Origin of the sequence: Vibrio variabilis, from assembly GCF_003263785.1 — a bacterium.
Taxonomy (GTDB): Bacteria; Pseudomonadota; Gammaproteobacteria; order Enterobacterales; family Vibrionaceae; genus Vibrio; species Vibrio variabilis.
In genome coordinates this window covers 57,672-173,014 of sequence record NZ_JYJK01000073.1, presented here as the reverse complement: position 1 = coordinate 173,014, position 115,343 = coordinate 57,672, and the positions used below count along the sequence as shown (strand labels likewise).

The window sequence follows — 115,343 nt, the reverse complement described above, 5'->3', positions numbered from 1 at the left end:
CGATATGTTGATGGTGTGTCACCATTTATCACCCTCGATTGCGGAAGATGTGGCGTTTGCTGAGTCCCGTATTCGCCGCGAAACCATCGCCGCAGAAGACATCCTCCATGACCTAGGCGCGTTTTCCATGATTGCCTCTGACTCGCAAGCGATGGGACGCGTTGGTGAGGTCATTACCCGTACTTGGCAAACTGCTCACAAGATGAAAGTGCAGCGCGGGAGCCTCAAACAAGATTCAAGTTACAGCGATAACTTCCGTCTCAAGCGCTATGTCGCCAAGTACACCATTAACCCGGCCATTACTCACGGCATGGCACATGAGATTGGCTCGATTGAAGTTGGGAAACTCGCCGATTTAGTGCTCTGGAAACCGGCCTTCTTCGGTGTAAAACCGAGTGTAGTGTTAAAAGGCGGCATGATTGCGATGGCACCGATGGGCGATCCCAATGCATCGATCCCAACACCGCAGCCAGTACATTACCGTTCTATGTTTGGCAGCTATGGTAAAGCATCACAAAACACATCCATGTTGTTCGTATCCCAAGCAGCCGCGGACGCTGATATTGCTTCACAGCTAGGTCTTGGCAGTCTGATTGGTGTCGCCAAGCAGTGCCGAACCATTAGTAAAGCGGATATGAAGCTCAATGATTGGCAACCCAACATCGAGGTGGACTCTCAAACTTATCAAGTCCGCGCGGACGGTGAGTTGCTGGTGTGTGAACCAGCAGAAGTACTGCCAATGGCTCAGCGCTACTTCTTGTTTTAGTGAAGTTTTAGACAGTTTTAGAGGACAACAATAGTGATTGAATTAATAGAAATAACCCAAGAGTTAACGCCACAGCCTCACGCATTTTTAAGTCTGCCAATCGACAGTCGTATCAAGAGCCGCCTCAAGGTCATGCTTGATGATGGTCGTGATGCTGGGCTGTTTCTTCCAAGAGGTCACATTCTACGAGGCGGAGAGCAGCTCAAAAGTAAATGTGGATTGGTCATTGAGGTGAAAGCCGCGCCAGAGCAAGTGTCATCCGTTTATTGCAGTGATCTGCACCTTTTAACGCGCGTTGCCTATCACTTAGGTAACCGTCATGTACCCCTTCAAGTCGAGTTCGGCTGGGTTCGCTATCAGCACGATCATGTGTTGGATGAGATGGTTGAAGGGCTAGGCGCGACAGTCACTTCAGAAATGGCACCATTTGAGCCAGAAGGCGGTGCGTATGGTGGCAAGAGTGGCGGTCACCACCATCACCATTAATTCGCTGCAGCAAATTTAAGACGACATCAAACCGTCTGATTATAAAAAAACAAAATGAAAAGGAAATTTCAATGAAAACAACATTCCTCAAACTCGTAACACTTAGCTCTCTTGTATTCGCACCTATGACGGCTCTGGCTCATCCAGGTCATGAATCTACAGCATTTTCTAGTGGGCTATTGCACCCAGTAACTGGCGTGGATCATCTTATTATGTTAATTGCTTTCGGCCTTTTAGTCGGCTGCTTGAGCGCAACAACAGCTCAGAAAATCGGCTTGGTTGCTGGCGCCCTTATCACTCTAATGTTGGGACTGCTTGTAGGCAGTACATTTGGACTTGTCAGTGGTGTTGAAACCGCGATTGTCGCGTCTCTATTTGTGGTTAGCGCTGCTATTTGGCATGCATTTAGCGCGTCACAGAAGATGGTAATACTTGCGGTCGGACTTTGTATCGGAATGATGTTCTTCCATGGTTACGCACACGGTGTCGAAGCCGAGGGCACTCTGGTCAATTCTCTATGGGTATGGCTGTTGGCGCTTCGGCATTAATGGTTCTGGGCACACAAATTGGCAGCCGAGTCGCATCTCGTTGGATGTCAGTTGGTGTTGCCGCTGCAAGCTCATTGTTTCTATTGGCTGCTTAGCCTATGACATCACGAGCCAGCACCGCTGTTGATAGCGCTTTAGAGCCCAGTAACGACAACGATGTGTCTAGCTATCGGCTATTTCAACTGATTAGTCCTTCTCTCCCTATAGGTGGTTTTACTTATTCTCAAGGACTTGAATGGGCGGTTGAGGCGGGGTGGGTGAAAAACCGCGCTTCGATGGAAGAGTGGCTAGCGAACATGTTGTTTAGCAGTGTCGCCACGTTGGAGCTGCCGATCATTGACCGATTGTATCGAGCGATTCAAACGGGTGACACAGCGACAATACACGATCTTTGCGAGCGGCTTTTTAGTAGCCGAGAAACAAAAGAGCTGCGCGCAGAAGAGAAACAGCGTGGTCTTGCGCTGAACACTCTATTAGGCCGTTTGGATATTCGAGTTGATGGTATCGAACTTGATGACTTTGTACCCAACCAGCTACTTGGTTTATGTGTGGCTGCTGTGCATTGGCACATTGATGTCAAAGAGCTAAAGAAGGGGTACTTGTGGAGCTGGGCTGAGAACTTGGTGATGGCTGGTGTAAAGCTGGTACCGCTTGGGCAAACCGATGGGCAGCTGGCATTGATCCACCTCTCGGATCAGTTTTCAAAAGCACTAGAGATAGAAAAGCAGACGGAAGACTGGATGATTGGCAGCTTCACCCCTTCGGTGTCGATTGCCAGTAGCCTTCACGAAACACAGTACACAAGACTATTCCGCTCTTAGTCTAATGACGAGGCAGCAAATGATGATCTGTCTCTTCAAAGCTAAGGAGCTAAGAGTGACAAAACAAAGGAAGAAATAGAAACATGACAAATACAACGGACAGTTATAAACAGCCACTGCGCATTGGTATTGGTGGCCCAGTAGGCTCGGGTAAAACGGCTTTGCTTGAGGTGTTGTGTAAAGCGATTCGAGATAAGCTCCACATCGCGGTGGTGACGAACGATATTTACACCCAAGAGGATGCAAAAATCCTCACCAGAGCAGAAGCGCTCGAACCGGATCGCATCATAGGTGTTGAGACCGGTGGTTGCCCACATACGGCCATTCGTGAAGATGCCTCGATGAACTTGGCTGCCGTTGAAGAGTTGCTAAACGCCACAAAAACCTCGATGTGGTGTTTGTTGAAAGTGGTGGTGACAACCTGAGTGCGACTTTTAGCCCAGAGCTTGCGGATCTCACTATCTATGTGATTGATGTTGCAGAAGGGGAGAAAATTCCACGTAAAGGTGGCCCTGGTATTACTCGCTCTGACTTGCTGGTTATTAACAAGATAGACCTTGCACCTTATGTGGGGGCGTCATTAGAGGTTATGGAACAAGATACGCAGCGTATGCGACCAACCAAACCATTTGTGTTTACCAACCTCAAAGAGAGCAAAGGTCTCGATACGATCATCGATTTCATCTTAACCGAAGGTATGTTGGAGTTTCATAGTTAAGAATTTTAGGTTTCGCTTCTCAATACGCGGTCAAAGTTACACATAAGTGACGGTTCTGGCTTACACTTTTGCTATAACACGCGACTCGCAGGACCTCTATGTTTCAAGCAAAATTGATGGTTTGGATAACGGCACTGGTGTTTTTGGGTTATGGCGTGCTGTTTTCCCTTTCTCCGAGCACCTTGTTTGAAAGGGTGACAGACAGTGCGCTGTTTTCCTATTCAGCGGCCATTGACGTGAGAGCAACCTACGGCGGCATGATGGCTGCTGTGGGGATCATTCTTGCGCTTTTGGTGCTAAAACAAGAGACACTCAAGCTCTCGGTTATCTCAGCTACTTTGCTGGCTGGGCTGATGGCGGTGACTCGTACAATGGGCATCATCGCAGAATCGCAGCCCAATGATACCATGCAGATCTACTTGATCACTGAGGTGTTTTTCACCCTTTGGGGGCTGTTTATCTTATGGAAATTCCCCAAGCGGCGAATGTACTTTAAGTAGCGAGTTTCGATGCCGGCCTCTAATTTTAGAGGCCGGCATTTTTTGTTCTATCTAACTTGCTCAATACCAGGGTTACAGATAGCTTTATGCGAGTTTAAAGTCGTTACGCGAGTCTAAAATAAGTCAGTTGCTGTTTCAGCTCTTCGGCAGCGACAGCCATTTCTTGGGTTTGTGAGGCAAGCTGAGTACTGGCTTGATTGATCTCACGTGCGGATAAGTGAATGGTGGTGACATTTTCACTCATTTCGTTAGAGACCATACTTTGTTGCTCCGCAGCTGCGGCTATCTGTGCGACCATGTCATTCGCTCCATTGAGGTCATCAACCATGGATTCTAAGGTAGTCTTGGTATCGCTTGCTGCTGACACGCTAGCACTGATGCTGGCGTTGTTTTGCTCCATTACTCCTACCACCTCACTGGTTTTTTCCAGAAGCTCATTGATGGTGGTTTGAACTTGATTAGTAGATTGCTGCGTTCGACTCGCCAAGCTGCGCACTTCGTCCGCGACGACAGCAAATCCACGGCCTTGTTCGCCTGCTCTTGCGGCTTCAATAGCGGCGTTGAGTGCCAGTAGATTGGTTTGTTCGGAGACTTCTTGAATGACTCCCACTACATCACCAATGTTGTCGACACCTAGCTTCAATTCCGCCATCAAATGTGTGCTTTCTTCAATGGCGATGGATATAGCGGAGACTTCTTCAAGAGTAGAATCCATGCTCGCGCTGCTGGTGGTTGCGTGCTGCGCTGCACCACTGGTTTTCTCAGCACTTTGCTCCGCATTGTTGGCCACATCATTGATGGTAGCGGACATCTCATTCATCGCAGTAGAAAGCTGTTCGAGCTGAGCATTTTGTGAGTCTAAGCTTTGCGCCGTCTCTTCACTTGTCGATGCGATACTTTCTGAGAGTCGGCTCGCTGTGTTGGCTGTAAGCGTCGCGGCTGACAACGTGGCACGTATTGTGCTCTGCATGTCACTTAGACCCTGGCTTAACAGCCCAATTTCGTCTTTGCGACTTTGAGATAGATTTGTCATTAAATCGCCATTTGCCATGCGTTTAAGGTCGCTTAACAGTCGCTGGATTGGGTTAACGATGTTGTTGCCAATAACAAAGCTCGCAATCATCAGTATTGAGACACAGCCTAGTGTAAAGACGATCTGCTTGATCACCTGTGCGATAAAGTCTTCTTTGATGTCAGAAACGAACAGCCCTGAGCCTACTATCCAGTCCCACTCTGGAATATGCGCAACATAAGAAATTTTGTCTTTAAGTTCGCCCTGTGGAGACAACCAAGTGTAATCGAGGAACCCCGCACTTTGGGTATTGGCAATCGAGGACATTTCTCGCCAATGATGCTTGCCAGCACCGTCGACGATATTGCTCATATCATTACCGATAGACTCGGATCTGAGGGGATGTAATAGCAGTTTGTTCTGGCTGTTGGTAATCCAAAAGTAGTTTCTCGCATCGTAACGCATTGCATTGAGTGCTTGATTGGCGGCGCGTTGTGCTTGTTCTTGAGTGAGTGTGGGTTGATTGCGGTAATAATTGATAAGGGAAACAGCGGCTTCTACTTGAGCACTTAGTTTACTTTCGCGCTCAGCAAGTTGCTGACTTTGCTGAAGGTAAACATTAAAAATGCCCAATGAGAGCATTAACAGTGCGGAAAGGATGACAAGGAATTGGAGTTTGGTTTTTATACTTATATTGTTGAGCTTCATAACTAGCCTCTATGACATGATGTTCATAAAGGATAATGCTATCGCATCACAGTGTATGGTTTTAGTGCTGTTAGCCTAAAAAGATGCTCCGTACGTATTTGGTAGTAAAAAATGTAGGTGCGATCGAGTTATGAAGGAAAAAATGCGAGAAAGTTATGACTAAAGTGCGCAAAAGGTGAGATACATCAACTAACTAGTTTGATATATCTCGCGAAAATTTATTTGAAAATGCAATGCTTCGCGTAGTCGCTCGCTTCGTTTGCTGTCCAGTCGCCTTTTGGTTTTTCCTGCATATCTTGGCACCATGCTTCGCTGCCAACTTCTGTACATGCGGCCAATGCCATCACGCCGAGCGCAACGAGCACCCAACGACTGAGTAATGTAATCATAATCCGATCCTTTGAGATGTCGTCCGTTTTGTCTGGCGACTATGCCAAGCATGGTGGCTAAAAGCAACTCCTCCTTCAAATAAATGGATTCAATCTCATACCTGAGAGTGATGGTTTTGTTGTTAAAAGCTGATACTTGATAACAAAAAAAGCCTCAAATATTAAATAATGATTAAATGTTGCTCTGGTAATCGTACGGAAATTAATTTTGGTTAAGTTTCTGCCGCAAGTTAAGGGCTGTTAAGTTTGTTTTAATGGCAAATATATAGAATGATATGTTTATTAATAGTAAAGAAATTCATCCATACGGTAAAATGACTTCTTTTTATAAATTTCTTGTTTTATATATCTGTCGCCTTAATATCAAAAATATTAATATGATTTTGCGGCCTGTTTGCTGCGCTGTATTTAGGGAATGGAATGTTGTTCAAGTTTAGGAAAAAAAGCAGAGACACTGATCAGTCGATGAGTGAAGACGTGGTAAAGGTTATTAATCTTGATGTGGCTTCGCTGTCGTCGTTTGAATCATTGGAACTGCTTTTTAATGGAAGCAAGCCAGCGTTGGGAATTGGATTTGTCCCCCATGGTCACGATCTCAGTCATATTCACCGCTTGCTAAGCAAGGTCGTCGATGGGCCACTAATTTTGACCTCAACCGCAGGTGAGCTTTCTTCCAGTCATGACAATCTCTATCTTGCGACGGGTCAAACGCAAACTATGGTGTTGCAGGTTTTCTCTCGAGAATTGATCAGTGATGTTGATACTCATACGGTACCGCTACCTTGTGAGGATATTCAACGTGGTTCGAGCCAAGCTCAGCCTTCTTCTCGAGTACAAGAGATTGAAAAGCAACTTGAAAATATTCGATTGGCTTTTCCGCTTGATCCCACCGATTGCTTTTCAATGACACTCGTCAATGGCTTAACAAACAGTGAAAACTGGTTGATGGAAGCGGTCTATCAATCGGGTAGGTTTCCGATCCCGTTTGTTGGTGGTACCTCAGCGGGCAGTCTCAATTTCGATAGTGCACCGTTTCATGATGGCACATCAGTACGTCACCAACATGCGTTGCTCTGTTTTATCAAGCTCAATCCTTCTTATCAGTTTCAACTGTTCAAAACACAAAACTTTGAACCGGCAGGGCGATCTTGGCTTATTGGAGATGCCAACCCGTCCCTTCGTTATGTCAAAGGGGTTTTGTCGCCATCAACAATGAAAATAAACAGTTTTCTCGATGAACTAGCGAGCCATTTCCGTTGTAGCGTACAACAAGTAGAGCAACGATTAACGGACTTTACCTTTGCGGTAAAAGTGAAGGGAGAATATTTTGTTCGCTCGGTAGCCAGTATCAATATTTCTGAAGGTAAAGTGCATTTCTACTGTGACACGCCTTTAGGGACTGAGCTGCACTTAATGCGTAAAACGCCATTTGTAGAGCAGACAGATAGAGATTTTGTTCGTCAGCTGGTTAATGAAGACAAATTGGTTGGCGGTATATTGTTTGATTGTATCTTAAGGCGATTAAATAACAGCCAAGATCTGAATAAACTCAGTAATTTTTCCGAACTACCGGTAGCGGGTTTCTCTACCTTTGGAGAGCTCTTTGGCGTGAATATTAATGAAACATTGAGCGCTATCTTCTTTAGCCGACGCAGTGAAGGTTTAGAGCAAGCACATGGCCAATTCGTGGCTGATTATGCCTCTTATGCTAATTACTTCTCACAACTCAAGTTGCGTTCAAATGAGCTGATGATGCGTATTCAAGACCGCTCGCTGACTGACTCTATTGAAGCCATGAGCGTCGCGCATAAGTCCAGTGAACTGACTCAAAACTCAATCAGCTACATTGACCATATTGGTAATAACTCATCTGCCTTGTCTGCCGACACCAATCAGTTTAGTGGCACGGTTCGCTCATTGGAAAGCGAGGTCTTTGCTTTGCAGCAAAATATTAGCTCCGTGGAAAAAGAAGCCGAGAGTCTGCGAAGTGTGCTATCGATCATTGATAAGATTGCAGAGCAAACTAACTTGCTGGCTCTGAATGCCAGCATCGAAGCCGCGAGGGCAGGTGAGTACGGTCGTGGTTTCGCAGTGGTGGCCGATGAAGTACGCAATCTGGCGAAAAGCACCCAGCAGTCGCTCGATAACTCTCGCACCAGCGTTAATGCCTTGTTTGAACAGATGGACACCATCGCTGACGTGGTTAAAACTGTCGGCGAGCACATGCACGATGCAACAGCGAGAACCGAGTCGATAGCGACGGCAATCCAAGACATCGACAACTTGGCGCGCGATACCAATCGGCTACTGGAAAATAGCCACAATATCGCCACCGAGCTGCAAAGCATGGAGGCGAAGGCGCAGCAGCATCAGCAAGATGTAGAAACCATTCGCAGTCAGGTGAGCTAAGCGCTACTTCAATTAAGCTAGCAGAAGATGATTTTTGCTAGCTTTTCAATTGACGATAAAAACGCAACTCAAAAAGAAACTAGACGACTGGTCTAGTTGTGTGTCATGATGCCTGCCATGAATGCAAAGACCAATGAAACCCGCCAACACATTTTGGATGTCGGGTACGAACTGATTTTATCAAAAGGCTTTACGGCGGTTGGGTTGTCTGAACTTCTTAAGACAGCGGATGTGCCAAAAGGCTCGTTTTACCACTACTTCAAATCCAAAGAGCATTTTGGTGAAGTGTTGATAATCAATTATTTTGAAGGCTACTTAGAGCGATTAAACAACTTTTTGTCTGATAACCAGTTAAGTGGCTATGAGCGTTTAATGGGCTATTTTGCCCGTTGGCTGGATGTCGAAAATGGTCGCTGCAATGCTCATAAGTGCTTAGTAGTGAAGCTTGGTGCTGAGGTGTCAGACTTGTCAGAGCCAATGCGATCAGCTCTGCACAGAGGAGCGCAGCAGATTGTGAGCAGCATAGCTGACTGCATTGAGCAAGGTATTGCTGATGGCTCAATAGTCAAACAAGATAGCCTTAGCACAGCGAGCATTGTTTATCAGCAATGGCTCGGAGCGAGTTTAGTCAGCAAACTCAGTCAAAATACGCAACAACTGGAACTAGCTCTAGCAGCAACACAGGCACTGCTTAAGCGATAAACAAAAACACCTGCATAAATTCTGTCTATGCTAAGGCAACAGAAAGCAGGTTTTTTTAGAAATGATCACTAGACGACTGGTCTAATATAGAAAAGGGAACCCCTATGTCACAGAACAACAGAAGAATTGTTTTAGCCTCTCGCCCTGTCGGCGCACCGACACAAGAAAATTTTCGCCTAGAGCAAGTTGATATTCCACAGCCTCAGGAAGGCGAAATGCTGCTCAAGGCCATCTACCTTTCATTGGATCCATACATGCGTGGCCGAATGAGCGATAGCGAGTCATACGCAGAACCGGTAGCGATTGATGAAGTGATGGTGGGTGCAACCGTATGTCGTGTAGAGCAATCTAACCATGCTCAGTTCGAACAAGGTGAATGGGTGCTTGCTTACACTGGGTGGCAAGATTACGGGATTTCAAACGGTGAAGGCCTAGTTAAACTAGGTAAAACGCCGACGAACGCGTCATATGCGCTGGGCATCATGGGTATGCCTGGCTTTACGGCTTACATGGGTCTGTTAGATATTGGCGCACCAAAAGCGGGTGATACCGTGGTAGTCGCCGCAGCAACAGGCCCGGTAGGCGCAACCGTAGGTCAAATTGCGAAGCTAAAAGGCTGTAAAGTCGTAGGCGTTGCAGGTGGTGAAGAGAAATGTCGCCACGCAGTTGATGTACTGGGTTTTGATGTTTGTCTTGACCATAAAGCCGATGACTTTGCCGCTCAACTTGCCAATGCATGTGATCAAGGGATCGATGTTTACTTTGAAAACGTCGGTGGCAAGGTATTTGATGCAGTAATGCCACTTCTCAACACTGGCGCACGTATCCCAGTATGTGGACTTATCTCTCAGTACAACGCAACAAACTTACCTGAAGGCCCAGATCGCATGTCTGCACTGGTTGCAACACTGCTTATCAAGCGCATCAAGATGCAAGGCTTTATTATCTTTGACGACTACGCCCACCGCTATGATGAGTTTGCCGCGCAAATGAGTCAGTGGCTAATGGAAGGCAAGATGCAGTACAAAGAGCACTTAGTGAAAGGAATGGATCAGACGGTGGATTCGTTTATTGGTCTGCTAGAAGGCAAAAACTTCGGTAAGCTGGTGATTCAGCTTAATGAAGTGGACTAGGCTTTTGTAGGTTTGATTGGGAAGCGCTCAACTTGGTTGGGCGCTTTTTTGTTGAGATGGGAATATCATGCGTAATGTTCCCTGTGGCTACTACCAATAGAGCTAAGGTATATTGACGCTGATGAGATTACTTCGCTTGGTCGTTAAAGGTACGACAGAGTCGCTTGGTGATCACAAAAATATGGAGCGATTCCTAACAAGCTTTTGGACAGATCAGTGTTAGCCATCAAGCCTTACCATCAGACTGCATCACAATAGTGCAACAGCTTACCCTTATGGGCGTGCTGCACCGCTCGCTGACTAATGATGTAAAGCAGGCCAAAGTAGAAAAATGAGACTTCGTAAACGCCGTATAGTAAAGGGATGGGTTAACCTTACAATTTATTATTCCATGCGTGTTTAGTGATCAACGGAGTTCTTGCATGAAGAATGGTCCAATCATTGTATCTCCCGAAAGCAACGTTCAGAGACTTCAACGAGTCGAGTTGCAGGCAACAGGCATCTACGATGAGAAATGGTTACAGCAACTTGTTTTTGCTAACGCTGACCTATTACCCTTTTATGAGATTGATGCTGACTATGCTGGTGCGGTACCAGTGTGTATGGAGCTTGTCACTAAGTCGGGTCGAGTGGACTGCATCTATGTGACGCCAACGGGCCGATTGGTCATCACGGAAACCAAACTCTATCGAAACCCTCAATCTCGTCGAGAAGTTATTGGCAGATACTCGATTACGCTAAAGACTTGATGAATTGGAGCTACGATGAACTTGATACTAAGGTTTGTGCAGTTAATGGTGGTCTATCGCTTTTTGAATTGGTTGAGGCGGATGGCCATGAAGTATTAGAAGCCTCATTCATTGATATGGTTCAGCGAAACCTCTCAAAAGGCCGTTTCTTATTATTGGTAGTAGGCGATGGTATTCGAGAGGGAGCTTTTGAGATAAAGGACTTTCTTAATAACTATGCATCAATGGAGTTTTCCTTTGCCATGGTTGAGTTGCAGATCTTCCACATGTCAGGCGAACAACTACTCGTGAATCCTCAAGTGATGCATAAAACTGAAATTATTGAGCGCCGAGTGATTTCGATTAATCAGGTAAGTAGTGACATTACTGAGAAACTGGAATCCACCAATGAGCAAAATGAATCAGCCACAAATAAAAGTTCTAGCCAATCCTATGAGTATTGGAGTGCATTGCTTGATTATCTTGAGCTTGAAGATACTAGCGTTAGGTTACCAACCCCTTCGACTCAGGGGCACTTATGGTTCGAGTTACCACCAAGGGCGTACAATAGTTGGATAACAACCTACCGCGCTAAACCCAATGAGGTGGGTGTCTTTGTGAAATTCAGAAATGATGCACTTGGGCAATACTTGTTTGAGTATCTGTCTGATAGGCGGGAATCATTGATGCCACTATTGCCGGAGGGTGCTCAATTTGTACCAGATAAGCTAAAAGTCTCGCTACCCGCAATCACTCTTGACTGGCAGAATGAAGAGTCATGGAAGGAAGCGTTTGATTTCTACCAGTTGCGTTTAAATCAAATCTATCCCGTCATTAAACCTTTGCTGCTGCAAGCGCTAGAAGCGTATGAAAATTAACGGCGTTTAAAACCATAAAGCGTCCAAAACATAAAAGCATAAGGTGATAGTTCTCCGACTTACTAAGCACTACATATATAAGGAAAAGTAAGTCAAACTACCTTACTGTGGTTTTTGAGGTTGAGCGTCGCTGGCACACAATGGGGCATTTCTGCGCTACGTTCCCCGTCAGCACCTCTGGCAAAATAGTCTACGTCTGTTCGTTTATAACATGCCTCAAGTGGCCGTCATCCTAACAAAAAGTGAGGATCTCCGATCACGTGTAGATAACTGAAAACCTTAGACTAAGTCACGTAAATCAGCTTCGCGACGCGCTGAATGAGATCCCCTTTTTCAAGGGGATGACTGTAATTTTTGGGGATGGTGTAAACACAAAACGGAGCAAGTTCGTTTTGACTCCCCAATAATCAACTCATTACCAAAATTCAGGCTTATCAAACGCAGCCACACAGCTTGAGCTTCCACTAATCGGCTCCAACGCCTCTGTCGTCAGCGATTGTGCGAGCCAGCCATGGGGATAGCTAAGCTTGTGAGGAGCCGCAAACTGCTCAATGGTAATGGGTTCAAACCCGACTCGGCCATAGAAGTTTGGGTCGCCGTAAGTGAACGCAAGGGATACGCCTTTTGCTGTCATTGTATTTAGACCAAACTTGATCAACTTTTGACCGACACCTTGACCTTGGTAATCGGTATGTACTGCAACCGGCGCCAACAAAAATGCGGTTTTATCTGACTCAAAGTTGAGCCGAGTAAAGTAAATCGCGCCCGCCAAAGTGTCGTTATCCATTGCTGCAAACACGACGATATCGTCACTGTTGGTTGTTTCGATGAGGTCTCTTGCAAGCTGACCAATGGCTTTACCTTCTTCTATGCCTTCTGAGTCACCAAATGTTTTTGCGAATAGGGCTTCTAGCATCTCTGCTTTGGGTTGGTGTAACTGTAAGTAGTTCATTTCTATTGCTCTGTTATTCATGATGGTAAGGAACTTAAACTGTAAAGCAGTAGACAGGTCAAGTGTGAAGTCCATAAAGAATCAAAATTGTATTTCTGTGTAAGATTCTACTCATTACGTCTGACGGACGGTCTTTCTGGTCTTGAGCTATCCACCGCTGTACCAGTAACTTCAACTTAAGTTTTGCTAGGAAAAAGATAATGCACATTGTCGCCTCTAACAGCGTTCGATATCGTTCACTGTTGCTTAAAGCACTATTGAAACGACCGCAACGAGGATCGCTGTCGCAATCATCAGTCAATGCGATGCTGTCCAACTCATCCTTTACGATTGATGAAAATGCGCTAAGTCGTTACTGTAAACTCTTTGGTTTTGATGAATCGCGCGTACCTGCCACCTATTTGTTTGTGGCAACGCAGAGTGAGTTACTACAACTTTTCGTTCACCCAGACACGCCAATCCGTCCATTGGGTTTAGTGCATACGTTTGTTGAGTTTGAACTGATTGAGAAGCTAGAAGTAGGGAAGAGTTATCAATTTACAGTAACGCTTGAAATGAAAGAGAAAACGGAGAGAGGTCAACGGTTTGAGACACTTGGAGAGTTCTCTTTGGATGGAAAAACGCTAGCGCGTTATCGCAGCGGATATTTGATGCCAATAAAAAATTCAAAACCAAAACGGGGTGGCGCAGTTTTGGTCGATGATATATCCGTCTATCAACATCAATCCAATCTGCAGACATCAAAAGCGAGTACTAGCGCCTATGCGAGCGTGTCGGGTGATTATAATCCGATTCATCTAAGTGGTTTTATGGCGAAACTTTTTGGATTCAAGGCGCCTATTGTTCATGGGATGGATATGGCTGGGAGGCTATTGAGTATTGCTAGCAGACAAGTTAGCAATAACCAGGAAATAAACCAGTGCTATTTTAGCTTCAAACGCCCAATATTTGTCTCGCAAATGTTGGACGTTGTTAGTGATGGCAGTCAGGTTTTGCTGGTAAATGCAGAGGGCAAAAACGTGTGTAATGATGAGTGCTTCGCAGAGCATTAGTTAGGCTTTGACAGCAGTTTCTGGTTTAACCACTCAGCACTGCTCGTCGATTGCCCATCGCAGACCACCTGATACGCTCTACCGGTAAACCAGCTTTTGGATGCCACTTCATCAATAAATATTTGAGTGGAAGTGACATCGTCTTTGGCGTAATCCCACTTTCGGCGCAGGTGCGCCGCTGCCTCTTGGCCATTATGCTCATCACCATTGCGAATAAAGGTGCAAGGGGAGCTGTTCATTTGCTCGATGAGGTAGAGTACATCGCTTTCTGTGCTTGCCAGCGCACTTTGGCTGGCAAGAGTTAGAACTAAAGCGGTCATCGGCAGCGTTCTCATTGCTGCCACCATTTGGTGACTGGCATCGGATTCGCAATATCGACCTTTGGCCGATTTCTGGTGAAACCATGGTTACACCGCGTGCTTCGCTGATTTCTAGTGCTCTATTCATAGGCTCGTACCAATCGTGCATAGCAAGATCGAAGGTGCTGTTGTGGATTGGCATCATGACTTTACCTTTTACATCTATGTGTGCTTGCACGCTTTGCTCTGGGAACATGTGGATCTGTGACCAGAGTTCATTGTATGCGCCGGTTTCGATCATCGTAAAGTCAAACGGGCCGTATTTTTCGCCAATTTCTGCAAAACCACCAAAGTAGCCAGAATCGCCACTAAAGAATACCTTGGACTCTTTACTGTCAATGATCCAACTGCCCCAAAGCGTTGAGTCTCTATCGGTAAGACCACGACCAGAGAAGTGCTGTGTTGGCGCAAGTGTATACTCAATACCATTTACGCTGTGCGATTCCCACCAAGCCAGTTCGGTGACTTTCTCTGAAGGCACTCCCCATTTGATGAGGTAATCACCCACTTTTAACGGCACGATGAAGTGATCAACTTTATCTGCGAGCGCCTTTACGGACGCTTTATCTAGATGATCGTAGTGATCGTGGCTGATAACCACGACATCGATATGGGGTAGTGCGTCCAAAGTAATTGGTGTTTGGTGAAAACGCTTTGGCCCTGCCCACTGTACAGGTGATGCGCGGTCACTGAATACTGGATCGGTCATGACCAATTGACCATCGAGCTTCATGATGACGCTAGAGTGTCCAAGGCGATAAACCACGTCGCTTTTCTCATTGACCAACTGCTCAGCTGTGATTGTGTGCACTGGCAACTCAAAAGTGGGTGTTGGCTCAGCGCGCTCGGTTGTGAAATAGGATTTCATTACATCAACCATGTCACCAAAGCTCGATTTGTATTCCATTTCTGTGTTGACGTACTTGTCTGGGTAACGCTCAGGATCTTTTTCGGTGTTAGTGCAAGCAGCAAGTGAGGCAATACTCATAGATAGAACTCCCAATGTCGCGAATAGTGACTTTTTCATAGTGATGAACTCATTTCGTGGGCTAGTGCCCATCTCTCAATTAAAGTAAACTGACCAGTGCAGTTTACTTTCTTGTGGTGAAAAGTAAACTGATTAGTGTAAAATAATCGAAGAAATTTTCGTCCATCTGGTTAACGTAATGATTGAAAAGAAAAAAACACGAAGCGAGCTAAAGCGAGAAGCAATCATTAATGCTGCTAAAGAAGCGTTTAATGAATTTGGCGTGCAAAATACCAGCATGGATAAGCTGGCAGCAATGGCGGGTGTGTCTAAGCGAACTGTCTACAATCATTTTGAATCAAAAGAAGAGCTAGTGATATTGCTGCTATCTGAATTGTGGAAGCAATCTATGGCAGATGTGGACTTGAATCCTCTTAAATCGAAAACTGTAGAGCAGCAGTTGCAATATCTGCTCGAACATGAAATCCGAATTCTAAACCAAGCGTCGTACATTGATTTAGCCAAGGTGGCGTTTGGTCATTATTTCTACCGCCCGGAAGAGCTTCAGCAGCAAGCTGCGCAAATGTCCAAGCAAGAAACCGCACTGTACAAATGGCTGGAACAACAACATGCCGATAAAGTGATGGTTATTGATGATATTGAGACGGCGAGCATTCAGTTGCACAGTCTTATCAAAGGTAGCTGTTTTTGGCCACAGCTGATGGGGTTGAGTCAGACTCTTACTGAAGAAGGTATCACCCAACTGTCGCAATCAACCGCTGATCTATTTTTGGCTCGTTATATGGCGCGTTAGTTTAAGCTCTCCAGTTCACGGGGTAGCATGTTGTCCGCATGCTACTCACAGAAATGCCCTAACTCTTGCACCAAAAGCTGTGTTGCTTTGGAGTAGATATGACGCTCTTCTGATCCCACTAACTGCACTAGCAGAACTTTATTTGAGGCCAAACATTGGCGAAGCACACGCAGCACCATATTGATGTCCAGTTTGTGTTTCTCGCTGCTAGAGTTGTGTTTTGAAATCGAGGGAAGGTCGATAGTTAGCAGCAACTTGTCGCAGTGACTAATAAAACGAGCGAGTTGCTCTTTGACCATAGTACGACTGCGGTAATTCACTTCATCGGCAAGCAGCCAGTTACAGCCCATATCCTCTGCATATTCAAGTTGCTTTTTGTCGCAACGATTGCGATCAATACCGACATGAAATGCACGGCATTCATTAAAGCGGTTTAGGGCGAAATGGAGCATAGACCCCATGGTCAAATCCAAACACTGATCCATGAGTAAATGCGCGTTGATATTAATAAAGCCCACATCTTCTTGATCAATGATAAGGCTTGGCAGAACCTCGAGTAGCGTTTCATGGCAGTTGGTGATCACCAGTGGCATTGCCCCAACAGTCAACTGTTCAATTAGCTTGTCGTTGAAGCTTAAATTGGTTGCTGGATTCTCGAAATACGTCGCCTTGGTATGAGCGACCTTGAGGGCAGGGAAGTGTCCAATGTTTCTCATTAGATGAGAATTGTGCTGCGCACTCAGCCAGTCGTAGGCGGTATCGAGTAAAGATTCAGCGTCTTCAACTTGAGCGTTGTTAAGAGGTTTAATCGTTTCACAAACGGTCAGTATCGACAGTTTGTTTTCCAGGGCAGGATGATAGCGACGTTTCCATAACTGTTTGAAGACGCTGAGCATGATGAATTACCTTTCTGGTGGCAGCGCTCTGGCCGCTTGTAATACATGTAGAATAAATCTGTCCTTGTTTGCCTCTACGCGGTGGGCAGGGGCCATAATGGAAACCGCACCGATCAGCTTTGTGCCTTTTGTCACTGGAGCACTGATACCGGTTACGCCAGGGTCAAACTCGGAAGTACTGATAGCAAAGCCTTGACGACGGATCTGTTCTAACTCGCTTTGCCATATTTCAGCATTCGCTTCTTCGCCAAAGTGACGAAGGATTTTTTCGCGGCGAGCCTCTGGTAAATAAGCAACATCACTTTCGAAGACGCGCCTCGAAGTAAAGGCTGACTTTGGCCACGAACATAACTGCAACGAAGCGCCTGTGCACTTTCTTGTAAGCTAACACAGAGTGCTCTGTAGCCCACTGGCACCATGTAGGCGGCCATTTCACCCGTCTGTTTTTGTAAACGGAACAAGATGCTTTCAATCGTTTCCAGGTTGTGTGGACTCGATTGGTAGCTGTGCATTAGCAATAGTGCGGCCGGACCAACAATCAGTGTTTTATCGTGAGCGCTCTCTTCAATGAGGTTCCATTCTTTGAGCAGTTTGATATGTCGATACAAACTACTCAAAGGAACACCGAGTTGCTGGCTTAATGCCTTGGCAGAGACGGGCTCATCCGATACGGCAACTTGCATGAGCAGTTGCAATGGCTTTTCGTTGACCTGAGTCGAGGGTTGCTGTGCGTTTCCCATAATTGGTTATCTATCATCAATAAGGACTACGCAATTTATATTCCTGTCAGATAAGAAAGGGAACAAAATTCAGCGACACCTTTCTCACCAGATGATAAATACGCAAATTCTGACATCTAATGAATCTTGCGATGCATCAATGCAATCGGATGAATATCTAATTAGAGTGTGAATAGTTTTTAGGGAGAGATGGAAAATGAAATTTGTTTGTGGAACCTGTCGCCAATTTCAAAGAGATAAGGAGAATGACAAGACTATCTGCAGCGCTTGGGGAAACCCGACGTCAATGAAGCGTGATGGTTGTCAGTTTTGGATGCCTAAGAGTGAGCGGCTGTATCCGACTGGGGAAGCCAATTTGCAGGAATAAGAAAACGCCCAACGTCGAGGGAGATGCTGGGCGTTTGTTTAACAAGCGCTTATTTGATTAGAATTTGTAAGAAGCGCCAAGGTACACAGAACCCACTGAGAATGTGTATGTTCTTGGGTCACCAAGATCTACATTGAAAGCATCCGCTTCATAGGCTAAACGCATTGCTAGACCTTCCACCATCTGTGGTGCATATTCTAGGCCTAGGCCATAGCGGAAACCAGTTGCTGAATCACTTTGTTTTTGGTCGCCCTCTTTAAATTCCATGCTGACGCGAGACAGACCTAGCGTAGCGAATGGGCGGAGACCATTGTCGAAGCTGTAGCCTAGGTTTGCTGCGAGGGAGAAGGCACTTGGGGTCATCTTAAAATCGTTAGCACCTTTAGGAGATAACTCACCATAGTTTGTGTAACCACCTTCCAAAGCAACGATACGGTTGAATTGGTAACCACCGTACACACGAAGAGAGCGGGCACCGTCAATAGTTGGAAGACCAGAAATGTCACTTGTTTCTAGCTTGCTTTCAGTAAGGCCAAAGCCACCACCAATGTAGAAACCAGGCTCTGTAGAGTTAGCCCATGCGCCAGTTGCCATTAGTGCAGAAACTGCAAATACCACTGATTTTTTCATTCTGATACCTCAAAAGATTTTTTAGAGTGTTTGATTGTCGCGGCGTAATGTAAGGGATCTTTGCGGGGAACTCTGTGCTAGAAGTGTCGTGAAATGTGGTGGAAATGTCACAGAACTGTTTGCGACGAACATCAAGAAATGACAATTAAATACGCAAACGTTTACTTGAATATTATTGAGTTGTATCACACTTTTTTGGAACGTCAGGGTGGTTTTGTAGTACGTTTATCAGTATAACTGCCAACGATTACGACTAGAGAGGTAACGATGAATTATAAACAACTGCCAAAAATCGACCTTCACTGCCACCTAGATGGAAGTGTACGCCCAGAAACTATTATCGAGTTGGCGGAGCAACAGAACATCGATTTGCCTAGTAAGGATGTCAAGGTTATTCGCGACATGATGATCGCTCCAGAGACCTGTCCTAACCTCATTGAATACCTAAAGCGTTTCGATTTGCCTCTGTCTGTCATGCAAACTAAAGAAGCACTAGAACGTATCGCTTTTGAAGTGTATGAAGACGCAGCGCTTGAAAACGTGACGTATATGGAAGTGCGATTTGGACCACTTCTGCATCGTGAGAAAGGTTTGAATGTTGAGGAAATCATCGGCACAGTCGTTGCAGGCATGCAGCGTGCTGAAAAGGTGCATGGTATTAAAGGCAATATCATTTTGTCGCTACTGCGTCATATGCCAACCGATGAGATCAACGATGTGATTGATGTTGGTTCGCAATATGTAGGCAAAGGTGTGGCGGCATTTGACCTTGCTGGTGGTGAAGAGCTGGGCTTCTGCGAGAAGTTCATTCCATTTGCTCAATATGCTAAGGAAAAAGGTCTCAATGTCACCATCCATGCTGGCGAGCAGGGTGAAGGTCAGAACGTCTATGATGCGATTACAATGCTGGGTGCGGAGCGAGTGGGGCATGGTATCCATATTGCGACCCATCAAGCGGCATTTGATTTAGTCCACGATAAGCAAGTTGCGCTGGAAACGTGCCCAAGTAGTAACGTTCAGACCAAGGCAGTAGACAGTATGGATGTTCACCCGATTGAAGACTTTAGACAGCGTGGCATTCCGGTAACCATTAACACAGACAACAGAACGGTTTCCAACACCACCATGACAAAAGAAGTACAAAAAGTGATGGAACAGTTTAAACTGAGCGAAGAAGACTATATGCACATCTATCGCAATAGTGTGAATGCTGCATTTACGGATGATGCGACAAAAGCAGAGTTGCTTGTGACCGCTAAGTAGCAGCGCATCTGTCATCAGAGTGAAAGTCTAATAGTGAAGCCCTAGCAGAGATGCTGGGGCTTTTGCCAATGATTAACTTGGCCGTGCTACGGAGATAATTTCATTAATCAGCGCGTAGTTATTGCCGCCTAATCTTGATAATGGGTTGACTTTCAAACCATCGACGACAAGCCTCTCTTGTTGAGTATCGATCACGCTGTCATCAATGAACACTTGCTCAATTTTGGCAATCACTAAGTGCTGCGGCGTCTCACCCATTTCTATCACTTCATGCAGTGAGCAGCCAAAAGCTATCGGGCACTGTGAAACTCTTGGTAGTGAAAAGCCGTCAAAATTGGTCAATGCCACGTCGCTTGCCTCAACCTCCGATTCGCCATGCTCGAGGGTTGCGGACGTTTGAGTCATGACTTCAGCACTGTCGGCATTCGCTATATGAATCACGAGCCGTTTGTTTTTTATCGCGTTTACTGCGCTGTCCTTGAGCGTGCCATCGGGCTTTTTGCCAATCGAAATCATTAATAATGGTGGGTTGCTTGAAACCGGCGCAAAATAGGAAAACGGCGCCAAGTTGAAATTGTCCTGAGAGGATTCGGTAAGAACCCACGCTATCGGGCGAGGGATGACGGTCTGCGTCATTAAATGATAGATAGCGTTGGGGGATAACTCATCGAGGTTGAGCTGCATACTGACTTCTCCGTGTCGTCATTTTTAGTATGTCAAAACAGTATCATATTCAATTGACCGTGTGGAGATCCGAAGCGTCCTAGACTACACCTATAGAGTCAGCATAGATAAGGAACCCCCATGATGATCCGACTAGGTACGCTGCTCGCTGCTCTGGTAGTGACGTTCTCGTCACAAGCGGAATGGATGCTCGATAGGAGCAATTCGACACTTAAGTTTGTCTCTACTAAAAGTAACAGTGTAAGTGAAATACATCACTTTGAAGCGATGACAGGCACGATCAGTGACGATGGCAAAGCAACACTGGTTATCGATTTGTCCAGTGTTGAAACCAACATACCCATTCGCAATGAGAGAATGCAAACCATGCTATTTAACGTTGCTGATTTTGCTAAAGCAACGATTACCACTGTGGTTGATATGAGTGAACTGGACAATGCCGATATTGGCGGCATTTATAGCATCATCAATGATGTCACTGTGGATTTGCACGGTAAGCAGAAAACCTATCCTGCAAAACTGACGGTAATGAAAATGAGTGACGACAAGGTGGTGATTGTCGCAACCGATCCTTTGATCGTGAATGCCGCGGATTTTGGTTTGGAGCAGGGCATAGAAAAACTACGTGAAGTGGCGGGGCTACCCGCTATTGCGACGTCAGTACCGCTGACGTTTGTGTTGGTCTATAACCAGAAATAACTAAATAAAAAACGCTGCGCAATAGCGCAGCGTTTTTTGAATTTTCCAAGCTGTAATCTGCTTACACTCTAAAGTAAGCCAATTTTTGCGTTAGCTCGTCGGAAGCTTGAGCCATTGATTGTGACTGCTGCGCCAAACTTTGGCTCGCTTGTCTGATCTCGCTAATCGATAAGTGCACGACGCTAACGTTTTCATTCACGTCATTGGCAACGGTGCCTTGCTGCTCAGCCGCCGCCGCGATTTGCGTCACCATATCGTAAGTATCGTTGAGTTTGGCTACTGCCGTATCCAGTTTTTCTTGTGTTTGCGAAGCCAAATCCACACTCTCAGACACCTTTGTTTGGTTCGCCGCCATGACTGACAATACACTGTCTGTGCGTTCATTGAGCTGGTCAATGGTGGTTTGTACTTGCGCGGTAGACTCTTGAGTGCGGCTAGCCAGGTTTCGAACCTCATCGGCAACCACGGCAAACCCGCGCCCTTGTTCACCAGCGCGCGCTGCTTCAATCGCTGCGTTGAGGGCAAGAAGGTTGGTTTGCTCTGAAACTTCGTGAATCACGTTTACCACAGAGCTAATGTCGCTGACACCTTGTTTCAGCGCTTCCATAAGTTGGTGGGTGCTGGTGATGTCATCGGAAATACCGGCGATGTTATTCAACGTATAGCCCATACTGCGACTGCCTTCAGCGGCAAAGTTTTTGCTCTCTTCTGTGGTTGCAGCAGTGCGCTCTGAATTACTCGCGACGTCTTGAATGGTTGAGGACATTTCATTCATTGCCGTCGCCAGTTGTTCAAGTTGCTGGCTTTGAGAGTCAATACTAGTGGAAGTTTCTTCACTCGCTGCAGCAATGCTGCTAGATAGCTGGCCAGAGTAATCTGCCGATGATTTTGCCGCGGTGATGGTATCTTTAAGTGCTGAGATCATGCGAGCAAGCTCATTGCTTAAGTAACCTAACTCATCCTTACGGTCGCTCGACATATTCACCGTTAGATCGCCATCAGCGACTCGGTGGACGCGCTGTACTAGGTGTTCAATTGGTTTAACGACATTCCGAGCAATGTAGACGCTCATAATAACTAATACGATGGCGGCAAGGGTATCGACAATGAGATCTTTAATTAGCTGGCTTTGGAATGCTTTGTCGATATCTGCAGTTTGAACACCTGAACCGATAATCCAGTCCCACTCGGGAATGTAACTAACGAAGGAGATTTTTTGAGACTCTTCGCCGTCACTACCAATCCAGTAATAAGTAACAAAGCCACTACCTTGTTTGGTCGCAACTGCGCTCATTTCCTGCCAGAAATAGTTCCCACGAGAATCTTTTAGATTACTGGCCTTAGTGCCGTTTAGTTGTGGGTTAGTCGGGTGCATGACCACTTTTTCATCGGAAGTTGCGATAAAGAAGTAATTGTTACCATCGTAGCGCAGCGCTTCAATGGCTTTCGCAGCTGCCTGCTTTGCTTGCTCTTCCCCCATGGAAGCACTGAGCTTTTGATAGTGACTTGCTAAGGTGTACGCCACTTCGACATTCGAGCGTACCCGGTCTTTGCGCTGATCGTAGCTTGAGTTTTTTTGAATGATAAGATTATAAGTACCCAATGAGAATAAAATGAGTACGGCAAAGCCGACAAGAGCCTGCAATTTCGCTCTGATCGACAAATTATTCAGTTTCACAAAAATATTCCTCTTTACCTTTTGAATGCAGCAAGTTCCATTCGAAATGCCATTGACGGTATTTAGACTGCTCAGTAGCAAGTCATAGTATCACTTATTACTGATAATATTGGTACTTATTGATTGGGATTATTTATTAACTGCCGGAATTTTGATCTATTTAATATATTTTACTGTGGTTAGTATGAAAACTGGGATGGAAATAGATGATTAGATTATAACGCTCACAATTGTTGGGGTTTTATCTATATGTTTTTATTATGATTTAATGATGAAATGATAGTGAATATATCAAATTGAGTGATTATTTTGAGAGTAATATATCGTATCGAGTCTGGTATTTTGTTGCTGTTATAAAATACATTAAAAGTGAAAAAGTGCTAATGACTAGCACTTTTCATCAACACAACATTCATCTTGCAAGAAGTCAATGACGCCCGCGAGATGCTCGTATTGTGCAACACAAAATAGAGTTCGACCTTCACGGCGCTGCTCTATCAAATTAGCCGAAGCAAGACTAGAAATATGGTGTGACAGTGTCGAGCCTGGAATATCAAGTCGCTCTTGTATCTCACCGACAGGGATACCTTGTCGTCCTGCCTTGACGACTTGTCGATAGATAGCGAGGCGGGTAACGTGTCCCAGCTCTTTTAGTGCTTTTGCTGCAACTTCAATCTGCATGTGTTTCTCTCCGCAATAACTATTTCGATAGTAATCGAAATTTTGAGTCAGCGCTAGGGACAATCAAGAAAAGCACCAGTGCAAATGCCAATGAACCAAATAGATCTTCTGGACGGTGCATGCCAAGCCACAGTCGACTGGTCGCCACGCCAACTGCCCACAACATGACTAAGGATGAGAGAACAGGATATTGGTGGTTGGCAAATAACCCAGCAAAGAAAAGAACACACACTGCCACGAAAATTGTGTGACCAGAAGGAAAGGAATAGTCAGTTTCACCCAACCAGTGCTTGGTGCGCCATTGACTCACTTCATCGCTCGCTAGAACGATGATCTGGTCTTGGTCACTACTATCAAGCGTGTAGAACTGCTCGGGTGAAGAGAGCAGCCCCTCAGCCGTTAGTTCATGGGTGTAAGGCCTAGGACTTTCTGTCCACTGCTTCAAGAACGTCTTAGCGCCAAAGCTGAATATTAACAGTAACCCTAACTGTGCAATCAGAATCACTTTGTACTGACTGGCTCTCGTCACCCAGAGTGTCATCACGCCAAGTACTGCTAATGTGATGAGAAACCCTTGATGACCAGCAGAATAAGACAGCAGTTGCATCGCGGTACCTAGCCCGTTGCTTACTTGGGCGCTGAGTTCGAATGGGTAAAGCAAAGATGATAGAACGAACAAAATGGTCGCTACGATAGCGAGGCAGACAATCCCCAACAATTTATCTTGGGTAAAAAATCGCAGTTGATGAAAGTTTAAATTTGGCATAGAGGGTAGGGAATGCTGATGTAAAACAGGGTGGATAGGGTATTGGATTGATTGTATTGATAATTCAGAGGAATGTCATAATTTGTTCGAATTGCCGTTTTAAGCCGGATAGGTTCAAAGGCGCATCAAAACAATAGGGTATTAAAAAGTACAAAGCAGTATTAGGTGGCAAGCAATGTCGCTACTTGCCACATGAATTCAAGATGCTACTCATTTTCTTAAAGATCACGCATTAGCTCTTCATAATCATCATTTGCTCGTTTGACTATGGTGCTTAGTTCATCCGCATCTCGATGGTTGAGCGTGATCTGCCATGCTTTATGATCGTGAATTTCAAACCCTTTCACTAACGTTGAGTGGTGTGAACGTTTGAAGCTAAGCTCGCTCAACTCGGTATTATGGTGTTCATTAGACTCGACAATATCGACATCGAGTTCACCGACGGGATTGACGTGAATTTGAGCGTGATGTTGGGTGCTGCCATGCAGCACAAAGTTGCGATGTGTTTTGATCATTGTCCTCTCCTTTGGAAAGTAACGATTCCTACTAGCCTATAAGACAGTGTAGGAGAGGATGAGTACTACTTATGTGAAATTAAAGTGAAGCTTGATACGAGTCAAACAAACGTGCACAAAAGTGATCCTCTTGCATCTAGCATCGCATTTATTTGGTCGAGAAATGCTCTCGCAGTGCTGAACGTCGATTCTGAGCTGGATTGTAACCATCCATGGGAACGGTATCTTCGTAGCCTTCAAGAATAAACCGCTGCGGAGGCAAAGCAGGCGTGACGCGACGAAGTTGAGGAGAGCGTGGTGTACCGACACGTTCATACACCCATAAGCCGCTGCCTGTTTTAAGACGAACAATGCGACCATCAAACTCGAAGGACGTTGTCACGAGTCGATGGTTACGAAGTGCACCTGCGTCAGAAAATGTCAGGATTTCCGTGCTTTGCTTGGGAGCGCCAATTTCAATCCAATTGCCGTAGACGCGGGTTGGCGAAATATGGTTTTGGTGACTGCTATAAAACGCAAAGCCGAGCAAGCCAGACAGCACAACCATGACGAACAGTATGCCTGCCAGCATGTATGAGTCAGTGTTAGGGGTTGCTCTAGCTCTGATCCTTGTCATTCACTCGGCCTTCCTTGTCGCCTAATGGAGTGGGTTGCTCAGTTGTGTTTTGAGCGTCTATGTAGGTTATCGGCTAGTGCCGTTGTAACTTTATCAAACACTAGCTAGGGAACATTGCCCCTAGCGATAACCATAGCGCTAGATAGGAGAAGCTGACAGAAAGGTTTTGTAATACTTTGTTATTTCAAGACTTCCGTCAACTTAAAGGGTAAAAACAGCTGGTTTACATCGACTTTGGCTTTTAAGCGAGCCGCCAATAAATACAAGCCGCCGATTTTACGATGCAAGAATAACGCATCTGCGGGAGGTGTATGCCAATAGTCCTGCTCCATACTAATTACCGTGCCCGCTTCACTGATGCGCTGTGCAAGGTTGCTGGCACCAAAATCATAGCTGCCTTGATATTTAAGTGGCTCGCCGGCAAGTTTCACTAGATTCACAACGGCATCTCTTTGAGCAGGTAAGATTTGTTGAGTAAAGAAGCCAATTTGCTGCAATGCTCGGTAGAGGCGTCGTCGTCACCGTCGAGGATGGCGCTGAAAGCGAGACGATAGCCATCACTGATTCGGTCGTCGTAGGCTCGAGTCGCTCCAAAATCCAGCAGGACGACTTTTTGTTGCCGCTCGTCAAAAAGAAAATTGGCGAAGTTGGGATCCGTTTGTACCAACTTAAAGTCGAAGATTTCTTTGAAAAGAAGCTCCAACAGTAAGGTGACCACGCGGTCGCGAGTCTGCTGGTTACTGTCAACCAATGACTCTATCGCAACGCCATCCACGTAGGTCATGGCTAACACATTATCGGTTGTGAGTTCATCTCGGACATCGGGTAAGACAAATTGCGGGGCGCTTGCGAGGTAGTCGCGAAATTGGCGCAGAAGTTTGGCTTCTAACAAGTAATCCGCTTCGGCATGAAGTTGCTTCTTCGCCTCTTCCAGTAACCCTTTGTAATCGACGTCTTTAGGAATGAGCCCAACCACATTGAGTAGGGTGCCCACATTGTCGACGTCACTGTCGATACTTTGCTTGATCCCGGGATATTGCACTTTAATCGCCAGTTTAGTGCCATCGTCTGAGTGGGCTTGGTGCACTTGACCAATCGATGCGCTGGCGATGGGTTTGAAGTTAAATTCAATGAAGTTTTGTTTCCAGTCTGCTCCCAATTCTTGTGTCAGAACCGAGGAAAGCTGACTGGCAGGCATGGGTGAAGCATCGGAGCGCAGCTTGAGAGAATATCAGCCAATTCTGGGCTAATAAGATCGCCTGCATCCATAGACATTAACTGACCCACTTTCATCGCTGCACCGCGAAGATGAGCCAGTTGATCGGCCACTCGTTTGACGTTACTCGGGGTGAGTAGCAACTCGCGAGCCTTGGGACGCTTGCCTTGTGCAAACTGTTTGGCGCCCTCTGTGACCATAGAGCCGGTAACTCGTGTTGCCAGAGAGGCTAATTTCCCGAAGCGGGTGATGCGATTAGTTGGGACTTTACTTTCCTGATTAGACATACCTTGTCTCTGATTCATTGATTCTGTTTATTTATACCATCACAGACTAGCAAGTGATCAATGACTTGTTTTCGTTAACTTTGTGAGGTAAAACGATGTTTTGCCAAAAGTAAATTACAAGGAAGTCATTATGATCAAAGAAAATACCTATTTTGAAGGAAACGTGAAATCTCTCGCTTTTACGCAAGCCGACGGCGACAGTAGTGTTGGCGTTATGGCGCCGGGCGAATACACGTTTGGCACCGCAGCTCCGGAGAAAATGACGGTAGTAAAAGGTGCACTAACGGTTCGTTTAGCTAACACGCAAGAGTGGAAAACCTACACAGCGGGTCAGGCGTTTGATGTTGAAGGCGATTCAAGCTTTGATTTGCAAGTCGAGCAAGCTACCGCTTATCTCTGCGAATATCTGTAGTATTAAAAGCGACAGCGTTAAAAAGAATGGCGCAAAAAAGAACGCATCGACTTAGCCAGTCGATGCGTGACACACAGGCAGTGGATTGAGGTGTCAAATCTAATATTTGGTAATTGAAGTTCAATACCGTTCAAATTCGCCACGATTGTAGTCGTTAATCGCCTGTTGGATCTCTTGACTACTATTCATAACAAAAGGGCCGTAATGAACCACTGGCTCGTTAATTGGTTCACCAACAAATACCAGCAATCCAGAATCTTCTCTCGCATTAATCTCCATAGCCTCTCCTTTTGAGACTAGTGCAAGTTCACCTTTAATCAATTTTTTCTCACTCAATGAGACTTCGCCGGAATAAACATAAACCATGGCATTGTGGTGTTCGGGTGTGCCTAGAATAAGTTGGTCGCCCCTGTCGGCACGCCAGTCAGCAACGGTTGCCGCCACTCCTGTTTTTGTGAGGGGCCTGTTAAAACCTCATCTTCGACCGTTAATGTGCCAGCTAATAGGCGTACTAATCCAACCCCCGGCTTTTGATACTCGGTAATCGTTTCTGGTTGGAAATCGTGGTATTGCGCTGGCTTCATTTTGTCTCTAGCTGGCTGGTTAATCCAAATTTGAAAACCGTGCAGCTGACCGTCATCCATTATTGGCATTTCGCTATGGATCACGCCACGGCCTGCCGCCATCCATTGAGCACCACCAGAGCGTAATTCACCCACGTTACCCATATGGTCACGATGCTGGAAGTGCCCTTGCATCATATAGGTCAGTGTCTCAATACCTCTATGTGGATGAGGGGGAAATCCGCCAACATAATCTTTTTTGTCGTCGGATTTGAGCTCATCAATCATAAGAAACGGCGAAAACGCCTGGTTATCAAAGCCGTGTACGCGACGAATTTTTACACCATCACCATCAGAGGTGGCATGCGATGGAATGATCTGTTGAATGGTTCTAAATGAAGTCATTTGGGACCTCCTTGGTATCTGATAGTCAAACTATAGATCTCCGGAGATCGAAAGAGCAGAGTGGAAATGTGAAAGAGACGTTCGAATAGTTCGAACTAAAAACTGCACGCATATTTTTGTAAAACTATATAGTTTTGTGACTTATTTTGAATTTTAAGGGTCTCGTCCTTTAGAAGAGAACGAAAATTTGGTTTATTAGAATCGACCCAGCGAGATGTTGGTGGCTCAACGTTTAAAGATTGGCGAACACACAAATCAAGAGAGCAGAACATGATAGTAGGACTAGATATCGGCGGCACAAAAATAGAGGGCGTCGGACTCGATGCCAACAGCTACGAGACCTTGGTTGTCCATCGTGAGCCAACGGCAAAAAACAGTTATTCAGAGTTCTTAACTGCCGTGATGTCTGTGATTGATGCTGTGAGCCAACATGGGGAGATCGACTCTATTGGCATTGGTTGCTGTGGTTCTGTCGGCAATGACGGCCTGATGCAGGGTGCAAACGTGTCTGTGTTAAATGGACAGGATTTTATTGGTGATATTCAAAAGCAGATCGATGTTCCGGTTGCTATTGCCAATGATGCTGATTGCCTTGCGCTTTCTGAATATAAAGATGGCGCCGCGAAGCACGCGACCAACTCCTGTGTCGCCGTCATCATTGGAACGGGCTGCGGTGCTGGCGTGGTGATCAACAATGGTTTGGTGACTGGCCTTAATAAACTTGGTGGCGAGTTGGGGCATAACCCGCTCCCTAACTTTAACCCAGAGGTTGATGGTAATCCTCACCAGTGTTACTGCGGCTCGATGAACTGCGCAGAGTCATTTGTCTCAGGCACCGGCTTTGCTCGCACATTTGCAGAGAAGTACGAACCCGCAAATTCTAGAGAGATCATGGCGCTCTACGAAAGAGGGGATGCTAGAGCCGTTGAGCACTTCGATTTGTACTGTGATCAGCTCGCTCGAACGTTGGGTGCTATTGTGAACTTTGTCGATCCTGAAGTCATAGTGCTCGGTGGTGGGATGTCAAACGTAGACGAAGTGTATCCTCTGGTTCAGAAAAAACTCTCGAAATACACCTTCACAAAATCGGTCACGACTCAGGTGGTCAAAAGCGTACATGGTGACTCGTCTGGTGTGCGAGGCGCAGCATTCTTGCACACGCTTTAGTTACAGCGATTAACTACTTCACAAACCCAACGAGTTGATGAAAACACTATGACGCAAAAAGACGAACTGTTTCTAACTCTAGACTTTGGTGGCTCTTCGGTGAAAGGTGCCGTCATGTCGCGTGATGCTCAAATTCATGAGCGATTCTCGCTCCCTAGCCAAGCTGACAGTTATGAGCAGTGGCTAGACACATTTACCCCCAAGTTCAATGAGCTAGCTGAACGCTTTGCACTTAAAGGAATCGCGATAAGTACCTGCGGAGCGGTCAATGTGGATACTGGGGTGATAGAAGGGGCAAGTGCTCTACCTTATATCCACGATATCGATGTGAGATCTTTATACCAAGCTCGGTTCCACCTGCCCGTTGAGCTAGAAAACGATGGCTGCTGCGCGGCACTTGCAGAAGACTGGCTCGGAGCTGGAAAAGAAGATGACGAGTTTTGCCTGCTAGTATTGGGCTCTGGGATAGGTGGTGCCATCGTGCGTGATGGTGGAGTCATCAAAGGGACGCACTTGCATGCTGGGGAGTTTGGCTACTGCATACTCCGTTTTGAAGAAGGGCAGCCTATTACCTATTCAAACGCCGCATCCACTCGTGCTCTTGTTGAAAACGTGGCTATGGCTAAGCGTCAAAAAGTCGAGGGTTTCGATGGTGTTAAAGTATTTTCCCTCTACGAACAGGGTGATAACGACGTACTGCCGTTGGTCGAACAATGGTATGGCGATCTGGCAACGATTCTCTTTAATGTTCAGTACTCTTTGGATCCGAAACGCATTCTTCTTGGAGGGGCGGTCAGCCGTAGCCCTCGATTAATTGACAATATCAATCGCAAACTGGACGAGCTCCACGCCAGCATCCCGATTGCTCGAATACGCTCAGTTCCCGCACTGACACAATTTGGTAACGACGCCAACCTGATTGGCGCTTTGAAACATTTTCTGAATAGACAAGGTTAGTAAGATGACGACATACACTTTTCCGCAAAATTTTTTGTGGGGCGCGGCTGCGTCTGGGATTCAAACAGAAGGCACCACAAATAAAGCCAACGACTCTATTTGGGATCTTTGGCATCAACAAAGCCCAGAACGTTTTTATCGTGGCATCGGCTCTCAAACGGTAACGGATACGTATCACCGTTACAAAGATGATGTGCAGGACATGAAAAAGGTCGGTTTCAACTCGTTCCGTACTTCTATTCAGTGGTCTCGACTGATCAAAGACTACGAAACTGGCGAGGTCTGCCAAGACGCCGTCGAGTTCTACAACAACTACATTGATGAAATGATCGCCAATGGCATTGAGCCAATGATGAACCTCTATCACTTTGATATGCCAGCAGAACTTCAGGAAAAGTTCGGCGGTTTTGAGTCAAAGAAAGTGGTCGATCTGTTTGCAGACTACGCAGAGACGGCGTTTAAACTCTTTGGTGACAAAGTGAAGTACTGGATTACGTTTAACGAGCCAATCGTGCCAGTAGAAGGCGGTTACTTGTATGACTTCCATTACCCATGCAAGAAGGATGGTAAGCTCGCGGTTCAAGTGGCCTTCAACATCATGCTCGCTCACGCAAAAGCAGTACACCGCTTTAACGCGTTGCAGTTGGAAAACTCGCAAATCGGTGTGGTGCTTAACCTAACACCGTCTTACACGCGAAACGACAGTCAAGAAGATAAACAAGCAGCATGGTATGCAGACCTTTTGTTTAATCGCAGCTTCCTTGATCCAATGGTGAAAAATGAAATTCCTCAAGAGCTGTGTGATGTATTGGCTGAGCATGGGTTAACGCCTGAAGCAACGGCGGAAGAGGTTGCCGCGATTACAACCGCCAAGGTTGAGTTCCTAGGTGTTAACTATTATGTTCCGCGCCGCGTGAAAGCGCGTGAAGCTGAGTACGACCTAGATTACTTTACGCCTGAGGTCTACTTCGAGAACTACGTAAATCCAGAAGGTCGATTCAATCCATATCGTGATAATAACGAAATCTTGCCGACGGCTATCTATGATATCGCTAAAAATGTCCAAGAGAACTACGGCAACATTCCTTGGTATCTTGCTGAAATCGGTATTGCGATGGATTTAGAGTCAGAGGGAGAGCCAGGTGCCGACGGTCTGATTGACGATTCATTCCGCACCGGCTTAATGAAAGAGCATCTAGTTCAGCTTCACAAGGCAATTGAAGAGGGCTCAAACTGCTTTGGTGTTCATCAGTGGACCTTTATCGACAACTGGTCTTGGTTGAACTCGTTTAAGCGTCGTTATGGTTTCTTCCGCTTGGATTTAGAGACTGGTAATCGAATCCCTAAGAAACATGGGGTTTGGTTTAAGGAATTGGCGACAACGGGCTCGTTTGAAATCTAACTACATTTTTTGGGCATAGCGGTGGGCTGTGGGTTGCCAATACCCTTAATCATTTGATACAGTCCCCACAGCTTCGTATAACCCCAATAATACGGTTTGGGGGTCTCTACCAGTTCCCGAAAAGTGCTGATTACGAAGAGTTAGGATGGCATTGCTGTCTTTACTCTTTGTATTGGCGTTAGAAATTTCTCTTCATCTGTTCCTATACTCAGAGTAAGTGCATCCGCAAGCCCCAAAAGCCGTTTCGGCTCTCATAAGCATAATAGGTGGTATATGAACGCATTTATTCAAGGTCTCCCAAAAGTCGAGCTACACCTTCACATCGAAGGCTCTCTTGAACCAGAACTACTGTTCAATTTGGCAAAACGTAATCAAATCGACATACCGTACGACTCCCCAGACGCGCTTCGCAAAGCGTATGAGTTTGATGATTTACAGTCATTTCTGGATATTTACTATCAAGGCGCTAATGCACTGCAAACCGAGCAAGATTTTTACGATCTCACTTGGGCGTATTTAGAGCGTTGTCAGCACGATAACGTGATTCACACAGAAATCTTTTTTGATCCACAAACCCACACTGATAGGGGGATCGCGTTTGATACCGTAATCAAGGGAATTGTACGCGCGTTAAAAGATGGCCAACAGAAGCTGGAAATAAGCTCGCAATTGATTATGTGCTTCTTGCGTCACCTTTCTGAGGAAGCGGCCATTGAAACGCTCAAACAAGCCATTCCTTACAAAAATGAAATTATTGGTGTGGGGCTGGATTCTTCAGAGCAAGGTCACCCGCCTGAAAAGTTTGCTCATGTATTTCAGATGGCAAGAGAGCATGGCTTCTTGACGGTCGCTCACGCGGGAGAAGAAGGGCCTGCCCAGAACATTATAGATGCGATCACGATGCTGGGTGTGAGTCGTGTTGATCATGGTGTCCGCTGCGTTGAAAATGAGACGCTGGTGGCACAGCTGATAGAGTCTAAGATGCCTCTCACGGTGTGTCCACTATCAAATATAAAGCTGCGTGTGTTCGATGACATGCAGGAACACAATATTGTGGACTTGCTAAGAAAAGGCGTCGCAGTGACCATCAATTCAGATGATCCTGCCTACTTTGGCGGCTATATGACAGACAACTTTATCGCGGTCAGTCAGGCTCACTTTTTAACCCATGAGGAGCTCGCACAATTTACGCTTAATGCCATCGACGCCAGCTTTATTAACGATACTCAAAAGCAAGCCTATCGAAAGAAAGTGATGGACTATTTAGATTCGGCGGTTTAATGAGGGTCGATATAAGTAGCGGTTGAACGCCAAGGAAAAGTTAAGTCGTCACTCCCGAAAAAGGTGGCAGCCTCAAAAAAGGAATGACGACTTGAGTGGTAGACTCAGAGGTGGTTAATCAACTGAGTGATTTATTTGTAGCGCGTTCTGTTATTAGCTGCAATACAACAAGTTATGAAACCCTAACTTGAGTCCGGTTTTGTGAAACATTTCACTTTATGTAGAAGAGAAATGACGTAGCGCATCTTTGTTGTACACCATCGTTTTGCGTTTGATTGTGTGCAAGCTCTATTGAGCGCGCTATCCTTAAGCTACGTCTTCTCAGCATCCATAGCGAGGAAGTGACATGGAAAAATTGGCTTGGCTAGTATTGTTCATTGTATCGTGCAACGTTCATGCTCTGCAGCGCTCTTGGGATGAAGTGTTGGTGCCGAGTGAAGGGGAGTCCAATTCAATAGGCAGTTACGCCAACGGTTGTTTAGCTGGTGGACAACAACTTTCCCTAAGTGGTGAGGGTTATCAAGTCATTCGATCACAGCGTAACCGTTACTACGGTCATCGAGATATGATTGCCTACCTGACCGATTTAGCTCGGAACGTAGATAAGCTAGGTATAGGGCACTTATTAGTGGCCGATATTTCGATGCCAAGGGGAGGGCGATTTACCTCTGGGCACGCGAGTCATCAAACCGGGCTTGATGCTGATATTTGGCTAAGACTTCCGAATGCCCCTCTTAATGCGGAAGAGGCGGCGGATCCCAAGCCTTATCCTGTCGTAGACATTGAAAAGTATCGTTTCAAACAAGATAAGTGGACGACGAATCACGAGCTACTGCTCCAGGTTGCCGCTGTCGATGAGCGAGTAGCGCGAATTTTTGTTCACCCTTTAATCAAAAAACAGCTTTGTGAAGTAGAGTGGAAGGACAGAGATTGGCTTCGTAAAGTGCGTCCATGGTGGGGGCACTACTACCATTTTCACGTCAGATTGCACTGCCCTGAAGGGGAAGGAAAGTGCATAGCACAAAACCCTCCTCCACCGGGAGATGGCTGTGGACAAGAGCTTGCATCTTGGAAACCCTATATTCCAGCTAAGAAAAAATCTGAAGACAAGGTCACTAAAAAAACGCCGCCCAAAAAACGCGTATCAAAGCCTAAGTTTCAAGAATGTATCGCGCTATTGGCAGAGCCTTAAAGGTACTGTTATTGAAGCCGATATTCGATGGTGACTTGATTGCCATCGACTCGAATATTGGTAATGTCACCGTCGACGGTAAGGCGAGTATTGAATACTCGGTCAGTTTCACCCACAAAATGGCTGCGCATCGATGGTAGGTGATGGCACGGGTCGATATGCAGAAGGCGACAAAAGCGATCGACAAAATTGGCGTCTAGAGGCTGGTTGCCATTGAGTCGATTGGACAACTCAATTTGACTAACGTTGAGGCGTTTGGCCACCTCCATTTGCGTAATGTGCATTTTTGCTTTTTGTGACATCCAGACACGGTAAAGCGCTTCAGTATCTTGTTGTGTAAAGTTCATTATTAACCCCTGCAATTAATTGGAATTGTCCCATTCCCTTTATACCCAAGTAACCTCAAGATGCCGGTTCAGCGAGATTTGCTTGGCTTGTAGTCGCGGCGGAGGTTTGAATGCATAGTGGGTCTATGCGGAAAACCTCCAACAAAGGCTACAAGCCAAGCAAACTCGCCCGCAGGGAGTGCTAGACAAGACTTATCTCAGCGTCAAATAGCCTTGTAATGGGTGTCCATTGCTGCGGCTATTCTCCTTAATATAAGTCTTGTCTAGCACTCTGAACTCGGCATCTTGAGGTCACTTGGGTATATCCTGCGTATTTCAGCTTAGCTGAGCCATGATGTTGTCAGAACCTTGCAAGCCAGGTAAAGCCACTGTCCGATTGAGGACAAATGCGCGTCAATATTTTGAACTACTATGTGTCAGACTGAAGCTGTTCTCACTGTGTAAGAATTCACTCACCTTTGTTCACTGAGTTTCTTGTATGTAAACATAATCATTATGTCATTGAACAAACGAAATTAATCCTCTCCTTAAACGCTATACTGTCGAAAAACTGCACGTATTGATAACAATATTAGTGATGCGCTTCTCAAAAAACACTCACTAATTCCTATTTGCTGTCTGGTTGTATAGCATTTGCTGATGATTGCAGGGCTATTAATTTGCAGTGGTAATTGAAATAACTATAAAGCTAGGAAGTGAATGGATACATTGGCTGCTTTTTCTCTTGATATGAGAACGCTGAATTTTGTGATGATTTTGTTCAGTGTTATATACTGCATTGGATTGCTGTTATTCGCTCAGACTCAAGAAAAAACCAAGGGAATAAGACTGTTTGCATTCGCGCTATTGGTTATGGGGGCAGGCCCGTTATTAATAAGTTTACGCGGTTTGGCTCCTGATTGGGTCTCCATTGTTGCTGCTAACACGTTGGTCGCCGTCTCCTTTCATATGATCCTCCATGGCATGTGCCAGTTCCGCGGGGTTCAAGTGCAGTTTGCACATAGCTTCAGCTGGGTTATTCCTGTTGTGTTGGTGCTCAATCTTTATTTCACTTATGAAGCCAACTCGATCAATCAACGCATCTTGGTTAGTGCGTTCTCCATCGCCGTCGTTACGTTGGCAACAGCGCTTGTCGTCATCGTGGGTAAACACAGAGACTACCAGCCAGCCGTTTTTACTATGGCTGCGACGTTTGGATTTTATGGGTTGTTTATGTTGTTCCGGGGTGTATATACCTGGGGCAGTGCTGAGATTCTCCAATTTATGGATGCTGACTTAGTGCATAAACTGACGTTTCTATTCAGCATCTTTTTAACGGTAGCCTCAAGTTTTAGTATGCTGTGGCTGATCAACGCTCGCCAGGTGGATGATATTTATGCGCTGTCTTACTTCGATTCACTGACCAATCTGCGTAATCGCCGTGCTCTTGATAGTTATACGTTGGCACTGGCAGAAGCTGGTGGTAAGCCTAAACAGAGCATTATTATGCTTGATATAGACAGGTTTAAATTGATCAATGATCGCTATGGCCACGTTATCGGCGACAAAGTGATAAAGGCAGTGGCGTCGCAGATAAAAGGCACGTCGAATGCGCCCAAAGCCATTTATCGGTTTGGTGGCGATGAATTCATTATTGTTTTAAATAATCAAACCTTGGACTTTGCACTCTTCCTTGCCGAGTCCATGCGCAAACGCGTCGCGGAGCACGTGCGCGTTGATGGTATGCCCTTCAAAGTGAGTTGCAGCTTTGGTGTCGCAGAGTCCCTTTGTGATGAAAGTTGGGATGCACTGGTTGCTCGCGCAGACAAAGCCTTATATCGAGCGAAGCAAGAGGGTCGAAACTGTGTTCAAATCGCTTCTGAACAAGCTCAGCTCATCGCAAGCGCATAGAGGGAGTTGCTATTGTCCCAATAGCAGCGGGGCATGAGCTTTGCCTATGGTAAAGATGGTCAACCATATTCCGCATGTCATCAACATCACGAGCAATCGAGTACGCTTTTTGAGTGTGAACTGGAAGATAACCATAGTGCTGATGGCATAAACGATAAACAATCCGAGTTTCTCGGTAAGCCACGGGTTTGATAATGGAAATTGCCCAATAGTCATACAAAGCCCTGCCGCACTCAGTAACATAAAGGCGGTAAGCACTTGATGGATGACCAGAGCGAACTTGTTTTCGACCAGGGCTGAATGGCTAAACCCCCACCAAGCTCGAATGATGAAGCTGATGAAGCTAAGTAACGCCAATGTGACGTGTGTTTTTAATAGAAGCGTGTACATAAATATCTAACTAACCTCAAGCCGCCGCCGCGGTTGCTACCCAAGTTGTACTCGCTGTCTCAAATATGGAGTTCAGCGTTACTAGCACTAGCAGGGTATAAAGCTTTTACACAGTGTTTACAATTTCCTGTCGCCACGATAGGGAATAGTGTCATGTGGGTCTTTGATGTAAATCAAGTGTTACTCTGTTGTTTCTTTTATCTGCTCAATAGGGTTCCTAGAACGTGACACCCGCCGGACAAAGTGCCTATTTCTACAAACTCATACTTTATGCTGATGCTCCAATGCATTGAAATTAGCGGCGATACTTTACCTATTTACAGATCTCATACAACATGCCGTTTAGTCATGTTATTTCCAAATTGATGTAAGTTTGCCTAGTTGTTTCTTGATTGTTTCTGGGTGTATGTTGTTTTCACAATAAAAACAGCGCGAATAGCGTAACTATTTTTGGTCGGTACTTTCCGACTTATTCTTTCCCCGGAGAAACAACATGGCGATTAGAACATTAAACCCATATACCAATCAGATAGAACAGCAGTTCGACACTTGGCAAGACGCTCAAGTCGTGGAACGAATTGATACAGCTCAGGCTGCTTTCAAAGCGTGGAGAGCAACGAGTCACCAGGAGCGAGCGGCTTTGCTTTCCCGCGTTGCTTCGTTGTTAGAAGAGCGAGCAGAGCACTATGCGGCTCTTATGACGACAGAAATGGGCAAATTGCACAGCCAAGGTGTCGCCTTGGAACTTCCCCTCTGTGCGCAAATTTGTCGTTATTATGCTGAACACGGCGAGCGTTTCCTTGCTCCTGAGTCCATCGAAGAAGTGGCTACAGGCCGTGCGGAAATTCAAAATCATCCGCTGGGTGTTATCTACGGCGTTATGCCGTGGAATTTCCCGTTCTATCAAGTGATCCGTTTTATCGCACCGAACTTGATGGTCGGCAATAGTGTGGTATTTAAACACGCTTCGAATGTTCCTCAGTGTGCAAAGGCGATTACTGAACTATTTGAAGAGGCAGGGGCACCACAAGGGTTGGTTCAGCATCTGTTTATGGCTTCTAGCCAGTCTGAGCTTGTCATTGCTGACAAGCGAGTACAAGGTGTATCGCTAACAGGAAGTGAAAAAGCAGGATCGAGTGTTGCCGCATTGGCGGGTAAGCATTTGAAAAAAGTGGTCATGGAGCTGGGTGGCAACGATCCGTTTATCGTACTTGCTGATGCGGACGTCAATAAAGCGGTGGAGCTGGCAGCCATCGCGAAGATGTTCAATTCAGGCCAAGTTTGCATCAGTGCTAAGCGATTTATTGTTGCTGATGAAGTCTATGATGAGTTCATGGAGAAGTTTGCTGCAGCGCTGGGTAGTCTAGAGGCGGGCGATCCTATGGATCCTCAAACCGGGTATGCGCCAGTCGTGAGTGTTCAAGAGCGTGATTATTTACTTAAGCAAGTCCAGCATGCCGTTGAACAAGGTGCTAGTTTGGTATTGGGGGTGAATCTGAAGAGCTAGAAGGCGCATGGCTCAAACCAACGATACTTGCCGATGTTACTCCGCAGATGGATGTGTTTGACCAAGAGTTGTTTGGACCTATTGCCGTCGTTTATCGCGTTGGTAGTGATGAAGAAGCGGTTGAACTAGCCAACAATAGCTCTTATGGATTGAGTTCTGCTGTGATTTCAGAAAGCATCGATCGCGCTACCGCGGTCGCCGGAGCGTTAGAATGTGGTGCGTCATTTATTAATACCTTCTCAATGTCGGAGGCGTGCCTGCCGTTTGGTGGCATTAAAAATTCTGGATTTGGTCGTGAGCTAGGTCGATTAGGACTGGATGAGTTTGTAAACAAGAAGCTGGTTAGATTCGCTTAGTTCTGATTGTAGTTTCGAGCATGTCCATACGGGGCATGCTCGTCATTACTTCCTCTCGGTGTTCTGGTCGCCTATAGAGCGAGCGAAAAGCATGTCGTAAAACCGCTGCCTGTCTTCTACGCTGCTACGGCGATGAGTCAGGTAGGTAACGTGTTCATTATCGGCCGCATCCTCTTTTAACAAGATGCTCCACAACGCATTGACCTCATTGGGAACGATGGAATAACGGACGTCGATAATGCGCTGATTATTCTCTTTGCTAAGGGCGACAAAGCATCAGAAAACCAAGAAAAACGTGCGATATCTTTGGATTGCTGCGAATCTTCATGTAACCAGGGAAACGCTCTCTCCACGTTGAGTTTTGCTACATTAGTACCAGGGTATACAGTCAGCTTTTGTCCTGCTCTTACCGCATCAATGTAAAACCTTCCGTCAGCTTCATAGATAATCTTCCAAACCAGAATATTGCCAAAACTGGGTTTTGCTTCGAGCCTAACTGGGCTGTGATTACGTTCGTTTGCGAACTGCCAACCAATACGTTCTGCCCTGTCTCTTTGCACCATACCAAGGGTTGGATAAATCAGTGCCCATAGGAACGCAACTCTTGCGATTGCAGGGCTTCGCTTCCACAGAGCAATAGTCAAAACGATGAGCAGTGGGAGCGTGAATAGAGGGTCGATGACAGAAATACTATTCCAAGCAAAGCGCTGATTAGTCAATGGCCAGAGCAGCTGCGTGCCGTATGACGTACATGCGTCCAACAGTCCATGGCTCGCATAACCAAGTGTGCAGTAGAGCCAAGATTGTTTGAACGAGAAGCCGCGCTTTTTGGCAATCAAAGGGTGCAAAATCAGCGCACAAATTAAGCTCCCTAACGGAATAAACAGCAGTGAGTGAGTAAATTGGCGGTGAAACTCTAAGAACAACAGCGGATCGTGCGAAGAGCGGATTAGCACATCCAAATCCGGCGCCATTGCAGAAAGCAGCCCTAACACCCCTGCGACCACAAACCGAGGTCGGCGACTCACCGATTGCGATAATGATGCTCCCAACAGTCCTTGTGATAATGGATCCATAAATTACGCTGTGACCGCCTGAGAATAAATAACAGAGAATACAATAAGCTATAGCAGTAAACCGTTAGAAGCGGCAAGGCGAATGGGAAAACTAAACGGTAAAAATGAATCTGCCATCAAAGCTATTAGACTTCGATGGCAGACAAATCAGGACAAGTGGGTCAATACTAGATTAGGAGTGTGCTGGAGAGGCGACCTCATCGACAAGATAAAGAATCGATTGATAAGGGATCCCACTATGATGAGAGAGGCCAATTTCACAGGTAATACTGTTACTAAAGCCTCGGGTGCACCCTTGTGGCACTTGTGCCTTAAGAGGTGCCACAGCCGCTTCATTGAGCTCTGGCGTGGTGAAGCCTTTGTCACCCGCCCAGCCGCAGCATTGAATATGTTCTGGGATGATGACGTCGCTGGCACAAGCTTTTGCGAGTGACAGCATAGCGCTCTCCAATCCCATACGTCTTGAGCTGCACGTGACATGCAGCATCACGGTTTCATTGACTGGCGATAGGGTGAGTTCGCTGAGCAGATAATCACTGACGAATTTTACTGGCTCGACAACGATCATTGGCTTGGTGAACTGTTCGATACTGCGTTTTGCGCATGGGCTGGTGTCCATCAAAACAGGATATTTGCCGTGCTCCGAAGCTTCCCATAAAGCGAGCTCCAATTGTTCACTCTTTTGTTTGGCAATGTCGGTCATGCCTTTGCTGTCATAGGGCATACCACAACATTGCTCACTGAGTGATTCAGGTGTCACGAGTGAAAATCCTGCCTTTGCAATAAGCGACATTGTCACTTCTGTTAAAGGCCGTTTATCATACGCACTGGCTTGAGTGCTCATATTGCGGCTGGCACAAGAGGGCAGGTACACGACTTTTTTATCACCGGACGCTGCATTACCGAAGCACTGGTCAGCATTGAACTTCGCACCGTTTGGCGTTTCTGGTAGCCAACTAGGGGTCGTATTGTTGGTTATTTTACGCATACCCTCAGCCAGTTTAACAACACGCTTTTGGCCGAGGATATTGGTGGCGACAGCTCCACTTTTGAGACCAAAACGCGCTATGGCAGTGGTCGCCGTAAAGTGATTCGCGGTCCATTTAGCGATTGGTCGGAACTTTTTGTACTTTGGCTCTCTTAATTTTTTGATAAGGTCCCCAGTGTTGATGCCCACAGGACAGCGATCGGCGCACAGACCTGTCGCTGCACACGTATCGATACCTTGGTATTCGAATACCTGTTCGAGCTCTGTTGCTTCCACAATCTCTCCCGCGGCTTTACGTCGTTGAAGCTCTCTAAATAGGACGATGCGCTGACGAGGTGATAATGTCAGGGTTCGTGAAGGGCAAACGGGTTCACAGAAGCCACACTCGATACAACGATTGACGATGTCATCGGCGGCAGGCATAGGTTTAAGGTTTTCGATGTGCGAGTGTGGATTGTCATTAATAATCACGCCCGGATTGAGCAAACCTTCGGGATCAAACAGCGCTTTGATTTGTTGCATCAGCGCATAGCCTTCTTGTCCCCACTCAAGTTCCACATAGGGAGCCATGTTACGCCCGGTACCATGCTCAGCTTTTAATGAGCCTTGGTATTTGACGGCGACAAGGTCGGCCACGTCATCCATAAAACCGCCATAACGGTCGATCTCTTCTTGACTATCAAACCCTTGGGTAAACACAAAGTGCAGGTTGCCCTCTAGCGCATGCCCGAAAATGATGGCTTCATCATAGTGATATTTGTCGAAGAGCTGCTGCAAGTCACGTACGCCAGCTGCAAGGCTTTCGACAGGGAATGCAACGTCTTCTATGATGACGGTGGTGCCGACTTCGCGAACCGCACCAACCGCTGGGAACATACCCTTGCGGATGCCCCAAAGCGTCGCTACCGTCGCTGGATCCAGCGTGAATGGTACAGACTCAATGATGGTGTAATCGTTGAGTGCTGCCATCACAGTATCGGTGTGGCTGTCTAATGTGTGTTTGCAAGAAGCGTGAACTTCGACTAGGAGTGCGGTGGCCTCAAGGTCTAGCTGCTTGATAAACTCGGGCATTCCCGGTTTATCCGCGACCGAACGTAGAGCACGTCCATCCATCATTTCAACAGCTGCAACCGGTGTATTGGCGATGGTTGCTACCGCTGTGCTGGCCGTTTCAATATCGGAGAACACCAGCAAAGTTGAGGCTTTGTATTTGTGTTCCTTGACCGTGTTGTAGGTAATATCGGCGATAAAACCTAGGGTACCTTCTGAGCCAATCATCAAATGCTCAAGCACTTCGATTGGGTCGCTGTAATCAACGAGCGCATTTAGCGCGTAGCCTGTGGTGTTTTTAAGCCGGTATTTATGAGCAATTTTCTCGGCGAGCTCACTGTTAGCTTGGTTGTTTCGGCAAGGTGCTTTAGCCCTCCAATAAATTCAGGCTTGTTCGCTTTAAAGCGCTCGATACTTGCTTTGTCTCCGGTATCCACCAAGGTGCCATCACTCAGAACTATCTTCATACTATCGACAGTTTTGTACGAGTTTTGCGGGGTGCCACAGCACATGCCGCTGGCATTATTGGCAGCAATGCCGCCAATTTTACAGGTGTTGATAGATGCCGGGTCTGGACCGATTTTGCGTTGGAATGGGAGCAAGTATTTATTGGCATCGGCGCCGATCACGCCCGGTTGAAGGCGAATTTTCGCGCCTTCATCGAGGATAGTGTGTCCGCGCCAGTCATCCGTTAGAGCAATCAGTACCGAATCAGACACCGCTTGGCCTGACAAACTAGTGCCTGCAGCGCGAAACGTGAACGGAATACTGTACTCACGGCAACACTGGATAGCAAAAATCACCTCATCGAGATCTTTAAGGCGAAGCACGATCTGAGGGATCAGTCGATAGAAGCTAGCATCGGTACCATAAGCTAGGCGCTCTGCTTCACCTGTGATGATACGCTGGGAATCGATTCTGGTAGCGAGTTGCTGCTTGAGCAAGTCATAGTCGCGTGTGTGATTCATCTTGGTGTCCTTTGTACGTTCTTATTCGTCTTCCAATAACAGTACGATCAACTGACTCGGGCCATGGGCACCGTAGGCAAGCGTTTGTTGAATATCGGCGGTTTTTGATGGACCAGAAATTAAAAGTGCATTGGTCGGCATGTAATGATCCCAATTGTTTTCTTGCATCACTTGCAGAAAGTGTCCGTAAAGCGCTGACTTTTTCACAACCGCTATATGGCTGGGTGGTACTAACGATAAGGTGCGTGGCTCGTGCTCATTGGGCCACAGGATCAGTGCGCCTGTATCTGCAATGCCGCCCAGTGTATGGGTGATGCCGACATCAATGCTGTTAAAAAGCTCTGATTTCCAATCTTCTATCTTCTGGTTGAATGGCGTAACTTGTTTGCCTTGAGCTGCATCTTCGAAATCACGGATGTACTCGCCTGCTGTACCCATAGCAATGCGACTAAAACCGTAACTGTCCATCACCTCATGCAAGGCTTGGGTAAGCTCAGAGCGCTGAACAGTTCGAACGTCGGCATGGTTGGCGCTCATCATCTCGACAAAGCGCTCGGCTTTATCGTCTATAGTGATATCTGGATGGCTTCCCCAAGGGAAAAAGGCTAATTCCTCCGCCGATTTTGGGCTGCGTTTCGCTTGCTTGAGTCGGCCAAGAATATTGTCTTTGGCAAGTCTGGTGTTCATCTTGGTCTCCTCGTTACTGCTTATCGCTTTTGGCTTTACTTCGTTCGGCATGATCTGGTGTAGGGTTTGCTTAGCCGGTTTTGGGCTGGTTCGACATTGTGTCCAAGCGCCGAGTTTATTCGGGATAAGGTTTTGCAACTTGGTCGCCATATAAGTGCCTGTGTGATACAAGCTCGGATTGCTCGCGGCGAATGCAAAGCCTTTCATTGCGGCGCTTTCAAGCCACTGCTGGCGGCATTTTGCCTTTTAGTGGAGGCGTGTCTTTTTCCGCTTTGTTTTTGGCTTCTTTACGAAGGCGAAGCAGCATATCTGGGATCGGTATTCTAACCGGGCAGACTTCGCCACAGGCACCGCAAAGGCTAGATGCAGTAACAAGATCTTTGGTTTTATCCATACCCAGCAAATGAGGGGAGATGATTTTGCCAATCGGACCTGGGTAAACCGTGCCATAAGCATGACCACCAATTTTGGTGTAGACCGGGCAGTGGTTCATGCACGCGCCGCAGCGAATGCATTGGAGAGTCTTGCGAAGCTCTTCATCTCGGTAGGCTTGACTGCGTCCGTTATCGAGCAGAATGAGATGCACTTCCTGCGGGCCGTCTTTCTCGCCGTTTTTACGAGGAGAGGTGATCATGTTGAAGTAAGTGGTGATGGCTTGACCTGTCGCGGAGCGAGTTAACGCACTGTATAGCGGCGGGACATCAGACAAAAACTCAACGACCTTCTCGATACCAGTGATCGCAATGTGCACGTTTGGCACTGTTGTCGACATGCGGCCATTGCCTTCGTTTTCGACTAGACAAAGCGTGCCTGTTTCTGCAACCGCAAAGTTGACACCGGATAAACCAATATCGGCTTCGAAGAACTTTTGTCTTAGGCGGGTGCGACCGGTTTGAATCAGGCTATCTACATCTGTGGTAGGTTTGAAGCCATCGAGGTGCTGCTCAAAGGTGTCGCTCACTTCCTGTTTGTTCTTGTGAATCGCTGGCATGATGATGTGAGAAGGCTTGTCGCCGTCCAGTTGAACGATGTACTCGCCCATATCACTCTCTAGGCATTCAATACCGAGCTTCGCCATCTCATGGTTCATCTCGATCTCTTCGCTCACCATGGATTTGCCTTTGATGATTTGCTTGGCATCGTGCTCATTCGCAATAGCGGCAATAATGGCGTTCGCTTGTTCTGGGTTTTCTGCCCAATGAACTTGAATGCCATTTTTGTAGCAATTGAATTCTAACTGTTCGAGAAGCTCAGGCAGTTTACTCAGGCATCGTTGGCGAATGGATTCGGCAAGATCTCTTATTTGCTTCTCTTCATCGACGTCACTAAACGCTGTCTTACGCTTATCACGCAGATAATCCATCGCGCCACGAAAGTTGGCTCTTAGCTGTTTATCGTCCAGCGCATTTTTTGCAAGCTGGTGGAACTGTTCAGGAGTTTGACTCATTGTGCATTCTCCTGTGTTCTCTCAAGAAGAAATGAAGCAAGGTGACGCCCTTTGATGGGTTTACCTTGGTACTCAAACGCGCCATTGATGTTGAGAAGGCATCCCCAATCGGCGCTTACCAGTGTATCGGATTGAGTCGCTTCGATATGGTGAGTTTTGTCTTTCACCATGGCTTCGGAGATATTCGGGTGACGTACAGAGAAACTACCGCCAAAGCCACAACATTCGCTTTCATAGTCTTGCATACGAAGCTCGACTTTGGAGAGTTGGCTTAGTAGCTCAGTGGCTGTGATGTGAACATTCATTTCACGCCTTGCCGCGCAAGAGGTGTGCATAACGACACTTGTAGGCTGGCCCTTGTCATCGAGCTTGACGCGACAGACGTTAACGAGAAATTCGGTGAGCTCAAATACACGGTCGCAGAACGTATCAACTTGAGCTTGATTGCTATCGCCTTCAAATAGGCGGCGATAATGGTGATGCATCATGCCGCCGCACGAGCCGGATAAAACAATAATTGGATACTCTTCAGCAAACAGATCCATTTGGCTTTGTGCAACTTGTTTGGCTTCTGATTCATAGCCCGAGGTATAGGCAGGTTGTCCGCAACAGGTTTGTTTTTCGATAAACTCAACCTCGATGCCTTGTTGCTTTAGAAGGGTCATGGCATCTAGGCCTGCTTCGGGGTCAAATACGTCTACTAGGCATGTGGCATAGACGTAGACTTTGCTCGGTTTTGAGGGATAGATTCGCATTGTATTGCTCCAGCACTAGACCCATTTTTATGGGTTCCTGTTTTTATATAGACTAGTTGTAAGGTTATGAAAAATAAGCGCACTTACCTTCTTGAAGTGTTTCACAACTTTGCCGACAGTCGGCAAGTGCGCCTTTGACTAAAACCTAAATCAGTTCATCAGTGCATCGGTAACATGGAACCCGTACACCAGTGCAAGTCCGATAAGGCCAGTGACAACTAGGTAGTAGAACGTAGGGATAATGGTTTTTCTCAACGTTTAGACCTTCGCGGCCAAGTAGACCCACCGTGGCAGAAGCTGCGACGACATTATGAATAGCAATCATGTTACCTGCAGCGGCACCAACGGCCTGTAGGGCGATCACGGCGGTGGTTGAGATAGTGAGCGTTTGTGCCACTTCAAACTGGAACTGGCTAAACATCATGTTCGAGACAGTGTTTGAGCCAGCGATAAAGGCACCCAGCGCACCAATGGTGGCACTCAACGCCGGGAAGGCTTCTCCAACGAGAGCAGAGGCAAAGTTAGCTGTGGTGACTGGCATACTTGCGAGATCAGCACCGTTTACACCCGAGTTAATGAAGATACGAACCATGGGAATAGTGAACACTAGAACAAAGCCTGCACCGATCAGTGTCTTACTTGATTCGCCAAATGCCGCCATTAATGGTTTTGCTGAGCGCGATTGAATGATGACCGCAAGTAGAGCAACGAAGACTAAGATCCCACCTGGCAAGTAAAGGGGTTGAATAGCCGTGCTAATACCCGTCTCGCCAAGAATATTGCTAAACGACAGGCTCACGCTGGTCAGGAAGCCCTTGAACTCGCTACTCACGCGGCTTGCAACAAGGATGACAGCCAGAAGAATGTAGGGTAGCCATGCCACCGCCATTGACATCGGTTTTCCAGCGTTTTGTTTCAGACCCATTTTTAGCGAACCAAGCCACTCTGTCGGCCACTTATCTTCGCTTTCAAAATCCCACGTTGATTTAGGAACCAGAAAGCCACGTTTGGCTGCGCTGACGACGATAGCAAGACCAACTAGACCACCAATCAATGAAGGAAACTCAGGGCCTAGTAGCACGCCCGTGAGTGCGTACGGCACGGTGAACGCAACACCGGCAAAGAGTGCGAAAGGCAGGATATCTAGACCTTCTGTCCAACTGCGGTTATTACCAAAAAAGCGAGTCAGCATCATTGCCATCAGAACCGGCATCAGTGTACCTACACAGGCATGGATGATGGCAACATTAGCGGTGATTTGCTGTAGGTAGAGATCCCACGATGCACCTTGGGAAACCAGTGATTCGCTGATGTTGTGCGTATCTAGACCCTTGTTCACACCCACAATGATTGGTGTGCCCACTGCACCAAAAGAGACCGGGGTTGATTGAATCATCATACCCATCAAAACCGCGGCCAGAGCAGGAAAACCAATCGCAACTAGGAGAGGTGCCGCTATCGCTGCGGGTGTGCCAAAGCCAGATGCGCCTTCGATGAAAGATCCAAAACACCAAGCGATGATGATGGCTTGAACGCGGCGGTCAGGTGAAATATCGGTAAAGCCGTTACGAATCGTTGTAATGGCGCCGGTGTGTTTTAGTGTGTTGAGCAAAAAGATGGCGCCAAACACAATCCAAAGCACGGCAACGGTGATGCCGAATCCTTGAAAAATGGACGCTAAAACACGTGTGACGGACATGTCCCAAGTAAATAGGGCGATGACTACGGTTAGGCCAAACGCAACGGGCATGGCTTTTTTGGCTGGCCAGTTCAATCCCACCAGAAGTATGGCAGCAACCACAATGGGAGAAAAGGCCACAAGGGCAAGTAAAGTTTCAGACATTAGCGACTTCCTTTTGTCTTGGCCGACTTTGGTATTGAATGAGTCAGCCGTGTCGTGCTTATTATTTTTGTAATAGGGTTGTTAAGGTGGGGTAAATTTATCCCTTTCTTTTTTGGTGATATAGAGAAATAATGAAAATGATTATTTCCAAAAATGACATAAAAGTATGCGTGCAGACGATTTAATCCTGTTTTATCAGGTAGTAGAAACTGGGGCGTTCAGTCGTGTAGCTGAACAAAATAACCTTACAAATTCGGTAGTTAGTAAAAGGATTGCGAGACTTGAAGAAGAATTAGGGGTTCAATTATTATATCGAACAACGCGCAAATTAACGCTAACTGAAGCAGGTAAGGCGTTAGTCCATGGCGCTAAAAATGTGAAGCAAGCCACCCAAGAAGCGATGGAATCCGTGTCGGGATTTGGTGAAAACGTCAGTGGTCACATCAAAATGTCGGTACCGACCATCTCTGGAGACCTTATTTTGGCAGACGCTGTGGCTGAGTTTTGCAATATGCATCCTGGTCTTTCGGTTGATATGTCTTTGGACAACCGCTTTGTGGATCTTGTTGACGGAGGATATGACCTAGTCATCCGTACCGGATATTTGGAAGATTCAAGCCTGATAGCACGCCATATTCTAGACTCTCAGTGGGTGGTGTGTGCGTCGCCATCTTATATTGCGAAAAACCGCAAGCCACTAGTGCCTGAGGATCTGACTCAGCACAACTGTCTGCAATACGCCTATCAGACAACAGGGGCGTCGGAGTGGGAGTTCAAAGGAGACAAAGGCAACTACATCGTACGCGTGTCAGGCTCATTCTCTACCGATAATGCCACTGCACTTCGTAAGGCGGCTCTGGGAGGACATGGTATCGCTTATGTTCCTAGGTGTCTGGTATACCACGACATACGCAATGGCCAGCTGGTGGATATTTTCCCGGATCAAGTGGGAAAGAGGCTGGGTATTTACGCTGTCTATCCTTTTACCCGCCAGCCTCCAAACAAAGTGAGATTGCTTATTGAACACATTCGCACGCGTTACCTTGCGATCTCGCATTACTTTTGATTGCGCTCTTCGAGAGTGGCTTGCATTAGCGTGCGACCGCACCACCAAGAGTAAGATTGTCCGGCCACTGCGTAATCACATTACCGCCAAGAAAGATGTTGCCATTGACGGTCATGGTTTTAGGGAATTGAGTGATCTTTGAACCACCAATATAAAGGTTGCCTTCAATAACAATACCTTCAGGGAGTTCGGTAATAGGCGTTCTAATTAAGCTAAGGTCTCCGTTGACCACCATACCGTTGGGCAGTTTTTCAATGGGGGTGTCACCCAAATTGATGTACCCACCAGGAACAACACCTTGCGGCCAGGCTTTGAGTTGGCTGCCTAAAAAGTTGGCGTAACCTGTGATTTTGGTTCCTCTTGGCATGAATTCCACTAAACTATCTGAGGCATCTAGGCTACCTTTGATCTCAAGATTTTGCGGCATCATTTTTATCGGTGTTTTGGCGATATTTAGGTTACCTTTGACCACTAACCCATTGGGAAGGCTGGTATAAGGTTTATTGCGCAGATCCAAGTTGCCGTAGTTGTCTAGATGGTTGAGAATTTTGTAGTAATCAAGCTCAATGGCACTTGAGGTTGGGACTAGCAACAGTAGAGACAAAAGGGCAATGGTGGATCGAAGCATAAGGTTTGGGTTCGCTATAATTGGGAACAGAGTCTTTTCGAAATATCGTCCGTCTAGAACATCATCAGTTTGGGAACGTTAGGTAGTTTGCAATGGAAAAAACAATTTCACAATGGAAATCCACACGCGTTGTGATGCTCGCCATTGTTGGCGCGATGGTGGCGTCGGCAGTATCGGCGAAAGTCATTACCACACCAGGTTCAGATGTCGGTGCTGCGGTGCTACTGTCCGACTCTAAGTTAGGGAAACGGGTTTGTTATTACAACGATAAAGCGTACTCACTAGGATCGGTCATCAATGTTGAAGGTGTGGTGCTTCAATGTGTGGCCGAACAAGATTTTGAGATGAATGGACAGCTCAAATGGAAGGCATTAAAAAGCGAGCAATAATGCTCGCTTTAGTAAACTTGTGCTTTTTAAGCTCCCGCTAATTGCGGCATTAGCGCGCTAAAGAGCGCGTTTTTAGTTCAAAAATCAGCTTCTCTGCACTCACTTCAAACTTGAATCGAGCTGAAAGCTCTTTGCTCTCTTCATTTAGTTCAGAAACTTCGAATTCAACATTCTCTGACACAGTCTTTGCTAAATCGACGTATTTTTGAATTTCTGCTTGCAGTTGAGCTTGCGATTCGCCGAATAATTGTACTTCTGCGACGTCATCGCCTTCCTTGATGATGAAACCCATTTCTCCAGCAACGCCACAAGCGTCGCATACGGTTGGTTCTTCATAGGTGTTTGACATAACGATACCTCTCATAAAATCTGTGGTTATTCTATAACTGTAGAAATTAGGTATCCAGCAATAAATTCATTGCTTCTAGGCTAAGTGCTAGTCAATGATGCACGAGCTTAAGCATGTTCTTGTGAATATTAGGTTTCTATTCCATACGAATTGTAAATATCTATTTGTTTATTAATAGCTTTTAAATATGCAAGTGGTATTGCTTGTTTGTGATTGAGTTCTCAAAAACGAGACTCATGTACTAATGATATAGTACAGATTAGTACAAGCCTTAGTGCGAAATGGTAGACTTTATAAGTTACTAATCAATCACTTGATTTTTATATTATCTTAAATGGTATCTGTACCAAGCATGTGTTTCGTGTATGGTTTGTTGTCGGGTTGCCGTAATCTGAGTTTGAGCAAATTGATACATAAATGGATAGAAAATTACATCGAGCACTGCTTTAATTATGGTATAGCATACAGCGTACGCAGAAAACGATTAGAGAAGCTTAAGAAATGCCAAAGCGTAGTAAAGAAGATACTGAGATTACGATCCAGAAAATCATGGAAGCGGTCGTTGATCAGATCATTCGTCTTGGTTATGACAAAATGTCGTACACCACATTAAGCCAGCAGACAGGTATATCAAGAACCGGGATTAGTCACCACTTTCCTAAGAAGACGGATTTTACATCCGCACTCGATGGACGTATCTTCAAAATGTTTGTTGAACATTTGGAGTTTGAAAAAGGCATTGATGGATTCACAGGAAGTTGGATTGACTCCCTAAAGAATCAAGAATTTTTGGCTATCCTAAAACTTCTGTTCCACCACATTGTCACTTCAGAAAACTCGCATGAATTTGCCTCTAAGGGCATTGACCGCCTTTATAAGCTGGTTGAGACGCAGTACGGTGAAGGCAGTGACAAGGAACTAGAATGGCTTATCGGCCGTTCATTGATCCAATTGACTAAGTAGTCATTAACTCACAGTCAATCTAACCAAACAGTAAGATGAAAACCGCTCTAGATAGAGCGGTTTTTTTCTGTCTGAAGATGATCGAATGAAAGAGCTATTGAGGTAACACAATCGGGAAGTCATGTGTCGGATGTTTGGCCACTATAGAGTGATAACCATAGACCCCTTCAATCAAATCACTGGTGAGTGCTTGCCAAGGAGCGTCATCTGCAACGATTTTTCCGTTATCCAGCACGATCAATCTATCTGAGTATTGAGACGCGAGGTTAAGGTCATGAAGTACCACGACCACAGCTGCATTTTGCGTATCGGCCAACTCTCTAGCAATTGCCAATGTGTTGTGTTGATGAGCGAGATCCAGTGCGGATGTTGGTTCGTCTAGCATGAGTATTTTTTGAACGCCCGATTGGTGTAATTGTGTCAGTATTCGAGCCAGGTGCACACGTTGCTTTTCCCACCAGAGAGAGAAGGGTAAAGGCGCTGTGCCAAATGTTCTACGTCTGCTGTACCCATATAGTGTTTAGCGAGTGATCGTGTCGCGTGGTTGCAGATTTCTAACGGAATAGCACCAAGCTCAACAACTTCAGAAGCCAGAAATGGGAACGATAAAGTACTGTGTTGCGGCAGTAGTGCCAGGTGTTTTGAGAGCCGCTGTGCTGGCCATTGGGTTCTTGGCTTACCAAAATATCGAATATCAAAGCTTGAAGGTGTTTCACCACAGAGAAGTTTAAGCAGGGTACTTTTCCTTGCGCCATTAGGGCCTAGCAATGTGGTGACTTGCCCAGAGTACAGGTCAATGTCAACATCATCTAATATCACTCTACTTCCAAATCGCATGTTAAGGCCCCGCGCCGAGATAGCGATGTCATTGAGACGGTCTTCAACAAGATGGCTTTTTAGGCTCATACAAATTTCCCTTTTTGCTGAAATAGCAGATATAAGAAGAATGGTGCACCAACAATGGCCGTAACGATACCAACAGGTAGCTCTGCAGGCGCAACTGCCACACGAGCGACCATATCCGCAGCGGTCATGAGTAGAGCGCCCAGTAGCGCTGATAAAGGTAGCAATGTACGGTGGTCTGGACCCGCTAGCATACGGCCTAGGTGGGGGATAACTAAACCGATGAAACCAATCAATCCGGAGACACTGACGGTAACACCCACACCAACTGCGGTGAGTAAAATTAACTGACGTTTTAAGCGCTGAACCGGAATACCAAGGTGCTTCGCTTCAGACTCGCCAAGTAACAAGGCATTAAGTGCCATCGCTTTTTTGTAGAAGAACCAAAATAGGATGAGCAATGTCGTGGCAGACAACGAAATCTTGCCCCAACTGGCACCGGCTAATGAGCCCATAGACCAAAGTGACAGATCACGAAGCATTTGATCGTCAGCAATGAAATTCAGATAGCCAATAGCAGCACCTGACAGAGCACTTATCGCGACACCGGCCAGCAACATAATGGTGACGGATGTGCCAAATTTACTGGTTCCTAATCGATACACTAAAATCGTCGTCAGTGCGCCGCCAAAAAAGGCGAATATCGGCACGACCATGAGAGCCATAAATTCAGGGAACTCGACGCCTAACGCTGCGAACCCAACAATCGCCAATGCACCGCCAAGGGAGGCACCCGCGGACACGCCAATGATACCTGGCTCAGCCAGTGGATTACGAAATAGCCCCTGCATGACAGCGCCGCAAACAGCGAGAATGGCGCCGACTAGCATGCAAAGCAGCGTGCGAGGAAGACGAATATCGTGGATGACCAAGTTGATATGCGGCGCCAAATCATTGGTCGCCATTGTCAGCGATTGAATACTCTGCCAGAAAGAGATGTTCATTGGGCCGACGGTAATGGAATACACGGAAGATAGCGCTAGCAATAGTGCAAAGGCTGAAAATACGAGAGTGTTAGAGAAATTTCTTAGCATACTAATTTTTAAGAAAGCAGGGTGTTGAGGTGCAATAAGTTGAAGGGGGACAAGTAAAATCGGCGCCTTACCCCACCAAGCTCACTCACTATTATGGATAAAGAAGCGCGTTAATGCGTTTTGCCTCTTCGAGGCTTTTTAGACCAAGACCACCCACTAATGCATGGCCATCAATGGTTAAAATGGCATTGTTCTGCCCTGCAGGTGTTGCAGACAACATTGGCAAGGCGTCAATAATTGCAGCACTACCGCCAAGCTTGGCGTAACTGCGGCCGCTTACAAGCACCACATCTGGCTGCATTTCAATAATGGCTTCATTTGAAATGGGTTTGTATGACGTGAGTGATGTTGCCGCAGGGTTTTTGCCTCCTGCTAGCGTAATGATCGCATCTGGCGTTGTGGCACTGCCAGCAACGTTTGCAGGGCGACCTTCATGAATCAATAAGAACAAGACTTTCTTAGCCTTACCTTCTGCAGGTTGATTCGCTTCCAGCGCGCTGACTTTCTTGGCAACGTCTGCTTTAAGTGCAGGTGCACTGTTTTCAGAGTGGGTGAGTTTGGCAATCTGGTCAATGCGCTTGTATAGACCTTCGATGGTCGGAGCGTTATCGACGACTTCGATGTCGACACCAACACGTTGCAACTGGTCGAGGGCTGGTTTCGGCCCCATTTCATCTGATCCAATAATCATGGTTGGCTGTAGAGCAAGAGTCCCTCTGATGATAACGCTCTGTGGTAACCAACTTTAGGAAGCGAAGAGTCTTTAGGAGTAATACTAGTGACATCGACGCCAACAAGCTGCTTATCGGCATCAAGTGCATAAATAAGCTCGGTGACTGAAGCGCCGGCGCTGACGATTTTTTCATTGCCTTTTTCAGTGCTGGCGGCGAAAGCGTGGCCATAAGCCAAAGAAAATGCGGCGCCAGCGATGAGTATGTTTTTAAGAGCGTGTTTCATTGTCGGGATCCTAAGCAAACTGCTGTTATCCATAAATGGGTTTTCTGGGCATACAAGTCTGTTGTTGCCCTAAGCTTTATTGGATTATGCATGCTTGTGAAAATAATATCAATTATCATTTGCATAATCATTTATGCGCTATTATGATCTTGCTCGTTTTAGATTGAGCCTTATACAACGGGGCGTTGATAGTTATCGTGAGCAGTTATGAAAATTGATTTGAGCCAACTCAATGAGTCGCATCTAGGGATAAATACTCCAGATCCATTGCGATTTGCATTTGGAAAGAAGACCTCACCTCATGCAGGTGGTATGGCCGTGCCAGTCCAATCGGAACGATACGAAGGCTTATTTAATGAGTTAACTGCCAAGACAACTTCACGCAATAAAAAACGTTGCTTGTATATCCATATCCCTTTTTGTCGCGTTCGCTGCACGTTTTGTAACTTCTTCCAAAATGCTTCTAGTCGTCGATTGGTTGACGACTATTTTGAGGCCCTGATGAAAGAGATTGAGCTCAAGGCAAAGTTAGAGTGGACTCAAAGTGGCTTATTTCATGCTGTCTACATTGGTGGGGGGACGCCGACAGACTTATCTCCTGAGCAGGTGCGCAAGCTAGGGAAAGCGATTCATGCCTCTTTCCCTCTAGCGACTGATTGCGAAATTACGCTTGAGGGGCGAACCAATCGTTTTAGCGAGGAGATGTTTGATAATGCTCTAGAAGGGGGCTTTAACCGCTTTTCGTTTGGTGTGCAGAGCTTTGATACCAAAGTGCGAAGAAGTGCCAAGCGCCTTGATGATCGTGAAGTTGTGATGGAACGTGTGTCACAACTCGCCTCACGAGATGAAGCACCAATCGTGATCGATTTGCTATACGGGCTACCTTATCAAACACTTGAAGTATTTGAACAAGACTTAAAAGACTTCATGGAAACCGGTGCTCACGGGGTCGACCTCTATCAATTAGTAGTCGGTGGATCGGCTCCAATGATGGACTTAGTACAAAAAGGCCGCTCTGAGTCGCCAGCATCTTCTGCTGAAAAAGCCGCGATGTATGAGCTTGGTGTCGACTTTATGAGCAAACATTTCGTAAAGCAGCTAAGTGTGAATCATTGGGCGCGAGACAATCGAGAGCGTAGCCAATATAACAGTGTTGCTAAGACATTTGCTGAAGTATTACCTCTAGGCGCGGGTGCGGGGGCAATATTGGTGGTTATGGAATGATGCATCATCGAACGTTGGATGCCTATTTGGATGCCATGCGATCAGGCAAAACAACGATTGTAATGATGAGTAAGCAAAGCCGCTATGAGCCAGTGTTAGCGAGCCTTAAAGCAGGCTTTGATAGCGGAGTGGTACGACGGAGCATGTTGGTGAGATTTGAAGGTCAAGATACTTTCGATTTACTGACTCCACTGTTTGAAGTTTGGCAACGAAACGGACTTGTCGAACTTCACACTGATTATCTTGAACTCACCATCGCAGGCTCGTTTTGGGCAGTTAGCTTAGCACAGGGAGCCATAGCAGCCGTCAACACCATGATTACCGATAAACCAAAGATGCCAAAAGGCATGAGTCACCCTCATGTCATACAGGAACAAAAACACAAAACAGCGAAAACTCACGCTGCATAGGAAATACAATGACAACTGAATTGAAGCAAAACGTTGCAAATATTTTGGACACTGAGCCGTCACTATTACCCGCTGCTATTGCAGAAAAACTGGGTGTCAGTGAGCGAGATGTGGTCTGTGCAATGCCAGACGAAATGGTGGCATTTGAAAGTGGTGATGTTGCTCAGGACATCCTTGAATCGATTACCACATGGGGGACTGTGACTACCATCGTGCATTCATTTGGTTCAATTTTTGAAGTTAAAGCACCGTTTCCAAAAGGTAAAGTAGCACGTGGCTATTACAACCTAATGGGAAAAGAGGGTGAGCTGCACGGTCACTTGAAGCTGGATTTGATCAAAACAGTCGCCTTAGTAAGTAAACCATTCATGGGTAGTGAGAGTCACTATTTTGGCTTTTTTGATGAAGCTGGCAACAACGTGTTTAAGATTTACTTAGGTAGAGATAAAAAACGTGTACTGTTTCCGCAGCAAGTCGAGAACTTTAAGGCGCTACAACAAACATTGCGCGGTTAACTTAAGCAGTCACAAAAGATGACTGAGTTATAATGATTAGAGAAAGTGAGGTTTCAACATGGATCAACAAGTTAAGCAAGAGCGGCTACAAGGACGTTTAGGCCCGGAAATCAAAGAGTTTCGTCAAGAGCGCAAAACCATTCAATTGGCAACAGTTGACCAAGAAGGCCGCCCAAATGTGAGCTACGCGCCGTTTGTACAAAATCAAGATGGTTACTTTGTTCTAATTTCTCAAATAGCACGTCATGCGCGTAACTTAGAGCAAAATCCAAATGTATCCTTGATGATGATTGAAGATGAAACGGAGAGTAAGCAGCTGTTTGCAAGAAAGCGCCTGACCTTTGACGCCGTTGCTTCGGTAGTAGCGCGTGACACTGAACAATGGAAGCTGGTCGTTAGCCAAATGAAAGAGCGTTTTGGTGAAATAATTGACGGACTAAGTCAGCTAGAAGACTTTGTTTTGTTTAACTTGAAAGCGGAACATGGTCTGTTTGTTAAAGGTTTTGGCCAAGCGTATCAAGTATCTGGCGATGATCTAGTCGACTTTGTACACCTTCAAGAAGGTCACCGCAAAGTAGCAGACTCTGAAGCGTAACCGGTTGAAATAGAAACGCCGCTCTGTAGTAATCCAGAGCGGCGTTTTTGTTGCTATAACCCTATCCAGCGCTGGGTGTATTTCCAGTCACTAAGTTTTGTTGTGAGGCAGCCTTTAGTTCATAAACTAATTGGGCGAGCAAAAGCACTCCAGTCGCAGCGAGGCCGACCAGTATACCGCCCCAGATCCCAGCAAGTTCATACTGAGACATCAATAACCAAGCTGCGGGAAGGCCAAACACCCAGTAACCGATGGCGGTCATGATGGTCGGCAACACCACAATTTTCATTCCACGTAGAAGGTTTATTGCCAGTAGTTGCCAAGCGTCAACGACAAAACAAAGTGCCACAACCCATATCAACGAAGAAAGCATATCAGTGAGCGTGTGTTCGCCTTCGCCATCGAGTTGGAAAAGGCTGGCGATGGCTTCGGGCCAAACAATGAAAACAACCGCGAGCACTGCGCTTAAAATAGTCACGAGAGCAAAACTGCGCTTTGAGACCACTTTAACACCGTCTAGATTGTCATTTCCGAATTCTTTACCCACTAAAATCGCGGCCGCTTGCGAGAAGCCGAAATTGATGTTCCACGTAAAGCTTAAACATTGCAGAAGGATCTGGTGTAGCGCGAGTGCCGTAACGCCAATAAATCCTGCCATGAGCGTACCGCCGTAAATCAGCCCCATTTCGAGCGCAGCGGCAATAGCAATTGGAATCCCCATCGACAGCAGCGGCAGCATGAGTCGCCATTCGTATTCTTCTAAGTGAAGCCAAGGTGCGAATCGGTAGTATGTAGGGCGCTTGAATACCCAGTAACCATAGCCAATCAATACCAATGTGGCGGCTAGAGCTGTGCCAAGTCCTAGTCCGGCAATGCCCCAGCCCAAGTTGAACGCGAGGACGTAACTAAACGGTACGTTAAGGGACACGGTTGCAAGTGACATTATCATCACGGACTTAGCGTCGCCGTAGTTGCTGGTTAAGCCTCGCAGAATCAGGAGCAATAATGTTGGTAACATTGCCCACTTGAGCGTATCGAGGTAGGTCATTGCCACGACAATCACTTCTTCTGGCTGCTTAGCCATTCTCAGGAAATCAGGGGCATAAACAAACGCCGAAGTGAGTACGACGGTTAAAAGCAGCGACAGCATTACGGCGCCTTTAACTGCAAGTCTCACTTGTTTTTGGCCGTACTCGGGTCTGGCAACACTTTGGCCGTAAGCAATAGCAATTAAGTTAGCGACACAGCCAACGGTGCTGCCCGCTACGAGAAAAACAAAGGTATAGACTGATGCTCCAAGACCACCACCAGCAAGGTCGCTGACGCTCAGTTGTGCCATCATCCAGACGTCAGTAAGCACCAGCGCCATAGCAATGAGCTGCGAAATGATAAGCGGTGTTGCGAGTGACAGAATGCGTTTCATGAATAATTCCTGGTGATGGTATGCATATTTTAGATGCATACTTATGGTGTTCAATTAACATTTATGTCACTCTGGCATTACTTCAAATCATGTGATTAATTATGAACCCATATTCGAATATTCCTTACTCACATAATGCTCTAAAGGTGTTTGAAGCTGTTGCGAGGCTTATGAGCTTTACGATGGCTGCGAAAGAGCTGCACGTCACACAGAGTGCTGTGAGCCGTCAAGTGAAGCAACTTGAGGATGATCTCAATGCATCTTTGGTTATTCGTGGTCACCGTTCAATACAACTGACGTTAAAAGGCAGGCACTGTATGAGGTGCTGGGCCGGAATTATGCGTCATTGCAGTCATTGCTCGACTCTTGGAAGGAGCCAGATGCCAGTAAAATCGTGATACGGGCTGCTCTGAGTTTCGCAACGCGTGCTTTGCTACCGAAAATACAGCAGTTGAATGAACGTTTCCCTAGCTATGAAATCGCTGTTATTCCAGTGATTGATGAGGAGGAGAGCTTAGGTAAAGGGGACTATGATCTGTTTGTGTTCACTACGCGCAACAGCGAAAACTATGAGAATGATCCTGAGATATTCTTCATGCGCGAAGAGTATATGGCGCCAGTGTGTACTCAGCAGTTGATAGGGGATAGACGTGATATTGAGCATCTACTAACGCTACCAAGGTTGCACCCAACTCTGGACCATCTTGATTGGCGCGCTTGGCTCAATAAGATCCACCACACAGATAGAAGTGTGCCCCGAAATTCCACCTTTTTCACACTTGATCTTACGCTTAGTGCTTGTTTGTCGGGTCATGGTGTGGCTGTTACCGATCTTTTGCTCGCATTACCTGAACTCGAGCGAGAGTACTTGGTTTGTCCTGAGAACGCTCGAATCCATTCAAGCGGTTGGCGTTACTTTTGCCATCAACGCACACAATCTCCTATCGTCGAAGAGTTAGTGGATTGGCTGAAACAAGAAACGGTTGAAGAGCTCAGAAAGCTTCAGCAGCTTTCTGAGCGACATGGTTGGGGGCCGATTAGAGACTAGCTTTTTGTTTTGTCCTTGGCTCAGATAATTACCGAGCAGAGAAAATAGTTACTGAGCAGAGAAAATTCTTAGCCATAATCCCATTGGCGTTGTTACGCCAGTCGAGATGTTTTCAATTTTGCCTTTGTAGATGACAGCAATAGTCGGAGTGACGCTGATATTCCACTGGCGACTTATTAAGCCATTGGAATCGTTGATGACAGGAAACTCATATTCCTTAGCCTTCATGTATTGGCGTACACGCTCATCGGTGCCTGATGAGAGCGCCACGGATACCACTTGATAGTAGTTGGAAAACCAATCCACTGAAGGGCTGACCAGTTTGCATGCCCCGCACCAAGTTGCCCAAAAATAAAGCACGACTGGCTCTTCGTGGCTTTGCTCAATAATGTCGATTGGCACGGTATCCAAAGTGATAGCCTGTATTGCTGGAGCGTCTCCTTGAGGCATGTTTAAGCTTCGGTACCAATCGATGGCAAGTGATACTAGCGTTATCAGGATGAAGATACTGACAAGCTCTTTGCTCCACTTGATTAGTGTGTGTTTCCACCCTGTTGGTTTAGTCATTTGGCGTTCCATTTGCAGCATTCAGCGCTTGGGTAACGCTTTCCGAAGTCAATATAACAGGTAGGGCGATTCCCTCTGGGTGTTTAGGACCATAGACAATATTGAATGGCACCCCAAATCGACCATAGCTTTGCAGGTAACCTGTGACACTGTCACTTGGCGTAGTCCAGTCACCTCGCATAGTGACAACATTGTCTTGCTGCAGTTGACGGTAGACTGGGTCTTGGAGGACGACACTAATCTTGTTGGCTTTACAGGTAATACACCAATTTGCGGTGACATCGACAAATACCGTTTTACCTTCTGCAACCAGCGAAGGAAGGGATTGGGCGTCCAGCCGTTGCCAGTTGAGATCATCGACAATTGGAGTTGACCAACTATCTGCAGTAACGCTGCCAATAATCAAACCGCCGCCTAACGCAAACACCGAAAAACCAGACATCAAGATGAGTGCTTTTCGCCCGTAGACCTTTCCGATCAGAATGAAAGTTGTGAGGACTATTAGGCCGATAATCGCAATAGTGGCGGCTGTGCCAATAAATGTGGAAAGTAAAGAGGTCAACCAAAGACTGGTCAATAACATCATTGCGCCAAACATCAGCTTGAGCTTATTCATCCAAGCCCCTGGTTTAGGGAACGCTTTTACTAGTCCAGGAAAAACGGTAAACAGCAGCCAAGGAATGCTCATACCAAGGCCTAAAAAGGCGAAAATGAGCCACAGTTCACCGTAGCTAGCGCCTAACGCGTAAGCGACGGCCGTTCCAAGAAAGGGTGCGCTGCAGGGCGTTGCTAACAAGGTCGCAAACATACCTTGAATGAAATGCCCGCTGTAGCTTTGGTCACCTTTTGTGGCGAGCCAAGTACTCATCGAACTTGGCAGTTGAATATTGAACAATCCAAGTAGATTGGCGGCAAACAGCAAAGTAACCACAGCCATAAGAACAATAAATCCGCTGCTTTGGAACTGAATTCCCCAACCAATCATATGACCTGCCATCTTTAATGCACTAAGTGCACCAGCTAACAATAGAAATGAAGTAATAATGCCGGCTGAAGAAGCAAGAAATGACAAGCGCACTTGGCTTCTTGATTGGCTTGCACCAGAGATGATGGAATTGAGCTTCATCCCTAGTACCGGAAGTACACATGGCATAATGTTTAAGATAAGGCCACCCAATAGAGCAAACCCAAGCATCCACAATAACCCACCTTGATTAGGTACTGCCATAGGGCTTGTGGTGACTATTGTCGACGTTTCGGCCAGAATCAGTTCATCTGCAACGGTAACTTGAATGCGTTTATCGGCAATATTAGCTTCGCCGAGCCAGTTGCTAACGTCAAACTTGGCGTAGAGTGATTGCCCATCGATAGTCAGCTTAGGTTGAGAGAAGAACTCATCTGCCACGTCCTTCCCATCAACAAGAACAAACGGTTTTGACCAGGCTGTCTTGGAATTAAGCTTAAGCGTTAACGTTTGTGCTTGTTGATCCCAGTAGCTATCAGCAACTTGAACCTGTTCACTGACTTTAGGAGTAAGGCTCATTCCTTGCCCAAACAAATAGGCCGCATCGGCATCCAGTTTTAGCGAGCCAGGAACTATGGTGAGTTCGATCGGATAATCAGTAATCACACAGATATTGGTACAACTTGGCAAACGTAGGTTTGCTTTGAGCACAATCGGTTTTGTCGGGGCACTAACCGTTACGATAAGCGGAAAACTTACTTCGTGTTTATAGCCTAAAGTGAGCACGCCCAACTGCTCATAGTACGCAGGTACAGGCCAGTGCCAATCGACTTTTTCGATGTTGGTTGACCCGCTCCAATCAAACTCAGGCGCAACACCCCCTTCACCGGGGCTGCGCCAATAAGTTTTCCAATCACCGTCGAGTTCGACATCGATTACCATCTCCATTTTACGGGTGGTTGGGTCGATATGTCCGGTGGACAGTGCTCTTACTTTCACCGGTGGATGCATGGGATCCGTGATCCAACCTGTTGATTGAGCAAGAGCATTCACGCTGTAAAGCGCGGCGACATTTGTTATTACTAGCATCAAAGCAATGCTTAGCTGCCGACGTATTGACGGCACAAGGGGAAGTGCCTTAGCAGAGGCATTTTTAGTTTCAGTGTATATATTCGACACAGTATTCTCCAAAAAGTAATGAATAGACCTTGGTGAATACTTTTTTATTCCCGAAAGGTGCAGAGCGTTAGATGAAGCCGGCACTTTGTAGGCGTCTCATCTGAGCGCTTGAAGGGCTTATGCTGCAAAAGACGAGTAGAAGCTACCGCAATGAGCGCAATAAGAAACAGAAAAGGTGTTAGGTCTTCGATGCTAGGAAGAGATTGAGTAAGAAGCTTCTTAGTGACAAAGCAGGGCTCTGCAGTTGTGGCCGAGTCGTGAACGATGTTGTCTAGAGACTCACTATCGAGTAACTCTTTTAGGTTTAGCGTACTTGTTGATGTGGCAGGAGCTGCTTGAAGGTTGCTGTGATACGCGACATTGGTTTTCAGAGCACACAGAGCCACTACCAGAAGGGCAGTAAGCAGGAGCAAAACGCGAAAAGTGGTGTGTCTGAAGGTTTGCAAAAAATCTTTCTCTATTTATGAGAGTCGGGCGGAAGCCCAAAGTTAAGAGCAAATACGTTAACGTTTTATTGAGAAAGATCAAGTGAAAATGATTCTCACAACGACTGAATGTTGCCTGGTGGATTGACTGTGGGAATAAGAGCTTGCTAATGGAGTGACAAAAAAGAGCAACGCGATGGTTGCTCTTCTTGGGCTGTTTTGTCTAGGCGGCTTTGCTAACCAATCGCAAAATCGCTTTATTAATGCCGATAAGATCGTTGACGGATGTAGCGCCTTTAATCGCATCGAGCAGTGATTCCTTGCTACAGCTTGGGATAACATCAATGTTTTTTACTTTTCCCTGAAGTGTGTTTTTCATCAATTCAAATTGTTTTTGTTCGAACATGATATTGAGCCTGTGACGTTGTTTTATTATTTGCGTTGCGCCGTTATCTTACCTTCTTATTGTGACAATTGTTTGGTTTTTATTGCAACAGATTGTGGTTTGAGCGGCGTAGTCTCTCGACCGCGCGCTTATGATAGGGATTTATGCTAACTGATTCCAATGCGAACTGGCAATGAAACGGCGGCTCTTATAGGTGGTGCACATCCGATTTGAGACTCACCTCATTAACTGCTTGATACTCAACTAGTATTAGTAAAAAAGTTTGTAACCTGTTGTTAACGCTGTGTGTGCTGTTACAAGGTGTACACGTATTTGTGTGATCTTAATCGAAAGAATCGTTGCAAGGTCGCGCTGACGAGAGATGAAAAAAGCCCCTTAACAAAAGGGGCTTGATAGGGCTGTTTCGCTTTTACTTACCAGTGAGCCAGAATACGGCATCATTCACCTTATCGCTTCGCGGCGTACCCTTAGCGAGAATCTCATATTCAGTATCGGCTCTTAAGCCCATAAACTGAATCACTTCTTGTGTTGAGTTACTTCTGTCTAATAATAGGTAGTCATACTCTGGGTCGACACCATCAAGGATCGCTTGTGCACGCTCTTTATCGACGCGTGGTACAGACCAATCGTGATATAGGAAGAAAATCGACGTCATGGTTTCTGAGAAGCGAATACTCGCAATGCGATCACGCTTCTCTTCTGGTACTTGTTCTACAAACGCAGCCAGATCTGGCTTCATATCCTTAGCAATGTCGATAGCAGGGAACAAGTACGTGAATGCACTAGAGAAAAACAGAGCCGTCATAATCGCCATTTTACTCCACTGTGGCCAACCTTTACGCTCAACAATAATCATCAGAACGATGGCGACTAGCGGGATTAGTGCCACTAAGTGCCAGGTGCTCAGCCATTCCATCAGTGCTGGTGGAATTTTGTGCTCAGGAAGCAAGCCAGACCATAGGGGAACCACAGCAAAAGCGAGCAGCACAAAGGACATCAAAGCCAGCCAAGCGCGGCGATACCAATCGAACCACTTACCCGTTAACGTCACGATGGCATCCGCAATAATCAGCGCAAATAATGGCATTAATGGTGCTAGGTACATTGAGCGTTTTGTTACCGAGTAAGACAACACAAAAATCGCTAACGCAAACCAGAATGCGAGGAAACCGTCAGTCCAAGACAGTTGTTTTGGTTGACGTAGTTTATAAACAAAGTGACCCAGCCAAAGTACGAGTAGTGGCGTCCATGGAGCACTGTATTCAAGTATTCCTTTTACGTAATAGAAAGGTTTGCCGGCGTGGTTGTGACCCAATGTATTCGTTGCCGAACCAGTCAGACGGCCGACTTGGTTATCCCAGAACCAAGCCTTCCAAAGTTCCGGAGAGGCATTTTTGTAGAATGGGTATATCCAACTAGCGGCGACCAAACACATGGTTGCAACGCCAATAAGGTGCATAGTGATGAACTTACCCATCGGAGAGGCTTGCTCTGGGAATTGTTTACGTAAGTGCAGCGCACGCAGTACAAGTGGTACCCAAGCCAGGCCGATACATAGCACGATAGCAACAGGGCCTTTGCTTAAAAAAGCAAGACCGGTAAAGGCACCAGCAACAATTAAGTAACCAAGTTTTTGGCGTAGATATGCCTCACTGAAAGCCCACGTAGCAGCAATAGTGGTAAACATCAGCGCCGCATCAACTCGAAGCCAGTGGAAGTTGAGTACAAAACCTTCCAAGGTACCCAGAACAGCAAGTGCTATCCAAGCAAAGTTTTCACCTTTGAAAAGGTAAGCAATACGGTAGGTCGCAGCTAATGAGCCAAGACAAAGTAAGGAGAGTGCTAGACGGCCTGCATGATGGCATCGAGTCCAGTGGCATGCATCAAAAGGGTCGACATGACGAAGAAAACAGGCGGCTTTTCGACGAATGAGATGCCCGCAAATTGAGGAATGATATAGTCCCCAGTTAGGTACATACTATGAATAATCGCAGCGACTCGAGGTTCGTCTGGCGTCCAGACATCGTGATCGAAAAGACCACTAAACACCACCGCGAGAATGGCGAGTACCAGAATAAATTTCCAGCTCTGGTTTTGATCACCGGATTGCGTTGTTGACACTTTTTTTCTCCACTGTTGCTGCAAGTAAAATAGCTTGCGAGCGCCATGTTAAAACATTCACTAAGATAAAAGGGGTAAATTCTAGTTAGCTAGGATTGATGCATCAATAGTTTCTCTCTGAAATACAACTGTATTTCCACAAAAATTAACGTCGTGCTGACAGAAGGATACCTTCCTATACGTTAGCTTTATATGTTGTTTTTGTAACGATTGATAATTCTATACTTACATCGAGATAGGTATAAAGCGATAAATTGTTATGACGAATGGTTCTAGTGCTGCCTATTGCTAAAAAGTGTGATTTGGATCTACTATTGCCACCAAGGTGATGGGGTTCCACCTACTTAACCGCCAGTTGGCTGATGACTCCTACAGTTTCTGAAAACAGGTGTAACTTGTTCGTGTGACATCATGGCACGCGGTAACTGTAGATCTAAGCCGATTCCTACACCTGTTTTCCCTTTAGAGGAAAACACCATGCAATACTCCCACGAAATTCAATCTATGTGTCCGATTCAGCAAGGGGCACTGCATCCATCTGCGCCTATTCCTGTCGAAGGTCGTTGGGTTAATCCAAAAGAGGTCATCGCTATTTCTGGCTTAAGCCACGGTGTCGGGGCGTGTGCGCCTCAGCAAGGTGCCGCTAAACTGACACTCAATGTGAAAGAAGGTGTTATTGAAGAAGTACTGATTGAAACAATTGGTTGCTCGGGCATGACGCACTCCGCTGCCATGGCTTCTGAAATTCTCACCGGTAAGACCATTCTTGAAGCAATGAACACAGACCTTGTTTGTGATGCAATCAACGTTGCTATGCGCGAAATCTTTTTGCAGTTTGCCTATGGCCGCACGCAATCGGCGTTTTCAGAAGGCGGGCTTGAAATTGGTGCTGCGTTAGAGGACTTGGGAAAAACTCAAAAAAGCCAGGTAGGTACCAGCTATGCTACGCGAGCTAAAGGACCAAGGTATATGGAGGTCGCCGAAGGTTATGTCACTCGACTTGCGTTAGATACCGATAACGAGATCATCGGCTATGAATATCTCAATCTTGGGAAAATGATGGCGGAAGTTAATAAAGGCGTAGCTGCAGATGAGGCCATGTCACTGGCAAAAGGCAGTTACGGTCGATTTGATGAAGCCGTAACTTTCGTTAACCCACGCCAAGACTAATTGAGGAGCCTATTATGACTATCACAACACAAACGCTACTGAATGAAATGGGCTTGGAAACGCTAGAGCAAGCTTATCAGTTTTGTCTTCAGCACAATGTCGACCCTAAGCAGTTGGTCATTGAGACGCAGCCTATCGCTTTTGATAATGCTTGCGATGCTTATACGCTTGGTAGCGCTCTTGCGTTACATCGAAAAGTGGCGACGGCACAGCAGGCAGCTCTGACCATCGGAGAAGGTCTTCAAGCGTTTTGTAAACCAGGCAGCGTTGCGGCTCAGCGACAGGTTGGCTTAGGTCATGGTGCGCTGGCGGCAAGACTATTAAGTGAGGAGGCACAATGTTTCGCATTTTTGGCAGGCCATGAGTCATTTGCGGCAGCAGAAGGGGCGATCAAAATAGCGTTGAATGCGAATAAATCGAGAAAAACACCTCTGAAAGTGATTCTCAACGGATTGGGTAAAGATGCAGCTTACCTGATATCCCGTATCAATGGCTTTACGTATGTTAAGACGCAGTTTGATTATCAAAATGGGGTATTGAATGAGATTAGCCGTAAGCGCTTTAGCCAGGGAGAGCGCGGTGAAATCCTATGCTATGGTGCTGATGAGGTTAGAGAAGGCGTCGCAATCATGCATGCTGCTGATGTCGATGTGAGTATCACAGGTAATTCGACCAACCCAACACGCTTTCAACACCCGGTTGCTGGGATCTACAAATCAGAGCGCCTAGCGCAAGGTAAATCATATTTCTCAGTGGCATCGGGAGGGGGTACAGGCAGAACCTTGCATCCGGATAATGTGGCGGCAGGTCCTGCAAGTTATGGTATGACAGATACGATGGGCAGAATGCATGCTGATGCGCAATTTGCTGGAAGTTCGTCAGTCCCTGCACATGTTGCAATGATGGGCTTTATTGGAATGGGCAATAACCCAATGGTTGGCGCTTCAGTAGCGCTGGCAGTCGAGGTTGATCAGATGCTCAATCGATAACCGAGCGAATAACAGTAGAGCTGGCATTCGCTCAATAACGAATACCAGCTTTACAGTTTGAACTCAATGACGTTGGATTCACTTTCATTAATTAGCTTCTTAACAAAGTCATCGACCGGCATGGGTTTGTCAAAGTAATAACCCTGACCGATTTCACAGCCAATTCTAGCCAGAGTATTGGCTTGCTCTTTGGTTTCGATGCCTTCAGCAACAACGAGTAAATCAAGGTTATTGGCCATGGCGACCATCGCTTGAACGAGCTGCTGATCTTTGGAGTCGGTAATGATGTCACGGACGAACGACTGGTCGATTTTTATACCATCCACCGTGAATCGACGAAGGTAACTCAGTGACGAATAGCCGGTACCAAAATCATCTAGCCAAACTTCAATGCCACTTGCGCGGATTTCTTTCAGCGTACGTTCAGCCTCATCTTCATCTTGCAGAAGCAAGCTTTCTGTAATTTCCATGCGGATAGTGCGTGCAGGAACATGGTATTTCTCCATGTAGAACGCGAACATTTCTACTAGGTTTTGTCGATAAAGTTGTTTGGATGAAATATTAATAGAAACATGAAAGTCGTGTGCAAAGTAAGGCATCCACTGCTGAATCTGGAAGCATAAGCGTTCAATGAGCCATTGACCAAGTGGTAGAATCATCGCCGTTTCCTCGGCGATTGGGATAAAGTCGGTTGGCGGAACAATACCTAATACGGGATGGCGCCATCGAACCAAAGATTCCGCGCCCATGATCCGGCCCGTCTTTAAGCAAACCAAAGGTTGGAACCAAAGCTCAAATTGTTGTAAATCGGCGAGTGAACGTCGAAGTTCGCGCTCGATATTCGCTCGGTGCGTGACCGATTTGAGCATTTTCGGTGTAAACACTTTGTGTGTGTTTTTACCATCAGCTTTTGCCCGATACATTGCAATATCGGCATTCTTGATCAGATCTTCTGCGGTTTTACCATTTTGTGGATAGCGAGCGATACCGATACTCCCTCCAACCACCAGTTCTTCATTTTCCATCAGAATAGGAGAGCGAACGGCAAGGAAGATTTTCTTCACTAAGGCATCGACATCTTCCGTCGTTTTAAGATGTGGGATCAACATCAAAAACTCGTCTCCGCCGATCCTTGAAATCATAGTCAGTGGATGATCGTTGGTGATTTCGCGTGCACATGTGGAGAGCTTTTCTGCTAGTCGCATCAGCAAAAAGTCGCCACTGTCATGACCATAGTTGTCATTGATAACCTTAAACTCGTCAAGGTCGACAAATAACACGCTAAACGATGTTGCAGGGTAGGACTTAATCGTGCCTTGCAAGTGTTGAATGAAGCGGGTTCGATTTGGAAGATCGGTCAATGCATCATGGTAAGCCAGGTGCGAAATTTTCTGAGTGCGCTGTTCAAGCTTGGACGCCATAGACTGAACAGCGAGAGTCAAATTGCCGATTTCATCTTGTCTTTTCACTGTGCTCATGCTTGCGCGAGTTTGAAATCACCGCGTCCAATGGACTCCGCCTGCTCAGTGAGTTTAACCAACGGCCGACTCCAGTGACGAGAGATAATGGCAGCCATCAGCGCAGAAAAAGAGAGTAACAGTACTGCAGCGCCTAATACGCCAAGATAAAGGGCTTTTTGAGAGCGGTCATTGGTCGATTCAATCAGTGTCGCCATGTTAGCGATATCGCGGTCGACTTTATCTAATGAAAATTCCATATAAATCCCACCAATGATTTCGTCCGCCGCTTGAATCGGGCGAATGATGACTAGGCGTTCATCAGAAAAGTTATGAACTCGTTGACCTTGGCTTAAGACTGCGCTGACATCATAGGCAAATGGCAGATTTCTTCCGAGCATCTTAAGTGAAGGGTCGCCGTCATGAAACACATGCCCCTTTTTATCAAAAACGACCAGACTTTTGAGTTCATCCATTTGCAGTAGTGGTTCTAGCAAATAGCCCGCTTCTTCTAAGTTATACATATAGAGAGGATCGAACATTGACTTAGACAGATAACTCGACATTTGCTCAGCACGCTTACTGAGCTCGGTTCGAAAGGTCTTACTATTCTGCACAGTGAGTTCGTGAAGTAGACGTTGTGAGTGATTGGACGCTAACCACAAATGCACCGCTGCACTGGTCAGCGTCATCACCACTGCCAGAGCGAATGTCACTAGCATGTACTGCCCTTGTAGTCGTAACTTCAGCTTCATTGTCCGCCTACCTATTTAAACCGCATGCTTTCGATTTGCATGCGATACTGATTGTAGTCGGCGAAAGATTGCAATCGTGCAGGGGAGAATGCCTCAACCTTAGAGGTTTTCTGAAACTTATACAGTGCCGCTTTTCCTTCTGCTGATTGATGGGCATTAACCAAACTGGTTTCAATGGTTTGCTTCACTTGCGATGGCAAATCTCTTCGCATCAAAATGACACTGCGAGGGATGAACTCGGTACGATAAATGATCGCCATATCCGGCTTTATGTGTGGTGGCATATCACCAGAGTCGTCCCAGTTGGTATTAGCGAAAGCGCCCGCGTCAGCTTGACCATGTGCAACCCAGGTTGAGAGGGAAATCTCATCTGCGCGGCGAAGTACATCACCAGCAACGATGATATTGATGCTGTCCGGATTGGTAATTCGACTTGGAGCAGATTGAGAAGTCATCGCCAATTGTTGGCTGATAAGGGTTTGTACTGGCATGTAAAAGCCGGAAGTGGAACTTCTGTCTTCGAGTACTAATGTCTTACCAACGAGATCTTCAAGGGTATGAATATCACTATCCTTGCGTGCAAAGAACACGGTTTGGTAATCCGCTTGTCCTTTTTTCCAGCGGTGCAGACGAATGTCCGCGTTGTGCTCTTGCTGAAGTTTTAGAGCAGCAAACAAGGTTTCCGAGACCATATCTACCTCACCTGTGTCCAGCCATTGCCCTAATTCGACGATGGAGTTGGTCACCTTCACGCGTCCCTCTGTATAACCATAAGGGGCGAGTTGTTGACCCAGGTATTTTGCTATAGGTGAAGTAAAACCGATGTGTTTGCGTGCTTTATTACTTAATACACCTATGGTGAAGGTCTGATTTTGCAAAGCTTGGATGGGCTTCTCATCCACTGTATATGTCGATGCAGTACTGACAACACTATAGCTCATGGTAGTAAGCACTATGGCGACAAGTCCGAGCATTCTAAGCACTGAGCTTTTTAGGTACAGTGTATGGGCTAACACCGGACTAAAGAGAGAACTTACACACATTACAACAAGCCTTATAAATAACAATACAGATATACTAGGTGATAGCTCTCGACATTCGAATAAAATAGGATAGCCGGCAACATTTGAGGCACTACTTATGGAATGACTCTCACGATGTCGAGTCAGAGCCAATTAAACGAATGAATTTTGGTAACGGAACTATTTGTTATGGTTCGGAATGTTAACACAATCATTTACCCTGTGAATGCTTGTGTCGCCAAAAATAATTGGCTGACTTAGCTTAGGATTTGATACTCAGCCCAATTATTCATTAAACTTGAGCCCGTACGAGCCGATACAGTGTCTGTATCGGTATATGGCGCGCGCAGGGTAAGGTAGCAGTGAAAAGAATTTTATTAGGACTTGGCATAGTTGCTGTGCTTCTGGCCGCTGGTGGCGGGGTGGCTTATTATTTTGGCTATTTTGATGAGTCTGAACCACCTCAAACCAGCACAGATCGCAGAGCGCAGGTTCCTCAAACCCTTGTCGAGCCTTCTAAAATCGAAGAGCCAACTCCGGAACCCAAACCACTCCCTAAACAATATTACGTTTCTCGATCCGTTGAGACCGTGTACTTGCAGCCAGAGAGCACGTCGACACCAGATGGTGTTGCTTATTATGGTGAGCAGTTAAATGTAATGGAGAGACGTGGTGATTGGATTCGAATCGCGCCAATTTATCAGCTGGAAGAAGGCGCAGATGAAGTGTCACAGTGGGTCAATAGTGCTCATTTGTCTGTAGAACCGGTAAAATTATCGGGCAGTGATTGGCTCGATATATTGCAGGAATACATTGAGAACAGTGATAACTATATGAGCTTTCAAGAAGCCTTCCTTGATGCCAGTACCCAACTTATCAATAGCAAACAATGTCGCCTAGCGGACTTTGAAGAAGTCGGCGGTTGGATCAAGTCAATCAATCACAAAGACAGCGTTTACTTTACCTACTGCGGTGGTATTGAAGCCGAGCATAAAATCTATTTGAATGTTGCTAGCGGGGAAATCTTTTAGTCCCAGTTAACCGATTACCAAGGAGATTGATCGCGTTCTTTTTCTGCCGTTCGAGCCATTTCTTGTACGCATTGCTTTAATCGTTTAATTGAAGTGAGATCGCCATGCTCAATGTGTTCGATGGGGCGTAGCATTAAATGCTTTGGAATTATTGCGCACGTTTATGAAGTTATTAATAAAATGAGAACTTTCAAATGCGGTGCGCAGCAGGCCATCTATTTCGACAATAAGATGCACACGCTCAAAGGTCGATGGCCCTACCGGTACAGTCGCTGGCGTCACTTTGAGGCGAGCGTGCTGCTCTTGCGAAAGATCAAGAATGGCCTCGGTTTGATGGTTGGATGCGCCCCAGCCATCGAGCACACTTAGCGCGTATTTGACGAGTGTAAGTCTTTCATTCTGTGACAGTTCCATTGCCTTTTCCTTTTCACCACTACCGTTTTGAATATAGTTGCTGACCGGTATTACCTCAAGATGACAGACATGAAATGCTTTTAAACGCTTTGTCGTAATGGTTTAGCTTTTTTTATTTGTCTTCTAACTAGGTTAGGCACATAATGCGAGCCTGTTAGTGTTGAGGTTTTGTCTTTGAGTCAGTTCAGTGTGTCATTTTTGCTCGCTTTTGTTGTCGCGTTCTTCGCGCCAATCGGGTTTGCTGCATCTGATACTTTTGAAGGTGACCGCGTTGTCAATACAAGCATAGCTGCATGGGCGCATTCCTCAAGCGCCTATGATGCGTCTCATGAGTCAGTAGGCACACCGCGTGAGTTATCGAACAGACTTTCTTCGAAACTAAACCAGCGCCCAACCCATCCACGCAAACCTAATCGACCAACGTCTAACTCATTTGGTGAGCATGACGCGCAAGGTATTTTGTCTTCGTGGCGATGGTTCAACAGCGGTCATGAGTCACGTGAACAAGAAGCGCCAGACTACACTCAAATCGCGGACTTAGGTGCTTCTTGCTACATTGAACAGTTTGTTTGCTCAGCAGATTCTAGACTGCTCACTCCTTTCTATTTTCGCCATGCAGCTTCTCAGCACCGTTTGAGTGGTTGGAAAGATGGCAACACCTTGTACGTCTATTTAAGCTCGCTCTACGCTTAGTTTTCCCCCAGATGTTTCTTTAGTCACTAGTCTTGTGCTCCGTTTCGCACGGGCGCTCTAGTGCATTCCATTTTTATATATTCAGCCATTGGGCTGAGGGAAAACTATGCGTACAAAAAAACAACCCAGAGCAGTGTTGAATCATTATTCCACTTGGAAGTACCTCGTATTGGTCGTCACCTGCATCATTTTAGCTCTTAGCGCGATGCCGTCTTGGTTTGGCGAGAAACCCGCGATTGAGATTAAGTTAAGCGAGCAGAACACGTATTTAGATACGCCGTTTAAAATCAATTCACTGTTGACAGGGCAAGGCGTTGAAACGACGTCGATCACTGTCGAGAATCATGTTGCTCAGCTGGTATTTGATAACGAAGCTGAGCAAACGGATGCTCGCAACGTGCTGGGCAAATGGTGGGTAAAGAAGACACCATGTCTTACTCTTACAGATCAGTTGCGCCGCAATGGCTTCAATCTATGGCTTTACGCCGATTAAACTAGGTCTCGATTTACGTGGTGGCGTTCAGTTCCTACTCAACGTGGACGTTAACCAGGCAGTCTCAGAGCAGCGAGATGCTGTGATTGATGAAATTAAACAGCAGCTTAGAGATGAGCGTGTATTTGGCGTGTCAGTAAGACAGAGTCGCATACGGCGATTCGCATTACGGCCAAAGACAAGCAAGGCGAAATCGCGGTTCGTAAGTTTGTCAACGCAACTTACCCTGAGTGGCAAGCCAAGGGGGAGGGCAATGCGTTGTCGATTGCGATGAAAGCACAGCCTTACACTGAGTTTGAAACGCTCACCATGCAGCAAAACCTTAAGATCATGCGCCAGCGTATTGAAGAACTGGGTATCACAGAAGCGATGGTTCAGCGCCAAGGCAGCACAGGTATCCGTATCGAGCTTCCGGGTGTCCAAGACCCTTCTCTCGCAAAGCGCGTGATTGGTGCAACCGCTAGCCTCGCATTTCATGAAGTCAGTACGTCATCCAATCCAGTGTCGACATTGCGTATTAAAGACGAACACGGTCAGTTTGTTACGCTGGTGAAAAAGCCGGTATTGACGGGTGAACACATCGTGAATGCGCGTGTGGGCTTCGACCAAATGAAACGCCCAGAAGTCGATATCTCGCTTGATCACGCAGGTGGCAAGAAGATGAGCGACTTCTCGTCTACACATATTGGCAAACCGATGGCAACTGTGTATCGGGAGTATGGTGTGAATGCCCGTGGTGAGACGGAGCGCAGTGAGAAAGTCATTAGTGTGGCAACGATTCAATCTCAGCTTGGTAGTCAGTTCCGTATTACGGGTTCAGGTAATCTAGAGGAAGCTCAACAACTTGCACTTCTTCTGCGAGCGGGCTCCCTTACAGCACCGGTCACGATTGTAGAAGAACGTACTATTGGTGCATCACTAGGTGCAGAAAACATTCAGAATGGATTTGCGGCGTTGGCACTAGGTATGGGGCTGACCTTGACCTTTATGGCGCTCTGGTATCGTCGTTTGGGCTGGGTTGCGAATGTGGCACTGATTCTAAATATGTCTTGTCTACTTGGCTTGATTGCCTTAGTACCAGGAGCAGTGTTAACACTTCCGGGTATCGCTGGTTTAGTACTTACCGTGGGTATGGCGGTGGATACCAACGTACTTATCTTTGAGCGTATTCGAGACAAACTGGCAGAAGGTCGCAGTTTTGCTCAAGCGATTGATCAGGCTTTAACTCCGCTGTGGCGACAATCTTGGATGCCAATATCACGACCATGATCACGGCGGTGATCTTATACGCCATTGGTAATGGCCCGATTCAAGGCTTTGCTTTAACGCTTGGACTGGGTCTACTCACTAGTATGTTTACGGGGATTTTTGCCTCCCGCGCTATCATCAATCTTGTTTGGGGTCGCGACACTCGTCGTGAGGTAAGGGTTTAAACATGAAACAGTTTTTTAAATCGCACATTCGCAACGTTCGTTATTTCACCAATATACTATCGATTGCTTTAGTGGTGTTGTCTGTCGCTGCGGTGGGAATCCGTGGATTGAACCTTGGCCTAGATTTCACTGGAGGTGTGGTATCAGAAGTTCAGTTGGGCAGTGCTACGACTCAAAGTGAGCTGCGAGACACTTTGACGCCCGTGTTGGGCGAGGGGATTTCTGTCACTAAATCGGGCGAAGAAGGTCGTTGGACAATTCGTTACGCTGCTGATCAAGACGCAGCGAAACACTCAGCGTTCAAAGAAGCGCTAGCGCATGCGTATCCGCAATCGAAAGTGGTGAGCGACAGCATAGTAGGTGCTCAGGTTGGTCAAGAGTTATATGACCAAGGTGGCCTAGCTCTGTTGGTTTGCTTGCTGTGTATCCTTGGATACTTGAGCTTCCGATTTGAGTGGCGTTTAGCAAGTGGTGCGCTTGCTGCGCTGTTGCACGATGTGATTTTAGTCTTAGGTTTCTTCGCGTTAACCCAAATGGAGTTTAACCTAACAGTATTCGCTGCGGTCTTAGCGGTGTTGGGTTACTCGTTGAACGACTCAATTATTATCGCTGACCGAATTCGTGAAATCCTCAAGCTGAAGCCGAATCAGCAAACGGCAGATGTCAGCGATCAAGCTGTCATCGCGACATTCGCGCGTACCATGGTGACTTCTGGTACCACGCTCATCACTGTTGGAGCGCTGTGGCTGCTGGGTGGTGACGCGCTACAAGGGTTTGCCACGGCGATGTTTATCGGAATTTTCTCTGGTACATGGTCGTCGATTTCGATGGGTACGGTTATCCCAGAATGGCTGCATCTTGAAGCGAAGCACTATCAACCGGTTGAAATTGATACGGCACCTTAATCAACGATTGACTTAAAGTTAGGGCACCTCGTGGTGCCCTTTTTTGATTTAGCCTGCTTTAACTGTCAGAGAGGTACTTACTCTCATCTACCGTATCAATTTGGCTTTGCTCTAAAAACTGGTTGGCGTAATCCATATACACTTTGCTGCGGACAAACAAGCGAAAGACTTCGATGTCCACATGGTTATCTAGCGCCATATTGTGCAGAATATCGAGTGATTGACTAATGGTTTTGGCTTTTTTGTATGGTCTATCAGAGGCAGTAAGTGCTTCAAAAATGTCAGCAACCGCCAGAATTCGTTCGGGAATGGATAGCTCGTCTCCAGTTAGTTGCCGTGGATAACCTGTCCCTTTCATTGTTTCATGGTGAGTGGTGGCAATGCGCTCGACGTTTTGTAAGTCTTCTGGAAATGGAATGCTACTCAGCATTTGGATACCAGTGATCATATGTTCGTTGATTTTAAAGCGCTCTTCAGCTGTTAGTGTACCGCGTGATATGGTGAGGTTGTGCAGCTCGCCTAGGTTATACAAATGCTCAGGGACATCCACTTTGATGCCAAGCTCGGGTGGATAAGAAATCTCGCTGTGATGATGGATAACATGCTCGGCTTTATCGCTGAGCAGCGACTCAGTGACAGGGAGCGAAGCACTCTGTTTGGGCATGCGTTTCTCTTCTACCGGCGATAGACCGAGTCGGTTATCGAAATACCGTTGCCACGGCTGTTTAGCTATCTCGAGGAGTCGCTCTTTGTCTTGGTCATCTAAAAACTCCCCACCGATATTGACGTTAGCAACAAACGCAAACTGCTCGCGAAGCGTTTGTTGGCGGGTTTGGAGCGCTTCGATAATGTGTTGTTTGTTCTCTGGCGTGTCAATTTCAGACTTCAGCGCCTCTATTTCCGCATCTCGCCATAACACTTCAAAGCGAGTTCTGATTTCGTTGATGCGATTGTAATTGGTTTCAAGCTTAGTCCCCTTATCTACAACGTATTCTGGCGTGGTTATTTTTCCACAATCATGCAGCCAAGCGGCTATCCTAAACTCACGGCGCTCCGCGTCATTTTTAAAATGGAAATTCTCAAACACGGGATCCTTTGCCTTTTCAGCCGCGTCAACCAACATGAGTGCAAGCTCTGGGACACGTAGACAGTGCCCGCCTGTATATGGGGATTTGCTATCAATGGTTTTCGCAATAAGTTGGATAATTGATTCTATGAACTCTTCTTGTGATTGCTGATATTGATTTAGGGATTGAGACATCTCGAAGATGGCGGTAGAAAGCTCATCGACTTCACGAACTGGGCTGCTGTGCTTTTCGACTCGATTATATTGACGGCGTTTGACTTTATCAGTCTCTTTAACCAGTCGATATATTGGGTTGGAGAGTGGTGCACTGAAGTACCACACTATCGGCACCATGATCACCAGTGCCGCCAAAGTCCACGCAACATTGTACATGACGTACTTATACACTTGCCCAAGCACTTTTTCCTCGGGTAACGCAACGATTAGGTATTCTGCTGGGACGGTATTGACTTGGTCTACGAAGACATAGCTTGGTTGGTCATCGATATCAATGGCCGTGATTTTTCCAAAGCTACGAGAGTCGGAGATTCGTGATAGCAGAGTTTCATTGTTTACGTGGCCGAAAGTTTGCTGTGGGGATCTGAGCCAGCGTTGATTGAGCTGCTCGATAGCACCAGTGGTTTCTAAATACTGAAGTGCTTGGTTGATAATTTCAACATAAGGACGTAGCTCATCTCTGGTGACATAGGTAAACCCTTTGGGCAGAACCTCGACGTGCTCAATAGCCTGCAGCCTGAGTGTGTCTTTATTGGTACGCTTGAGCTTATTAGTGAGCACAGCTCGGTTGTCGAGCACACCACTAATTCGTCGCTCATGAACATCTTTCAGCGCGTCGCTATATGACGCATATCGATATACCGTAATCTCTGGATAGGACTCGATGAGCTTCTCTATGACAGACCATCCATCAATCATACCGATGGTTTTACCCGACAAATCGGCGAGAGAACGGAAAGTCGCACTTTCAGTGTGACAGGCAAGTGCATAATCAAGCTCGAAGAGTATGTTGCCTTCTATGTGGGAATCGGTTGTCGAGTTGCCAGTAGCAATAGGTTGAAGAATATCTATATTTTTGCTTTGAAAATCTTCTACGAGTTCGCTCCAAAGCAGTCCGTTGACAAACTGAAACTGGAGCCCAGTCGTGTCGGATATCAGCCTAAATAAATCGGGCGAATAACCATAGGGTTGTCCGCCTATAGCAAAGTCGATAGGCTCCCAGTTGAGTTGGTTGGAAACCGTCAAAGTCGGAGCGTCAATGACAGTTGTAATTTGATCATCGCTCAGTGGCATGGGCTCCACATAAGGAAGGTTACTCTGCTTTGAATCAAAATGACTGCTACTAATAATACGACCATCGAATGTGCTTACATAGACTTCTGCACCCTTGAGCAGCTCAACGTTGCCGAGGGACTGCTCAAAGTGACTACCAAGTTGGGCTAAGGAAATATCAACGCCAACAACAGCATTTCTCTCCGGTAGGCGCTTCGAGAAGGTTTGCCCGGTGATCCTAATATTGTGGAATAAGTAAGGGTGCGATTTACTCACGGAGTCGGGCGTAGCACGAGTGTACCAACCCCGTTTTGTCGGGTAGTAGTTGCTAAGAGTCACCACCTCTCGGCTTAGCTCTAGGGTATCAAAATAATATCGAGTGCTTTTTGTGCGCGCATTGCCATTGGTTTGATGCTCAACAACCATCCAAGTTTCGCCTTCCATTAGGTCGAGATGCTCAGTGATATAGTCGGCTTCAAGGTTAAACAACTGGACAAAGTGGTCATCGTCGAAACCAACATAGATACTGTGTAAAAAGTCATTGCCGACGAAAGCGGCACCAAATATCTCGATTAACTCAGTAGTGGATTTTTTCCCCGGTGTGGTTGAGAGCAAGTATGCTAATTGGTTGGTTGTTTGCTCACCGACATCGTCAAATTGCTCTAATCTATCCGATACGATAGAGGAAACGAGTCCTAGTTTGCTGAGCGCAGTGTCGACTTCTCGCTGTTTGGTTAAGGAATAAATCAAAGAGGCAGAAAGTATCGCTGTAGCTGAAATAACAACGATGAAGAGCAATGCGACTGCATGACGAATTGAGAGCTTTTTAAACCCACTAGACTGTTTAGACATGGACAAGCGAAACCTAGTTGAGGTCATGGTTCTCCCTGTACGGTATGGCGGGAGCCTGACTCTATTTATCTAATTTTATTGATGTATTTAAATATAGTAGACATTTAGGTTTGCGAATAAAAAAAGCCTCGCGAACGCGAGGCTTAATAATAGTTGGATCGTGTTTATATCTCTTTGTCTTTGCCAAGAGAGAGCAGCCAAAGTGATACCGCTGCAACCCCAACAAATCCAGACAAGATGATGACCGGCATTGCCGCATAGCCAAGCACGTGCCAAATAACCGATTCTAATGTGCTCATTCAGTGCTCCTTTATTGCCAGCCTTCAACGCCTTCCATATCAGGCAGACGGTGCGCGATACCTTTGTGGCAATCTACACATGTCTTTTCACCTGACGCAAGCGCTGTCGAGTGTTGTTGAACGCTTCGTTGACCCTGCTCGGAGAAGTCCATAAAGTCGAATTCGTGACAGTTTCGGCATTCTAACGAGTCATTCGCTTTTAGTCGTGCCCATTCGCGCTCTGCTAGGTGTCCACGACGAGCTTGGAATTTCTCTTCTGTACCTATGGTGTCAAGTACATAGTGAGCGAATAGCTCTTTCGATGCTTGAACCTTACGAATGATTTTATCTGTCCAGTTATGTGGAACGTGACAGTCAGAACAGATAGCACGAACACCTGAACGGTTTGACCAGTGAATGGTTTCCTGGATTTCCGCTACGATAGGAGCATGACAGCCCGAGCAAAACTCCTCGGTGTTGGTCATTTCCATACCCGTGTTAAACGCACCCCAAAACAAAAGTCCGCCAGAGAAGCCTAGGAACAGAACAACGCCTGCCGCGACTTTACTAGGTGACTTAAGACGTTTCCAAAACGCTTTCAAAAATTTCATAGATAGCCTCTCTCTACTTCAAATGGCTATTCAGTACGCAATGAATCAACGCGCTCAAAGTCGTTGCCAACCAAAGGCTCGGCGTCAACTTGAGGTACGTGGCACTGAAGACAGAAGTAGCGACGAGGAGACATATCAGCCAACACAGCATCTTCACGGTTCATGTAGTGAGTCACACTGATTTTGGTTGCACCTGCTTCTTTCGCATTTTTCCAGCTATGACATGCCAAGCACTTGTTCGCGTTAAGCGATACTTCATAGTTGCGGATCTGGTGAGGGATCAGTGGAGGCTGATACACATATGAACTCTCTACCAGTTGGTCTTTAGGTGTGTGTTTGAAGTCATCCGCAGGGCGTGTGTCTTCAAGGTTTGTACTACCACGGAGTGAATCTAGACCACCAGTTCCACCCGGGTTATTCAGTTCTGCTTGTGCTACGCCGGCGATAAGTGCACCAACAGAGAGAATAGCAACAATCAATTTTTTCATTTTGTTTCTCCGCCTTCAGGCAAGTTCTTCGAGAGGCTACTCCAAATGTTCGTCAGAGTAGCCACGTTTCAATTTCGCTCTTTTAAGCCACTTTCGTGATCTTAACTGGGCACTTCTTGAAGTCTGTCTGTTTGGACAGAGGGTCGGTCGCATCAAGAATCAGTTTGTTGATTAGGATACGAGCGTCGAAGAATGGTACGAATACCAGGCCTTGAGGCGGACGGTTACGGCCGCGTGTTTCCACACGTACGCGCACTTCACCACGCTTGTTTGCAATGAGTACTTCTTCACCGCGACGAACACCGCGAGCTTTAGCGTCCTCTGGGTGCATGTAACATACGGCATCCGGAACGGCTTTATACAGCTCAGGAACACGGCGAGTCATAGTACCTGTGTGCCAATGCTCTAGAACACGGCCAGTACATAGCCACAAGTCAAACTCTTCGTTTGGCACTTCTGGTGGCGCTTCGTACGGTGCGGAAATGATCCAAGCTTTACCGTCTGGCTTACCGTAGAAGTCCCAGCCAGATCCTGCTTTCGCATAGGGATCTGAGCCTTCTTTGTAGCGCCAAAGCGTTTCTTTACCATCAACAACTGGCCAACGTAGACCACGGACTTGGTGGTAAACATCGTATGGTGCTAAGTCGTGACCATGGCCGCGACCAAAGGCTGCATACTCTTCGAACAAGCCTTTTTGAACGTAGTAACCGAAGTGGTGCGCGTCATCGTTCAGTTCACGTGCTTCTTCGATAGGGTATTTGTCGACTTGACCGTTTTTGAACAGCATGTCGTACATGGTTTTGCCACGGTACTCTGGTGCTTTCGCTAGCAGCTCTTCTGGCCAAACGTCTTCCATCTTGAAGCGTTTAGAGAACTCCATAACTTGCCACAAGTCAGACTTCGCTTCGCCCACAGTTTCCACTTGTTGGTACCAAGCTTGAGTGCGGCGTTCTGCGTTACCGTAAGCCCCTTCTTTCTCAATCCACATAGCCGTTGGAAGAACAAGGTCAGCCGCTTGTGCTGTTGCTGTTGGGTATGGATCTGAAACAACGATAAAGTTCTCTGGGTTGCGGTAACCAGGCAGACGTTCTTCGTTGATGTTTGGACCGGCTTGCATGTTGTTATTACATTGAACCCAATAGCAGTTTAGAACGCCGTCTTTCAACATACGGTCTTGAAGTACTGCGTGGAAACCAGGTTTCGGTGGAATCGTACCTTCTGGCAGCTTCCATTCTTTCTCAGCAATCGCACGGTGTTTAGGGTTTGCAACCACCATGTCTGCAGGTAGACGGTGAGCAAAAGTACCTACCTCACGAGCAGTACCACATGCTGATGGCTGACCTGTCAATGAGAATGGGCTGTTACCCGGAGTTGCAATCTTACCGGTGAGTAGGTGGATGTTGTAAACCAAGCCGTTCATCCATACGCCACGAGTATGTTGGTTCATACCCATAGTCCAAAGTGACATCACTTTAGTGTTTGGATCCGCGTATTGTTTTGCTAGTTCAATCAATTTTTCGGGCTCAACGCCTGAGATCTCTGATGCTTTTTCAACTGTGTAAGGCGCAACAGACTTTTTGTACTCTTCGAATGAGATATCGCTCATGTTGCCAGAGTTAGGGTTGGCTGCGGCTTTTTGTAGTGGATCATCATCGCGCAAGCCGTAACCGATGTCGGTATCAGCTTGCTTAAAGTTGGTGTGCTTGTTTACGAAATCCCAGTTAACCGCATCGTTTTGAATAATGTAGTTAGCAATGAAGTTTGCGATCGCAAGGTCAGACTGAGGATTGAAGATGTAACCGTGATCAGCAAGTTCAAATGAACGGTGGTAGTACGTAGACAGTACGTTAACGCGAACATGAGGATGGCTTAGACGGCGGTCAGTGATACGAGTCCATAGCACAGGGTGCATCTCTGCCATGTTTGAACCCCAAAGCACGAATGCATCCGCGTTCTCGAAGTCATCGTAACAACCCATTGGTTCATCAATACCAAAGGCGCGCATGAAACCTACTACCGCAGATGCCATACAGTGACGAGCGTTCGGGTCGATGTTGTTTGAACGGAACCCTGCTTTCATCATTTTTGCAGCAGCGTAACCTTCCATAACGGTCCATTGACCAGAACCAAACATACCAACGCTTGTTGGACCTTTGGCTTTAAGAGACGCTTTCCATTTCTCAGCCATGATGTCGAATGCTTCGTCCCAAGAAATAGGTGTGAACTCACCGTTTTTGTCGAACTTGCCATCTTTCATGCGCAGAAGAGGCTGAGTAAGACGGTCATTACCGTACATCACCTTAGACAGGAAGTAACCTTTGATACAGTTCAAACCCTTGTTAACTGGCGCTTCAGGGTCACCTTGGGTCGCAACAACTTTACCGTTTTGCGTCCCTACCAGTACAGAACAGCCTGTACCACAGAAACGACAAGGTGCTTTATCCCAGGTAATTTTGGTTTGGTCGGAGCTAGCGATCAGGTTGGTCGCTGATGCAGGAAGGGTAATACCCGCTACAGCCGCCGCTGATGCCGCTGCGTTCGCCTTAACGAACGCACGTCTTGTCATTTTCATACTTCACCCTCTAATTGGGAATGGTTACTTCCAGTGTTGTCTTCATCGTCATCTAGCCCGGACTCGATTTGGTGAAAAACCAAAGCACAGGTGAGGACATTAGGTAAGTTGTTGATAGCGTCAATAGTGTCAGTGACGAAACCCTGATTCTCGGTTTCAAGGACGACAACAATCTTGCCTTCCTCACTGTCTCCATAGATCTCTGCGTTATCGAACTTTTCGATTTCGCTCTTCACTTCTTCAAGGTGTTCTGCCTTGCAGTTCACTACCAAACTTGAGATATGTACTTCGTTTAGTGACATTAAACGGTGTTCTCTTTGTTATTTTTCATTCTGCTTTTAAACATTGCTCACTGAGATAGCAGAGGTAGGGCACGGAGACACACAGGCTCCACATCCATTGCAATCTGCTAACTCCAATTGAGGTAACGCGACACCACCGGCACGCAACTTAAACGTAATCGCCATTGTTTCGCAGCTATCACCACAGCTTCTGCACTCAACGTTGTTATGCGCTAAGCAAGTGTCATTAATGGCGGCTTTAGCGTTCCATGGTTGTGTCTCGATACTATTAAATATAGGCTCTGGGCAGATTTCTGCACACTTGTAGCAAAAGGTACATTCATCAACCGTGAAGTCGATTGCAGGATAGCCGCCGTCACCTTTATAGATAATTCCTGTCTCACAAACTTCTTCGCATTTTCCACAGCGGCTGCATAAGTCTGTAAACTGCTCAAGATTGTTGACCCAAGGGAGTCTGATTTGGGTAGGATCGATGGTTTTGCGTCTAAACAAACGTCGTTTTGCAATATCTACCATTCATGGCACCAATGAAATGAGTAATAACAAGAGTGTAGCAAACCCTATCTGTTAACAATCTTTAATTAATAGTCATATGAATTGTAGTTTTAGACACATTTGTATAAATACCTCCTAGGAGGTAATTGAGTGCTAAGCTTGTTTTGGATCAATAAATTACTGACAATAGATAGTTAGTGTTGCCTTCAACTAAAGCCTATTGGATACGAAGATGTTTGCGGGCATTTGATAGTTTGATGAGATGAATGGATTATGAAAAAACCGACAAAATCCGTCACTGGTACTATCGCGAAGGCGATGATTTTGATTTTGCTGCTCTCGTTAATCACAACCAATTTCGCGATTTTGACTTTAGCATCGAGTTTGAATGATGCAGAAGCGGTCAATGTGTCGGGATCTATGCGAATGCAAAGCTATCGATTGGCGCACGATATTCAAATGGATTCACCTGAGTATCAAACCCATGTTGACCAGTTTGAACGCTCCCTTTACTCACCGTCTATGAAAGCGCTCCAATCTTGGGATGTGCCAGAAGAAATTACTCAAGATTACTATCAAGTTATTATACGTTGGCATGAACTGAAGAAAATTTTGATGAGCGAAGACCGCCAGCAATACTTGCACCTCGTGGCAGACTTTGTGGATGGTATTGATCACTTCGTATTGCAGCTTCAAGAACACTCGGAAAACAAGCTGATTCGTTTAGCGTGGGCGGGTGGTATAGGGTTGGGCGGGATCCTCATCGTTGCTATCTATGTCGTGTTGTTTGTACGCAAGCAGATTGTCAGGCCGTTAGGTCAGTTAATTTCAGCCAGTGAGCAGATTCAAAATCGCTACTTTGATGTTAAGTCGATCTGCGATCTGACAATGAGCTTGGCATTTTAGGACGCGCTTTTAAAAACATGGCCGATGACCTGGGTAAACTTTACCGAGGGCTAGAGGATGCCGTGAATGAGAAAACACATAAGTTGCAGCATGCTCATCAGTCATTGGAAGTGCTTTATCAATCGTCTCAAGAGCTAACCGCCACCAGGATATCTCATGAAAACTTCAGAGCCATCCTCAGTTACATTTATAGTATTGAGGGCATAACGGCGGTTGAGCTTCAAGTTTCTGAGGTCGAGGGCACACCATGGATAGCCAGTGAAGGGCAATTCAATGGCAATTCAGAACGAGTTAAAGCACTGAAACTCGATGGTGAAATCTTAGGGCAATTGCGATATCAAATTGGCTTGCCGTGCCCTGATGAGCAGTTGGTGGACAACTTTGTGCAAATTTTAGCGCGGGCGGTTTACTACAATAAATCACAGCGCCAGACCGAACAGCTTATATTGATGGAAGAGCGAGCGACAATAGCGCGTGAGCTTCACGATTCTTTGGCTCAGTCGCTGTCTTACTTAAAGATACAGGTTACACTGCTCAATCGCTCTATTAGCAAAGAGTTTGGCAGTCTTGAGGGCAGCCGCTCTGCTGTTGTGCTTAATGATATACGTGAAGGGCTAGATAATGCTTATATTCAGCTTAGAGAGTTACTTACCACGTTTAGATTGTCGATTAAAGAAGGCACGTTTGGGGAAGCGTTAACGGAAATGCTGAATCAACTTGATAGCCAAACCTCGGCCGAAATAGCGTTAGACAATCAAATGTCATCATTAGAGCTAGGTGCCAATGAGCAAGTGCACATACTGCAGTTGATTCGAGAAGCTGTGCTAAACGCGATTAAACATGCACAAGCCTCAAAAATTCAGGTCTCCTGCTTAGAAGAAGACAATGCAGTGGTAACCGTTAAAATATCCGATGACGGCGTAGGGTTCGAACAAGCGATGGAGAAATTGGATCACTACGGAATGAGTATAATGCAAGAACGTGCAGCGCGCTTGAACGCTGATTTTTCGGTACACTCTGCGAGAGAGCAGGGATGTGAAGTGCGATTCACGTTTCAACGAACATATGCAGCATAGAATGTTTTCTGTACTGCTAAAACATAACAAAGCTAAGGAGCCACTCAGTGAGCGAATGTAAAGTCATGTTAGTCGATGACCATCCATTAATGAGGCGCGGAATTGGTCAGTTGCTCAGCTTTGAAGATGACTTTGAAGTCGTCGCTGAAGCCAGTAATGGCTCAGATGCTGTCGCCTTGGCCAAAGAAATAGAACCGGATTTGGTGCTTCTCGACCTCAATATGAAAGGCATGTCGGGTTTAGATACGCTAAAAGCGCTTCGTGAAGATGACTTCCAGGGCTTTATTGTCATCCTAACAGTCTCCGACATTCCTGCTGATATCGATTCGTTAGTGAAGGCTGGTGCCGATGGGTACTTACTAAAAGACACGGGACCAGATGAGATAGTCGAACTACTTCGTGGTTTAAGTGATGGCAGCAAGGCGTTTAGCGGTGCGATCAAAACGTATTTGAGTGAGCGTGCGAATGTCAGTGATGTGTTTACCACGCTAACAGAGAGAGAGATGCAAATTCTTAAAGAGGTAGCGAAAGGGTTTAGGAATAAACAAATCGCTGACCGCTTGTTCATCTCTGAATCGACAGTCAAAGTACACATGAAAAGCCTGTTGAGAAAGCTGCAAGTGCCGTCGAGAACGGCAGCAACCATTTTATATCTAGAACGTTATGGTGAAGCTAAATAGCGCTGCTGAGCTCTAGTAAGTGATAAACCAAAATCCCGACCTCGAGTCGGGATTTTTTGTACGTATCGATATCTATCTGACTATTCTGTCGCATTACTGGTCAGTCACATCACTGGGATTCACGGACAAAAAAGCCCCCACCGTTAGGTGAGGGCTTGATAGATTTGAGTGTTTTGTTACAGCTTCTTAGAAAGCACACCCGTCAATGCGATGATACCGATACCCATCAGCATGATAGGGCCCTTGCCGCTGTCGAAGCCGCTAGAGATACCAGCGAATGCTACGATAGCTACTGCTACAGGGATAACAAACTTAACTAGGTTGTACCACAGACCGAATAGTGGGAATTTAACTTCACCATCGTTAGTGATTTCTTTCTCTAGTTCTTCGCGGCTTAGTCTCCAGCCAGCGAAGATACATACCAACATACCGCCAACCGCTAGGAAGATCTTATCAGTCAGTAGGTCGAAGATATCGAAGGCACCAGTGTCAAACAGAGTTGGCCCATACCACCTAGAGATAGAGAAGCGAAGATACATAGCACGGCCATTACTGCTGCTGCAGAAAGCACGGCTGTAGAGCGCTTCAGACCTTTCTCATCGATTAGGTAAGACACAACAACCTCTAGTAGAGAAACTGAAGATGTCAGTGCTGCAACCGTTAGACCCACGAAGAACAGTAGCGCGAAGATAAGACCAACGCCGCCCATTTCAGCAAAGAGCTGAGGAACAACGACGAATACGAGACCAGGACCTGCTGCAGGCTCCATACCCAGAGCAAACATTGCTGGGAACATCGCGATACCCGCCAGGATAGCAACACCCGTGTCCATTGCCGTAACCATGCCTGTCGTTTGAACGAGGTTCTCTTTCTTCTTCAGGTAGCTACCGTATGTGATCATACAACCCATACCAAGACTTAGAGAGAAGAATGCTTGGCCAAGTGCTGCAAGCACAACGCCGCTGTCTACTTTCGAGAAGTCTGGGCTGAATAGGAACTCAACACCTGCCATCGCGCCAGGTAGTGAAAGACCTTTCACAGATACAATGATTAGGATAAGGAATAGGATCGGCATCAGGATCTTACCTGCTTTTTCGATACCACCTGAGATACCACGGCTAACGATGATGATGTTCATTAGCAAGTAGATACCCATCCAAAGAAGTGGTTGCACAGGGTCTGTGATGAAACCACCAAAGCTATCACCGATTGCTTCAGGTGTGCTCAACAGGCCTGTGGCGACTTTCTGAACATAAGCCAGCGCCCAGCCACCTACTACAGGGTAGAAACCCATGATAAGTAGACCACTAAGTACGCCAATTACCCCAACAAATGTCCAGCGACCGTCTGTCGATTTAAAAGCACCAACTGCACTGCGGCCAGTCTTACGACCAACAGCAAATTCAGTCAGCATTACGCTAAAACCAATGAAAATAACAAATGCAAGATAGATAACGATGAATGCACCACCGCCATTTTCACCTGCTGTGTATGGGAATTTCCAAATATTACCAAGACCTACAGCAGAACCTGCTGCGGCCATTACGAAGCCAAGCTTCGAACCCCAATTGTCGCGGGGTGCTGCGTTTGTGTTGCTCGTTGCCACGATAACTCCAATTAATCTGTTGTGTTTGTCCGTAACTTTGGCGCCGAAACGTTGTGTGTATTTTTTTATATACACCTTCTAAAAGTTGTAGAGGCGCGCTAACAGTGACAAGTAAACCAGTTTATGGTTGCAGTTGGAACCCTTAAAAGTGTTTTTTTCTGACTTTTGTAGGAAAAATGTTGTCAACTGCTGATTATTTAAACGTTGAGTGGATGTTTTTCTATAAAACCCTAGACAAGCAGTGCCAATTTCTGATTTTTGCTAGTCACTTCATTGCATATTATAGACAAAGATTCTGAAGATATTTGGATTTTTAGCATGACTACATTCGAAGCTATAGAGTTGCGAGGTGAATATAATTTGCGAGTGCTTGACTAACATTTCATCGATTACACGCAGAAAATGTATGTTTACTCGCGGGTTTTGAGAAGAACTGGTAGAAATTTAATGTAATTTTGAAGTCAATTTCTATGTTTAAATTAATTCCTATTTGAACTGTAAATTATTTATTCCACGCAAATAATGAAAAGTTTCAATTTATAGTAACAAGGTAGTTAATAATTCTAGTTATTTCCAGAAAGTGCCGAGAATTAATCTGCTGGGTAAAATAGAGAGAAGGGAAAGGAAATCGTTTAAGTACAAGTCATGTGACCGTGCAGCAAAACAGAAACGCCTCTATTCAGAAGACCAAATAGAGGCGCCTATAGGTTAAACTTTAAAGCGGCTTAGAATAGCTTCTTGCTGGTGGACATTCTCGAACTGATCAGTCATCGCAGCATTCGCGCCATTGGCGGCCTCGGAAACTTGTTCGCTAAGGTCTTTAATCTTAACTGTATTCGCGTTGATCTCTTCCGCTACTAGGCTTTGCTCTTCAGCCGCCGCAGCGATCTGCATGTTCATGTCAGAAATTTGTGCGATAGATTGGCGGATACGCTCTAACGCATCGTTTGCTGACTGCGCGCGGTCTACAGCGAGCGTGGCACTGTCTTTACTTTGTGCCATTGCTGCCGATACCGAATGTGCGCCAGATTGAAGCTGCTCGATCATGCTACGAATTTCGGTCGTCGACTCCTGTGTGCGCTGTGCTAGCGTTCTAACTTCATCGGCTACCACAGCAAAACCACGTCCAGATTCACCCGCTCGTGCTGCTTCAATCGCAGCGTTTAGCGCTAGCAGGTTGGTTTGATCGGCAATGTCGTTGATGACTTTAAGAATCGTTTCAATGTTGTCAGTGGCTGTTTCTAAGCCTGAACTTCAATGACCGCTTCCTCAATACTATTTGATAGGTTAGTAATGGCGCTTGTGGTATCCAGCACAACTTCTGAACCTTCTTGAGTTGCACTGTCCGCTGCTTGCGCAGCGCTTGCTGCACCTTGTGCGTTGTTAGCAACCTCTGATGATGTACTTGCCATCTCATTCATTGCGGTAGCAAGTTGCTCTAACTCTTGAAGCTGGGTATTCATCGCTATGGCTGAGTGCTTCGCACCTTCAGTCGTTTGCTGCGTCAACGCCAAAATCTTAGTAGAGATTTGTTTGGATTGAATAATCTGCTGCTGAAGATTCCCAGTAAAGGTATTAAAGCCTTTAGCGAGCTCCGCAAACTCTTCATCTGTATTGGTATCAAGACGATGAGTCAGATCACCATTACCATTGGCCACATCTTGAATGGCCGCATTAAGGTCATTGAGTGGACGCATGAGGAAGCGAATCAGTACGGTTAGCGCGATAACGCTGACGATCAGACCAATGACCGTGAATAGAATCGATTGGTTACGCATGTTACTGATGGCCGAAAACGCAATACTTTTATCAATGATTGCACCGACGAACCAGTTCTCTTCAGGTACTTGCACTAGGTTGACTTGGTAATCTTGGCCATTGATTGAAAGCTGCTGAGCGCCAGATTGTAGTTGAATACCTGGCACGAACTTAGTCACTGGTTGGCCGTTGAAGCTGCTATCAGGGTGCGCAATGGTCATGCCTTTGTCGGTCACGACAAACAAATAACCTGCACCAAACAGGTCGGTTTGATTCACGAGATCAGCCAAGGTCGTTAAAGTCACATCAAAGACAACGCTGCCTACAAAGCGACCGGAGTCGTCGTTGAGTGCAGAGCCGAGTGAGATGATGACGTTTTTCGTTGATGAATCCACATATGGGTCGGTAATAATTGTGCCATTGGTTTGCTTTGCTTCTTGATACCAAGGACGTGTACGCGAATCATAGCTACTATCCGGTACCCATCCGTCGTTACTAATTAGAGAACCATCAGCTTCATAACCAACACCAACGGCTTGAAAACTACTTTTCAGTGTCGGAGTGGTGATGACGTTGGTGATGAATTCGCGATTTTCAGGATTGATTTCTAGAGATTCAGTCACAGAACTGGCGATATCACGCTTGGCATTTAAGTCATAGGTAATGGTGTTTTTAATGCCCGTTGTCAGCTCATGGATGCTGCTATCAATGTGATCTTGAAGCTCGCTACGTACAGTAACCAACTGAGTGATACCCAAGGTTGAGACGGTAACGAGCAGTAATGCCGCGGAAGCGGACACGATTTTGTGGCTAAATTTCATACTACGTCCTAGATTCGCTAAAACTATTGATCTATTGGTTGGCTGACATTGAGTGTATACAAGGTGCTATGAAATGGATTTATTATTAAGAACACTGTTTTGTATAACTAGATATTGTATCGGTACCAGTGAGGGATTCTTTAGCATTTTGAGCAACTAATTTTACTGGTCAGATTTCTCTTGAAGCATTTATCAATAAGGGCTGCGCTTATTCTAAGTAGTCTAATGATAACTGTAGGAAATCTCTCAATAAATTCATTGCCTCTGACCGATCCCGTTGGTTATAGTCAGACGTAAGGAACACAAAAAGGAATGAAAATGAAAACAATTGGCCTGCTGGGTGGAATGAGCTGGGAGTCGACAGCAAACTATTACAAAGCCATCAATGAAGGTGTAAAGGCAGCGAAAGGTGGGTTCCATTCTGCCAAGATTGCGCTTTATAGTGTCGACTTTGCTGAAATAGAGACAATGCAGCGAAGTGGCGATTGGCAGGCTGCGGCTGAGCATTTGAGTCAGGCTGCTATCTCTGTTCAGGCGGCAGGTGCTGACGCGTTGCTGATTTGTACCAATACCATGCACAAAGTAGCACCAGAGATTGAGCAGAAACTGTCTATTCCGCTTATCCATATAGCGGATGCTACTGCAAAAAATCTATTGAGAGATGGCGTAACCAAAGTCGGCTTGCTTGGCACCGCCTTTACTATGGAGCAGGACTTTTATAAAGGTCGACTAGAACAGCAGTTTGGCATTGAGGTTCTAGTGCCAAATGATGAGCAACGCAAACGTGTTCACGATGTGATTTATCAAGAGCTTGTCAAAGGTGAAGTACGCGACTCTTCTAAGCAAGCATATCTGCAAATAGTGGGCGACCTTGCGGCAAACGGTGCTCAGGCGATCATTCTGGGTTGCACTGAGATCGCTATGCTAATTAAGCAAGCGGACACTTCAATTCCGTTGTACGACACGACCCAAATTCACAGCGATGCCGCAGTTAACTTCGCCATTAAAGGTTGATATATTTTATAAAATGCATCCCATTGCTCAGTCTTTATATAAGTTATGGCTCAGTGAGCGAACATAGTGAGATCTAAGTCGAGAATCTCAAAAATACGGAAGGCATGTCACAAAATAAGAAGCTATAAATAAGATTCTTATTAAGTGGTTGCGAGTATGTAACATGTTGATTATGACCCAGTTTAAGGTGGTTTGGCTATTGGCCTTTATACTGGTACTGATCTGTCGCGTGTCTTTCGCTTCTGGTGAAGAGTTACCGCAAAGTCTCAACGTCTATGATGTCGCTTCTGAAGTGAGCGAACCGTTTTCATCGAATCGTTTGGTTGTCACTAACTCAAAAGCATGGAAGCCGTACTCCTTTATTGATGAGTCAGGTCAACCTGCGGGCATTTTGGTCGATTTCTGGAAAGCTTATGGCGAGGCCAATGGCGTTGACATCGAATTCCAATTGGTGGATTGGCAAGAATCTATTGATCGGGTAAAACATAATCAAGCGGATATTCATGCTGGCCTGCTTTGGTCTGAATCGAGAGCGAAGTACCTGGCGTATGGGCGCACTTTGTTTGCGATAGACACTCAGCTGTATTTTCATCAGTCCTTGCAAACATTTGATGCGAATGCGTTTTTACAGGGGGGCATAGGCACAGTGTTGGTGTCGTCACAGGCGGCTATGAAGCGACTACATGCAAACTCACTTCCCAAATGTCGCACTGACTTTTTTTGCCAATAATGCGCTCATGATTGAAGCGGCGCTTGGCAATCAAATCCGATCATTCGTCGCCGATCAGCAAGTTGCCAATTATTATCTCACCACATCTCGCGCTAGTGGACAGTTCATAGGCGTGAAGCACCTCTATTCAGGAGAGCTTTATTACGCGACGGCTCGTTCGCGCGCTCAAGCTCTGGGCAGTGTGATTGCTGATTTTAACAATGTTACCGCTCAGGAGCGTAACCGAATATTAAGTCGTTGGATGCACATTACGACTGTCTACCCTGACTATTTACCTAATTTAGTGATCGGCGGCGTTGGTGCATTGGTCTTCCTCTACTTAGTGGTGTTCAAACGCGCAGTGAAGCTGCGCACAGCTGAACTGGCGAGAACCAATCAAAAGCTTAAACACTTATCAGAAACAGATGCGCTAACGGGACTCTGGAATCGTCGTTACTTCCTAGAGAGGCTCAAACTCTACGGACAAGCAAACTGGAATTTAACCGTGATGATTGTCGATATCGACAACTTCAAGGCCATCAATGATACCTACGGGCATATCAAGGGTGATTTGGTGATTAAGAGTGTGGCGGAAAAAATCAGTGGCTTGACGACCTCAACTCAAACCATAGCGAGAATTGGTGGGGAGGAGTTTGCAGTGGCTTTTGTTGACACGGCGACAGGTGCTTCCGAGCAGCTTGCAGAAAATATTTGCCGCGCTGCGAGAGAGATAGTACTTGAGGAAATAGAGTATCAAATGGTGACGGTAAGTGTTGGCTGTGTCATCTATCAAAACGCGTGTGACTTTGAGACGCTGTATGAAGCCGACAAACTCATGTATGCTGCTAAAAACCAAGGCAAAAACCAAGCCGTCATTGAATATCTGCCTTCGAGTGTTCAGATCATCCAGTCGGCGAAATAATCACCTTTGGCCACCGTAGGGGGCACCGCAGCTCACTATGTTGGGGTAGGGTGTTCGACACAGTACGTGAGCCGATGAATAACAAAACCAATTTAAATTTACTCTACACATTGCAAGTGCTGCTCGCGGAGCGTCATGTCAGTCGAGCTGCACTACGATTGAACCTAACACAGTCGGCGGTCAGCCGTCAGTTAAGTCAACTTCGCGAGATCTACCAAGATCCACTCCTTGTGCGCGATGGTAGCCACTACGTTCTCACTCCACGCGCTATAAAGCTTAGCAATGAGATTGAACCTCTTCTCGATAATATTCAGCGTGTGCTTGGAACTGACGAGTTCGATCCCAAGCACTACCAACAAACACTGACGTTTTCATCGTCCGATTATGTGGCTCAGTACATTTTCCCAGAATTGGTAGCACGCATTGGAGATAGTGCGCCATCAATGGACTTTTCCTATCGACTTTGGGAGCCTAATTTACTTCAGCGCCTTGGAGATTCAGAGGTTCAGCTAGCTTCTACTATGCTACCTGAAGCGCCAAGTGGCTTGAGTTCCCGGAAAATTGGTGAAGACATACCTGTGATTGTAACTCGCCAGCATCATCCATTGACAAGTCGCAAGACATTGAGCTTTTCCGATTTGGAAGCCTATCCTCACATTCGCATTTCTGCAGGGGGTGATAAAGACAGCTTTCTTGATTCAGCGATGAAAGAGAAAGGACTGGAGCGGAGAATTTTAGTATCGACTCCATTTTTTAGTTCAGCTTTTGCGATGCTCTCGCAAAGTGATGGACTGCTTACGTTGCCAGAGCATATTGCTGTAAACCTCGCTAAGCAACTTGGGCTTCGCATCTTCGAACTGCCGTTCACTCCGCTTAAACATCTTTACTGGTTAATTTGGCACCCGAAGTATGACCAAGATCCTGCACACACTTGGTTACGTGAACAAGTACTAGCGCATATGCGCACCTCGATGTACTCGGTTCGAGAGTCACCTCTATGATCTAAAATCATGGTGGCAATGATAAATCGTGATTTCAATTCATTAATGCTGAATGGTAGATTGATGCTCAACGGAGGAAACAATCTATGAGCTTCACTATTTGGTTATCACTTTTGGCTATTTGTCTGTTAGGGGCCATGTCACCGGGTCCGAGTTTAGCGATTGTCGCAAAACACAGTCTAGCTGGCGGCAGGCAACATGGTCTTGCTACAGCATGGGCACACGCGTTTGGAATCGGCGTTTATGCGCTTGTTACCGTTCTTGGTCTCTCGGTATTGCTGCATCAGTTTCCTATGGTGTTCAAAGGGATCTCATTGCTAGGCGCACTGTATCTGGCTTGGTTGGGTTACAACGCACTTCGCTCTAAAGGTGGCATTGTTGAGCGTTTAGAGTCGGGTAAGCAAGTCTCGGTAATGACAGCGGCGAAAGAAGGGCTGTTTATTTCTCTGTTGAGTCCTAAAATCGCTTTATTCTTTACCGCATTGTTCAGCCAATTTGTTGCCGTTGGTAGTGAGGTATCTGATAAAGCGATCATCGTCTTCACTCCATTGGTTGTTGATGGTTTGTGGTACACGTTAATTACTTTCATGCTGTCATCCCCTCGTTTACTGAACAAGCTTAAATCTAAGGCGAAGTTGATTGATCAATTGTCAGGATTGGTGCTTATTCTATTAGCGGTTCGCGTTGTGACGACATTGTAATTGCTCAATTAAACTTGTGAACCACCGTTTACCTTCATAGACTTAGGTAGCCTTACTACTCTTTGGAGAACGATGTGAAACAAGTCATTGTCCTTTTTTCAATGGCAGCTTTATTGCAAGGCTGCAATGAATACACCAGCGAACCGCGTCCAGAGGTCTTTACGCTCGACAATATCGATAGACTGGTGGTTGAAGATATTCTTGTCCCAGAAAAGTTGGATCCCAGAGACAAAGAGTACAGATATAAGTCTGGTGCGACAGATTTGAACAATGACGGTCGCAACGAGCTGTTTGTTCTGATGCAAGACCCGTATTTTTGTGGTTCTGGTGGGTGTACTGCATATTTATTTGATGATAAAGGTGGACTCCTGCATCGTTTGACAGTAACTGCGCAGCCCATATTACTCTCAAATAGCTTCAACAATGGTTGGAGAGATTTTTACGTCTGGAGTGGGGGGCGTTAAGAGCACTCGTTCACGATGGCAATAGTTATCCCAGTAACCCCTCACTGGCACCTATGTATGACCGACAACTAGAGTTAAGCGCTGCCAAGCAACGTATTGAAGTCCAACCGTTGTTCGTACAAGATGGCTACGATCTAAAGCAGGTCGTCGATGTGCCAATTTTTTATCCTGCCAATACTTATCAATTTATGTTTAAACACCATGGCGAAACCGACCATTTGTACCACGCCACCATTGATATGGTGACGGGTGAGATGCTTATTGAGACTAAATCCTCGACTCAAGTTGTTGAATGAGTTCTCAAACTGATATTTCTCAATTATGAGAAGCCTATCGTATCGAAATCCCATGTTAGCTGTCCTAGTCTCTTAAAAATATCACTGCTAAAGGACTAGCTTGATGATTCTTTCCACCTGCTATCGTTATTTTTTGGGATCCACCATTGGGATGCTATTGCTATCCGGCGGACCAGTAGCGTCAGCGTCAGATAAGGCAAGCACCGTACACCTGTATAATTGGGAAGCGTTTTTGTCGGAAGAAGTGGTCAGGAACATAGAAACCGAACATCATCTCCACATAAAAGAAACCTATTTCTCCGACGAGTCGGTTCGTGATGAGCTGCTGCTGAGTAAGCGCCGTAACTCTATTGATCTTGTTGTCATCGAAAGTGTTCGCCTAAATATGTTGGCGAACCAAGGCGTGATGCAACCGCTTACCGAGATAAGAGCAGAGCTGAAGTCGCGTTTTGACAATCGGTGGTTTGAGCAGTGTGGTGATTACGGTGTTCCGTACGCTTGGGGAACCAGTGGACTACTGTACAGAAAGTCTGCATTCGAAAAGCCTGTAGATACGTGGCTGCAGCTCATTGAGCCCCAAGAGCAGTTGCGCGGTCGTGTATCTATGTACTACCACCCCGTCGACCTCATCGGCGCAGCTTTGCTCGCCCACAATAAAGACCCATTTTCCGATGACAACTATGACTTAAAGCTTGCCTATCAAGCGCTAAAAAAACAGCGACCCTACTTGAACTCGACCGACTATGTATTAGATGCCGTTGATGATGCCAGTTTACTTGAGAGCACAGATTTGGCATTTGGTTTTTCCGGTGATGAGTACGTGTTAAATGAATTCAACACGAATCCAGATGGAGAGTGGCAATACGTTGTGCCCAAAGAGGGCACATTTGTTTGGGTGGAATGTTTGGCCGTACCGTCAGGGATTATCACTAAACCACAAACCAAGCAGGCAATAGATTACTTAACTAGGCCAGATGTTGCCGCGAAAAACGCGCAAGATGCTTGGTTTTCTACACCAAACTCAAATATCGAACGTTACCTTGATAAGGAGTACTTAAGTGATCCGGTGATCAATCCATCTCCAGAGCTTATTGAGAAGAGCTACGCCTACAGAGAAGTCGGTGACTATGGCTTATCCATCAGACAACGAATTGTGAAGGATCTCAAGTAACGATGAAGTTGGTTCAGCGCCTACATTTTGCTCTGACGCCTGTGGTCTGTGCGTTGGTGATATCTGCTGGGGTCATTGTTTACCTTTGGCAAGTGAACGAGTATCGGACACTAGAGCGAGAGCGTTGGTTAAATCGCCTATCTAGCGCTTTGATTGCGGCTGAGTATGAAAGCCGTGCGATGGGGTTTCTCAGTGGTGAGCTTGCTGGATCAGAACAATTCGTTCGACACTTGCAAGATACAGGTGACTTCAGTGTAAGAAACTTTTTGGATGCGCATATTGCTCACCTAATGTCTGAGAAACGCACTGAGCAAATGGGCGCAGTACATCTATTTGTTATCGATGACTTGTTTACGATTACGGCCGCAAACGGCGCGAGCGATCCTTTTTCAGCGCGTGAGCTACCCAGTGATATCTATCAATTAGTCTTTGATACCCATGTTTTAGTGACGCTTGGCGAGCCATTTACTCGAAAAAGAGAAGTGTATATTGCTGCTAACGGTGAGCTGAGGGCGACGGTTATTAGCGCTCACGATCCTGTGCACGCTCTGGGTGAAAAGCGCTCTCTAACGCGAAAGAATCGCAGCTTAATGGTGATTGATGCACCATTACTTCAAATCAACAAACTGATTGAGACTGTGAGCCAATTTCCCGATGTGTCTTTGTCCTTTGGTTCGATCAAAAATTATGAGCCAGAGATTTCTCATACTCAAATTGAAAACGCGTTTATTGATGGCGAGGTATTTCAAGTCAGCGGCTTTGGTATCTCACTGGAGCTGACCATCTTGGATAGCTACTTCAGCCCGTTTAAGCGTGAGTTATTGGCGAAGACGTTGGGCTATGTGGCGGTGATCATTGTCACCTTGCTGTCGATTGTACATATTGTGGTTAGGCTAAACGTTACTGGGCCAATACAAGGCTTACTTGCAGACATTCAACGTGGTGGGCTAGAGCTTAGGTATTTCAAACGCTCAAAGGGGAATAGCGAAGTCGCGGTGTTGCGCAATGCTACATCGACAGTTTGACCAAAGTTAAGTTTGAAGCTGAGTTTGATAATCTCACTAAGCTTGCCAACCGAAAATCCTTCATTGAGTATGTGGATCAACGTGTTGCTAGCTACGCCAACGACAGCAGTTATTTAGTTGCTTGGGACATTGTTAATTTCAGACGCATCAATGACATTCATGGTCAAGGCTACGCGGATCAAGTCTTGGTTAGGCTCAGTGAACAACTACTTCTGTTGACTAATCACAATCAGAACAAGATGGGGGTAGGGTGCAGCGATTATTCGATGAGTCGCTATGGGTCAAACACTTTCTGTGCCGTATTAACCTCCCCCACTTTAGACAATGCCAAAGCGCTCGCCTCTTTGTTTAGAACGCGCTTTTTCAAAGCCTTTCAGTCTTCAGGCTTTTCCTCTCACATTGAAGTGGCTATGGCGGTGATTCCTCTAACTAACAATCAGCATGTCAAAATGTGGCAAAAAGGCTAGAAGAGGCGCTGAGCAAAGCCAAACAGGTCACCAACGGTTTGCCCATCAGTGTGTTTGACGATGATCTACTTAGTGAGTTGAGTAGAAAGACTGATATTGAGAATCAACTACTCAGTTGCATTAAGGATGGTGCGTTTGAGCTCAACTATATGCCCCTAGTTAATGCAAGGACATCACAAATTGAAAGTATAGAATGCTTGATCCGCTGTCCTGTTTTGCGAGATGTAGGGGTGGGTCCAGATGAGTTTATTCCTATCGCAGAGCAAGCCAATGTGATTATCGAGATAGATAAATGGGTATTGGACAATACTCTGTTTGAATTGGCCAAAATGACCAAAGAGTGTGGTTACACGGGGTGTGTATCGATAAATGTGTCGGCTTTAGAGTTATACAACGACAGCTTCATTGAACACTTGTGCAGCGTTTGCAGTAGCCATAGTGTCGAATACTACAGAGTGATATTGGAGATCACTGAGACCAGCTATGTGAAGAGTACTCAGGAGACGATCACAATGATCAGCTCGCTCCGTGACTTGGGCTTTAAGATCTCTGTCGATGATTTTGGCACAGGATTTACCTCCATTAATCAACTGCTTCATTATCCCGTAGATGAACTCAAAATTGATAAGACCTTTGTCGACCTAATCCTTTTGCAAGGCGATGAAAAGAAAATGCTCAAATCCATTATCGCGTTAGGGCACAGTTGTGGTGCAAAAGTGGTGGGAGAAGGGGTGGAGACCCAACTGCAAAATGAGTACCTCAACTCATTAGGGTGTGACTACTTACAAGGTTATTACATAAGCAAGCCATTAACCTACGTGGGCTTTTGCAACTTCTACAACAAACTAAACTCCAACTCAAGGCATGAAAATGTAACTGAGTTAATCACCCGCAGTGATAATTGACTTAACTTTCCAGTACAGTGACGAGTAACGGGCATCCTTCTTTATGTTATAGCGGAGCGGTAAAGGTATTTACAGCGTTAGATCAAGTCAGTTTCTAACGGTCTTCTTGATAGCTGCGTTAAACGCTCTAGTAGATGGTCGTTTTCCAAGTCGGGGTCATAAATCACACTGACATCTAATACCAATGCCATGTCAGACAAATCAACCGGTTGTGAGAGCGCACTTTTTAACTCTCTAAGGTGGTTTTTACCGCTAGACTTGTTGCTTTTTCTATGCAAAACAATAAATTGGGCACCACTATAACGGTAGACACGATAAGTTGGGTCAACGATAGACATAATTCGTCTTGCGGTCGCTTTAATGATGACGTCGCCGTAATCAATACCATAGCGTTGATTGACCTCGAGCACATTATGGACACGGATTGACAGCAACTCGTAGCTGCTCCACGATGACTGGTCTTTGATGTCTTCGTTTAGTGACGCTCTATTAAGCGCGCCTGTTAGTGCATCAGTACGATGAATTTTCTTCCGTAGGCTGGCATCAAGCCAAAACACGTATGAAATAAACGCAACCAGCACCACGAGTGTAATTGAGCTCGCTTTTTGCAACGTCAATAACTGTTCTAACTCGCTACGATATTGCTCTGAAATTGGATTTTCTATGCGGAATTTGTCATTAATAAATCGGATGATTTGGTCGAAGTTCAATTGGATCCTTTTCAGCAAAGGCTGCCGCAAGTCAGGTTGTATTGCGGTAAGTTGAAGTGACTTCTCCAAGCTTTGGAACTTCTCAAACTGCTGTTCAAAAAACAGTCGGTAATTGGCTTGGGCGATAAATCGGGAGGACTCTTTGCTGGTTAAAATGATATCAAACCGGCTCCAAGTTAAATCGTAGGCGAGGCTGACGTTAGCCTCGTCATAGGGTGTGATGCTGACTTGAGTGATCAGATTCGAGTACTCTTTAACCAATTGTAGAACAAACCAAGTCGCTTCGTTTTTTCGCTCTGATAGATCCGTATTAATGCTGTTAATACGGTCGATAGTGAAGAGGTTAACCATGAGTACCAGCGATGTAAGCGCGACAAGAATGAGCTTGGCAACATTAATGGGTATTTTATTAATGATTGATTTGAGCATCGCCGTTCACCCCTAAAACACTTTAGTATCTTATTTCTTTGAGTTGCCAAATCATCTTCGCGTGATAATCGGTATTGTTAATCTCAGGGTATTCAGAAAGAGGGAAAATAAGCCAGAATGGGCCTTTGTCGCGCACGGTCATTATTTTGCCATTTTTCCGATTGGCGATAATGGGCTGGTAATTTGCAATATCCTCAACGACGACTTCGACTTGATAATCATTTAAAGCAACAAACGTCATGGTTTTAGGGATTGGCATTTTCATGTGTTCAAAAATATCCGCCACTTGAACGCCAGAAAAGGAGTTCACGCCCTCTAACCAAGGTAACTCTGTAGCGATCTCGGCTTGTGGAAACTCGGAAAAGTCTTGGTCGGACAGCGTTTTGGTGGTCATTCCATTGCTAACGAGACTAAGTTGAGCGGAATGAGTGCTGAATACGAATAAAGCCAGTAGAACTGTGAACCATCGAGTCATATTTGCATTTCCTTTATAATTCATTATAGGAAAAGTCTAGGATCGCGTTTGGTCACGTCAAGGGAAATACCCATCGAAAAGTAGCCAAAAAAAAGCCGAGTCCCAATGGGAACTCGGCTAACATCATTTATAAAAAGTGAGCTTTAAAGCTACTATTTATTTTAATTGAGAAGTGTTTTCGCCGTGCTCACGACATTTTCTGTAGTGAAGCCAAACATCTTAAAGAGTTCACCTGCAGGCGCAGACTCACCAAAGGTAGTCATACCCACGATCTTGCCACCAAAGCCAACGTACTTGTACCAGAAATCGGCAATACCCGCTTCAACTGCAACACGTGCAGTCACGCTCGAAGGCAGTACAGACTCACGGTATGCTTCGTCTTGCTTGTCGAACACATCTGTTGCTGGCATAGAGACTACGCGTACCTTTTTGCCTTCTGAAGTAAGCTCAGCTGCTGCATTAACCGCTAGCTCAACTTCAGAACCTGTGGCGATAAGAATGAGCTCAGGTGTGCCTTCACAATCTTTCAGTACGTAGGCACCTTTTGCGATGTCAGCGACTTGCTGTGGGTCACGCTCTTGCTGCGCAAGGTTTTGGCGAGAGAAAATAAGCGACGTAGGGCCGTCTTTACGCTCAATGGCAAATTTCCAAGCGACTGCTGACTCAACTTGGTCACATGGACGCCATGTGCTCATGTTTGGCGTTAGGCGAAGTGATGCCATTTGCTCAACAGGTTGGTGCGTTGGACCATCTTCACCCAGACCGATAGAGTCGTGAGTGTAAACTTGGATGTTTTGCACCTTCATTAGCGCCGCCATACGCATTGCGTTACGAGCGTATTCCATAAACATTAGGAAGGTTGCACCGTAAGGTACGAAACCGCCGTGCAGAGCGATACCGTTCATGATCGCTGTCATACCGAACTCGCGCACACCGTAGTGAATGTAGTTGCCTGACGCGTCTTCAGCGGTTAGAGATTTAGAACCAGACCACATAGTTAGGTTAGACGGAGCAAGGTCAGCAGAACCACCTAGGAACTCAGGTAGCATTGCACCAAACGCTTCTAGCGCGTTTTGAGAGGCTTTACGAGAAGCGATGTTCGCAGGGGTTGCTTGAAGATCGGCAATAATTTGTGTTGCTTTCTCTTCCCACTCCGCTGGTAGTTCACCATTTATGCGGCGTTTGAATTCAGCTGCCAACTCTGGGTAGGCTGCTTCATACGCTGCAAGTTTCTCGTTCCACGCTGCCTCTTTCTCAGCGCCCGCTTGTTTCGCATCCCACTTAGCGTAAACGTCTGTCGGAATTTCAAATGGACCGTGCTCCCAACCTAGTTGTTGACGAGTTGCCATAATTTCGTCTGCGCCTAGAGGTGCACCGTGACAGTCGTGTGAGCCTGATTTGTTTGGTGAACCAAAGCCGATGATGGTTTTAGTACAGATAAGAGTAGGGCGCGGATCCGCTTTAGCCGCTATAATCGCTGCATTGATAGCCTCTGAGTCGTGACCATCTACTGCTGGGATAACATGCCAGCCGTAGCTTCAAAACGTTTAGGTGTATCGTCTGAGAACCAACCTTCCACTTCGCCGTCGATTGAGATGCCGTTGTCATCCCAGAACGCAATGAGTTTGCCAAGGCCTAGTGTGCCTGCAAGTGAACATGCTTCGTGAGAGATACCTTCCATCAAACAACCGTCACCCATGAATGCATAGGTGTAGTGGTCGACGATGTCGTGACCTTCTTTGTTGAACTGAGCTGCTAGTGTTTTCTCAGCTAGTGCCATACCGACAGCGTTTGTAATGCCTTGGCCAAGAGGCCCCGTCGTTGTTTCGATACCCGGTGCGTAACCGTATTCTGGGTGACCTGGTGTTTTCGAATGAAGTTGACGGAAGTTCTTTAGCTCTTCGATTGGTAGCTCATAGCCTGTTAGATGAAGCAATGAGTAGATCAGCATTGAGCCGTGGCCGTTTGATAGCACGAAACGGTCGCGGTCAGCCCATTCTGGGTTTGATGGGTTGTGGTTTAGGTGTGAACGCCAAAGAACTTCAGCGATGTCAGCCATACCCATAGGTGCGCCAGGGTGACCAGAGTTAGCTTGTTGAACGCCGTCCATGCTTAGCGCACGGATAGCATTAGCGAGATGTTTACGATCCATAATACATTCCGAAAAAATTGGTTATAAAGAGAGAAAATTGAAGAGGGGAACGCAAACGTTCCCCTCTAGAAAATGATGTGGATTAAAGCTTAGCTTCAATCATCGCCTCAAGTTTGCCTTGGTCGATAGCGAAGTTACGGATGCCTTCTGCCAGCTTCTCAACTGCCATTGGGTCTTGGTTGTGCTCCCATAGGAATTCAGCGTGAGTCATTGCAGCAGGACGCTCTTTAGAGCCTTTAGAGTCAACTAGCTTCTCAACAACTTCACCTTGTGCTTCTTCTAGCTCAGCAAGCAGCTGTGGGCTGATAGTTAGACGGTCACAGCCAGCGAGCTCAAGGATTTCACCTGTGTTACGGAAGCTTGCACCCATTACTACAGTGTTGTAGCCGTGGTCTTTGTAGTAGTTGTAGATACCCGTTACAGAAATCACGCCTGGATCTTCTGATGCTTCGAAGTCGCGACCTTCTTTCGCTTTGTACCAGTCCATGATGCGGCCAACGAAAGGAGAGATTAGGAAAACGCCGGCCTCCGCACATGCACGTGCTTGAGCGAATGAGAATAGAAGTGTTAGGTTACAGTTGATGCCTTCTTTTTCTAGGATCTCTGCTGCACGGATGCCTTCCCAAGTGGAAGCCAGCTTAATAAGGATGCGGTCGTTTGCGATACCTGCATCATTGTACATTTTCATTAGCTGACGGGCTTTCGCTACGCTGCCTTCCATATCGTAAGAAAGACGAGCATCAACTTCTGTTGAGATACGACCTGGGATGGTTTTTAGAATTTCTTTACCGATGTTAACTGCAAGCATGTCGCAAGTGTCTTGTACTTGTTGTGCTTTGTCGTCGCTTTGAGATTTCGCGTACTCGATAGCTTGGTCGATAAGAGGTGCGTATTCTTCGATCTGCGCCGCTTTTAAAATCAGAGAAGGGTTAGTTGTTGCGTCTTGTGGTTGGTACTTGCGAATCGCTTCGATATCGCCAGTGTCTGCAACAACAGTAGTGAGTTTGCGAAGTTGCTCTAATTTATTGCTCATCGGTTCGTTCCTATTCTAGAGGGCAGAGAATTTGAGACTTAGCCTCGAAATACAAATGCTAAACAGCGGTTCAAAGATTCACTTAATCCCCAACACCGCCAAAAGACTGCTTGGTCACGAGCGTCTACAATTGCCTGAACATTTGCATCACTCGTGAGTAAATGTTGAAGTCATATTTACCCTATGCACGATTAAAGTCAACCAAATACTAGTACAAAATCTGTTATTACTAGGGTTATTTTTGGTTTTTGCAGGTTCGCACAAATTTGTGGAGCAAAGATAGTAAACGTAAGGGCTCTAGCTTAGTGAAGGTGGTGAAAAATTCCGCTGAGAAATTGTAATGAAGGTGAGCGAATGATATGGTGTCGATATGTTTGAGCATATGATTGAGCTTTGAGCCAATGCTCATTTTTATAAAATCCTTGTGGTAAATGCATCGATGAAGAATGACAACAACGAAACCAGCAATGACTTACTGACCGAAATCGCGGTGGCCTACTATCAAGACGGGGCGACACAAGAGGAGATATCAAAGAAGTTTGGTGTCTCTCGTGCCAAGATTGGCCGTTTACTCAAACAAGCTAGGGATGAAGGTATCGTTGAAATCACGGTTAAATATCACCCGGTTTACAGTGCCAAGATTGAACAGCGACTTATTGAGCGCTTTGGCGTTAAACGAGCGCTGATTGCCCTCGACCAACCAGATGAAGAGTCACAGCGCATGCAAGTGGGTGGCTTAGTATCTAACTATTTGGCTCAAACCCTTCGAGGCGGCACTGTTGTCACGGTGGGGCAAGGTCGAAATGTGTCGGCGGTTGCTCATCATATGGGGGTTATTGCCCCGCGCGATTGTAAGTTCGTGTGTGGTATCGGTGGTATCCACCCTAGAGGCGGGCGCTTCAACGCAGACCATATCTGCCGTCAATTAGCAAAAAAGTACGGTGGCACTTCCGAAACACTTTATGCACCTGCTTATGCTGAAAATCGCGACCAGAAAATGGCCTTTATGCAGAACGCGACTGTAAAGCAGACGCTAGACTTGGCTCGCAAAGCTGACGTGGCAGTCGTCGGTGTCGGTGACATGAGCGAGAACAGTTACATGGTGGATTTAGGCTGGTTCACAACTGACGAAGTGGTTCAGTCTCGTTTGAACCAGGGCGTTGTTGGGGATTTCGCTGGCTATGATTTTTTCGATATTCAAGGAAGAGCGGCCAATACTGTAATGAGTGACCGCGTCATCGGGTTGGGACTTGAAGAGTTTCGCCGGATTTCAGAAGTGATTGCGATTGCGTCCGAAAACAGTAAGCCAATGGCACTGCTTGGTGCGCTTCGCACAGGGGTCGTCGATGTTGTCGCAACCAGCGTAAGCAACGCACTGACAGTACTCAACCTAGATGAACAGATGTTAAGTCTGCCAGACAGCCCACAACAAGATTAGGAAAACTCCGTCTCTTTAATGACATCAAGCAGAAATGAATAGCGCGCGGCTAGCCGTTTACGTTTCTTCTGCACAAAGTATAGGGGCTCACTCACGAGCTCCACTGTCTGCCAGACATCTACCTTATCTTTATATTCTGAATACTCGATAGCGACCTTAGGCAATACGGTGACGCCAATTCCCATAGCGACAGGCTGCAAGATCTGACTGTGCTGGTTGATATAGCTAACTTTTCGAAAGTCTTGCCACTCAGCACCTTCTAACTCAGCAAGCCCACTTTGATCAATCAACTTTTGCAGATAGTACTGAGCATCAGGGTGGTCGATAACACCCAACTGTTCTAGTGCGTCTCGTGGGCTAAGTTTGGCGACCGAAGACTTTGAGCCAATCAGGCACAACTCTAATTGCCCCAAGTGCTCTGCGGATAAATCCGGGTGCTGTGGTACTGCTGTCACAATGCCAGAGTCTATGCTGCCGTTGGCGACACTTTCTATGACGCGTTGATTAGGAGCGGCTTCGATGTTGACTCTCAAGCCTGGGTACTGCGTCTGGAGATGAAGAAGTTTTGGATAAAGCGCCGTGCTTATCGCGCCAGATGCCGAAAAACTGAGGTTCCCGGATTCAGGATCATCGTATTTGAGTTTTTCCAGTAATGAAATCTCTCGCTTGGCTAAATCACACGCGTAGTCGTATACCAACCGTCCTTGCTCAGTCAGTTCAAAAGTTTTTCCTTCCCGAGTGATCAACTCAGCCTTGAGGCTTGCTTCGAGCTTTTTGATATGCTGGCTAACACCAGGTTGAGTCATGAACAGCTTTTCGGCTGTTTGGGTAAAGTGACCAATCTCTACTAGAGTTTTAAACGTGTTAAGCCAGGTTGTGTTGATCATGCTGCCTATGTTCAATAAAAAAGTATTATTGAACATAGGCTATACGATTAAAGTATGCAATGCTAGGCGGGATGTTTAGAAAGGGAAGACCGGCTGCTAAGCGCCGTATAGTCCGACTAGACCTCCAGCGGCAAGTCTTTCCTTTGCCCCCATTCCGTCCACGAACCATCATAGACTGACAAGTTAGTGTATCCACATATATGAGCACCAAGAGCGAGGATACATGCGGTTACGCCGGAGCCACAGCTGAACACCAAATGCTCGCGTTTACTGCCACTGATGGATGCAAACAGAGGTGCTAACTCTTCTCGAGGCTTTAATGTACCGCCTTCCATAAGCTCGGCAAATGGCAAACAGACTGCGCTCGGGATGTGGCCGCTGCGCACGCCTTCTCTAGCTCTGGAGTTTCTCCCTTAAAACGAGCCAGAGAGCGAGCATCGACGATGCGAGCATTGCGCTTTTGCGCGTGGTCTAATACTTGCTCTGCCGATAAAAAATAGTGGCTGTCGAGTGATTGAGATAGCTCAGCAGCCTGTGGTGTTGAATAGTCACTACCCACTTCGTACCCAGACTCTTTCCATGCCGGAAGACCGCCAGAAAGCACGTATACCTTTTCAATACCTAATGACTTTAACATCCACCAAGCACGTGGTGATGCAAACGTCCCAGAGTTGTCATACACGACGATGGTGCTAGAGGACTGAATCCCTAATTCAGACGCGAGAGCATTAAAACGCTCAGCCGATGGCATCATGTGTGGCAGCGTGGCGTCTGGATCGCAAAATACCGTATCATAATCAAAGCGCTGTGCCCCTGGTATGACACCGCTTTTGTCTTTTTGCGGCTCAAGAGGAATTTGAAACTCGATGCTGGCATCAAGAACTATGGTGTTAGGGTTGGCGGCAAGTTGTGAGTGAAGCCACTGGGGAGAGACGAGAGTGTTGGTCATAAGCCACTTCCTTATTATTGTTCTATTCCTTATTTTTAGGATGCAGGCTAATCGCGGCGATGTCTATACCCGCTTTCTTGGTACAAACTGAAGTGTGAGCATGGTCAGCGTGGTAAGCACTGTCCAAGTTGGTAGGTGTCGGTCTTACCCAGAGAAGAAGAGATGACGTTGAGCTCGACTTGTGAGCCGACCGGGCATAGAGAGGTTTGATTGGCAACTAATCTCGTTGTTGAACCATCTGCGAGCTTCACTACCATATAGTGCCGATTGCCATCAAGAGACTGAGTGAGGACATGGTTTTGCACAGTCGCTGTGACAGTACCATCTATTTCAGGGCTTGTTACTTTGAGCAACACCAACAACAGACTTACGCCAGCAAGAAGAAGGATAAACGCAATAGCGAGCGGTTTCATGCGACGTACTCCTTTGTTGGTGTTGAATAGAATCAGCTACAGACGGGGCATTGTTTAGATTTAGGCAGTCCCATCTCGCGCCAGCTTAATTTGAGTCCATCAAATAGCATCAACTTGGCGACTTTTGGTGTGCCATAGTCGGCAATGACCTTGATAGCTTCCAGTGCTTGAGTCGCTCCAATGATCCCGACGATAGGCGACATCACACCCGCCTCAACACAGCTTAGGCTGGTTTCTCCGAACAGCGCGCTTAAACAGCAGTAGCATGGTTGCGTGCTGTCTTGATAGGTAAAGACGGAAATTTGTCCTTCCATACGAATTGCAGCGCCGCACACCAAAGGGATTTTATGCCGATAACACAGACGATTAAGTTGGTTGCGTGTTTCCACATTGTCTGTCGCATCTAACACAAGCGTATGTTTGATGATTTGCGTTTCAAGCTCTTCATCACTCAAACGCTTATCAAAGGTGTGAACGATGAGATGAGGGTTGAGCTTCTCCAACGCTTGCCTTGCTGAGTCCACTTTCTTCAGTCCGATGCTAGTGTCATGATGCAGCACTTGGCGCTGCAAGTTTGATAGCTCGACCACATCATCATCTACCAAGTCAAAGTACCAACGCCCGCAGCAGCAAGATATTGGCTGGCAGCACAGCCGAGGCCGCCAGCACCGATGATAAGGATAGAAGATTGCTTGAGGGCTTCTTGACCGTCGAAATCAAAGTTTTTCAGAATAATTTGACGGTTGTAGCGAAGCATCTCTTCATCAGAAAGAATATCCAAAATCACCTCTTAGAACAGTGTTGGATTGAACAATTGGATCTGTACAGTTTCACCAACGTCTACTGAGCCACGTTCACGCTCTAACACGACAAAGCAGTTGGCTAGGCTCATGGAGCGGAATGCACCAGAACTTTGGTTACCCGTCGTTTCCACAACAAATTGGCCGTCTTCAATGCGATAGATACCGCGCTGATAGTCGGTGCGCCCCGGCGCTTTCTTGAATGCGCTGCGAGTAATCGCTGGGATAGATTCAGGCGCTTTCCACTCACTGTTACCACCCAGCTTCGCCAGCAGAGGTTGAACCAAAACATACATAGTCAGTACAGCCGAAACCGGGTTTCCTGGAAGACCGCAGAACCATGCATTATCAAGCTCGCCAAAAGCAAAAGGTTTACCTGGCTTAATCGCAAGTTTCCAAAAACCGATTTGCCCAAGCTCTTCGAGAATATCTTTGGTGTAATCTGCTTCACCAACGCTTACGCCGCCAGAGGTGATCACGACATCGGCCACTTGCTGCGCTTTTTCAAATGTCGCTTTTAATGTCTCTTGGCAATCAGGAATAATGCCTAAGTCGATGGCTTCACATCCAAAGTTTTCAATCAGTGGCTTAATGCCGTAGCGGTTGCTGTCATAGATTTGTCCCGGCTCTAGATCGCTACCGAGTGGTTTAAGCTCATCACCAGTTGAGAAAAATGCCACTTTGGGTTTGCGATACACGTTAATGTGGCTGATGCCAAGTGTTGCAATCATTGGGATGTCACGCGCAGTTAGGCGAGCACCTTTGTTCAACACCACATCATTAGCACGAATATCATCACCAGTCGGGCGGATGTTCATGTTGGTTTTGATGTTTGGCTGATCAAAGGTGATAAGGTCACCTTCTGTAGTGGTATTTTCTTGCATGATCACCGCGTCACAGCCCGAAGGGATTTGAGCGCCAGTCATAATGCGAATGGTAGTCTGCGCTGGCCATTCACCTTCAAAAGGAGCGCCAGCAAATGATTTTCCAACCATTTTCATGGTGGATGATTGATCGAAATCGCTAAGGCGAATGGCGTAGCCGTCCATCGCTGAGTTATCAAATGGTGGGACATTGATTGGAGAGAGAATGTCTTCTGCCAATACATACCCTAGCGCTTCAGCGAGCGGCAAGGTAATGGTATCGATAATTGGCGTGATTGGTGTGAGCATTTTATTCAATGCTTCTTCTATAGGCATCAAGCCCGGTGCGTCGCAGCAACCCATAAGATAAGTCATCCTAATTGAATCTTTAAAACCCATTGACTGTAACACATTTTTGCCAGCGAATGGCTTATCCCTTTGGATAAAAGCGACGATTTGAACCACAAATCATTGCAGTTACAAAGCAATACGGAATTTGTGGGTGTAATTCACATTAAATCCGAGTATCCTTGTCTGCCTTACGGGAGTTAGTGCGAGGAAGTAAGATGTCAGGTTTAAGTGAATCAGCAAAATTGGTGAAAGCAGCGTTATCAGAGCGCGGTTTGGAGACACCAATGTTGCCCAATGAGGTATCGAGAGAAGAAAAGAAAGAACGTATTGAACACCACATGCGTGAGATCTTAACTCTACTTCAATTGGATCTCGCCGATGACAGCTTGATGGAAACGCCGCAACGCATCGCAAAGATGTATGTGGATGAAATCTTCTCTGGTCTTGATTACCAGAACTTCCCAAAAATCACCGTCATCGAAAACAAAATGGACGTCAGTGAAATGGTGCGTGTTAAAGACATCACGGTGACCAGTACTTGCGAACATCACTTGGTGACTATCGATGGTAAAGCTGCAGTGGCGTACATTCCACGTGGTAAAATCATCGGCCTATCGAAGATCAACCGCATTGTCAGATTTTTCGCTCAGCGCCCACAAGTGCAAGAGCGCATGACACAGCAAATTCTAGTTGCCCTGCAGACACTACTCGAAACAGATGATGTAGCAGTGACCATGGACGCCGTTCACTACTGCGTGAAGTCACGCGGTGTGATGGATGCGACCAGTGAGACAACAACAACCGCTTTGGGTGGAATTTTCAAGTCTAACCCAGCAACACGTCATGAGTTTTTGCATGGTTTGCGCTAAATCTCTCGAATGTAAATAAAATACAATAACGCCTCTAAATTAAGAGGCGTTATTGTATTTGTCACTGCTTTTCGTTCATACTATTGATTACATAAAAGATTTAATCAGAAAGAATCGGCATTTTTATAAGTGCACTATAACGATTAAAAGCACAATCAGCCGTGGCAATTCTTTCTGTTGGACTGGCTAGATGAACCGACTGCAAAAGATCTACAACTACGCTGAGCCTAATATGTCGCTTGTAGTGATAATGGGTGGTGCGGGTTTCCCTCTATATTATTGGGTTTGGGAGTACTTATTTCCTCAAGCTTATGAAAATCTAGGCTTGAGGCTTCTGTGTACTGCCTCCGTGTTTGTGATGGCATTCCGCAATCACTACAGCAATCGAATTAAAAAATTTCTTCCGGTTTACTATCTTTTTGCGATGGGACTGTGCCTTCCTTATTTCTTCTTTTTCATGATGCTAATGAATGGGTGGTCTGACGTTTGGGTTTTATCCTTTATGTCGTCTATTTTCATTCACATTCTGCTCGTGCACGATACTCGAATGATGTTCCTACAGGCGTTTGTTTGTTTGGTTTTGGCGAGTTTAACGGCTACTACATTCAAGGGCCAGAGCTGAACTTTTCAGAGCATCAATCGTACATCCCCATTTTTGCGTTTACTTATGTGTTCGGCAACCTATTTTACTTTCGTAATCAAGTTGAGCACGAAGCTAAAGTGTCTATTGCCAAGTCTTTTGGTGCAGGGATCGCTCATGAGATGCGAAACCCGCTTAGTGCACTCCTTTCTTCGTTTGAGGTCGTTCGAGCAATAGTACCAACCAGTAATTCGTCTTACCGAAACTCACATCATTTGAATGCGCAAGAGATCCAAATTCTGAATGATATTATTGAAGATTCGATGAAAGTGATATGGACAGGAAATGAAACCATTGACCTACTACTCACTTCTATCGATCAAAATAGAGTATCAACCTCTACGTTCTGTAAACATCGAGCAAAGAAAGTTATCGAGAATGCTATTGATAGTTATAGCTACAAGAATGCGACAGAAAAGAGACTCGTTACTCTAGAAATGGACACAGATTTTGAGTATCTGGGCAGTGATACCTTGCTAAAGTATGTCATCTACAATCTGCTAAAGAACGCTTTTCGTCATCGTGGCACAGGTCGTTTCAAAATCACCGTATCCTCAAAAAAGACGTCCGATGGCTACAGTGTATTTATCAAAGATACAGGGCAGGGCATCGAGCCACAGCTTATTAAGAATATTTTTGAAGATTTCTACACCACAGGTAAAAACGGCACCTTTGGTCTTGGTTTATCGTTCTGTAAGAAAGTGATGAAATCATTTGGTGGCAGTATTGTATGCCGCTCAGAATTTGAAGAGTGGACAGAGTTTGAACTTATATTCCCGGATAGTGAGTCAACACAAGTCGCCACGATTAAGCAGGAACTTATGAAAGCAAAATCCGTGTTGTTTATCGGTAATGAGCTGGGTGTATTAGACAGCGATATTAGGCAGGTAGCACTGGAGGCCGATTTAAACCTGACTCACAAGACATTGGCCGAGGCCGTTGACTTAGAAGAGCATCAGTTTGAATACAATCTCATCGTTATCGATGGTGATCTAGATGCCGCTGGCTGGGCACTCATGTCACGTCTTGAAGGCAAACTTAGTTTTACTGAAGGACGCATTGCCTTCATACATGATGAAAACTCTCCACGCAATCTGTATTTCCAACGTTATGTCGATATTCAGTTGTTTAGTATTCAGAAGTTTGTTCAAGATCCATCTGCAGCCGTCGACTACCTGTTGTTTGACGATTTTGATGTTGAGCAGCCGGCGCATTCATACAACGAAATCTCGACCAAGCGCACAGTCATGATTGTCGATGACAATCACTCATTGCGTTCCATTACAAGTATTATGCTCGAAAAACAGGGGTTGCATGTCATTCAAGCAGATAATGGTCAGACCGCTTTGCAAACTTTGGAAGAAGAAGATGTTGATTTGATCCTAATGGATATTGAAATGCCTGTTATGGATGGGCTCACAGCCACAAGGCGCATTCGACAGTCTGAAAGCCACTATGCTTCGATTCCTATTGTTGGTTATACCGGGGATAAGAGTGAGGAGACAGTAGTTAAAATCAACGAGTATGGAATGAATGACTATCTGGTTAAGCCGACGCCAAAAGATGAGCTTATCGATAAAGTTGCCACCTGGATTTACTGAGTTCTAACGGAAAAGAGCGCTCATTTGAGCGCTCTTTTTTCTATTACGCATAGGCTCCTAAGAGAACGATAGTTCTGGGTTATCCCATGCTTTTTGGCAGACATCTAATACGCGATTCAGTTCTTCTTTAGTGTGACCTGAGTTAATGGAAAAGCGAATTAAGTGTTTGCCATGCGGTGTGGCTGGTGGGCAGAACACAGAACCAAACACGCCATTTTCCTCTAGAAAGTTTCTGATCTTGAGTGTATTGTGGACATCTCCAGTATCGATACCAAAGATTTGTGACTCGCTATCAATATCAAAACCAATCGAACGAAGCCCTCTATTTAAATAGTCTGCGTTCTGTCTTAATGCTCGCCTTGCCTCATGGGCGCCAACAATCACATCAAATGTCGCGTTCAATCGATCCATTTCATAGGGCAGCATTGCTGAGCTAAAGATGGATGGATACGCCAATAAAGGAACTAAATAGGCGGTTTGCTCGTTGGCTAAAATAGCACCAGCGCGATAAGCAAAGGTTTTAGCAAGGCTTGCGGTAATGAAATCGACATGCTCTGTAAGCCCGAGCTCTGCAACGAGTCCAGCTCCGTTGGGGCCATGTGTACCCAAAGAGTGGGATTCATCAACGACTAACGCGCAGTCATACTTGTATGCCAGCGACACCACATCGACAAGTGGTGCAGTAGTGCCAATGGTGCTGTAAATGGAATCGACCAGGATGATACCGGAGCCATGACGCTTTAATTGTCTCTCAAGGTGACGCATATTGTTGTGCATAAACATATGAACCTTTGCGCCAGCAATCCTTGCTCCCTCCCATAAAGATGCGTGAGCGAAGAAGTCGACATAGACATTGGTATCTTTGTCGCAGATTCCTTGGAGTAGGTCGATATTAGCATTCCAGCCAGATTGGGCGACGACACAGCGGTCGAAACCAGTCAACTTGGCGAGCTTTTCCTCGAATACAGCTGGTTTTCAGCGCCTCGCAGTAAAGCGCCCGACATGAGAAGGCTCTGATCGTTGTCGCGAATAGCTTGGATATGGGCATTTTTAATAGCATCGTTATTGTGCAAATCCAAATAATCATTAGTCTGCATCACAACGTCACCTGACTTAGGAGGCATGCCAAAAATGATCGGCTTACGGTCAGCGAGAATATTAATTCTATCTTCGATGATTGCGTCAAACTTCTTAGTGATAAAATCTGGGAGAGACTTTTTGATCTGAGTTAGTTGCATAGCAGTTATTCTCTATAAAAATTGATTTATATGTCGGCCGATGCATTTATTTATTGCCGACGAGAGAATACCTGTCACTATGGAATATTTTATTATTTGTTGCTGGTTGCAAAATGAACTATATTGGTGGGAATAGTTTTATTCTGAATATACCCGTTGGGAGTCTAACTGCTTGATAATTGTGTCAATATTTATAAATTTTGACATTTATATCAAATAAAATCAATGCTTAGTTACGAGTTCTGGCCAATACATTTTTACAAACCCCACCGTTACCCAAGCGACCGCCAAAGAGGCGACTGACAGCTCCAAAAAGCCGAAATTATGTAGCCAATGCCAGTGAGGGTGCTCAGCTTCAAAGAAGGTCGTTAAGCGATGCATGGCGATAGAGCTGATCACAGACGGAAATGTGATCGCAGCAATAGATGGCTGAAATTTCAGACGTAATAATCGAATGTAGCAAAGATAGATGAGCAGCGTCATGGTGATTGCTATCCCTGCAAGTGCACCTGTGAGTATAGGATCAGGCTCGGAAAAGTTAACCAAGTATGCGGATAATGTGAGGTTGATCGGTGCTGCCATTATCGCCAGTGTGGGTCTCGCTCGTTTTGGTAGCATCCCCTCAAATACCAATCTATAAAGCACCAACGGTAGCATAAAAAAGTAAATAGTGATGCAAACAGAAGCAATGGTTTCTGAATAAACCGTATGACCAAATTGGGTACCAGCGAGTGAACTGCTAATTAGCCCCACAGGATATAGAAACCAACTTGGTACTATATTCGACATACGAAAGTTCTTTAACTGGTAATAGAAGAACAGCACGGCCATACAAACATGCAATGTTAATGCAGCAAACCAAAGAGGATAGGCAATTAAGGGAAGAATAACCGCAAGGTAGTCGCATAAAATGAGTAGGGCCATACTCATCGGTGCCATCAAACTACCTGTGAGAGGGTGTTTAATATCCGCAGAAAAGGTATGCCTATTGAGTAGGTATTTAATGAGTACTGGCAGAAGCAACAGCGCACCAATGGAAGCCAATATAGGTTGAACCTTTTTCCCAAACTCAGGAACATATAACGCCCAAGCGTGACCAAGACCAATCATGCCAAGCGCTAGAGACGCTTGTGAGGTGGGTACGTTGTGAAACTGTGTAAGGCGTTTTAGTGAAGCAAGGCTGATGGTCACTGCGGGCTCTCTTGAAAATCCATATCAATCGACAGCTAGGGCATAGCAGTCTAGCCGTCTAATTATACATGCTTTTTGTAGGGACGAAACCATCACCACAGTTTGTGTGGTTAGTTTGATTCTTTTCTAGGCAAATCTTCCTGACGCAGCTTCTCATTTTTAAGTGTTCTGTGCAGTAACTGGCTGTAGATTGGCTGCCCGCCTAGCATCTGCGCGACAATCGTTGCACCAAGGCCAGTAATGATGAGCGGCAGAATAAGGTGGTAGTTGTTTGTCATTTCAATCACCAACAAAATTCCAGTGATAGGGGCGCGCACCGTAGCGGCAAATAATGCCCCCATTCCTGCAATAGCGAATACACCAGGTTCGATAGGCAACTCAGGAAATAGCGAATGTGCGACCAATCCAAACGCATAACCAAAAGAAGTGCCTAGGGCTAGCATAGGCGCGAATATTCCTCCTGGAGCCCCAGAGCCAAAGCAAATGAGCGTGGTGAGAACGCGCCCAATAAACAAAAGAATCAGGATCCCCGCACTAAAGCTTCCATTGGTAATTTCCGGAATTAGGCCAATGCCACCACCTGTGAGTTCAGGGACGTATAAAAGTAACAAGCCAAAACTGCCACCGATCATCGAAC

At 46.0% G+C, this 115,343-nt stretch carries 91 protein-coding genes, 24 pseudogenes and 2 riboswitches (2 of these 117 cut by a window edge); of the genes and pseudogenes, 54 read left to right on the top strand and 61 right to left on the bottom strand.

Features of this window, described 5'->3' with window-relative positions; all coding sequences use genetic code 11:
• From ureC to TZ48_RS11650, 6 genes and pseudogenes are all read left to right on the top strand, one after another.
• Window positions 1-766, top strand: a pseudogene (ureC, locus tag TZ48_RS11675) (urease subunit alpha); it begins 934 nt to the left of the window's first position.
• 33 nt (window positions 767-799) lie between these two features.
• Window positions 800-1,252 carry an urease accessory protein UreE gene (ureE, locus tag TZ48_RS11670; protein WP_112479270.1) on the top strand — a complete coding sequence of 151 codons (453 nt, stop codon included), beginning with the start codon at window positions 800-802 and terminating at the stop codon, window positions 1,250-1,252.
• Window positions 1,253-1,323: 71 nt separating this feature from the next.
• Window positions 1,324-1,895, top strand: a pseudogene (locus TZ48_RS11665) (HupE/UreJ family protein).
• A 3-nt stretch (window positions 1,896-1,898) separates the two neighbouring features.
• A complete protein-coding gene (locus tag TZ48_RS11660) occupies window positions 1,899-2,621 on the top strand; it encodes an urease accessory protein UreF (protein WP_112479269.1) in 723 nt (240 codons plus the stop codon).
• Between the two features lie 83 nt (window positions 2,622-2,704).
• Window positions 2,705-3,339: pseudogene (gene ureG / locus TZ48_RS11655) on the top strand (urease accessory protein UreG).
• A 98-nt stretch (window positions 3,340-3,437) separates the two neighbouring features.
• The gene (locus tag TZ48_RS11650; RefSeq protein ID WP_112479268.1) at window positions 3,438-3,839 is read left to right on the top strand and encodes a DUF4345 family protein; all 402 of its coding nucleotides are present in this window, start codon (window positions 3,438-3,440) and stop codon (window positions 3,837-3,839) included.
• 103 nt (window positions 3,840-3,942) lie between these two features.
• On the opposite strand, the gene TZ48_RS11645 is transcribed toward TZ48_RS11650, so the two are convergent.
• Window positions 3,943-5,559 (bottom strand): methyl-accepting chemotaxis protein, encoded by a 1,617-nt coding sequence (locus tag TZ48_RS11645; protein WP_112479267.1) that lies wholly within the window; start codon window positions 5,557-5,559, stop codon window positions 3,943-3,945.
• A 218-nt stretch (window positions 5,560-5,777) separates the two neighbouring features.
• Entirely contained in the window at window positions 5,778-5,903 is a 126-nt protein-coding gene (locus tag TZ48_RS11640) for a DUF3012 domain-containing protein (protein ID WP_081941396.1), read from the bottom strand.
• A 522-nt stretch (window positions 5,904-6,425) separates the two neighbouring features.
• On the opposite strand from TZ48_RS11640, the gene TZ48_RS11635 reads away from it, so the two are divergent.
• The 5 genes from TZ48_RS11635 (at window position 6,426) to TZ48_RS11620 (ending at window position 11,798) form a co-directional block, all read left to right on the top strand.
• Window positions 6,426-8,357: a methyl-accepting chemotaxis protein gene (locus tag TZ48_RS11635; RefSeq protein WP_239670809.1), complete on the top strand. Its 1,932-nt coding sequence runs from the start codon at window positions 6,426-6,428 to the stop codon at window positions 8,355-8,357.
• A 117-nt stretch (window positions 8,358-8,474) separates the two neighbouring features.
• On the top strand, window positions 8,475-9,059 hold the full coding sequence (locus TZ48_RS11630) for a TetR/AcrR family transcriptional regulator (RefSeq protein WP_112479356.1): 585 nt from the start codon (window positions 8,475-8,477) through the stop codon (window positions 9,057-9,059).
• A 104-nt stretch (window positions 9,060-9,163) separates the two neighbouring features.
• Window positions 9,164-10,192, top strand: coding sequence for an NADP-dependent oxidoreductase (locus TZ48_RS11625; RefSeq protein ID WP_112479265.1), 1,029 nt, complete (start codon window positions 9,164-9,166; stop codon window positions 10,190-10,192).
• Between the two features lie 422 nt (window positions 10,193-10,614).
• Window positions 10,615-10,941 carry a hypothetical protein gene (locus TZ48_RS25010; protein ID WP_239670808.1) on the top strand — a complete coding sequence of 109 codons (327 nt, stop codon included), beginning with the start codon at window positions 10,615-10,617 and terminating at the stop codon, window positions 10,939-10,941.
• Window positions 10,941-11,798 carry a hypothetical protein gene (locus tag TZ48_RS11620; RefSeq protein ID WP_239670807.1) on the top strand — a complete coding sequence of 286 codons (858 nt, stop codon included), beginning with the start codon at window positions 10,941-10,943 and terminating at the stop codon, window positions 11,796-11,798. Before TZ48_RS25010 ends, TZ48_RS11620 begins: the two co-directional genes overlap by 1 nt.
• A gap of 415 nt (window positions 11,799-12,213) precedes the next feature.
• Here the strand turns inward: TZ48_RS11620 and TZ48_RS11615 are convergent, their stop codons facing one another.
• Window positions 12,214-12,750, bottom strand: a complete 537-nt coding sequence (locus tag TZ48_RS11615; protein ID WP_112479355.1) for a GNAT family N-acetyltransferase — start codon at window positions 12,748-12,750, stop codon at window positions 12,214-12,216.
• 200 nt (window positions 12,751-12,950) lie between these two features.
• On the opposite strand from TZ48_RS11615, the gene TZ48_RS11610 reads away from it, so the two are divergent.
• Window positions 12,951-13,802: a MaoC family dehydratase gene (locus TZ48_RS11610; RefSeq protein WP_112479264.1), complete on the top strand. Its 852-nt coding sequence runs from the start codon at window positions 12,951-12,953 to the stop codon at window positions 13,800-13,802.
• Here TZ48_RS11610 and TZ48_RS11605 read toward each other — a convergent pair.
• Window positions 13,799-14,041 (bottom strand): DUF5329 family protein, encoded by a 243-nt coding sequence (locus TZ48_RS11605; protein WP_420822937.1) that lies wholly within the window; start codon window positions 14,039-14,041, stop codon window positions 13,799-13,801. The two genes, TZ48_RS11610 and TZ48_RS11605, sit on opposite strands and share 4 nt — an antisense overlap.
• 92 nt (window positions 14,042-14,133) lie before the next feature.
• Window positions 14,134-15,149, bottom strand: a pseudogene (locus tag TZ48_RS11600) (MBL fold metallo-hydrolase).
• A 178-nt stretch (window positions 15,150-15,327) separates the two neighbouring features.
• Here TZ48_RS11600 and TZ48_RS11595 point away from each other — a divergent pair.
• Window positions 15,328-15,942 carry a TetR/AcrR family transcriptional regulator gene (locus TZ48_RS11595; protein WP_112479262.1) on the top strand — a complete coding sequence of 205 codons (615 nt, stop codon included), beginning with the start codon at window positions 15,328-15,330 and terminating at the stop codon, window positions 15,940-15,942.
• Between the two features lie 41 nt (window positions 15,943-15,983).
• On the opposite strand, the gene TZ48_RS11590 is transcribed toward TZ48_RS11595, so the two are convergent.
• From TZ48_RS11590 to TZ48_RS11580, 3 genes and pseudogenes are all read right to left on the bottom strand, one after another.
• On the bottom strand, window positions 15,984-16,838 hold the full coding sequence (locus tag TZ48_RS11590) for an arginase family protein (protein WP_112479261.1): 855 nt from the start codon (window positions 16,836-16,838) through the stop codon (window positions 15,984-15,986).
• A gap of 6 nt (window positions 16,839-16,844) precedes the next feature.
• Window positions 16,845-17,578, bottom strand: a pseudogene (locus tag TZ48_RS11585) (IclR family transcriptional regulator).
• Window positions 17,579-18,002: 424 nt separating this feature from the next.
• Window positions 18,003-18,575 (bottom strand): porin family protein, encoded by a 573-nt coding sequence (locus TZ48_RS11580; RefSeq protein WP_112479260.1) that lies wholly within the window; start codon window positions 18,573-18,575, stop codon window positions 18,003-18,005.
• A 267-nt stretch (window positions 18,576-18,842) separates the two neighbouring features.
• Between TZ48_RS11580 and add the strand changes: the two genes are divergently transcribed.
• Window positions 18,843-19,838 (top strand): adenosine deaminase, encoded by a 996-nt coding sequence (add, locus tag TZ48_RS11575; protein ID WP_112479259.1) that lies wholly within the window; start codon window positions 18,843-18,845, stop codon window positions 19,836-19,838.
• A 72-nt stretch (window positions 19,839-19,910) separates the two neighbouring features.
• Here the strand turns inward: add and TZ48_RS11570 are convergent, their stop codons facing one another.
• Window positions 19,911-20,522 (bottom strand): flavin reductase family protein, encoded by a 612-nt coding sequence (locus TZ48_RS11570; RefSeq protein WP_112479258.1) that lies wholly within the window; start codon window positions 20,520-20,522, stop codon window positions 19,911-19,913.
• A gap of 120 nt (window positions 20,523-20,642) precedes the next feature.
• Here TZ48_RS11570 and TZ48_RS11565 point away from each other — a divergent pair, with 120 nt between their 5' ends.
• A complete protein-coding gene (locus TZ48_RS11565; protein WP_112479257.1) occupies window positions 20,643-21,221 on the top strand; it encodes a YceI family protein in 579 nt (192 codons plus the stop codon).
• Between the two features lie 61 nt (window positions 21,222-21,282).
• Here TZ48_RS11565 and TZ48_RS11560 read toward each other — a convergent pair whose 3' ends face one another.
• The 6 genes and pseudogenes from TZ48_RS11560 to TZ48_RS11535 all read right to left on the bottom strand — a co-directional run bounded on the left by TZ48_RS11560 (window position 21,283) and on the right by TZ48_RS11535 (window position 26,980).
• On the bottom strand, window positions 21,283-22,899 hold the full coding sequence (locus TZ48_RS11560; protein WP_112479256.1) for a methyl-accepting chemotaxis protein: 1,617 nt from the start codon (window positions 22,897-22,899) through the stop codon (window positions 21,283-21,285).
• A 387-nt stretch (window positions 22,900-23,286) separates the two neighbouring features.
• Window positions 23,287-23,580: an ArsR/SmtB family transcription factor gene (locus TZ48_RS11555; RefSeq protein WP_112462466.1), complete on the bottom strand. Its 294-nt coding sequence runs from the start codon at window positions 23,578-23,580 to the stop codon at window positions 23,287-23,289.
• Window positions 23,581-23,599: 19 nt separating this feature from the next.
• On the bottom strand, window positions 23,600-24,295 hold the full coding sequence (locus TZ48_RS11550) for a phosphatase PAP2 family protein (protein WP_239670806.1): 696 nt from the start codon (window positions 24,293-24,295) through the stop codon (window positions 23,600-23,602).
• Between the two features lie 269 nt (window positions 24,296-24,564).
• Window positions 24,565-24,861: a hypothetical protein gene (locus tag TZ48_RS11545; protein WP_112479254.1), complete on the bottom strand. Its 297-nt coding sequence runs from the start codon at window positions 24,859-24,861 to the stop codon at window positions 24,565-24,567.
• Between the two features lie 148 nt (window positions 24,862-25,009).
• The gene (locus TZ48_RS11540; RefSeq protein WP_112479253.1) at window positions 25,010-25,477 is read right to left on the bottom strand and encodes a DUF2850 domain-containing protein; all 468 of its coding nucleotides are present in this window, start codon (window positions 25,475-25,477) and stop codon (window positions 25,010-25,012) included.
• A gap of 179 nt (window positions 25,478-25,656) precedes the next feature.
• Window positions 25,657-26,980: pseudogene (locus TZ48_RS11535) on the bottom strand (ABC1 kinase family protein).
• 130 nt (window positions 26,981-27,110) lie between these two features.
• Between TZ48_RS11535 and ppnP the strand changes: the two are divergent.
• The gene (gene ppnP, locus TZ48_RS11530; protein WP_042495391.1) at window positions 27,111-27,392 is read left to right on the top strand and encodes a pyrimidine/purine nucleoside phosphorylase; all 282 of its coding nucleotides are present in this window, start codon (window positions 27,111-27,113) and stop codon (window positions 27,390-27,392) included.
• Between the two features lie 120 nt (window positions 27,393-27,512).
• On the opposite strand, the pseudogene TZ48_RS11525 reads toward ppnP, so the two are convergent.
• A pseudogene (locus TZ48_RS11525) lies at window positions 27,513-28,360 on the bottom strand (pirin family protein).
• A gap of 270 nt (window positions 28,361-28,630) precedes the next feature.
• On the opposite strand from TZ48_RS11525, the gene TZ48_RS11520 reads away from it, so the two are divergent.
• From TZ48_RS11520 to mepA, 5 genes are all read left to right on the top strand, one after another.
• On the top strand, window positions 28,631-29,527 hold the full coding sequence (locus TZ48_RS11520) for an ROK family protein (protein WP_112479252.1): 897 nt from the start codon (window positions 28,631-28,633) through the stop codon (window positions 29,525-29,527).
• Between the two features lie 48 nt (window positions 29,528-29,575).
• Window positions 29,576-30,484, top strand: a complete 909-nt coding sequence (locus TZ48_RS11515) for an ROK family protein (RefSeq protein WP_112479251.1) — start codon at window positions 29,576-29,578, stop codon at window positions 30,482-30,484.
• Between the two features lie 4 nt (window positions 30,485-30,488).
• Window positions 30,489-31,886, top strand: coding sequence for a glycoside hydrolase family 1 protein (locus tag TZ48_RS11510; protein ID WP_112479250.1), 1,398 nt, complete (start codon window positions 30,489-30,491; stop codon window positions 31,884-31,886).
• A gap of 53 nt (window positions 31,887-31,939) precedes the next feature.
• Window positions 31,940-32,039: riboswitch (purine riboswitch) on the top strand.
• A gap of 120 nt (window positions 32,040-32,159) precedes the next feature.
• Complete coding sequence (locus TZ48_RS11505) at window positions 32,160-33,167, top strand: adenosine deaminase (protein ID WP_112479249.1); 1,008 nt, start codon at window positions 32,160-32,162, stop codon at window positions 33,165-33,167.
• Between the two features lie 346 nt (window positions 33,168-33,513).
• Window positions 33,514-34,359 carry a penicillin-insensitive murein endopeptidase gene (gene mepA / locus TZ48_RS11500; RefSeq protein ID WP_112479248.1) on the top strand — a complete coding sequence of 282 codons (846 nt, stop codon included), beginning with the start codon at window positions 33,514-33,516 and terminating at the stop codon, window positions 34,357-34,359.
• A gap of 8 nt (window positions 34,360-34,367) precedes the next feature.
• On the opposite strand, the gene TZ48_RS11495 is transcribed toward mepA, so the two are convergent.
• On the bottom strand, window positions 34,368-34,706 hold the full coding sequence (locus TZ48_RS11495) for a helix-turn-helix domain-containing protein (RefSeq protein WP_112479247.1): 339 nt from the start codon (window positions 34,704-34,706) through the stop codon (window positions 34,368-34,370).
• Between the two features lie 756 nt (window positions 34,707-35,462).
• Between TZ48_RS11495 and TZ48_RS11490 the strand changes: the two genes are divergently transcribed.
• The gene (locus tag TZ48_RS11490; RefSeq protein ID WP_239670805.1) at window positions 35,463-36,596 is read left to right on the top strand and encodes a GGDEF domain-containing protein; all 1,134 of its coding nucleotides are present in this window, start codon (window positions 35,463-35,465) and stop codon (window positions 36,594-36,596) included.
• A gap of 9 nt (window positions 36,597-36,605) precedes the next feature.
• On the opposite strand, the gene TZ48_RS11485 is transcribed toward TZ48_RS11490, so the two are convergent.
• On the bottom strand, window positions 36,606-36,986 hold the full coding sequence (locus TZ48_RS11485; RefSeq protein WP_112479245.1) for a SirB2 family protein: 381 nt from the start codon (window positions 36,984-36,986) through the stop codon (window positions 36,606-36,608).
• Between the two features lie 493 nt (window positions 36,987-37,479).
• Between TZ48_RS11485 and TZ48_RS11480 the strand changes: the two are divergent.
• A pseudogene (locus TZ48_RS11480) lies at window positions 37,480-38,849 on the top strand (NAD-dependent succinate-semialdehyde dehydrogenase).
• A 45-nt stretch (window positions 38,850-38,894) separates the two neighbouring features.
• Here TZ48_RS11480 and TZ48_RS11475 read toward each other — a convergent pair.
• From TZ48_RS11475 to TZ48_RS11450, 6 genes and pseudogenes are all read right to left on the bottom strand, one after another.
• A pseudogene (locus TZ48_RS11475) lies at window positions 38,895-39,925 on the bottom strand (metal-dependent hydrolase).
• Window positions 39,926-40,097: 172 nt separating this feature from the next.
• Window positions 40,098-42,931 (bottom strand): annotated as a pseudogene (locus TZ48_RS11470) (FAD-binding and (Fe-S)-binding domain-containing protein).
• 21 nt (window positions 42,932-42,952) lie between these two features.
• Entirely contained in the window at window positions 42,953-43,618 is a 666-nt protein-coding gene (locus TZ48_RS11465) for a LutC/YkgG family protein (RefSeq protein ID WP_112479353.1), read from the bottom strand.
• Window positions 43,619-43,651: 33 nt separating this feature from the next.
• A pseudogene (locus TZ48_RS11460) lies at window positions 43,652-45,065 on the bottom strand (LutB/LldF family L-lactate oxidation iron-sulfur protein); the annotation flags it as partial.
• On the bottom strand, window positions 45,062-45,820 hold the full coding sequence (locus TZ48_RS11455) for a (Fe-S)-binding protein (protein WP_112479244.1): 759 nt from the start codon (window positions 45,818-45,820) through the stop codon (window positions 45,062-45,064). The pseudogene TZ48_RS11460 and the gene TZ48_RS11455, both read right to left, overlap by 4 nt.
• A 150-nt stretch (window positions 45,821-45,970) precedes the next feature.
• Window positions 45,971-47,663: pseudogene (locus TZ48_RS11450) on the bottom strand (L-lactate permease).
• A gap of 166 nt (window positions 47,664-47,829) precedes the next feature.
• Here TZ48_RS11450 and TZ48_RS11445 point away from each other — a divergent pair.
• Window positions 47,830-48,729 carry a LysR family transcriptional regulator gene (locus TZ48_RS11445; protein ID WP_112479243.1) on the top strand — a complete coding sequence of 300 codons (900 nt, stop codon included), beginning with the start codon at window positions 47,830-47,832 and terminating at the stop codon, window positions 48,727-48,729.
• 25 nt (window positions 48,730-48,754) lie between these two features.
• Here TZ48_RS11445 and TZ48_RS11440 read toward each other — a convergent pair whose 3' ends face one another.
• Window positions 48,755-49,357, bottom strand: coding sequence for a hypothetical protein (locus TZ48_RS11440; RefSeq protein ID WP_112479242.1), 603 nt, complete (start codon window positions 49,355-49,357; stop codon window positions 48,755-48,757).
• A 92-nt stretch (window positions 49,358-49,449) separates the two neighbouring features.
• On the opposite strand from TZ48_RS11440, the gene TZ48_RS11435 reads away from it, so the two are divergent.
• Window positions 49,450-49,746, top strand: a complete 297-nt coding sequence (locus TZ48_RS11435; RefSeq protein WP_112479241.1) for a YnjH family protein — start codon at window positions 49,450-49,452, stop codon at window positions 49,744-49,746.
• A gap of 49 nt (window positions 49,747-49,795) precedes the next feature.
• Here TZ48_RS11435 and TZ48_RS11430 read toward each other — a convergent pair whose 3' ends face one another.
• Complete coding sequence (locus tag TZ48_RS11430) at window positions 49,796-50,095, bottom strand: YfcZ/YiiS family protein (protein WP_112479240.1); 300 nt, start codon at window positions 50,093-50,095, stop codon at window positions 49,796-49,798.
• Window positions 50,096-50,596: 501 nt separating this feature from the next.
• Between TZ48_RS11430 and TZ48_RS11425 the strand changes: the two genes are divergently transcribed.
• On the top strand, window positions 50,597-51,058 hold the full coding sequence (locus TZ48_RS11425; RefSeq protein WP_112479239.1) for a TetR/AcrR family transcriptional regulator: 462 nt from the start codon (window positions 50,597-50,599) through the stop codon (window positions 51,056-51,058).
• 94 nt (window positions 51,059-51,152) lie between these two features.
• Here TZ48_RS11425 and TZ48_RS11420 read toward each other — a convergent pair.
• The 3 genes and pseudogenes from TZ48_RS11420 to TZ48_RS11410 form a co-directional block, all read right to left on the bottom strand.
• Window positions 51,153-51,895, bottom strand: a pseudogene (locus tag TZ48_RS11420) (heme ABC transporter ATP-binding protein).
• Window positions 51,896-51,960: 65 nt separating this feature from the next.
• Window positions 51,961-52,995: a FecCD family ABC transporter permease gene (locus TZ48_RS11415; protein ID WP_112479238.1), complete on the bottom strand. Its 1,035-nt coding sequence runs from the start codon at window positions 52,993-52,995 to the stop codon at window positions 51,961-51,963.
• A 91-nt stretch (window positions 52,996-53,086) separates the two neighbouring features.
• Window positions 53,087-53,985, bottom strand: a pseudogene (locus tag TZ48_RS11410) (heme/hemin ABC transporter substrate-binding protein).
• Window positions 53,986-54,159: 174 nt separating this feature from the next.
• On the opposite strand from TZ48_RS11410, the pseudogene hutW reads away from it, so the two are divergent.
• The 3 genes and pseudogenes from hutW (at window position 54,160) to hutZ (ending at window position 56,696) form a co-directional block, all read left to right on the top strand.
• A pseudogene (gene hutW / locus TZ48_RS11405) lies at window positions 54,160-55,586 on the top strand (heme anaerobic degradation radical SAM methyltransferase ChuW/HutW).
• Window positions 55,587-55,594: 8 nt separating this feature from the next.
• Window positions 55,595-56,101: a heme utilization cystosolic carrier protein HutX gene (gene hutX, locus TZ48_RS11400; RefSeq protein ID WP_112479237.1), complete on the top strand. Its 507-nt coding sequence runs from the start codon at window positions 55,595-55,597 to the stop codon at window positions 56,099-56,101.
• A gap of 58 nt (window positions 56,102-56,159) precedes the next feature.
• Window positions 56,160-56,696 (top strand): heme utilization protein HutZ, encoded by a 537-nt coding sequence (hutZ, locus tag TZ48_RS11395; protein ID WP_042495440.1) that lies wholly within the window; start codon window positions 56,160-56,162, stop codon window positions 56,694-56,696.
• Window positions 56,697-56,757: 61 nt separating this feature from the next.
• On the opposite strand, the gene TZ48_RS11390 is transcribed toward hutZ, so the two are convergent.
• Window positions 56,758-58,119 (bottom strand): MATE family efflux transporter, encoded by a 1,362-nt coding sequence (locus TZ48_RS11390; RefSeq protein WP_112479236.1) that lies wholly within the window; start codon window positions 58,117-58,119, stop codon window positions 56,758-56,760.
• A 101-nt stretch (window positions 58,120-58,220) separates the two neighbouring features.
• Here TZ48_RS11390 and TZ48_RS11385 point away from each other — a divergent pair.
• Window positions 58,221-59,167 (top strand): annotated as a pseudogene (locus TZ48_RS11385) (LysR family transcriptional regulator).
• Between the two features lie 48 nt (window positions 59,168-59,215).
• Here TZ48_RS11385 and TZ48_RS11380 read toward each other — a convergent pair.
• The 6 genes from TZ48_RS11380 to TZ48_RS11355 all read right to left on the bottom strand — a co-directional run bounded on the left by TZ48_RS11380 (window position 59,216) and on the right by TZ48_RS11355 (window position 64,829).
• On the bottom strand, window positions 59,216-59,734 hold the full coding sequence (locus TZ48_RS11380) for a protein disulfide oxidoreductase (protein ID WP_112479235.1): 519 nt from the start codon (window positions 59,732-59,734) through the stop codon (window positions 59,216-59,218).
• Window positions 59,727-61,787: a protein-disulfide reductase DsbD family protein gene (locus TZ48_RS11375; RefSeq protein WP_112479234.1), complete on the bottom strand. Its 2,061-nt coding sequence runs from the start codon at window positions 61,785-61,787 to the stop codon at window positions 59,727-59,729. The genes TZ48_RS11380 and TZ48_RS11375 overlap by 8 nt, the downstream gene beginning before the upstream one ends.
• 134 nt (window positions 61,788-61,921) lie before the next feature.
• Window positions 61,922-62,323: a hypothetical protein gene (locus TZ48_RS11370; protein ID WP_112479233.1), complete on the bottom strand. Its 402-nt coding sequence runs from the start codon at window positions 62,321-62,323 to the stop codon at window positions 61,922-61,924.
• A 202-nt stretch (window positions 62,324-62,525) separates the two neighbouring features.
• Window positions 62,526-62,708: a hypothetical protein gene (locus tag TZ48_RS11365; protein WP_112462494.1), complete on the bottom strand. Its 183-nt coding sequence runs from the start codon at window positions 62,706-62,708 to the stop codon at window positions 62,526-62,528.
• A gap of 409 nt (window positions 62,709-63,117) precedes the next feature.
• On the bottom strand, window positions 63,118-64,506 hold the full coding sequence (locus tag TZ48_RS11360) for an ArnT family glycosyltransferase (RefSeq protein ID WP_239670819.1): 1,389 nt from the start codon (window positions 64,504-64,506) through the stop codon (window positions 63,118-63,120).
• A 44-nt stretch (window positions 64,507-64,550) separates the two neighbouring features.
• On the bottom strand, window positions 64,551-64,829 hold the full coding sequence (locus TZ48_RS11355) for an ArnT family glycosyltransferase (protein WP_112479231.1): 279 nt from the start codon (window positions 64,827-64,829) through the stop codon (window positions 64,551-64,553).
• Between the two features lie 315 nt (window positions 64,830-65,144).
• Window positions 65,145-65,208, top strand: a riboswitch (Fluoride riboswitch).
• 98 nt (window positions 65,209-65,306) lie between these two features.
• On the opposite strand from TZ48_RS11355, the gene TZ48_RS11350 reads away from it, so the two are divergent.
• Together TZ48_RS11350 and TZ48_RS11345 are read left to right on the top strand one after the other, a co-directional pair.
• Complete coding sequence (locus tag TZ48_RS11350) at window positions 65,307-65,999, top strand: iron-sulfur cluster assembly scaffold protein (RefSeq protein WP_112479230.1); 693 nt, start codon at window positions 65,307-65,309, stop codon at window positions 65,997-65,999.
• 14 nt (window positions 66,000-66,013) lie between these two features.
• Window positions 66,014-66,988 carry a GGGtGRT protein gene (locus TZ48_RS11345; protein WP_112479229.1) on the top strand — a complete coding sequence of 325 codons (975 nt, stop codon included), beginning with the start codon at window positions 66,014-66,016 and terminating at the stop codon, window positions 66,986-66,988.
• A gap of 50 nt (window positions 66,989-67,038) precedes the next feature.
• Here the strand turns inward: TZ48_RS11345 and TZ48_RS11340 are convergent, their stop codons facing one another.
• Genes TZ48_RS11340 through TZ48_RS11330 form a run of 3 tightly spaced genes read right to left on the bottom strand, consistent with a single transcriptional unit; the run spans window position 67,039 to window position 70,141 of the window.
• Window positions 67,039-68,457: a putative bifunctional diguanylate cyclase/phosphodiesterase gene (locus TZ48_RS11340; RefSeq protein WP_162674556.1), complete on the bottom strand. Its 1,419-nt coding sequence runs from the start codon at window positions 68,455-68,457 to the stop codon at window positions 67,039-67,041.
• Window positions 68,458-68,462: 5 nt separating this feature from the next.
• Window positions 68,463-69,200, bottom strand: coding sequence for a hypothetical protein (locus tag TZ48_RS11335; protein ID WP_112479227.1), 738 nt, complete (start codon window positions 69,198-69,200; stop codon window positions 68,463-68,465).
• Between the two features lie 11 nt (window positions 69,201-69,211).
• Window positions 69,212-70,141, bottom strand: a complete 930-nt coding sequence (locus TZ48_RS11330; RefSeq protein WP_162674555.1) for a phosphate/phosphite/phosphonate ABC transporter substrate-binding protein — start codon at window positions 70,139-70,141, stop codon at window positions 69,212-69,214.
• Window positions 70,142-70,584: 443 nt separating this feature from the next.
• Between TZ48_RS11330 and TZ48_RS11325 the strand changes: the two genes are divergently transcribed.
• Complete coding sequence (locus TZ48_RS11325) at window positions 70,585-71,253, top strand: flagellar basal body-associated FliL family protein (RefSeq protein WP_162674554.1); 669 nt, start codon at window positions 70,585-70,587, stop codon at window positions 71,251-71,253.
• A gap of 108 nt (window positions 71,254-71,361) precedes the next feature.
• Here the strand turns inward: TZ48_RS11325 and TZ48_RS11320 are convergent, their stop codons facing one another.
• Window positions 71,362-71,667: a hypothetical protein gene (locus tag TZ48_RS11320; protein WP_112479224.1), complete on the bottom strand. Its 306-nt coding sequence runs from the start codon at window positions 71,665-71,667 to the stop codon at window positions 71,362-71,364.
• Between the two features lie 174 nt (window positions 71,668-71,841).
• On the opposite strand from TZ48_RS11320, the gene TZ48_RS11315 reads away from it, so the two are divergent.
• The 5 genes and pseudogenes from TZ48_RS11315 to secF all read left to right on the top strand — a co-directional run bounded on the left by TZ48_RS11315 (window position 71,842) and on the right by secF (window position 75,191).
• On the top strand, window positions 71,842-72,360 hold the full coding sequence (locus TZ48_RS11315; RefSeq protein WP_162674553.1) for a hypothetical protein: 519 nt from the start codon (window positions 71,842-71,844) through the stop codon (window positions 72,358-72,360).
• Window positions 72,361-72,466: 106 nt separating this feature from the next.
• On the top strand, window positions 72,467-72,853 hold the full coding sequence (locus TZ48_RS26340) for a hypothetical protein (protein WP_420822935.1): 387 nt from the start codon (window positions 72,467-72,469) through the stop codon (window positions 72,851-72,853).
• Window positions 72,822-73,127, top strand: a complete 306-nt coding sequence (locus TZ48_RS26335) for a hypothetical protein (RefSeq protein WP_420822934.1) — start codon at window positions 72,822-72,824, stop codon at window positions 73,125-73,127. Before TZ48_RS26340 ends, TZ48_RS26335 begins: the two co-directional genes overlap by 32 nt.
• A gap of 11 nt (window positions 73,128-73,138) precedes the next feature.
• A pseudogene (secD, locus tag TZ48_RS26330) lies at window positions 73,139-74,286 on the top strand (protein translocase subunit SecD); the annotation flags it as partial.
• A 2-nt stretch (window positions 74,287-74,288) separates the two neighbouring features.
• Window positions 74,289-75,191, top strand: coding sequence for a protein translocase subunit SecF (gene secF, locus TZ48_RS11305; RefSeq protein ID WP_112479222.1), 903 nt, complete (start codon window positions 74,289-74,291; stop codon window positions 75,189-75,191).
• Window positions 75,192-75,249: 58 nt separating this feature from the next.
• Here secF and TZ48_RS11300 read toward each other — a convergent pair whose 3' ends face one another.
• The 7 genes from TZ48_RS11300 to napF all read right to left on the bottom strand — a co-directional run bounded on the left by TZ48_RS11300 (window position 75,250) and on the right by napF (window position 83,166).
• Window positions 75,250-78,399: an HD domain-containing phosphohydrolase gene (locus tag TZ48_RS11300; RefSeq protein ID WP_162674552.1), complete on the bottom strand. Its 3,150-nt coding sequence runs from the start codon at window positions 78,397-78,399 to the stop codon at window positions 75,250-75,252.
• A 164-nt stretch (window positions 78,400-78,563) separates the two neighbouring features.
• Window positions 78,564-78,698, bottom strand: coding sequence for a TIGR02808 family protein (locus TZ48_RS11295; protein WP_112462508.1), 135 nt, complete (start codon window positions 78,696-78,698; stop codon window positions 78,564-78,566).
• Window positions 78,699-78,709: 11 nt separating this feature from the next.
• The gene (locus tag TZ48_RS11290) at window positions 78,710-79,288 is read right to left on the bottom strand and encodes a NapC/NirT family cytochrome c (RefSeq protein WP_112479220.1); all 579 of its coding nucleotides are present in this window, start codon (window positions 79,286-79,288) and stop codon (window positions 78,710-78,712) included.
• A gap of 26 nt (window positions 79,289-79,314) precedes the next feature.
• On the bottom strand, window positions 79,315-79,776 hold the full coding sequence (locus TZ48_RS11285) for a nitrate reductase cytochrome c-type subunit (RefSeq protein ID WP_112479219.1): 462 nt from the start codon (window positions 79,774-79,776) through the stop codon (window positions 79,315-79,317).
• Window positions 79,777-79,858: 82 nt separating this feature from the next.
• On the bottom strand, window positions 79,859-82,348 hold the full coding sequence (gene napA / locus TZ48_RS11280) for a periplasmic nitrate reductase subunit alpha (RefSeq protein WP_112479218.1): 2,490 nt from the start codon (window positions 82,346-82,348) through the stop codon (window positions 79,859-79,861).
• Window positions 82,345-82,650, bottom strand: coding sequence for a chaperone NapD (locus TZ48_RS11275; RefSeq protein ID WP_112479217.1), 306 nt, complete (start codon window positions 82,648-82,650; stop codon window positions 82,345-82,347). The genes napA and TZ48_RS11275 overlap by 4 nt, the downstream gene beginning before the upstream one ends.
• A gap of 36 nt (window positions 82,651-82,686) precedes the next feature.
• Window positions 82,687-83,166, bottom strand: a complete 480-nt coding sequence (gene napF / locus TZ48_RS11270) for a ferredoxin-type protein NapF (RefSeq protein ID WP_112479216.1) — start codon at window positions 83,164-83,166, stop codon at window positions 82,687-82,689.
• A gap of 249 nt (window positions 83,167-83,415) precedes the next feature.
• Here napF and narQ point away from each other — a divergent pair.
• Both narQ and TZ48_RS11260 read left to right on the top strand, forming a co-directional pair.
• Window positions 83,416-85,127 (top strand): annotated as a pseudogene (narQ, locus tag TZ48_RS11265) (nitrate/nitrite two-component system sensor histidine kinase NarQ).
• 47 nt (window positions 85,128-85,174) lie between these two features.
• A complete protein-coding gene (locus TZ48_RS11260; protein ID WP_112479215.1) occupies window positions 85,175-85,807 on the top strand; it encodes a response regulator in 633 nt (210 codons plus the stop codon).
• Between the two features lie 176 nt (window positions 85,808-85,983).
• Here the strand turns inward: TZ48_RS11260 and TZ48_RS11255 are convergent.
• Both TZ48_RS11255 and TZ48_RS11250 read right to left on the bottom strand, forming a co-directional pair.
• Window positions 85,984-87,413: pseudogene (locus TZ48_RS11255) on the bottom strand (sodium-dependent transporter).
• 708 nt (window positions 87,414-88,121) lie between these two features.
• Window positions 88,122-89,992: pseudogene (locus TZ48_RS11250) on the bottom strand (methyl-accepting chemotaxis protein).
• A 318-nt stretch (window positions 89,993-90,310) separates the two neighbouring features.
• Between TZ48_RS11250 and TZ48_RS11245 the strand changes: the two are divergent.
• The 11 genes from TZ48_RS11245 to TZ48_RS11195 all read left to right on the top strand — a co-directional run bounded on the left by TZ48_RS11245 (window position 90,311) and on the right by TZ48_RS11195 (window position 98,667).
• Window positions 90,311-91,006: an aspartate/glutamate racemase family protein gene (locus TZ48_RS11245; protein WP_112479214.1), complete on the top strand. Its 696-nt coding sequence runs from the start codon at window positions 90,311-90,313 to the stop codon at window positions 91,004-91,006.
• Window positions 91,007-91,169: 163 nt separating this feature from the next.
• Window positions 91,170-91,736, top strand: coding sequence for a transporter substrate-binding domain-containing protein (locus TZ48_RS11240; RefSeq protein WP_112479213.1), 567 nt, complete (start codon window positions 91,170-91,172; stop codon window positions 91,734-91,736).
• The gene (locus TZ48_RS11235) at window positions 91,690-92,637 is read left to right on the top strand and encodes a GGDEF domain-containing protein (protein WP_112479212.1); all 948 of its coding nucleotides are present in this window, start codon (window positions 91,690-91,692) and stop codon (window positions 92,635-92,637) included. The genes TZ48_RS11240 and TZ48_RS11235 overlap by 47 nt, the downstream gene beginning before the upstream one ends.
• A 74-nt stretch (window positions 92,638-92,711) precedes the next feature.
• Complete coding sequence (locus TZ48_RS11230; protein ID WP_112479352.1) at window positions 92,712-93,638, top strand: LysR family transcriptional regulator; 927 nt, start codon at window positions 92,712-92,714, stop codon at window positions 93,636-93,638.
• Between the two features lie 86 nt (window positions 93,639-93,724).
• Window positions 93,725-94,339: a LysE family translocator gene (locus TZ48_RS11225; RefSeq protein WP_112479211.1), complete on the top strand. Its 615-nt coding sequence runs from the start codon at window positions 93,725-93,727 to the stop codon at window positions 94,337-94,339.
• A gap of 74 nt (window positions 94,340-94,413) precedes the next feature.
• The gene (locus TZ48_RS11220) at window positions 94,414-94,803 is read left to right on the top strand and encodes a hypothetical protein (protein WP_112479210.1); all 390 of its coding nucleotides are present in this window, start codon (window positions 94,414-94,416) and stop codon (window positions 94,801-94,803) included.
• 53 nt (window positions 94,804-94,856) lie between these two features.
• A complete protein-coding gene (locus TZ48_RS11215) occupies window positions 94,857-95,099 on the top strand; it encodes a hypothetical protein (protein WP_112479209.1) in 243 nt (80 codons plus the stop codon).
• 103 nt (window positions 95,100-95,202) lie between these two features.
• Window positions 95,203-96,270, top strand: a complete 1,068-nt coding sequence (locus TZ48_RS11210) for an ABC transporter substrate-binding protein (protein WP_112479208.1) — start codon at window positions 95,203-95,205, stop codon at window positions 96,268-96,270.
• Between the two features lie 2 nt (window positions 96,271-96,272).
• Window positions 96,273-97,295, top strand: a complete 1,023-nt coding sequence (locus TZ48_RS11205) for a hypothetical protein (protein ID WP_112479207.1) — start codon at window positions 96,273-96,275, stop codon at window positions 97,293-97,295.
• The gene (locus TZ48_RS11200) at window positions 97,292-97,762 is read left to right on the top strand and encodes a diguanylate cyclase domain-containing protein (protein ID WP_162674551.1); all 471 of its coding nucleotides are present in this window, start codon (window positions 97,292-97,294) and stop codon (window positions 97,760-97,762) included. The genes TZ48_RS11205 and TZ48_RS11200 overlap by 4 nt, the downstream gene beginning before the upstream one ends.
• Window positions 97,747-98,667: an EAL domain-containing protein gene (locus TZ48_RS11195; RefSeq protein ID WP_112479205.1), complete on the top strand. Its 921-nt coding sequence runs from the start codon at window positions 97,747-97,749 to the stop codon at window positions 98,665-98,667. Before TZ48_RS11200 ends, TZ48_RS11195 begins: the two co-directional genes overlap by 16 nt.
• Window positions 98,668-98,744: 77 nt before the next feature.
• On the opposite strand, the gene TZ48_RS11190 is transcribed toward TZ48_RS11195, so the two are convergent.
• From TZ48_RS11190 to tal, 4 genes and pseudogenes are all read right to left on the bottom strand, one after another.
• Complete coding sequence (locus tag TZ48_RS11190) at window positions 98,745-99,806, bottom strand: diguanylate cyclase domain-containing protein (RefSeq protein WP_112479204.1); 1,062 nt, start codon at window positions 99,804-99,806, stop codon at window positions 98,745-98,747.
• A 22-nt stretch (window positions 99,807-99,828) separates the two neighbouring features.
• Complete coding sequence (locus TZ48_RS11185) at window positions 99,829-100,281, bottom strand: putative pterin-binding protein (RefSeq protein ID WP_112479203.1); 453 nt, start codon at window positions 100,279-100,281, stop codon at window positions 99,829-99,831.
• Between the two features lie 161 nt (window positions 100,282-100,442).
• Window positions 100,443-102,433: pseudogene (gene tkt / locus TZ48_RS11180) on the bottom strand (transketolase).
• 82 nt (window positions 102,434-102,515) lie between these two features.
• Window positions 102,516-103,466 (bottom strand): transaldolase, encoded by a 951-nt coding sequence (gene tal, locus TZ48_RS11175; protein WP_112462527.1) that lies wholly within the window; start codon window positions 103,464-103,466, stop codon window positions 102,516-102,518.
• A 439-nt stretch (window positions 103,467-103,905) separates the two neighbouring features.
• Between tal and TZ48_RS11170 the strand changes: the two genes are divergently transcribed.
• Entirely contained in the window at window positions 103,906-104,904 is a 999-nt protein-coding gene (locus TZ48_RS11170) for a sugar-binding transcriptional regulator (RefSeq protein WP_112462941.1), read from the top strand.
• Here the strand turns inward: TZ48_RS11170 and TZ48_RS11165 are convergent.
• The 5 genes and pseudogenes from TZ48_RS11165 to moeA form a co-directional block, all read right to left on the bottom strand.
• Window positions 104,901-105,791: a LysR family transcriptional regulator gene (locus TZ48_RS11165; protein WP_162674550.1), complete on the bottom strand. Its 891-nt coding sequence runs from the start codon at window positions 105,789-105,791 to the stop codon at window positions 104,901-104,903. The two genes, TZ48_RS11170 and TZ48_RS11165, sit on opposite strands and share 4 nt — an antisense overlap.
• A gap of 116 nt (window positions 105,792-105,907) precedes the next feature.
• Window positions 105,908-106,740 (bottom strand): annotated as a pseudogene (locus TZ48_RS11160) (sulfurtransferase).
• Between the two features lie 104 nt (window positions 106,741-106,844).
• On the bottom strand, window positions 106,845-107,153 hold the full coding sequence (locus TZ48_RS11155; protein WP_112479201.1) for a hypothetical protein: 309 nt from the start codon (window positions 107,151-107,153) through the stop codon (window positions 106,845-106,847).
• Between the two features lie 32 nt (window positions 107,154-107,185).
• Window positions 107,186-107,910 (bottom strand): annotated as a pseudogene (moeB, locus tag TZ48_RS11150) (molybdopterin-synthase adenylyltransferase MoeB).
• A 33-nt stretch (window positions 107,911-107,943) separates the two neighbouring features.
• Entirely contained in the window at window positions 107,944-109,179 is a 1,236-nt protein-coding gene (moeA, locus tag TZ48_RS11145; RefSeq protein WP_112479200.1) for a molybdopterin molybdotransferase MoeA, read from the bottom strand.
• A 203-nt stretch (window positions 109,180-109,382) separates the two neighbouring features.
• On the opposite strand from moeA, the gene folE reads away from it, so the two are divergent.
• Together folE and TZ48_RS11135 are read left to right on the top strand one after the other, a co-directional pair.
• Entirely contained in the window at window positions 109,383-110,036 is a 654-nt protein-coding gene (gene folE, locus TZ48_RS11140; protein WP_112462532.1) for a GTP cyclohydrolase I FolE, read from the top strand.
• A gap of 570 nt (window positions 110,037-110,606) precedes the next feature.
• Window positions 110,607-112,277, top strand: a complete 1,671-nt coding sequence (locus TZ48_RS11135) for a hybrid sensor histidine kinase/response regulator (RefSeq protein WP_239670803.1) — start codon at window positions 110,607-110,609, stop codon at window positions 112,275-112,277.
• A 57-nt stretch (window positions 112,278-112,334) separates the two neighbouring features.
• On the opposite strand, the pseudogene cqsA reads toward TZ48_RS11135, so the two are convergent.
• From cqsA to clcA, 3 genes and pseudogenes are all read right to left on the bottom strand, one after another.
• Window positions 112,335-113,515, bottom strand: a pseudogene (gene cqsA, locus TZ48_RS11130) (alpha-hydroxyketone-type quorum-sensing autoinducer synthase).
• Window positions 113,516-113,737: 222 nt separating this feature from the next.
• Window positions 113,738-114,700: a TDT family transporter gene (locus tag TZ48_RS11125; protein ID WP_476723316.1), complete on the bottom strand. Its 963-nt coding sequence runs from the start codon at window positions 114,698-114,700 to the stop codon at window positions 113,738-113,740.
• Between the two features lie 116 nt (window positions 114,701-114,816).
• Window positions 114,817-115,343, bottom strand: partial view of a H(+)/Cl(-) exchange transporter ClcA gene (gene clcA / locus TZ48_RS11120; protein ID WP_112479198.1) — the 3' end only. It continues 877 nt past the right edge of the window; 527 of the gene's 1,404 nt are visible here — the last part of the coding sequence; its start codon lies off the right edge, out of view; the stop codon is at window positions 114,817-114,819.

Bases quoted from the DNA above. Each gene is read 5' to 3' on its own strand.
- TZ48_RS11415 (WP_112479238.1), bottom strand. From the start codon at position 52,995: ATGCTAAGAAATTTCTCTAACACTCTCGTATTTTCAGCCTTTGCACTA.
- TZ48_RS11290 (WP_112479220.1), bottom strand. From the start codon at position 79,288: ATGAAATTTTTGAAAGCGTTTTGGAAACGTCTTAAGTCACCTAGTAAA.
- moeA (WP_112479200.1), bottom strand. From the start codon at position 109,179: ATGGGTTGCTGCGACGCACCGGGCTTGATGCCTATAGAAGAAGCATTG.
- TZ48_RS11570 (WP_112479258.1), bottom strand. From the start codon at position 20,522: ATGCAGCTCAACCTCGATGAGTTATCCCCCAACGCTATCTATCATTTA.
- TZ48_RS11275 (WP_112479217.1), bottom strand. From the start codon at position 82,650: ATGTCACTAAACGAAGTACATATCTCAAGTTTGGTAGTGAACTGCAAG.
- TZ48_RS11375 (WP_112479234.1), bottom strand. From the start codon at position 61,787: ATGCTAGTAATAACAAATGTCGCCGCGCTTTACAGCGTGAATGCTCTT.
- secF (WP_112479222.1), top strand. From the start codon at position 74,289: ATGAAACAGTTTTTTAAATCGCACATTCGCAACGTTCGTTATTTCACC.
- TZ48_RS11505 (WP_112479249.1), top strand. From the start codon at position 32,160: ATGAACGCATTTATTCAAGGTCTCCCAAAAGTCGAGCTACACCTTCAC.
- TZ48_RS26340 (WP_420822935.1), top strand. From the start codon at position 72,467: ATGCGTACAAAAAAACAACCCAGAGCAGTGTTGAATCATTATTCCACT.
- TZ48_RS11155 (WP_112479201.1), bottom strand. From the start codon at position 107,153: ATGAAACCGCTCGCTATTGCGTTTATCCTTCTTCTTGCTGGCGTAAGT.
- TZ48_RS11590 (WP_112479261.1), bottom strand. From the start codon at position 16,838: ATGCTCAGCGTCTTCAAACAGTTATGGAAACGTCGCTATCATCCTGCC.
- TZ48_RS11170 (WP_112462941.1), top strand. From the start codon at position 103,906: ATGAAGAATGACAACAACGAAACCAGCAATGACTTACTGACCGAAATC.
- TZ48_RS11205 (WP_112479207.1), top strand. From the start codon at position 96,273: ATGAAGTTGGTTCAGCGCCTACATTTTGCTCTGACGCCTGTGGTCTGT.
- TZ48_RS11240 (WP_112479213.1), top strand. From the start codon at position 91,170: ATGTTGATTATGACCCAGTTTAAGGTGGTTTGGCTATTGGCCTTTATA.
- TZ48_RS26335 (WP_420822934.1), top strand. From the start codon at position 72,822: ATGGCTTCAATCTATGGCTTTACGCCGATTAAACTAGGTCTCGATTTA.
- TZ48_RS11555 (WP_112462466.1), bottom strand. From the start codon at position 23,580: ATGCAGATTGAAGTTGCAGCAAAAGCACTAAAAGAGCTGGGACACGTT.
- TZ48_RS11380 (WP_112479235.1), bottom strand. From the start codon at position 59,734: ATGACTAAACCAACAGGGTGGAAACACACACTAATCAAGTGGAGCAAA.
- hutZ (WP_042495440.1), top strand. From the start codon at position 56,160: ATGGATCAACAAGTTAAGCAAGAGCGGCTACAAGGACGTTTAGGCCCG.
- TZ48_RS11625 (WP_112479265.1), top strand. From the start codon at position 9,164: ATGTCACAGAACAACAGAAGAATTGTTTTAGCCTCTCGCCCTGTCGGC.
- TZ48_RS11230 (WP_112479352.1), top strand. From the start codon at position 92,712: ATGAATAACAAAACCAATTTAAATTTACTCTACACATTGCAAGTGCTG.
- TZ48_RS11640 (WP_081941396.1), bottom strand. From the start codon at position 5,903: ATGGCATTGGCCGCATGTACAGAAGTTGGCAGCGAAGCATGGTGCCAA.
- TZ48_RS11495 (WP_112479247.1), bottom strand. From the start codon at position 34,706: ATGAACTTTACACAACAAGATACTGAAGCGCTTTACCGTGTCTGGATG.
- TZ48_RS11455 (WP_112479244.1), bottom strand. From the start codon at position 45,820: ATGCGAATCTATCCCTCAAAACCGAGCAAAGTCTACGTCTATGCCACA.
- TZ48_RS11465 (WP_112479353.1), bottom strand. From the start codon at position 43,618: ATGAACACCAGACTTGCCAAAGACAATATTCTTGGCCGACTCAAGCAA.
- TZ48_RS11620 (WP_239670807.1), top strand. From the start codon at position 10,941: ATGAATTGGAGCTACGATGAACTTGATACTAAGGTTTGTGCAGTTAAT.
- TZ48_RS11615 (WP_112479355.1), bottom strand. From the start codon at position 12,750: ATGAACTACTTACAGTTACACCAACCCAAAGCAGAGATGCTAGAAGCC.
- TZ48_RS11215 (WP_112479209.1), top strand. From the start codon at position 94,857: ATGTATGACCGACAACTAGAGTTAAGCGCTGCCAAGCAACGTATTGAA.
- TZ48_RS11595 (WP_112479262.1), top strand. From the start codon at position 15,328: ATGATTGAAAAGAAAAAAACACGAAGCGAGCTAAAGCGAGAAGCAATC.
- TZ48_RS11445 (WP_112479243.1), top strand. From the start codon at position 47,830: ATGCGTGCAGACGATTTAATCCTGTTTTATCAGGTAGTAGAAACTGGG.
- TZ48_RS25010 (WP_239670808.1), top strand. From the start codon at position 10,615: ATGAAGAATGGTCCAATCATTGTATCTCCCGAAAGCAACGTTCAGAGA.
- TZ48_RS11510 (WP_112479250.1), top strand. From the start codon at position 30,489: ATGACGACATACACTTTTCCGCAAAATTTTTTGTGGGGCGCGGCTGCG.
- folE (WP_112462532.1), top strand. From the start codon at position 109,383: ATGTCAGGTTTAAGTGAATCAGCAAAATTGGTGAAAGCAGCGTTATCA.
- TZ48_RS11300 (WP_162674552.1), bottom strand. From the start codon at position 78,399: ATGTCTAAACAGTCTAGTGGGTTTAAAAAGCTCTCAATTCGTCATGCA.
- hutX (WP_112479237.1), top strand. From the start codon at position 55,595: ATGACAACTGAATTGAAGCAAAACGTTGCAAATATTTTGGACACTGAG.
- TZ48_RS11350 (WP_112479230.1), top strand. From the start codon at position 65,307: ATGCAATACTCCCACGAAATTCAATCTATGTGTCCGATTCAGCAAGGG.
- TZ48_RS11605 (WP_420822937.1), bottom strand. From the start codon at position 14,041: ATGAACAGCTCCCCTTGCACCTTTATTCGCAATGGTGATGAGCATAAT.
- napA (WP_112479218.1), bottom strand. From the start codon at position 82,348: ATGAAAATGACAAGACGTGCGTTCGTTAAGGCGAACGCAGCGGCATCA.
- TZ48_RS11565 (WP_112479257.1), top strand. From the start codon at position 20,643: ATGATGATCCGACTAGGTACGCTGCTCGCTGCTCTGGTAGTGACGTTC.
- TZ48_RS11660 (WP_112479269.1), top strand. From the start codon at position 1,899: ATGACATCACGAGCCAGCACCGCTGTTGATAGCGCTTTAGAGCCCAGT.
- TZ48_RS11630 (WP_112479356.1), top strand. From the start codon at position 8,475: ATGAATGCAAAGACCAATGAAACCCGCCAACACATTTTGGATGTCGGG.
- TZ48_RS11285 (WP_112479219.1), bottom strand. From the start codon at position 79,776: ATGAAAAAATTGATTGTTGCTATTCTCTCTGTTGGTGCACTTATCGCC.
- TZ48_RS11320 (WP_112479224.1), bottom strand. From the start codon at position 71,667: ATGGAACTGTCACAGAATGAAAGACTTACACTCGTCAAATACGCGCTA.
- TZ48_RS11185 (WP_112479203.1), bottom strand. From the start codon at position 100,281: ATGACTCGATGGTTCACAGTTCTACTGGCTTTATTCGTATTCAGCACT.
- TZ48_RS11430 (WP_112479240.1), bottom strand. From the start codon at position 50,095: ATGTCAAACACCTATGAAGAACCAACCGTATGCGACGCTTGTGGCGTT.
- mepA (WP_112479248.1), top strand. From the start codon at position 33,514: ATGGAAAAATTGGCTTGGCTAGTATTGTTCATTGTATCGTGCAACGTT.
- TZ48_RS11650 (WP_112479268.1), top strand. From the start codon at position 3,438: ATGTTTCAAGCAAAATTGATGGTTTGGATAACGGCACTGGTGTTTTTG.
- TZ48_RS11335 (WP_112479227.1), bottom strand. From the start codon at position 69,200: ATGAAGCTGAAGTTACGACTACAAGGGCAGTACATGCTAGTGACATTC.
- TZ48_RS11210 (WP_112479208.1), top strand. From the start codon at position 95,203: ATGATTCTTTCCACCTGCTATCGTTATTTTTTGGGATCCACCATTGGG.
- TZ48_RS11235 (WP_112479212.1), top strand. From the start codon at position 91,690: ATGCAAACTCACTTCCCAAATGTCGCACTGACTTTTTTTGCCAATAAT.
- TZ48_RS11245 (WP_112479214.1), top strand. From the start codon at position 90,311: ATGAAAACAATTGGCCTGCTGGGTGGAATGAGCTGGGAGTCGACAGCA.
- tal (WP_112462527.1), bottom strand. From the start codon at position 103,466: ATGAGCAATAAATTAGAGCAACTTCGCAAACTCACTACTGTTGTTGCA.
- TZ48_RS11190 (WP_112479204.1), bottom strand. From the start codon at position 99,806: ATGCTCAAATCAATCATTAATAAAATACCCATTAATGTTGCCAAGCTC.
- add (WP_112479259.1), top strand. From the start codon at position 18,843: ATGAATTATAAACAACTGCCAAAAATCGACCTTCACTGCCACCTAGAT.
- TZ48_RS11345 (WP_112479229.1), top strand. From the start codon at position 66,014: ATGACTATCACAACACAAACGCTACTGAATGAAATGGGCTTGGAAACG.
- ppnP (WP_042495391.1), top strand. From the start codon at position 27,111: ATGATCAAAGAAAATACCTATTTTGAAGGAAACGTGAAATCTCTCGCT.
- TZ48_RS11390 (WP_112479236.1), bottom strand. From the start codon at position 58,119: ATGAAACGCATTCTGTCACTCGCAACACCGCTTATCATTTCGCAGCTC.
- TZ48_RS11440 (WP_112479242.1), bottom strand. From the start codon at position 49,357: ATGCTTCGATCCACCATTGCCCTTTTGTCTCTACTGTTGCTAGTCCCA.
- TZ48_RS11580 (WP_112479260.1), bottom strand. From the start codon at position 18,575: ATGAAAAAATCAGTGGTATTTGCAGTTTCTGCACTAATGGCAACTGGC.
- TZ48_RS11225 (WP_112479211.1), top strand. From the start codon at position 93,725: ATGAGCTTCACTATTTGGTTATCACTTTTGGCTATTTGTCTGTTAGGG.
- TZ48_RS11425 (WP_112479239.1), top strand. From the start codon at position 50,597: ATGCCAAAGCGTAGTAAAGAAGATACTGAGATTACGATCCAGAAAATC.
- TZ48_RS11485 (WP_112479245.1), bottom strand. From the start codon at position 36,986: ATGTACACGCTTCTATTAAAAACACACGTCACATTGGCGTTACTTAGC.
- TZ48_RS11545 (WP_112479254.1), bottom strand. From the start codon at position 24,861: ATGATCAAAACACATCGCAACTTTGTGCTGCATGGCAGCACCCAACAT.
- TZ48_RS11515 (WP_112479251.1), top strand. From the start codon at position 29,576: ATGACGCAAAAAGACGAACTGTTTCTAACTCTAGACTTTGGTGGCTCT.
- TZ48_RS11610 (WP_112479264.1), top strand. From the start codon at position 12,951: ATGCACATTGTCGCCTCTAACAGCGTTCGATATCGTTCACTGTTGCTT.
- TZ48_RS11365 (WP_112462494.1), bottom strand. From the start codon at position 62,708: ATGTTCGAACAAAAACAATTTGAATTGATGAAAAACACACTTCAGGGA.
- TZ48_RS11645 (WP_112479267.1), bottom strand. From the start codon at position 5,559: ATGAAGCTCAACAATATAAGTATAAAAACCAAACTCCAATTCCTTGTC.
- TZ48_RS11295 (WP_112462508.1), bottom strand. From the start codon at position 78,698: ATGAGCACATTAGAATCGGTTATTTGGCACGTGCTTGGCTATGCGGCA.
- TZ48_RS11520 (WP_112479252.1), top strand. From the start codon at position 28,631: ATGATAGTAGGACTAGATATCGGCGGCACAAAAATAGAGGGCGTCGGA.
- TZ48_RS11330 (WP_162674555.1), bottom strand. From the start codon at position 70,141: ATGAGCTATAGTGTTGTCAGTACTGCATCGACATATACAGTGGATGAG.
- TZ48_RS11435 (WP_112479241.1), top strand. From the start codon at position 49,450: ATGGAAAAAACAATTTCACAATGGAAATCCACACGCGTTGTGATGCTC.
- TZ48_RS11165 (WP_162674550.1), bottom strand. From the start codon at position 105,791: ATGATCAACACAACCTGGCTTAACACGTTTAAAACTCTAGTAGAGATT.
- TZ48_RS11540 (WP_112479253.1), bottom strand. From the start codon at position 25,477: ATGACAAGGATCAGAGCTAGAGCAACCCCTAACACTGACTCATACATG.
- napF (WP_112479216.1), bottom strand. From the start codon at position 83,166: ATGGTAGATATTGCAAAACGACGTTTGTTTAGACGCAAAACCATCGAT.